Origin of the sequence: Nocardioides secundeburneus (assembly GCF_039939255.1) — a bacterium.
Taxonomy (GTDB): Bacteria; Actinomycetota; Actinomycetes; order Propionibacteriales; family Nocardioidaceae; genus Nocardioides.
Genome location: NZ_JBDUUE010000004.1, coordinates 1 through 113889, shown reverse-complemented (window position 1 = coordinate 113889; position 113889 = coordinate 1). Strand labels below are relative to the sequence as shown.

Annotated in this window: 105 protein-coding genes (1 of these 105 only partly in view); 45 read left to right on the top strand and 60 right to left on the bottom strand. The window is 73.6% G+C overall.

The window, feature by feature from the left end; translation table 11 throughout:
- The 3 genes in view from ABFT23_RS11520 to ABFT23_RS11510 are tightly spaced (at most 34 nt apart) and all read left to right on the top strand, a layout consistent with a single transcriptional unit that may run on beyond the window.
- Positions 1–325: the end of an SCO6745 family protein gene (locus ABFT23_RS11520; RefSeq protein WP_347895282.1), read on the top strand. It extends 524 nt beyond the left edge of the window; the window shows 325 of its 849 coding nt (coding positions 525–849); its start codon lies beyond the left edge, outside the window; it ends in the stop codon at positions 323–325.
- 34 nt (positions 326–359) lie between these two features.
- Complete coding sequence (locus tag ABFT23_RS11515; protein ID WP_347895280.1) at positions 360–1724, top strand: MFS transporter; 1365 nt, start codon at positions 360–362, stop codon at positions 1722–1724.
- A 7-nt stretch (positions 1725–1731) separates the two neighbouring features.
- Positions 1732–2580: a DNA-formamidopyrimidine glycosylase family protein gene (locus ABFT23_RS11510; protein ID WP_347895279.1), complete on the top strand. Its 849-nt coding sequence runs from the start codon at positions 1732–1734 to the stop codon at positions 2578–2580.
- Positions 2581–2650: 70 nt separating this feature from the next.
- Here ABFT23_RS11510 and ABFT23_RS11505 read toward each other — a convergent pair whose 3' ends face one another.
- The gene (locus ABFT23_RS11505) at positions 2651–3622 is read right to left on the bottom strand and encodes a helix-turn-helix transcriptional regulator (protein WP_347895278.1); all 972 of its coding nucleotides are present in this window, start codon (positions 3620–3622) and stop codon (positions 2651–2653) included.
- A gap of 63 nt (positions 3623–3685) precedes the next feature.
- On the opposite strand from ABFT23_RS11505, the gene ABFT23_RS11500 reads away from it, so the two are divergent.
- The 3 genes from ABFT23_RS11500 to ABFT23_RS11490 are packed head-to-tail and all read left to right on the top strand — an operon-like array spanning position 3686 to position 6236.
- Positions 3686–4705: an ABC transporter ATP-binding protein gene (locus ABFT23_RS11500; RefSeq protein ID WP_347895277.1), complete on the top strand. Its 1020-nt coding sequence runs from the start codon at positions 3686–3688 to the stop codon at positions 4703–4705.
- Positions 4702–5505: an ABC transporter permease gene (locus tag ABFT23_RS11495; RefSeq protein ID WP_347895275.1), complete on the top strand. Its 804-nt coding sequence runs from the start codon at positions 4702–4704 to the stop codon at positions 5503–5505. Before ABFT23_RS11500 ends, ABFT23_RS11495 begins: the two co-directional genes overlap by 4 nt.
- Before the next feature lie 35 nt (positions 5506–5540).
- The gene (locus tag ABFT23_RS11490; protein WP_347895273.1) at positions 5541–6236 is read left to right on the top strand and encodes a hypothetical protein; all 696 of its coding nucleotides are present in this window, start codon (positions 5541–5543) and stop codon (positions 6234–6236) included.
- A gap of 3 nt (positions 6237–6239) precedes the next feature.
- Here the strand turns inward: ABFT23_RS11490 and ABFT23_RS11485 are convergent, their stop codons facing one another.
- Positions 6240–7061 (bottom strand): uroporphyrinogen-III synthase, encoded by an 822-nt coding sequence (locus ABFT23_RS11485; RefSeq protein ID WP_347895272.1) that lies wholly within the window; start codon positions 7059–7061, stop codon positions 6240–6242.
- A gap of 76 nt (positions 7062–7137) precedes the next feature.
- Between ABFT23_RS11485 and ABFT23_RS11480 the strand changes: the two genes are divergently transcribed.
- Positions 7138–8127, top strand: a complete 990-nt coding sequence (locus ABFT23_RS11480) for an NAD-dependent epimerase/dehydratase family protein (RefSeq protein ID WP_347895270.1) — start codon at positions 7138–7140, stop codon at positions 8125–8127.
- Positions 8128–8137: 10 nt separating this feature from the next.
- Entirely contained in the window at positions 8138–8521 is a 384-nt protein-coding gene (locus ABFT23_RS11475; RefSeq protein WP_347895268.1) for a hypothetical protein, read from the top strand.
- Positions 8522–8540: 19 nt separating this feature from the next.
- Here ABFT23_RS11475 and ABFT23_RS11470 read toward each other — a convergent pair whose 3' ends face one another.
- From ABFT23_RS11470 to pdhA, 4 genes are all read right to left on the bottom strand, one after another.
- On the bottom strand, positions 8541–10085 hold the full coding sequence (locus tag ABFT23_RS11470; RefSeq protein ID WP_347895266.1) for a serine/threonine-protein kinase: 1545 nt from the start codon (positions 10083–10085) through the stop codon (positions 8541–8543).
- 175 nt (positions 10086–10260) lie between these two features.
- A complete protein-coding gene (locus ABFT23_RS11465; protein WP_347895265.1) occupies positions 10261–11712 on the bottom strand; it encodes a dihydrolipoamide acetyltransferase family protein in 1452 nt (483 codons plus the stop codon).
- On the bottom strand, positions 11712–12647 hold the full coding sequence (locus ABFT23_RS11460; protein ID WP_457623454.1) for an alpha-ketoacid dehydrogenase subunit beta: 936 nt from the start codon (positions 12645–12647) through the stop codon (positions 11712–11714). Before ABFT23_RS11460 ends, ABFT23_RS11465 begins: the two co-directional genes overlap by 1 nt.
- 53 nt (positions 12648–12700) lie before the next feature.
- A complete protein-coding gene (pdhA, locus tag ABFT23_RS11455; RefSeq protein ID WP_347895261.1) occupies positions 12701–13861 on the bottom strand; it encodes a pyruvate dehydrogenase (acetyl-transferring) E1 component subunit alpha in 1161 nt (386 codons plus the stop codon).
- Between the two features lie 234 nt (positions 13862–14095).
- On the opposite strand from pdhA, the gene ABFT23_RS11450 reads away from it, so the two are divergent.
- The 8 genes from ABFT23_RS11450 to ABFT23_RS11415 all read left to right on the top strand — a co-directional run bounded on the left by ABFT23_RS11450 (position 14096) and on the right by ABFT23_RS11415 (position 19986).
- Positions 14096–14563, top strand: a complete 468-nt coding sequence (locus ABFT23_RS11450; RefSeq protein WP_347895259.1) for an SRPBCC family protein — start codon at positions 14096–14098, stop codon at positions 14561–14563.
- A gap of 63 nt (positions 14564–14626) precedes the next feature.
- Entirely contained in the window at positions 14627–14779 is a 153-nt protein-coding gene (locus tag ABFT23_RS11445; protein WP_347895257.1) for a hypothetical protein, read from the top strand.
- Complete coding sequence (locus ABFT23_RS11440; RefSeq protein WP_347895255.1) at positions 14776–15384, top strand: PRC-barrel domain-containing protein; 609 nt, start codon at positions 14776–14778, stop codon at positions 15382–15384. Before ABFT23_RS11445 ends, ABFT23_RS11440 begins: the two co-directional genes overlap by 4 nt.
- A gap of 1 nt (position 15385) precedes the next feature.
- Positions 15386–15817 carry a PRC-barrel domain-containing protein gene (locus ABFT23_RS11435; protein WP_347895253.1) on the top strand — a complete coding sequence of 144 codons (432 nt, stop codon included), beginning with the start codon at positions 15386–15388 and terminating at the stop codon, positions 15815–15817.
- 65 nt (positions 15818–15882) lie between these two features.
- The gene (locus ABFT23_RS11430; protein ID WP_347895251.1) at positions 15883–16956 is read left to right on the top strand and encodes a FecCD family ABC transporter permease; all 1074 of its coding nucleotides are present in this window, start codon (positions 15883–15885) and stop codon (positions 16954–16956) included.
- On the top strand, positions 16953–18026 hold the full coding sequence (locus ABFT23_RS11425; RefSeq protein WP_347895249.1) for a FecCD family ABC transporter permease: 1074 nt from the start codon (positions 16953–16955) through the stop codon (positions 18024–18026). The genes ABFT23_RS11430 and ABFT23_RS11425 overlap by 4 nt, the downstream gene beginning before the upstream one ends.
- A complete protein-coding gene (locus ABFT23_RS11420) occupies positions 18023–18943 on the top strand; it encodes an ABC transporter ATP-binding protein (RefSeq protein WP_347895247.1) in 921 nt (306 codons plus the stop codon). Before ABFT23_RS11425 ends, ABFT23_RS11420 begins: the two co-directional genes overlap by 4 nt.
- Complete coding sequence (locus ABFT23_RS11415) at positions 18940–19986, top strand: iron-siderophore ABC transporter substrate-binding protein (RefSeq protein ID WP_347895245.1); 1047 nt, start codon at positions 18940–18942, stop codon at positions 19984–19986. Before ABFT23_RS11420 ends, ABFT23_RS11415 begins: the two co-directional genes overlap by 4 nt.
- Before the next feature lie 299 nt (positions 19987–20285).
- Here the strand turns inward: ABFT23_RS11415 and ABFT23_RS11410 are convergent, their stop codons facing one another.
- From ABFT23_RS11410 to ABFT23_RS11360, 11 genes are all read right to left on the bottom strand, one after another.
- On the bottom strand, positions 20286–21215 hold the full coding sequence (locus ABFT23_RS11410) for a cation diffusion facilitator family transporter (protein ID WP_347895243.1): 930 nt from the start codon (positions 21213–21215) through the stop codon (positions 20286–20288).
- Between the two features lie 28 nt (positions 21216–21243).
- A complete protein-coding gene (locus ABFT23_RS11405; protein ID WP_347895241.1) occupies positions 21244–22197 on the bottom strand; it encodes a glutathione S-transferase C-terminal domain-containing protein in 954 nt (317 codons plus the stop codon).
- A 42-nt stretch (positions 22198–22239) separates the two neighbouring features.
- Complete coding sequence (locus ABFT23_RS11400; RefSeq protein ID WP_347895239.1) at positions 22240–23067, bottom strand: DUF2510 domain-containing protein; 828 nt, start codon at positions 23065–23067, stop codon at positions 22240–22242.
- 25 nt (positions 23068–23092) lie between these two features.
- Positions 23093–23932: a DUF2510 domain-containing protein gene (locus tag ABFT23_RS11395; RefSeq protein WP_347895237.1), complete on the bottom strand. Its 840-nt coding sequence runs from the start codon at positions 23930–23932 to the stop codon at positions 23093–23095.
- Positions 23933–23972: 40 nt separating this feature from the next.
- On the bottom strand, positions 23973–24689 hold the full coding sequence (locus ABFT23_RS11390) for a DUF2510 domain-containing protein (protein WP_347895235.1): 717 nt from the start codon (positions 24687–24689) through the stop codon (positions 23973–23975).
- A 164-nt stretch (positions 24690–24853) separates the two neighbouring features.
- Complete coding sequence (locus tag ABFT23_RS11385; protein ID WP_347895233.1) at positions 24854–25834, bottom strand: zinc-binding metallopeptidase family protein; 981 nt, start codon at positions 25832–25834, stop codon at positions 24854–24856.
- A 126-nt stretch (positions 25835–25960) separates the two neighbouring features.
- Positions 25961–26911, bottom strand: a complete 951-nt coding sequence (locus tag ABFT23_RS11380; protein ID WP_347895231.1) for an Rv0361 family membrane protein — start codon at positions 26909–26911, stop codon at positions 25961–25963.
- Positions 26912–27096: 185 nt separating this feature from the next.
- Entirely contained in the window at positions 27097–27702 is a 606-nt protein-coding gene (locus tag ABFT23_RS11375; protein ID WP_347895229.1) for a hypothetical protein, read from the bottom strand.
- A 24-nt stretch (positions 27703–27726) separates the two neighbouring features.
- A complete protein-coding gene (locus ABFT23_RS11370; protein ID WP_347895227.1) occupies positions 27727–28608 on the bottom strand; it encodes a transglutaminase family protein in 882 nt (293 codons plus the stop codon).
- Entirely contained in the window at positions 28605–31109 is a 2505-nt protein-coding gene (locus ABFT23_RS11365) for a circularly permuted type 2 ATP-grasp protein (RefSeq protein ID WP_347895225.1), read from the bottom strand. Before ABFT23_RS11365 ends, ABFT23_RS11370 begins: the two co-directional genes overlap by 4 nt.
- A 166-nt stretch (positions 31110–31275) precedes the next feature.
- Positions 31276–34557 (bottom strand): transglutaminase family protein, encoded by a 3282-nt coding sequence (locus ABFT23_RS11360; protein ID WP_347895223.1) that lies wholly within the window; start codon positions 34555–34557, stop codon positions 31276–31278.
- A gap of 114 nt (positions 34558–34671) precedes the next feature.
- Here ABFT23_RS11360 and ABFT23_RS11355 point away from each other — a divergent pair, with 114 nt between their 5' ends.
- Together ABFT23_RS11355 and ABFT23_RS11350 are read left to right on the top strand one after the other, a co-directional pair.
- Positions 34672–35256 (top strand): ArsR/SmtB family transcription factor, encoded by a 585-nt coding sequence (locus ABFT23_RS11355; protein WP_347895221.1) that lies wholly within the window; start codon positions 34672–34674, stop codon positions 35254–35256.
- Positions 35253–36500 (top strand): MFS transporter, encoded by a 1248-nt coding sequence (locus ABFT23_RS11350; protein WP_347895219.1) that lies wholly within the window; start codon positions 35253–35255, stop codon positions 36498–36500. Before ABFT23_RS11355 ends, ABFT23_RS11350 begins: the two co-directional genes overlap by 4 nt.
- On the opposite strand, the gene hisC is transcribed toward ABFT23_RS11350, so the two are convergent.
- The 3 genes from hisC to ABFT23_RS11335 are packed head-to-tail and all read right to left on the bottom strand — an operon-like array spanning position 36484 to position 38694.
- Complete coding sequence (hisC, locus tag ABFT23_RS11345; RefSeq protein ID WP_347895217.1) at positions 36484–37563, bottom strand: histidinol-phosphate transaminase; 1080 nt, start codon at positions 37561–37563, stop codon at positions 36484–36486. The two genes, ABFT23_RS11350 and hisC, sit on opposite strands and share 17 nt — an antisense overlap.
- 10 nt (positions 37564–37573) lie before the next feature.
- Positions 37574–38137, bottom strand: a complete 564-nt coding sequence (locus ABFT23_RS11340) for a dihydrofolate reductase family protein (RefSeq protein ID WP_347895215.1) — start codon at positions 38135–38137, stop codon at positions 37574–37576.
- Entirely contained in the window at positions 38134–38694 is a 561-nt protein-coding gene (locus ABFT23_RS11335) for a VanZ family protein (protein WP_347895213.1), read from the bottom strand. Before ABFT23_RS11335 ends, ABFT23_RS11340 begins: the two co-directional genes overlap by 4 nt.
- 33 nt (positions 38695–38727) lie before the next feature.
- Here ABFT23_RS11335 and ABFT23_RS11330 point away from each other — a divergent pair, with 33 nt between their 5' ends.
- The 3 genes from ABFT23_RS11330 (at position 38728) to ABFT23_RS11320 (ending at position 42242) form a co-directional block, all read left to right on the top strand.
- Positions 38728–40128: a carotenoid oxygenase family protein gene (locus ABFT23_RS11330; protein ID WP_347895211.1), complete on the top strand. Its 1401-nt coding sequence runs from the start codon at positions 38728–38730 to the stop codon at positions 40126–40128.
- A 159-nt stretch (positions 40129–40287) separates the two neighbouring features.
- Positions 40288–41700 carry a GntP family permease gene (locus ABFT23_RS11325; protein ID WP_347895209.1) on the top strand — a complete coding sequence of 471 codons (1413 nt, stop codon included), beginning with the start codon at positions 40288–40290 and terminating at the stop codon, positions 41698–41700.
- Positions 41697–42242: a gluconokinase gene (locus ABFT23_RS11320; protein ID WP_347895207.1), complete on the top strand. Its 546-nt coding sequence runs from the start codon at positions 41697–41699 to the stop codon at positions 42240–42242. Before ABFT23_RS11325 ends, ABFT23_RS11320 begins: the two co-directional genes overlap by 4 nt.
- A gap of 26 nt (positions 42243–42268) precedes the next feature.
- On the opposite strand, the gene ABFT23_RS11315 is transcribed toward ABFT23_RS11320, so the two are convergent.
- Complete coding sequence (locus ABFT23_RS11315) at positions 42269–43162, bottom strand: dimethylarginine dimethylaminohydrolase family protein (RefSeq protein WP_347895205.1); 894 nt, start codon at positions 43160–43162, stop codon at positions 42269–42271.
- 102 nt (positions 43163–43264) lie between these two features.
- Here ABFT23_RS11315 and ABFT23_RS11310 point away from each other — a divergent pair, with 102 nt between their 5' ends.
- Genes ABFT23_RS11310 through ABFT23_RS11280 form a run of 7 tightly spaced genes read left to right on the top strand, consistent with a single transcriptional unit; the run spans position 43265 to position 48656 of the window.
- Positions 43265–43984 (top strand): GntR family transcriptional regulator, encoded by a 720-nt coding sequence (locus ABFT23_RS11310; RefSeq protein ID WP_347895203.1) that lies wholly within the window; start codon positions 43265–43267, stop codon positions 43982–43984.
- Positions 43985–44006: 22 nt separating this feature from the next.
- Positions 44007–44402, top strand: a complete 396-nt coding sequence (locus ABFT23_RS11305) for a phage holin family protein (RefSeq protein ID WP_347895201.1) — start codon at positions 44007–44009, stop codon at positions 44400–44402.
- A gap of 2 nt (positions 44403–44404) precedes the next feature.
- Complete coding sequence (locus tag ABFT23_RS11300; RefSeq protein WP_347895196.1) at positions 44405–44905, top strand: low molecular weight protein-tyrosine-phosphatase; 501 nt, start codon at positions 44405–44407, stop codon at positions 44903–44905.
- Positions 44902–45765: a fructosamine kinase family protein gene (locus ABFT23_RS11295; RefSeq protein ID WP_347895194.1), complete on the top strand. Its 864-nt coding sequence runs from the start codon at positions 44902–44904 to the stop codon at positions 45763–45765. Before ABFT23_RS11300 ends, ABFT23_RS11295 begins: the two co-directional genes overlap by 4 nt.
- 56 nt (positions 45766–45821) lie before the next feature.
- The gene (locus tag ABFT23_RS11290; RefSeq protein WP_347895192.1) at positions 45822–46520 is read left to right on the top strand and encodes a response regulator transcription factor; all 699 of its coding nucleotides are present in this window, start codon (positions 45822–45824) and stop codon (positions 46518–46520) included.
- A gap of 1 nt (position 46521) precedes the next feature.
- Positions 46522–48048 carry a sensor histidine kinase gene (locus ABFT23_RS11285; RefSeq protein WP_347895190.1) on the top strand — a complete coding sequence of 509 codons (1527 nt, stop codon included), beginning with the start codon at positions 46522–46524 and terminating at the stop codon, positions 48046–48048.
- Positions 48045–48656, top strand: coding sequence for a hypothetical protein (locus ABFT23_RS11280; protein ID WP_347895188.1), 612 nt, complete (start codon positions 48045–48047; stop codon positions 48654–48656). The genes ABFT23_RS11285 and ABFT23_RS11280 overlap by 4 nt, the downstream gene beginning before the upstream one ends.
- Positions 48657–48675: 19 nt before the next feature.
- On the opposite strand, the gene ABFT23_RS11275 is transcribed toward ABFT23_RS11280, so the two are convergent.
- Genes ABFT23_RS11275 through ABFT23_RS11265 form a run of 3 tightly spaced genes read right to left on the bottom strand, consistent with a single transcriptional unit; the run spans position 48676 to position 52393 of the window.
- Positions 48676–49914 carry an anthranilate synthase component I family protein gene (locus ABFT23_RS11275; RefSeq protein ID WP_347895186.1) on the bottom strand — a complete coding sequence of 413 codons (1239 nt, stop codon included), beginning with the start codon at positions 49912–49914 and terminating at the stop codon, positions 48676–48678.
- Positions 49911–50480 carry an anthranilate synthase component II gene (locus ABFT23_RS11270; protein WP_347895184.1) on the bottom strand — a complete coding sequence of 190 codons (570 nt, stop codon included), beginning with the start codon at positions 50478–50480 and terminating at the stop codon, positions 49911–49913. The genes ABFT23_RS11275 and ABFT23_RS11270 overlap by 4 nt, the downstream gene beginning before the upstream one ends.
- Positions 50481–50488: 8 nt before the next feature.
- Complete coding sequence (locus ABFT23_RS11265; protein ID WP_347895182.1) at positions 50489–52393, bottom strand: chorismate-binding protein; 1905 nt, start codon at positions 52391–52393, stop codon at positions 50489–50491.
- Between the two features lie 118 nt (positions 52394–52511).
- Between ABFT23_RS11265 and ABFT23_RS11260 the strand changes: the two genes are divergently transcribed.
- Together ABFT23_RS11260 and ABFT23_RS11255 are read left to right on the top strand one after the other, a co-directional pair.
- Positions 52512–53012 (top strand): hypothetical protein, encoded by a 501-nt coding sequence (locus ABFT23_RS11260; protein WP_347895180.1) that lies wholly within the window; start codon positions 52512–52514, stop codon positions 53010–53012.
- Between the two features lie 57 nt (positions 53013–53069).
- On the top strand, positions 53070–54587 hold the full coding sequence (locus tag ABFT23_RS11255; RefSeq protein WP_347895178.1) for a flotillin family protein: 1518 nt from the start codon (positions 53070–53072) through the stop codon (positions 54585–54587).
- A 44-nt stretch (positions 54588–54631) separates the two neighbouring features.
- Here ABFT23_RS11255 and ABFT23_RS11250 read toward each other — a convergent pair whose 3' ends face one another.
- Positions 54632–57130, bottom strand: a complete 2499-nt coding sequence (locus tag ABFT23_RS11250; RefSeq protein ID WP_347895176.1) for a CHAT domain-containing protein — start codon at positions 57128–57130, stop codon at positions 54632–54634.
- Between the two features lie 89 nt (positions 57131–57219).
- Here ABFT23_RS11250 and ABFT23_RS11245 point away from each other — a divergent pair, with 89 nt between their 5' ends.
- Positions 57220–58602: a S8 family peptidase gene (locus ABFT23_RS11245; protein ID WP_347895174.1), complete on the top strand. Its 1383-nt coding sequence runs from the start codon at positions 57220–57222 to the stop codon at positions 58600–58602.
- A 4-nt stretch (positions 58603–58606) separates the two neighbouring features.
- Here the strand turns inward: ABFT23_RS11245 and ABFT23_RS11240 are convergent, their stop codons facing one another.
- The 4 genes from ABFT23_RS11240 to ABFT23_RS11225 form a co-directional block, all read right to left on the bottom strand.
- Positions 58607–59047, bottom strand: coding sequence for a hypothetical protein (locus tag ABFT23_RS11240; RefSeq protein WP_347895172.1), 441 nt, complete (start codon positions 59045–59047; stop codon positions 58607–58609).
- On the bottom strand, positions 59044–59616 hold the full coding sequence (locus ABFT23_RS11235; RefSeq protein WP_347895171.1) for an RNA polymerase sigma factor: 573 nt from the start codon (positions 59614–59616) through the stop codon (positions 59044–59046). Before ABFT23_RS11235 ends, ABFT23_RS11240 begins: the two co-directional genes overlap by 4 nt.
- A gap of 114 nt (positions 59617–59730) precedes the next feature.
- Entirely contained in the window at positions 59731–61914 is a 2184-nt protein-coding gene (locus ABFT23_RS11230; protein ID WP_347895170.1) for a HelD family protein, read from the bottom strand.
- Positions 61915–62047: 133 nt separating this feature from the next.
- The gene (locus tag ABFT23_RS11225) at positions 62048–62809 is read right to left on the bottom strand and encodes an enoyl-CoA hydratase family protein (protein ID WP_347895169.1); all 762 of its coding nucleotides are present in this window, start codon (positions 62807–62809) and stop codon (positions 62048–62050) included.
- Positions 62810–62865: 56 nt separating this feature from the next.
- Here ABFT23_RS11225 and ABFT23_RS11220 point away from each other — a divergent pair, with 56 nt between their 5' ends.
- The 10 genes from ABFT23_RS11220 to ABFT23_RS11175 all read left to right on the top strand — a co-directional run bounded on the left by ABFT23_RS11220 (position 62866) and on the right by ABFT23_RS11175 (position 74102).
- Positions 62866–64554, top strand: a complete 1689-nt coding sequence (locus ABFT23_RS11220) for a molybdopterin-dependent oxidoreductase (RefSeq protein WP_347895168.1) — start codon at positions 62866–62868, stop codon at positions 64552–64554.
- Between the two features lie 94 nt (positions 64555–64648).
- Positions 64649–65371: a fasciclin domain-containing protein gene (locus ABFT23_RS11215; protein WP_347895166.1), complete on the top strand. Its 723-nt coding sequence runs from the start codon at positions 64649–64651 to the stop codon at positions 65369–65371.
- Positions 65372–65410: 39 nt separating this feature from the next.
- Positions 65411–66025 carry an ECF RNA polymerase sigma factor SigK gene (gene sigK / locus ABFT23_RS11210; RefSeq protein WP_347895164.1) on the top strand — a complete coding sequence of 205 codons (615 nt, stop codon included), beginning with the start codon at positions 65411–65413 and terminating at the stop codon, positions 66023–66025.
- The gene (locus ABFT23_RS11205) at positions 66022–66729 is read left to right on the top strand and encodes an anti-sigma factor (protein ID WP_347895162.1); all 708 of its coding nucleotides are present in this window, start codon (positions 66022–66024) and stop codon (positions 66727–66729) included. The genes sigK and ABFT23_RS11205 overlap by 4 nt, the downstream gene beginning before the upstream one ends.
- Positions 66729–68714, top strand: coding sequence for an FAD-dependent oxidoreductase (locus ABFT23_RS11200; RefSeq protein ID WP_347895160.1), 1986 nt, complete (start codon positions 66729–66731; stop codon positions 68712–68714). Before ABFT23_RS11205 ends, ABFT23_RS11200 begins: the two co-directional genes overlap by 1 nt.
- The gene (locus ABFT23_RS11195) at positions 68711–69958 is read left to right on the top strand and encodes a cyclopropane-fatty-acyl-phospholipid synthase family protein (protein WP_347895158.1); all 1248 of its coding nucleotides are present in this window, start codon (positions 68711–68713) and stop codon (positions 69956–69958) included. The genes ABFT23_RS11200 and ABFT23_RS11195 overlap by 4 nt, the downstream gene beginning before the upstream one ends.
- A complete protein-coding gene (locus ABFT23_RS11190; RefSeq protein WP_347895156.1) occupies positions 69955–71283 on the top strand; it encodes a cyclopropane-fatty-acyl-phospholipid synthase family protein in 1329 nt (442 codons plus the stop codon). Before ABFT23_RS11195 ends, ABFT23_RS11190 begins: the two co-directional genes overlap by 4 nt.
- A 262-nt stretch (positions 71284–71545) precedes the next feature.
- Positions 71546–72478, top strand: a complete 933-nt coding sequence (locus ABFT23_RS11185) for an Ltp family lipoprotein (RefSeq protein ID WP_347895154.1) — start codon at positions 71546–71548, stop codon at positions 72476–72478.
- A 41-nt stretch (positions 72479–72519) separates the two neighbouring features.
- On the top strand, positions 72520–73341 hold the full coding sequence (locus ABFT23_RS11180; RefSeq protein WP_347895152.1) for a DUF1295 domain-containing protein: 822 nt from the start codon (positions 72520–72522) through the stop codon (positions 73339–73341).
- Complete coding sequence (locus tag ABFT23_RS11175) at positions 73338–74102, top strand: serine hydrolase (protein ID WP_347895150.1); 765 nt, start codon at positions 73338–73340, stop codon at positions 74100–74102. The genes ABFT23_RS11180 and ABFT23_RS11175 overlap by 4 nt, the downstream gene beginning before the upstream one ends.
- Positions 74103–74119: 17 nt before the next feature.
- Here ABFT23_RS11175 and ABFT23_RS11170 read toward each other — a convergent pair whose 3' ends face one another.
- A complete protein-coding gene (locus tag ABFT23_RS11170; RefSeq protein ID WP_347895148.1) occupies positions 74120–75205 on the bottom strand; it encodes a YihY/virulence factor BrkB family protein in 1086 nt (361 codons plus the stop codon).
- A gap of 7 nt (positions 75206–75212) precedes the next feature.
- On the bottom strand, positions 75213–76088 hold the full coding sequence (locus ABFT23_RS11165; protein WP_347895146.1) for a hypothetical protein: 876 nt from the start codon (positions 76086–76088) through the stop codon (positions 75213–75215).
- Between the two features lie 118 nt (positions 76089–76206).
- Between ABFT23_RS11165 and ABFT23_RS11160 the strand changes: the two genes are divergently transcribed.
- The 3 genes from ABFT23_RS11160 (at position 76207) to ABFT23_RS11150 (ending at position 81446) form a co-directional block, all read left to right on the top strand.
- On the top strand, positions 76207–77934 hold the full coding sequence (locus ABFT23_RS11160) for an ABC transporter ATP-binding protein (protein WP_347895144.1): 1728 nt from the start codon (positions 76207–76209) through the stop codon (positions 77932–77934).
- The gene (locus ABFT23_RS11155) at positions 77931–79898 is read left to right on the top strand and encodes an ABC transporter ATP-binding protein (protein WP_347895142.1); all 1968 of its coding nucleotides are present in this window, start codon (positions 77931–77933) and stop codon (positions 79896–79898) included. The genes ABFT23_RS11160 and ABFT23_RS11155 overlap by 4 nt, the downstream gene beginning before the upstream one ends.
- Before the next feature lie 261 nt (positions 79899–80159).
- Entirely contained in the window at positions 80160–81446 is a 1287-nt protein-coding gene (locus ABFT23_RS11150; RefSeq protein WP_457623317.1) for an IS30 family transposase, read from the top strand.
- Between the two features lie 354 nt (positions 81447–81800).
- Here ABFT23_RS11150 and ABFT23_RS11145 read toward each other — a convergent pair whose 3' ends face one another.
- From ABFT23_RS11145 to ABFT23_RS11025, 25 genes are all read right to left on the bottom strand, one after another.
- Positions 81801–82676 carry an ABC transporter permease gene (locus ABFT23_RS11145; protein WP_347895139.1) on the bottom strand — a complete coding sequence of 292 codons (876 nt, stop codon included), beginning with the start codon at positions 82674–82676 and terminating at the stop codon, positions 81801–81803.
- Positions 82673–83641 (bottom strand): ABC transporter ATP-binding protein, encoded by a 969-nt coding sequence (locus ABFT23_RS11140; RefSeq protein ID WP_347895137.1) that lies wholly within the window; start codon positions 83639–83641, stop codon positions 82673–82675. Before ABFT23_RS11140 ends, ABFT23_RS11145 begins: the two co-directional genes overlap by 4 nt.
- The gene (locus ABFT23_RS11135; protein ID WP_347895135.1) at positions 83638–85836 is read right to left on the bottom strand and encodes an insulinase family protein; all 2199 of its coding nucleotides are present in this window, start codon (positions 85834–85836) and stop codon (positions 83638–83640) included. The genes ABFT23_RS11140 and ABFT23_RS11135 overlap by 4 nt, the downstream gene beginning before the upstream one ends.
- Complete coding sequence (locus tag ABFT23_RS11130; protein ID WP_347895133.1) at positions 85833–86753, bottom strand: hypothetical protein; 921 nt, start codon at positions 86751–86753, stop codon at positions 85833–85835. The genes ABFT23_RS11135 and ABFT23_RS11130 overlap by 4 nt, the downstream gene beginning before the upstream one ends.
- On the bottom strand, positions 86750–87358 hold the full coding sequence (locus ABFT23_RS11125) for a flavoprotein (RefSeq protein WP_347895131.1): 609 nt from the start codon (positions 87356–87358) through the stop codon (positions 86750–86752). Before ABFT23_RS11125 ends, ABFT23_RS11130 begins: the two co-directional genes overlap by 4 nt.
- Positions 87355–88371 (bottom strand): LLM class flavin-dependent oxidoreductase, encoded by a 1017-nt coding sequence (locus ABFT23_RS11120; protein WP_347895129.1) that lies wholly within the window; start codon positions 88369–88371, stop codon positions 87355–87357. Before ABFT23_RS11120 ends, ABFT23_RS11125 begins: the two co-directional genes overlap by 4 nt.
- Before the next feature lie 121 nt (positions 88372–88492).
- Positions 88493–88636: a hypothetical protein gene (locus ABFT23_RS11115; RefSeq protein ID WP_347895127.1), complete on the bottom strand. Its 144-nt coding sequence runs from the start codon at positions 88634–88636 to the stop codon at positions 88493–88495.
- Positions 88637–88659: 23 nt separating this feature from the next.
- Positions 88660–89640 carry a T3SS effector HopA1 family protein gene (locus ABFT23_RS11110; RefSeq protein ID WP_347895125.1) on the bottom strand — a complete coding sequence of 327 codons (981 nt, stop codon included), beginning with the start codon at positions 89638–89640 and terminating at the stop codon, positions 88660–88662.
- Positions 89637–90728, bottom strand: a complete 1092-nt coding sequence (gene lxmK / locus ABFT23_RS11105) for a class V lanthionine synthetase subunit LxmK (RefSeq protein WP_347895123.1) — start codon at positions 90726–90728, stop codon at positions 89637–89639. The genes ABFT23_RS11110 and lxmK overlap by 4 nt, the downstream gene beginning before the upstream one ends.
- Positions 90729–90948: 220 nt before the next feature.
- A complete protein-coding gene (locus tag ABFT23_RS11100) occupies positions 90949–91179 on the bottom strand; it encodes a hypothetical protein (RefSeq protein ID WP_347895121.1) in 231 nt (76 codons plus the stop codon).
- 129 nt (positions 91180–91308) lie between these two features.
- Entirely contained in the window at positions 91309–91923 is a 615-nt protein-coding gene (locus ABFT23_RS11095; RefSeq protein WP_347895119.1) for a response regulator transcription factor, read from the bottom strand.
- Complete coding sequence (locus tag ABFT23_RS11090; protein ID WP_347895118.1) at positions 91916–93061, bottom strand: sensor histidine kinase; 1146 nt, start codon at positions 93059–93061, stop codon at positions 91916–91918. Before ABFT23_RS11090 ends, ABFT23_RS11095 begins: the two co-directional genes overlap by 8 nt.
- Positions 93058–94179: a sensor histidine kinase gene (locus ABFT23_RS11085; RefSeq protein ID WP_347895116.1), complete on the bottom strand. Its 1122-nt coding sequence runs from the start codon at positions 94177–94179 to the stop codon at positions 93058–93060. Before ABFT23_RS11085 ends, ABFT23_RS11090 begins: the two co-directional genes overlap by 4 nt.
- A 248-nt stretch (positions 94180–94427) precedes the next feature.
- A complete protein-coding gene (locus tag ABFT23_RS11080) occupies positions 94428–96899 on the bottom strand; it encodes a class III lanthionine synthetase LanKC N-terminal domain-containing protein (RefSeq protein WP_347895115.1) in 2472 nt (823 codons plus the stop codon).
- 152 nt (positions 96900–97051) lie between these two features.
- The gene (locus ABFT23_RS11075) at positions 97052–98212 is read right to left on the bottom strand and encodes an acyl-CoA dehydrogenase family protein (protein WP_347895114.1); all 1161 of its coding nucleotides are present in this window, start codon (positions 98210–98212) and stop codon (positions 97052–97054) included.
- Positions 98209–100116, bottom strand: a complete 1908-nt coding sequence (locus ABFT23_RS11070; RefSeq protein WP_347895112.1) for an ATP-binding protein — start codon at positions 100114–100116, stop codon at positions 98209–98211. Before ABFT23_RS11070 ends, ABFT23_RS11075 begins: the two co-directional genes overlap by 4 nt.
- Positions 100113–101675 (bottom strand): acyl-CoA carboxylase subunit beta, encoded by a 1563-nt coding sequence (locus ABFT23_RS11065; RefSeq protein ID WP_347896064.1) that lies wholly within the window; start codon positions 101673–101675, stop codon positions 100113–100115. Before ABFT23_RS11065 ends, ABFT23_RS11070 begins: the two co-directional genes overlap by 4 nt.
- Before the next feature lie 17 nt (positions 101676–101692).
- Entirely contained in the window at positions 101693–102826 is a 1134-nt protein-coding gene (locus tag ABFT23_RS11060) for an acyl-CoA dehydrogenase family protein (protein ID WP_347895110.1), read from the bottom strand.
- Position 102827: 1 nt separating this feature from the next.
- Positions 102828–104564 carry an acyclic terpene utilization AtuA family protein gene (locus ABFT23_RS11055; protein WP_347895109.1) on the bottom strand — a complete coding sequence of 579 codons (1737 nt, stop codon included), beginning with the start codon at positions 104562–104564 and terminating at the stop codon, positions 102828–102830.
- Complete coding sequence (locus ABFT23_RS11050; RefSeq protein ID WP_347895107.1) at positions 104561–105352, bottom strand: TIGR03084 family metal-binding protein; 792 nt, start codon at positions 105350–105352, stop codon at positions 104561–104563. The genes ABFT23_RS11055 and ABFT23_RS11050 overlap by 4 nt, the downstream gene beginning before the upstream one ends.
- The gene (locus ABFT23_RS11045; protein WP_347895105.1) at positions 105349–105960 is read right to left on the bottom strand and encodes a TetR/AcrR family transcriptional regulator; all 612 of its coding nucleotides are present in this window, start codon (positions 105958–105960) and stop codon (positions 105349–105351) included. The genes ABFT23_RS11050 and ABFT23_RS11045 overlap by 4 nt, the downstream gene beginning before the upstream one ends.
- A gap of 45 nt (positions 105961–106005) precedes the next feature.
- The gene (locus ABFT23_RS11040; RefSeq protein WP_347895103.1) at positions 106006–106389 is read right to left on the bottom strand and encodes a DoxX family protein; all 384 of its coding nucleotides are present in this window, start codon (positions 106387–106389) and stop codon (positions 106006–106008) included.
- The gene (locus ABFT23_RS11035; protein ID WP_347895102.1) at positions 106389–107093 is read right to left on the bottom strand and encodes a histidine phosphatase family protein; all 705 of its coding nucleotides are present in this window, start codon (positions 107091–107093) and stop codon (positions 106389–106391) included. The genes ABFT23_RS11040 and ABFT23_RS11035 overlap by 1 nt, the downstream gene beginning before the upstream one ends.
- Positions 107054–108118 (bottom strand): phosphotransferase family protein, encoded by a 1065-nt coding sequence (locus ABFT23_RS11030; protein ID WP_347895101.1) that lies wholly within the window; start codon positions 108116–108118, stop codon positions 107054–107056. Before ABFT23_RS11030 ends, ABFT23_RS11035 begins: the two co-directional genes overlap by 40 nt.
- Positions 108115–109347 (bottom strand): acyl-CoA dehydrogenase family protein, encoded by a 1233-nt coding sequence (locus tag ABFT23_RS11025; protein WP_347895100.1) that lies wholly within the window; start codon positions 109345–109347, stop codon positions 108115–108117. The genes ABFT23_RS11030 and ABFT23_RS11025 overlap by 4 nt, the downstream gene beginning before the upstream one ends.
- A gap of 38 nt (positions 109348–109385) precedes the next feature.
- On the opposite strand from ABFT23_RS11025, the gene ABFT23_RS11020 reads away from it, so the two are divergent.
- Positions 109386–109907, top strand: a complete 522-nt coding sequence (locus ABFT23_RS11020) for a hypothetical protein (protein WP_347895098.1) — start codon at positions 109386–109388, stop codon at positions 109905–109907.
- 3 nt (positions 109908–109910) lie between these two features.
- Here ABFT23_RS11020 and ABFT23_RS11015 read toward each other — a convergent pair whose 3' ends face one another.
- From ABFT23_RS11015 to ABFT23_RS11000, 4 genes are all read right to left on the bottom strand, one after another.
- A complete protein-coding gene (locus tag ABFT23_RS11015) occupies positions 109911–111428 on the bottom strand; it encodes a hypothetical protein (protein ID WP_347895096.1) in 1518 nt (505 codons plus the stop codon).
- Positions 111403–112119, bottom strand: a complete 717-nt coding sequence (locus ABFT23_RS11010) for an ABC transporter ATP-binding protein (RefSeq protein ID WP_347895094.1) — start codon at positions 112117–112119, stop codon at positions 111403–111405. Before ABFT23_RS11010 ends, ABFT23_RS11015 begins: the two co-directional genes overlap by 26 nt.
- Positions 112120–112159: 40 nt before the next feature.
- Complete coding sequence (locus ABFT23_RS11005; protein WP_347895093.1) at positions 112160–112834, bottom strand: hypothetical protein; 675 nt, start codon at positions 112832–112834, stop codon at positions 112160–112162.
- Between the two features lie 154 nt (positions 112835–112988).
- On the bottom strand, positions 112989–113889 hold a 901-nt coding region (locus ABFT23_RS11000; RefSeq protein ID WP_347895091.1), incomplete at its 5' end, for an HNH endonuclease signature motif containing protein.

Here is a 113889-nt window from a genome sequence, read left to right as displayed (position 1 = left end):
GGGCATCGAGGCGCTGGTCACCCACACCGCCACCGGCCGCGGCTTCACGCAGCCGGCCGCCCAGGCCACGCGTGCGTGGTCCGACGAGCAGTGGGCCGCCGCCGTGGCCGGCCTCGCCGAGCGCGAGCTCATGACCGCCGACGGCACCCTCACCGCCGCCGGGCACGACCAGCGCGCATCGGTCGAGCAGATGACCGACGACCTCGCGGCCGCCCCCTGGTCGAGGCTCGGCGACGACGGCGCCGCCCGGCTCAAGGCGATCGGCAAGCCCCTGGTGATCAAGGCCATCGCGGCCGGGGCGTTCCCCGAGGGGGTGTTCGCTTGACCTCGAGTCGACTCGAGCTCCTAGCGTCGTCCGGGTGACCACGACAGCCCAGCGCGCCACCACGCCCCTGCTCGACCCGCGCTACCGCTGGTCGACGATCGGCATGGTCGGACTGGTCTTCCTCGCCGCGTTCGAGTCGCTGGCGGTCACCACCGCGATGCCCACGGTGAGCGACGAGCTCGACGGCCGCTCGCTCTATGCCGTCGCGTTCTCCGGCACGCTCGCGGCCGGGGTCGTGAGCATGGTCGCGGCCGGCATCTGGGCCGACCGGCGCGGACCCGGCCGACCCCTCGTCGGCGTCGTCGGGCTGTTCGCGCTCGGCCTGTTGGTCGCCGGGCTGGCGCCGTCGATGGAGGTGCTCGTCGCCGGCCGGTTGCTGCAGGGGCTCGGCGCCGGTGGCCTCGTGGTCTGCCTCTACCTGCTCGTGAGCGCGGTCTACGACGACGCCGACCGGCCGCGCATCCTCGGCGCGTTCGCCGCCGCGTGGGTCGTGCCGTCGATGATCGGGCCCGCGCTCGCCGGCCTCACCACCGAGACCGTCGGGTGGCGCTGGGTGTTCCTGGGCGTCGTCGTGCTCTGCGTGCCGGGGCTGCTCGCCGTGCTGCCTGCGGTGCGGGCCGCCGAGTCGACCAGGCTCGACGACGCCACGCCGGCCGGCGACCCGCGCCGCCGGCTCGCGTGGGCGGGCCTCGCCGCCGTGGCCGTGCTCGCCCTCGACCTCGCCGGCCGGGCCGACGGCGTCCTCGCGGTCGTGACCGCGGTGGCCGCGCTCGCCGTCGTGGCGCTCGCCGTCCGGCCACTCGTGCCGCCCGGGTTCCTCGTCGGACGGCGCGGCCTGCCGGCGATCATCGCCGTGAGGGGCGCCGGTTCGGCGGCGTTCCTCGGCAGCGAGATCTACCTGCCCTACCTGCTGCAGGAGCGCTACGACGCCTCCGCCACCGTCGCGGGCCTCACCCTCACGACGGCCGCGCTCGGGTGGGCGTCGGCCTCGCAGGTGCAGGGCCGGCTCGGCGACCGGCTCGGCGACCGGCAGGCTCTGCGCATCGGCTCCCCGCTCGTGGCCGCCGGCCTGCTCGCCACGCTCGCCGTCGCCGCGCTCGGCCTGCCCGGCTGGCTGCTGCCCCTTACCTGGGCGGTCGCCGGCGTCGGCATGGGCCTGCAGACGCCCCGGGTCGGCGTCCTGGTGCTCGGCGAGTCGCCCGACGACGAGCGCGCGGCGAACACCTCGGCCATGGCACTCGGCGACTCGGTCGGCGCGGCGGTGGCGATCGCCGTGGGCGGGCTCGCGTTCTCCGCGGCCGGCGCGGCGCCCGAGCTGGCGCCGTTCGTGGCGGCGCTCTCGGTCACCTCGGCCATCGCCCTCCTGGGTGTCTGGTTGTCGCGTCGCACCCGGGCATGATCGAGGGGTGCCGGAGGGGGACAGCGTCTTCAAGCTCGCGCGGCGCCTCGACCGCTCGCTGCTCGGGCACGAGGTGGTGCGCTCCGAGCTGCGCATGCCGCGACTGGCGACCCGAGACCTCGCCGGGCGCCGCATCGTCGAGCACGCGACGTGGGGCAAGCACCTGCTGACCCGGTTCTCCGGTCTCGACGGCGACCCGGTCACCCTGCACAGCCACCTGCGCATGGACGGCGAGTGGTCGGTCACCGGGCCCGGCAAGGTGCTGCCGCGCCGGCTCGCCCACGACGTCCGGCTGGTGCTCGCGCTCGAGACCGGCTCGACGGCGTGGGGGCTGCGGCTGCACGACCTCGACCTCGCGGCGACGTCCGACGAGGGGCGCTGGGTCGGTCACCTCGGCCCCGACCCGCTGCGCGACGACTGGGACGCCGCCGTCGCCGTCGACCGGTTGCGGGGCGCCGGCTCGACGCCGCTGGTCTCGGCGCTGCTCGACCAGACCCTCGTCGCCGGCCTCGGCAACCTGTGGGCCAACGAGCTGGCCTTCCTGTCGGGGGTCAGCCCCTGGACGCCGGTCGCCGACGTCGACGTCGAGCGGCTGGTCGCGCGCGCGGCGACCGCGCTGCGGCACTCGGCGACCGTGCGCGGTGCCTACCAGGTGACCACCGGGTCGTCGCGCCGCGGCGAGGACCACTGGGTCGCCGGTCGCGCCCGTCGTCCGTGCCTGCGGTGCGGCACCGAGGTGCGGGTCGTCGCCGAGCTGCCGAACGACCCGGCGCACCGGCGCACCTGGTGGTGCCCCTCGTGCCAGCCCGGCCCCGGACCCGAGGTCCGGGTGCCGTCGTCGCGGTACCCGTCCTGACCGCCCCGGCGGGATAGTCCCTGGCAAGAATCACGGGTGACGGTCGCCCGGACGTGATCCCTGCCAGGGACTACCGCGGCGTGGCGGCCGAGGAGAAGAGCTCGGCGGTGCGGGCGCACTCGGCGCGGAGGTCGTCGGGCGAGTCGACGACGAACGGGGCGCCGACCTGGGCGAGCACCATGACCGGCCAGCGGAGGTCGTCGACGGCCATCTCGAGGCGGCAGGTGGCGTCGTCGATCGCGACGACGTCGCCGTAGCTGCCGACCGCCCAGGCGACCGCCGCCGCCGGCGCCGAGACCTGCACCCGGACGTCGTAGCGGTGCGGGATGCGGCGGAAGCCCGCCTGCACGTAGGCCACCGCGTCGCCGCCGGGCAGCTCGCGCGGGCGGAACCGGGTCCCGGACGTCGCCGGCGCGGCGATGCGGTCGACGCGGAAGGAGCGCCAGTCGAGGCGGTCGCGGTCGTAGGCGACGAGGTACCACCGGCGCCCGAGGGAGACCAGGCGGTGCGGCTCGACGCGCCGGCGCGTGACCTCGCCGCCGGAGGCGCCACCGCGCGCGGCGTAGTCGAAGGCGAGGGGCTCGTCGTCGCGGCAGGCCTGGGCGAGCGTGGTGAGCAGCGTGGCGTCGACGGTGGGGCCGCCGCGCCACGGGCCCGGGGTGTCGGTCTGCGACTGCAGCGCGTCCATGCGCCGGCGCAGCCGCGGTGGCATCAGGCCGACCACCTTGGTCAGCGCCTGCACCGAGGTCTCCTCGAGGCCGCCGACCGAGCCGGCGGCCGCCGTCCGGAGTCCGACGGCGATCGCGACCGCCTCGTCGTCCTCGAGCAGCAGCGGCGGCAGCTGGCCGCCGGCGCGCAGCTGGTAGCCGCCGGCGACGCCGCGGGTCGCGTCGACGGCGTAGCCGAGGTCGCGCAGGCGCTCGATGTCGCGGCGCAGCGTGCGTCCGCTGACCTCGAGCCGCGTGGCCAGCTCGTCGCCGGGCCAGTAGCGGTGGGTCTGCAGCAGCGAGAGCAGCGAGAGCATCCGGGCGCTGGTGGACATGTCGTCCAGGCTAGATCCGATTGAGGCCAGAACCTGACCTAAGCCGTGTCTAGCGTCGTCCCCATGACCCAGACACCCGTCATCAGGACCCAGGGACTGACCAAGACGTTCACGCGTCACAAGGCCGAGGTGCACGCCGTCCGCGGCCTCGACCTCACCGTCGCCGACGGCGAGCTCGTCGCCTTCCTCGGCCCCAACGGCGCCGGCAAGTCGACCACGCTGCGGATGCTCACCACGCTCGTCGAGCCGACGTCGGGCACCGCCGAGGTCGCCGGCTTCGACGTCGTGCGCGAGCAGCGCGCGGTGCGCCGCTCGATCGGCTACGTCGGCCAGGGCAACGCCGCCGGCCACCAGCAGCGCGGTCGCGACGAGGTCGTCGGCCAGGCCCGCGCGCACGGCCTGTCCCGGACGGCGGCCCACGCCCGCGCCGACGAGCTGCTGGACGCCTTCGACCTCACCGAGCACGCCGGCCGGCCGGTCTCGACGCTGTCGGGCGGTCAGCGACGCCGCCTCGACGTCGCCATCGGGCTCGTGCACAGCCCCCGGCTGATGTTCCTCGACGAGCCGTCGACGGGCCTCGACCCGCAGAACCGGGTCAACCTGCAGGAGCAGGTGCAGCGCCTCAACCGCGAGCTGGGCACCACGATCGTGCTCACCACGCACTACCTCGAGGAGGCCGACGCGATCGCCGACCGGGTGGTCGTGATCGACCACGGCGTCGTCATCGCCGACGACAGCTCCACCCGGCTCAAGTCCGGCCTGGGCGACCTGGTCTCCCTCGGCTTCGCGACCCCGGACGACGCCGCCCGGGCGGCCGAGCGGGCGCGGCGCCTCGACGGCGCGTCGGTCGAGGTGGACGGCGCGGACCTGACCGTGCGCGTCGCCCACGGTCGTGACCTCGTCCCCGGCCTGGTCACCGACCTGGCCGCCGCGGGCACGCCCGCCGTCCGCCTCGAGGTCGTCGGCGCGACGCTCGACGACGTCTTCCTGCACCTCACCGGCCGCAGCCTGCGCGAGTCGAACGAGACCGCCGCCGCCACCACCACGACCGGGACCGCCACGACCGAAGGAGCCGCAGCATGACCACCCTGACGATCGACCGGACCACGACCACCAGCCACCCGGACGCCGTCCGCGAGCCCGGGTTCGTGGCCGACACCTGGAACGTGATGACCCGCGAGCTCCGGCCGATGCTGCGCGAGCCGGCGTCGCTGCTCTTCGCGATGGTGCAGCCGCTGGTGTTCCTCGCGCTGTTCGCGCCGTTGCTGCCGGAGGTGCCGGGCGGGAGCGCGCTGCAGTGGTTCGTGCCGGGCATCATCGCGATGACGGCGCTCATGGGCGCCTCGATGACCGGCTCGAACCTGACGCTCGAGATCAACACCGGCTCGCACGAGCGGCTGCTCGTCTCGCCGCTGCGGCGCTCGTCGCTGCTCGTCGGCCGCGCACTCAAGGAGGCCGTGCCGATGCTCGCGCAGGCGGCGCTGATCGTCGCGGTCGTGACGCCGTTCTCGTTCGAGCTGCACCTCGGCGGCGTGCTCGTCGGGCTCGCCGTGCTGTCGCTGTTCTCCGTCGGCATCGGGGCGCTGTCGTTCGCGCTCGCCATCGTCTCGGCCGGTCAGGACTGGATCTTCTGGACCGTGCAGCAGACCCTCATCTTCCCGCTGCTGCTCCTCGCCGGCGTCCTGCTCCCGCTCGACGGCGCCCCGGGCTGGCTCCGCTTCCTCGCCGACCTCAACCCGCTCGGCTACATCATCGAGGCCGAGCGCGCGCTGTTCGCGGGCTCGTGGCCCACCGGGACGGTGCTGCGGGGCGTGGCCGCGGCCGCGGCCGTCGCCGCGATCGGCCTCGTCGTCGGGCTCCGCGCGATGCGGCGCTCGAGCTGACCCACCGACCACGCGTCAACCACTAGGTTGACCTCGTGCCCGACCTCGACCGTCTCGACGCCCTGCTGGTGCGTCAGACGGTCGAGGTGCTCGAGGACCGCATCACCGCCCGTTTCCCCGGACGCGGCGTCTCGCGATTGGCGACCCGGCTCACCGAGCTGGTCGACGACGTCGCCGGCACCGCGCCCGGCATCAACGCGCGACGCCGTGCGACCCGGGTCCTGTCGCGGGCCGCGGCCGCGCTCATCCTGGTGGCGACCGCGGTCGCCGTCGTGCTCGGCCTGCGCGACAGCACCCAGGGCGACGTCGAGTGGCTGCCGCTCATCGAGACGACCATCAACGACCTCGTCTTCGCCGCGATCGCGTTGTTCTTCCTCTACTCGCTGCCCGAGCGGCTGCAACGCGGCCGCTCGCTCGCGCTGCTGCACCGGCTCCGCTCGCTCGCCCACGTCGTCGACATGCATCAGCTGACGAAGGACCCCGAGCGGTTCCGAGTCGACTTCGTCGCGACCCCCCGCACCCTCGACCCGCGGCTCACACCGCGGGAGATGGAGCACTACCTCGGGTACTGCTCCGAGATGCTCAGCCTGGTCGGCAAGACGGCGGCCCTGGTCGCGGAGGAGTCGCGCGACGACGTCGTGCTGGACGCCGTCGCCGGCATCGAGACGCTGACGACGAGCCTGAGCCGCAAGATCTGGCAGAAGATCTCGCTCCTGGCCCGCATCCCGTAGGCCCTAGCGTCGCGCGACCAGCTCGGCCTCGACGCACTTGACCATGGCGGCCAACCGCGACCGGTCGGGGAAGACCGTCGGCACCTCCCACGGCTCGAACGCCGCGGCGGTGACCGGGCCGACGCTGACCGCGACCGTGCCGCTGCCGAACGCGCCGACGACGGCGTCGTCCAGACCCTCGGCCTCGGCGAGCCCCATCAGCGCCCGGACGGCGGGCGGCGAGGTGAACGTGACGGCGTGCAGGCGCCCCTCGACGAGCTCGCGCACCAGGTCGCGCAGCGGGCCGGCGTCGTCGACGTCCTCGACCCGGTAGACGGTCACCACGACGACGTCGGCGCCTCGCTCGCGCAAGACCGCCGCGGTCTCGTCGAGCGACTGGCCGAACTCCTGCAGGACGACGCGGCGTCCGGCCAGGTCGCGGCCGTCGAGGTGCTCGACCATCTCGGCGAGCTCCTCCGACGGCGCCACCCAGTCCTCGCGCAGGCCGCGCTGGCGCAGGGCGCCGACGGTCTTCGGCCCGCGCGCGATCGTCTCGGCGCCGGCGAGGTGGGCGACGAGGTCGTCGAGGGTGCCGTCGGCCTCGGTCGCGTGGAACCAGGTGCGCATGCCGATGCCGGTGGTGCCCAGGAGCAGGTCGACCGGCTTCGCCAGCACCTCGGCGGTCATCGCCCCGAGCGCCTCGGCGTCGACGCGGTAGGGGTCGGTCGACAACGCCGGCGCCCACACCACCTCGGCGCCGCGGCGCTCGAGCAGCGCCTGCTGCTCGGCGGCCTTGCGGGCGGCGGTGATGCCCACCCGGAGGCCGGCGAGCGGGAGGTCGGGCACCCCCCGAGCCTAGTGAGCGCTCCGCCCACAGCAGACCACCCTTGCCGGCCGGGCGTGGGCCCACGACGGTGGAGCCATGCGACTCCTCGTGCTCGGCGGCACCCGGTTCCTGTCCCGCGCGGTCGCGGCCGAGGCGGTGGCGCGCGGTCACGACGTCGTCTGCGCGTGCCGGGGCGAGTCCGGCGAGGTCCCGGACGGCGCCCGGCTGGTCCGGTGGGACCGCGCGGCCGCCCGGTCCGCGCCGCCTGTCGGCCCCGACGGCACCGGCACGCCGGACGCCGTCGTCGACGTCGCCCGGCACCCGTCGTGGGTGCGGGCCGCGGTGGCAGCCCACCCCGACGCGCACTGGGTGTTCGTCTCGACGGTGAACGTCTACCCCGACTCCCCCGTCGGCGGGCAGACCGCGGCGACCGCCGCAGTGCGCGCGTCCGTGCACACCGACGAGGACCTGTCGTCGGCGGAGACCTACGGCGCGATGAAGGTCGGCTGCGAGGAGGCGGTGACGGCGGGTGCGTCGTCGTCGACCATCGTGCGGCCGGGCCTCGTGGTCGGGCCCGACGACCCGACCGGGCGCTTCGGCTACTGGCCCGAGCGGCTCGCCGAGGGAGGACCGACGCTCGCCGGCGGCGACCCGGCCGACGTCGTCCAGGTGATCGACGTGCGCGACCTCGCCTCCTGGCTCGTCGACGCGGCCGAGCGAGGCACGCCTGGCACCTACGACGCCGTCGGGCCCCCGACCGCGATCGGCGACCTGCTCGCCCAGGTCGCGCACGGCGTCGACGCGACCCCGCAGCTCGTCTGGGTCCCGAGCGCCTTCCTGGCCGAGCACGGCGTCGAGCCGTGGGCGGGCGACGCCGGCCTGCCGCTGTGGCTGCCCCGCCCCGAGCACGACGGCATGATGCACCGCGACGCGACCGCGTCGTACGAGGCCGGGCTCGTGCCACGTCCGGTCGCCGAGACCGCCCGCGACACCCTCGCGTGGCTGCGCACCGATCCCGACGCCGTCCGCACCGGACTCTCGCGCGAGCACGAGCGGAGGGTGTTGGCGGCGTGGCAGCCGCGTTAACGTGCTCCTCGTGCAGCGTGTCCCGCACCAGAACGTCGCGACGGTGCTCGTCGCGCCCGCGGTGCTGCGCGAGCTCGAGCTCGACCTGATGCCCCTCGACCTCTGGGTCTGGCCGGTCGCCACCGCACCCATCTGCGCCGACGGGCCGCGCCAGGCGTTCCAGCTGCGCCGCCGCATGGTCGAGTCCCGCCGCGGCGCCTGGGACCTCGCCCGCGACTGGACGCCGGTCTGGATCGCCTTCGGCGACAGCTGGTACGTCGGCGCCGAGCCGCTGCCCTGGGCCGCCCACGCCGCCCTGTGGTCCAAGCTCGCCGAGCACGCCGACCACGTCCGCTACCGCAAGGCCCTCGGCGGCGTCCCCAAGCTCGCGCTCCCGCTCGACCCCACCGGCTGAGGGGCCGTGCGCGGCAGGGTCAGGACGACGGCGTCTCGATCAGCGAGCCGATGCACTCGAACGTCACGGTCAGCATCGGCGAGACCAGCTCGGCGGCGTCCTCGGGGTTGCCGGCCGCCTGGTTGACCTCGAGGTCGTCGGTCAGCACGCCGATCTCGACGAGCTTGTCGACGCCGACCTCGCGGACGATGCCGCGGGCGATGCAGTCGGCCGACGCGGGGTCGGTGGTCGGGTCGTCGGCGACGATGTCGTCGCGCAGCGCCTGGGCGGCCTGCTCCTCGCGGTCGCCGGTCTCGCCGCCGCCCGTGCCGGAGTCGGTCGGTCCGGCCGTCTCGCTGCTGCCGCCACCGCCGCCACCACCACCGCCGTTGTCGTCGCCGCCGGAGATGAGCACCGCGGCGAGCACGGCGCCACCGGCGAGCAGCAGCACGAGCACCACGGCCACGACCCAGCCGGCCTTGCCGGCGCCGCTGCCGCCACCGCTGCCGGACGACGAGGGTGTGGGCGTCGGGTGGTAGCCGCCGGGCGGCGTCGACGAGAACGACGGCGGGGGCGGCGACGGCGTCTGGAACGCGGGCGCCGCGGGCGCCTGCGAGACCGGGGACGGCGTCGGGGTGGGCGTCGGGGTCGGGGTGGGCAGCGGCGCGAACGACCACGGCTGCGCCGGCACGGGCGTCGTGGCGGCACCGTCGGCCGGCCGCGCGGGCGTGGGGTCGTCGGGCAGCCGGACGACGTTCTTCAGGTCGTCGCGCATGGCGGCGGCGCTGCGGTAGCGCTCGGCGGGGTTCTTCGCCATGGCCGTGCGCAGCACCCGGTTGATCTCCGCGGCGAGCGGACCGGTGAGGGCCAGCTGCGGGATCGGCTTCTCGACGTGGGCCATCACGACCTGGTAGTCGGTGCTGCCGACGTAGGGCGCCTTGCCGCTGAGCGTGGCCCACAGCAGGCAGCCGAGCGAGTAGATGTCGGAGGCCGGCCCGGCCTCGCCGCCGAGGTGCAGCTCGGGCGCCATGTAGGACGGCGTGCCCACCGTGCCGCCGGCCTGCGTGAGCTGCGAGGCGCCGACCTGCCGCGCGATGCCGAAGTCGCCGAGGTAGGCGTGCAGCTGGCCCTCGCGGTTGCGCAGCAGCACGTTGGCCGGCTTGATGTCGCGGTGGATGAGCCCGGCGTTGTGGGCGTCGGAGAGGCCGTCGGCGACCTGCGAGATCAGATTGACCGCGATGCGGGCCGGCGGACGGCCGTGCTTGTGCAGCATCTGCCCGAGGTCGCCGTCGGGGATCAGCTGCGAGGCGATGTAGAGCCGCCCGTCGGCCTCACCGAACGAGTAGACCTGGACGACGTGCGGCGAGTCGAGCGAGGCCTGCGCCTGCGCCTCGCGGGTGAACCGGGCCCGGAAGTCGGCGTCCTCGCCGATGTGGGGCGTGATGATCTTGAGCGCGACCTGCCGGTTGAGGTGGGTGTCGAGAGCCTGGAAGACGATGCCCATGCCGCCGACGCCGAGGCGGTTGCCGATGCGGAACGGGCCCAGCTCCGCCCCGGGACCCGGGTTGCCGCTCTCCTCGCTCATCGACACGGGAGCCTATCTACCCCGCACCGCGCCCGGGCATGCCCCGATCGGGCGATGGCGTCGTCGCGGTCTCGAGGCTCGCTCCGCTCGCACCTCGACCACCGAGTCCGACGATGGTCGAGGTGCGAGGAGCCCTGGCGACGAGCCTCGAGACCCGCCCGACCCGCAGCCGCGCTCAGAACAGCAACGCAGACGCGGGGTCCTCCAGGATGCCGGCGACGTCGGCGAGGAACCGCGAGCCCAGCTCACCGTCGATGTGGCGGTGGTCGAACGACAGCGCCAGCGTGGTGACGTGCCGGGCCACGATGTCGTCGCCCACGACCCACGGCTGCTTGCGGATCGTCCCGAAGCACAAGATCGCGGACTCGCCCGGGTTGATGATCGGCGTGCCGGCGTCGACGCCAAAGACGCCCACGTTGGTGATCGTGAAGGTGCCCCCGGCCATCTCGGCGGGCTGGGTGCGGCCCTCGCGAGCCGTCGTCGTGAGCGCCCCGAGCGCCTCGGCGAGCTCGACGAGCGAGAGCCGGTCGGCGTCCTTGACGTTGGGGACGACGAGACCCCGCGGGGTCGCGGCCGCGATGCCGAGGTTGACGTAGTGCTTGTAGACGACCTCCTGCGCGGCGTCGTCCCAGAAGGAGTTGATCTCGGGCGCACGGCGCATGGCGAGCAGCACCGCCTTGGAGAGCACCAGCAACGGGCTGACCTTGACCTCGCGCAGCTCGCGGCGCTGCTTCAGGCGCTCGACCAGCTCGACGGTGGCGGTGACGTCGACGGTGACCCACTCGGTGACGTGCGGCGCGGTGAACGCCGAGCCGACCATCGCGCCGGCCATCATCTTGCGCACGCCCTTGACCGGCTCGCGGGTCTCACGGGCGCCGGTGGTCTGCGACGGGGTCTCGAGGCTCGCGTCGCTCGCACCTCGACCGCCGTCGGCCGCGGCCGCCTCGACGTCGGCGCGGGTGACGGTGCCGCCGGGGCCCGAGGCCGCACAGGTCGACAGGTCGACGCCGAGGTCCTTGGCGAGCTTGCGCACCGGCGGCTTGGCCAGCGCCCGCACGGCCGCCGGGGTCGCGACGGGCTCGGCCATCGGCGTCACCGGGGCGTCGTGCTCGACGGCGTCGTGCTCGACGGCGTCGACGAGCTGCTGCACCTGCTCGTGCTGGTGGGTCGCGTTCTGGTTGAACACGTCGTGGACGTCGGCCCGCGCGGTGTGCACGCCGGCGGCGTCGGCGATGGGACGACGCGCGCGACGCGTGGCGCCACGCTCGGCCTTGGTGCGCCCGACGAGCGACTCGCCCTCGCCACCGCCGCTGGCGGCGGGGTTGGACAGGTCGATCGTCATCTCGGCCGGCTGGACGTCGGGCGGGGTCGGGTCCTGCGCGACCGCCTCGACCGGAGCCCCGATCGCGATGATCGGCGTGCCGACCTCGACCGTGTCGCCCTCGGAGACGAGCAGCGCGGTGACCTCGCCGGCGTAGGGCGAGGGCAGCTCGACCAGCGACTTGGCCGTCTCGATCTCGACGACGACGTCGTTGATCGCGACGACGTCGCCGACCTTGACCTTCCAGGCGACGATCTCGGCCTCGGTGAGGCCCTCGCCGACGTCGGGCAGCAGGTACTCGGGCATCAGATCTCCATCGATCGGTCGACGGCGTCGAGCACGCGGTCGAGGTCGGGGAGGAACTCCTCCTCGATGCGCGAGGCCGGGTAGGGCGTGTCGAACCCGCCGACGCGCAGCACCGGCGCCTCGAGGGAGTAGAAGCACTCCTCGGTGATGCGGGCCGCGAGCTCGGCGCCCATGCCGAGGTTGACGTGCGCCTCGTGGACGACGACGGCGCGCCCCGTGCGCCGCACGGAGTCGAGCACCGGACCCATGTCGAGCGGCGAGAGGGTGCGCAGGTCGATGACCTCGAGCGAGCGGCCCTCGCCGGCGGCGGCCTCGGCGGCCTTGAGCGCGGTCTTCACCGTGGGCCCGTAGGCCAGCAGCGTGACGTCGGTGCCGGGCCGGACGACGCGCGAGGCGAACAGCGGCGGGGCGTCGTCGAGCGTGCTGGCGTCGTCGAGCTCGGCCTTGTCGGCGTGGTACTGCCGCTTGGGCTCGAGGAAGATCACCGGGTCGTCGCAGGCGATGGCCTGCTGGATCATCCAGTGCCCGTCGACCGGGTTGGAGCACGCGACGACCTTGAGGCCGGGCGTGTGCGCGAACTGGGCCTCGGGCGACTCGCTGTGGTGCTCGACGGCGCCGATGCCGCCGCCGAAGGGGATGCGGATGACCATCGGCATCTTGACCCGGCCCTTCGACCGGTAGTGGATCTTGGCGACCTGGCACACGATCTGGTCGTAGGCGGGGTAGACGAAGCCGTCGAACTGGATCTCGACCACGGGGCGGTAGCCGCGCATCGCCATGCCGACCGCCGTGCCGACGATGCCGGACTCGGCGAGCGGGGAGTCGATGACGCGGTCCTCGCCGAAGTCCTTCTGCAGGCCGTCGGTGATGCGGAAGACGCCGCCGAGCTTGCCGACGTCCTCGCCCATGAGGAGCACCTTCGGGTCGGCCTCCATGGCCTTGCGCAGGCCGAGGTTGAGGCCCTTGGCCAGGGTGATCTTCTGCGTGCTCACGCGTGGCTCCCCTCGAACGAGGCGTGGTAGGCCGCGAAGCCCTCGCGCTGCACGCGCAGCTCCTCGGTCTCGCCGGCGTAGACGTGCTCGAACATGGCGCCGGGCAGCGGGTCGGGCAGGGCCTTGCAGCCCTCGCGCAGCACGTGGCCGAGCTCGTCGGCCTCGGCGGCGATGTCGGCGAGGAACGCGTCGTCGACCAGGCCGTTGCGGCGCAGGTAGACCTCGACGCGGGCGATCGGGTCCTTGAGCTTCCAGCTCTCGACGTCGTCGGAGAGGCGGTAGCGCGTGGGGTCGTCGGTCGTGGTGTGCGCGCCCATGCGGTAGGTGTAGGCCTCGACGAAGGTCGGGCCCTGCCCGTCGCGGGCCCGCTGCAGCGCGGCCTGGGTGACGGCGTAGGTGGCCAGCACGTCGTTGCCGTCGACGCGGACGCCGGGGAAGCCGAAGCCCAGTGCCCGCTGGTAGAGCGGGATGCGGGACTGGCGCTCGATGGGCTCGGAGATCGCCCACTGGTTGTTCTGGCAGAAGAACACGACCGGCGCGTTGTAGGACGCGGCGAAGATGAACGCCTCGTTGACGTCGCCCTGGCTGCTGGCGCCGTCGCCGAAGTGGGCGACGACGGCGGCGTCGCGCTCGGGGTCGCCGGTGCCGACGACGCCGTCGCGCTGCATGCCCATGGCGTAGCCGGTGGCGTGGAGGGTCTGGGCGCCGATGACGATCGTGTAGAGCGCGAAGTTGAACTCGGCGGGGTCCCAGTCGCCGTGGTCGACGCCGCGGAACAGGCCGAGCTGCTTGAGCGGGTCGAGGCCGCGGCAGTAGGCGACGCCGTGCTCGCGGTAGGTCGGGAACACGAAGTCCTGCGGGCGCAGCGCACGGCCGCAGCCGATCTGTGCGGCCTCCTGGCCGAGCAGCTGGGCCCAGATGCCGAGCTCGCCGTGGCGCTGCAGGGCGGTGGCCTCGACGTCGATGCGCCGCACGAGCACCATGTCGCGGTAGAAGCCGCGCAGCTGCTCGGCGGAGAAGTCCAGGTCGAACTCCGGGTGGTGCACCCGCTCGCCCTCGGGCGTGAGCAGCTGCACGAGCTCGGGACCGCCGTCGCTCTGGTGAGGACCGAAGACCTCCACCAGGTCAGGGCCGAAAGCCGGATCGGGTTGGGTCATGATGCTCCTTCGTCTCGCCCGGCTGCGGGGTCTCCGCTCCGGGTGCCTCGGGCCGACGCGCCATGGTCTCCGCAGGGGTGGCGCGGTTGTGACCCGGGACACATCGGGATGACGTCAACCTACCGCCGCGCCGGTCGCCTCCGCCAAATCCGCTGGGGCGCCCGACCACTGCGACCACCCGGGTCGCACCCGGGGTGTGGAGGGCCGGCGCCGCCGGACCCTACGCTGCCCGGCATGGCCGACAAGACCGCGAAGAACCGCTCCGCGACCACCACGATCGAAGCACCGGCGTCCGCGGTGTTCGCGATCCTCGCCGACCCCCGCCAGCACGCCCGGATCGACGGCTCCGGCACGGTCAAGGCCCTCGTCGACGGCCCCGACCGGCTCGAGCTGGGCTCCGAGTTCGGCGTGGACATGAAGAAGGGCGCCGCCTACAAGATGAAGAACAAGGTGGTCGAGTTCGAGACCGACCGCCTCATCGCCTGGCGCCACGTCGGCCTGCACCGCTGGCGCTACGAGCTCACCCCCACCAACAACGGCGGCACCCGCGTCACCGAGACGTGGGACCTGTCGCGCTACCCGCTCCCGGCCCGGCTCGCGCTGTCCGCGACGTTCGGCAAGGGCACCCAGCAGGCCATCGAGGCCACGCTGGTCAAGCTGAAGGACGCCGCCGAGGCCGACGCCGGGCCCGCCGCCGGCTGACGCACTCACCCCGCCGGGCGCCCTGGGCGCCCTAGGCTGGGGCCAGGAGACAGGAGGTCCGCCGTGGACTGGTGGGTGTGGCTCGTGCTGGTGCTCGTCGTGGTGGTCGTCGTGGTCGGCGGCCTCGCCGCCCTGCAGGCCCGGCGACGACGCGGTGGCGTGATCGTCGGCGGTACCGGACGACGCGTCCGGGGCGGACGAGGCGGCCCGTCGTGACCCGCCTGATGCGCACCTCGGAGATCTCCGGCCTGCCGGTCGTCACGCTCGCGGGCGACGACGTCGCGCAGGTCAAGGACGTCGTCTTCGCCGGCGACGGCGGCGCCGTGGTCGGCTTCACGCTGGCCGGACGCGGTCTCCTGGCCGGGCCGCTCAAGACGGCCCTGGCGTGGACCTCCGTCGTCGGCCTCGGACCCGACGCGGTGATGGTCGAGGGCGAGGAGTCCCTGCGACCGGCCGAGGAGGTGCGCGCCGCGGCCGAGACCACCGCCGGCAGCACGCGCGGCGGCAACGTCCTGGGCGACCAGGTGCTCACCGACGGCGGCACCGACCTCGGCAAGGTCGTCGACGTCGTCGTCCAGCTCGACGGCTCCGAGGTGTGCGACGTCGTGGGCTACGAGATCGAGGCCTCCGAGTCGCTGGCCGCACGGGCCTCCAACGCCGCCAAGGGCACCCGGCTGTTCGTGCCCCTGCCCGACACGCTCGCCGTCTCCGGCGAGCACCTCATGGTCCCGGCGAGCGCCGAGTCGTTCGTCGCGGGCGACCTGGCCGGCTTCGGCGCCGCCGTCCTGGAGTTCCGTGCGCAGCTCGAGAAGGGAGCCTGACGTGCAGTGGTCGCAGCTCAAGGGCCGCAAGGTCGTCAGCACCTCGACCGCCGACCGGGTCGGCAAGGTCGACGGCTTCCTCCTCGACCCGCAGACGCGCTCGGTGGTCGGCCTGCACCTGAAGAAGACCGAGTCGGGCAGCGTCGTGGCCTGGAACGACCTCGCGGCGGTGGGCAGCGACGCCGTCACCGTGGCCGACGCCTCCGTCGTGGTCGAGCCCGACGAGGCGCAGTCGGCCCTCGGCGGCAAGCGCGGTGCCGTGCTGAAGAAGCTGGTGCTCGACGACGCCGGCCGCGCACTGGGCAAGGTCACCGACGTCGACCTCGACCCCGAGACCGGCGCGGTGCGTGAGCTCGTCCTCGACGGCGCCACGGTGCCCGGCGAGCGCCTCCTCGGCGTCGGCTCCTACGCCGTCGTCGTGCGCGCCGACTGACCCCGGGTCCGTCCACGACCGACACCGACGCGGACATTCGACCCAGGTGAGGCTACCCTCACCTGGTGAGCACTTCCGGCCGGCAGCGCGTCGCCGCGCCCCCGGCCGCGAGGCCGGGCGGCGCGCCGCGCTCGACGACGTCGCGGGCCGCCGTCGTCGTCGGGCTGCTCCTGCTCCTGGCCCTGGCCGCGCTCGCCAGCCTCATGTGGGGCGCGCGCGACGTCGCCGCCGGTGACGTGTGGCGGGCCCTGGTCTCGCCCGTCGACGGCGACAACGACCACTTCGTCGTCCGGCACGAGCGGGTGCCGCGCACCCTCATCGCCCTCGTCGGCGGGGCCGCGCTCGGCGCGTCGGGCGCCCTCATGCAGGGCATCACCCGCAACCCGATCGCCGACCCCGGCCTGCTCGGCATCAACTCCGGCGCATCGCTCGGCGTCATCTCCGCCATCACCTGGCTCGGCGTCGGCACGGTGCAGGGCTACCTGTGGTTCGCCTTCCTCGGCGCCGCGGTCACCGCCGTCGTCGTCTACGGAGCCGCCTCGCTCGGCTGGGAGGGCGTCACCCCGGTCAAGCTCGCGCTCGTGGGCGCGGCCTTCACCGCCACGGCGACCTCGCTCATCACCGTCATCCTGCTCGCCGACCGCAACACCCTCGACGAGTTCCGGTTCTGGCAGGTCGGCTCGCTGTCGAACCGCACCTACACCTTCTTCGAGGCCACGATGCCGTTCGTGGCGCCGTTCGTCGCGGTCGGCCTGGTGCTCGCGATCGCCTCCGGTCGCACCCTTAACGCCCTCGCGATGGGCGACGACGTCGCCCGCAGCCTCGGCCAGGACGTCGTCCGCGGGCGGCTGCTCGTGGTCGTGGCGGTGGTGCTGCTGTGCGGCTCGGCCGTCGCCCTGGTCGGCCCGATCGCGTTCGTCGGCCTGGCCGTGCCGCACCTGGCCCGGGTGCTCGTCGGGCCCGACTACCGGTGGATCATCGCGCTCTCGATCCTGGTCGGCCCCGCCCTGCTGCTGGTCGCCGACGTGATCGGCCGGGTGATCGTGCCGGGCGAGCTCGAGGCCGGGCTCGTCGTCGCGGTCATCGGTGCACCGGTGCTGCTGGCCGTCGTCCGGCGCTCGAAGGAGGTGGCCGCGTGAGCACCCCCATGGCCACGCCGTCGCTGTCCGAGCGGCTCGACGTCGCCCACCTCGGGCTGCGCACCGCCCGCCGGCTGCGACGCCGGCGCTACGCCGTCGTCACCAGCGCCCTGACCGCGGCCGTGCTCGCGCTCACCTTCGCCGCCCTCACCGCCGGCCCGGGCGACTTCACCGTCGCCGAGGTGCTGCAGGCGATCTTCAGCGCCGACCCCGGCCGGGCCGACTTCACCGTCAACGAGGTCCGCCTCCCCCGCTTCCTGCTCGGCGTGCTCGTCGGCATCGCCTTCGCGCTCGCCGGCGCCCTGTTCCAGTCGGTGCTGCGCAACCCGCTCGCTAGCCCCGACATCGTCGGCGTCTCCCAGGGCGCGAGCGCCGGTGCGGTCGCGGCCCTGCTCGGCGCCGGGGTCACCGGGGTGCCGGTCTCGCTGGCCGCCCTCGGCGGCGGGCTCGCGGTCGGCGTCGTGCTCTACGCCGTCGCGTGGCGCGGGGGGCTGACCGGGCACCGCTTCGTGCTGGCCGGCATCGGCGTGGCCTACGTGTGCGCCGCCGTGGTCGGCTACCTGCTGACCCGCAGCGACGTCGACCAGGCCCAGACCGCGCTTCAGTGGCTGGCCGGCAGCCTGTCGCAGAACACCTGGCCGCTCGTGAGCGTGCTCGCGGTGGCCCTGCTGATGCTCGTGCCCCTCGTGGCGCTGGTCGCCCGCCCCCTGCAGACCCTGACCCTCGGCGACGACCAGGCCGCCGGCCTCGGCGCCCGGCCCGAGCTGTCGCGGTTCGCGGTCATCGCCCTCGGCGTCGCGCTCGCCAGCGTCGCCACGGCCGCCGCCGGTCCCGTCGCCTTCGTCGCGTTCGTCTCGGCACCGGTGGCCCGCCGGATGCTCGGCGACGGCCGGCTCGCCCTGCTGCCGGCCGCGCTGGTCGGCGTCGTGATGGTCGTCGGGGCCGACCTGGTCGCGCAGTTCCTGCTGCCGGCCGACCTGCGGGTGCCGACCGGCGTCGTCACCGGCGTCGTCGGCGGGCCCTACCTGATCTGGCTGCTGGCCACCGGACGACGGAGAGCGGAGTCATGACCGACCTGACCGAGCGGACCGACCCGCGAGAGCTGGCCGCCCTGGCCGACGAGCTCCCCCGCCACGAGCCGGTCTCGCTGAGCGCGCACGGCGTCCACCTCGCCTACGACCAGCGCCGGGTCGTGCACGGCATCGACCTCGACGTGCCCCCGGGCCGGGTCACCGTGATCGTCGGGGCCAACGGGTGCGGCAAGTCGACGCTGCTGCGCGGCCTCGGTCGCATCCTCCAGCCGGTCGAGGGCCACGTCGAGCTCGACGGGCGCGACCTGCGCCGGCTGCGCCCCAAGCAGGTCGCCGCCGTCCTGGGCCTGCTGCCGCAGCAGCCGCTCGCGCCCGAGGGCATCAGCGTGGCCGACCTCGTCGCTCGCGGCCGCCACCCGCACCAGGGCGCCTTCCGGCGTCGCGACGCCGCCGACGACGACGCCGTCGCGCGGGCCCTCGCGCTCACCGACACCCACACCCTGGCCGCCCGCCGCGTCGAGGAGCTCTCGGGCGGGCAGCGCCAGCGCGTCTGGATCGCCATGATGCTGGCGCAGGACCCGCGCATCATGCTGCTCGACGAGCCGACGACGTTCCTCGACATCGCCCACCAGGTCGACCTGCTCGACCTGCTCGCCGAGCTCAACGAGCGCCGCGGCACCACCGTCGTGATGGTGCTGCACGACCTCAACCTCGCCGCGCGCTACGCCCACCACCTCGTCGTCATGGCGCAGGGGCGCATCGTGCGCGAGGGGGCGCCGTCCGAGGTGCTCGACGCCACCTGCGTGCAGGAGGCGTTCGGCATGCCGTCGGAGGTCATCGTCGACCCGGTCTCGAACTCACCGCTCGTGCTGCCGATCGGCCGCCGCGAGCTCGGCGCCCTCACCAGCCCCACCACACCCACCACCAGCATCATCACCAAGGAGCAGAACCAGTGACCGTCATCCGACGACGTACCCGACTCGCGGCCCCCCTGGCCCTCGCCGCCCTCGCCCTCAGCGCGTGCGGCACCTTCGGCGGGGACGACTCCGAGGACGCCGACAGCAACGGCAGCGGCAGCGGCGAGAGCACGGGTGCGGCCGCGTTCGAGCCCGTGACGATCGAGCACGCCTTCGGCGACACCGAGATCGACGCCAAGCCGCAGCGCGTGGTCGCCCTCGGCTGGGGCGCCGGTGACGCCGCCATCGCCCTCGGCACCACGCCGCTGGCGCTCGAGAAGCAGACCTACGGCGCGAACGACAACGGCCTCATGCCGTGGATCCAGGACGCCGTCGAGGCCGCCGGCGACGAGCTGCCGACGACGCTGACCACCGGCGACGCGCCGGCGTTCACCGAGATCGACGCCCTCGACCCCGACCTCATCCTCGCCAACTACTCGGGCATCACCGAGGCCGACTACGAGAAGCTCAGCCAGATCGCCGACACCGTGGCCTACCCCGAGACCCCGTGGTCGACGCCGTGGCGCGACGTCATCACCACCGTCGGCCAGGCGCTCGGCGAGTCCGACGCCGCCGACGAGCTGCTCGCCCGGATCGACGGCGAGGTCACCGCGGCCGCCGAGGCGCACCCGGAGTTCGAGGGCACCTCCATCGCCGCCGTCGCCATCGACCCCAGCGCGTTCTACGTCTACACCGAGGCCGACCCGCGGGTGGAGTTCCTCTCCGACCTGGGCTTCGAGATCGCCCCCAGCGTCGCCGAGCTCGACTCGAGCGACGGCGGCTTCTACTACACGCTCAGCACCGAGAACGTCGACCAGCTCACCTCCGACGTGCTGCTGTCCTACGCCGGTGACGAGGAGGCGGTCGAGACCATCGCCGGCGACCCGACCTACCAGACCATGCAGCAGTTCCAGGACGGCACCGTCGCCAGCGTGATCGGCGAGGCCAACGTCTCCTCGGTCTCCCCGCCGACCGCCCTGTCGCTGACCTACAGCCTCGACACCTTCGTCGAGGCCCTCGCGAGCGCGGTCCCGGCCAGCTGACCTGACGTTCGTCCCCGTACCGGTCGGGCCTGGTCGGTGGTCATTCCAGCGCGATCGCGCGATGAGGACCACCACTCGGCCCGGCCGGTGGTCATTCCACCGCGATCGCTCGATCAGGACCACCTCTCGGCCCGGCCGGTGGCCATTTCAGCGCGATCGCTCGATCAGGACCACCAGACCCACACGGCGCACGCGTCGTCGGGCACGCCCGGAGCGGGTCGGGCCCGACACCGAAGCCGCGGCAGCCAGCACCAGGCCGGACGGGCCGCCGCGACGCGCGCCCGTAAGACGCCATCCCATCAGTGCAGCTCGCCGAGGTCCTCGTGGGCACCGTGGCTGACCGGCTCGACCTGGAAGGTCGCGTGCCGGACGTCGAAGTGCTCGGCGACGCACGCGCACAGCTCGTCGAGCACGGCGCCGACGCCGCGCGCGGCGAGCGCCTCGTCGGTGACGGTCACGTGCGCCGACAGGCTGGGGATGCCGCTGGTGATGGTCCAGGCGTGGAGGTCGTGCACGTCGACGACGCCGTCGACGTGACGCAGGTGGTGGTCGACGTCGTCGAGGTCGAGGCCGGCCGGGGCGATCTCGAGCAGGACGACGGCGGCGTCGCGCAGGAGCACGAGTGCGCGGGGCAGGATCATCGTGGCGATGACCAGCGAGGCGATCGCGTCGGCGCGGTACCAGTCGGTGAGCCAGATGACGACGCCGGCGACGATCGCGAAGACCGAGCCGAGCAGGTCGGCGAAGACCTCGTTGAGGGCGCCACGCATGTTCAGCGAGCCGGTGTCGCCGCGTTGCAGGATCGCCAGCGAGATCGCGTTGGCGGCGAGGCCGGCGGCGGCGAAGAGCACCATCGCCCCGGCCTCGACCTCCTCGGGCTGGCCCAGCCGGCCGATGCCGGCCCACACGAGCCACGCACAGACCCCCAACAGGACGGCGGCGTTGGCGAGGGCCGCGAGCACCTCGGCCCGGTGGTAGCCGAAGGTCGAGCGGCGTCCGGCCGGCAGCGAGGCCACGTAGGAGGCGCCGAGCGCGAGCAGCACGCCACCGGCGTCGGTGGCCATGTGGGCGGCGTCGGCGATGAGGGCCAGCGAGCCGGTCAGCAGTCCACCGACGACCTGGACGCCGAGCACGGCGGCGGTGACGCCGAGCACCCAACGCAGCCGGCGGCGGTCGGCCGCCCGCGACGCACCGTGACCGGAGTGCCCGTGCCCGTGACCGTGTCCCACGGGCCTCAGTCTGTCACCCGGGGGTGCGTCACCCGCGCCCGTGCGGCTCGAGCCAGACGGCCGGGTCGGGGCCGGCCGGCACGATCCCGGTGGGGTTCACGTCGCGGTGGACGACGTAGTAGTGCGTCTTGATCTGCTCGAAGTCGATCGTGTCGCCGAACCCGGGCGTCTGGAACAGGTCGCGGGCATAGCCCCACAGGGCCGGCATCTCGGTGAGCTTCTGCCGGTTGCACTTGAAGTGGCCGTGGTAGACGGCGTCGAAGCGCGCGAGTGTCGTGAACAGCCGGACGTCGGCCTCGGTGATCGCCTCGCCCATCAGGTAGCGCTCGTGGGTGAGCCGCTCCTCGAGCCAGTCGAGGGTGGCCCACAGCCGCTCGTAGGCCCGGTCGTAGGAGTCCTGCGAGCCGGCGAAGCCGCAGCGGTAGACGCCGTTGTTGACCTCGGTGAAGACCCGCTCCATCACCGCCTCCATCTCCTCGCGCTGCGCCACGGGCCACAGGTCGGGAGCGCCCTCGCGGTGGTGGTCGCGCCACTCGTGGAAGAGGTCGTGGGTGATCCACGGGAAGTCGTTGGTGACGAGCTTGCCGCTGGACTCCTCGACGACGGCCGGCACCGTGATGCCGCGCGGGTAGTCGGGGAAGCGCGCGAAGTAGGCCTCCTGGAGCCGCTCGATGCCGAGCACCGGGTCGCGCCCTCCGGGGTCGAGGTCGAAGGTCCATGACCGGGCGTCGTGGGTGGGCCCGCACATCCCCATGGAGATGACGTCCTCGAGGCCCAGCAGGCCACGCACGATGATCGCCCGGTTGGCCCACGGGCAGGCGGCGGCGACGACGAGCCGGTAGCGGCCGGGCTCGACCGGCCACAGCTCGCCGGCGACCGGGCCGTGCTCGGGGGGGCGCGCCCCGGCGGTGATCCGGTCGGGCACGTAGTTCATGTCGCGGTCGAAGCCGTCGGCCTCGACGTAGGACTGCTCGTCGCTCATGCGGCCCAGGCTACGAACCGGACAGCCGTGGCGACACCACCCTCAGAAGGTGGCCAGGCGCCACTCGCCGTCCTCCTTGACCAGGTCGATCTCGTCCTCGTCGTCGTTGTCGGACTCGTCGTCGCAGCCGGTGATCTTGGCCGTGACGGTCGCCTTGTCGCCGTCGACCTCCTCGTCGAGGATCTCGAGCTCGCACCCGGCACCGCCGTCGGTGTCGAGGGCCCCGCTCGACTCGCACTGCTCCTTGGCGGTGTCGATCGCCTCGTCACGCCCGTCCTCGTCGGTGCCGAGGACGTCGTTGCTGAGGTAGTCGACGAGGTCGCAGCCCTTGCCGTCCTTGGCCGCGTCGAAGACGTCCTCGACCGTGCCCGACGGCCCGCCGCTGCCGCCGAGGAACACGACGAGCAGCACGATCGCCACCGCGACGACGGCCGCCCCGCCGCCGATGACGGCGATGAGCTTGCCCTTGCCGCCGCCCCCGGAGGAGCCGGCCGGGTAGCCCTGCCACCCCTGCTGCGGGTAGCCCTGCTGCGGGTAGCCCTGCTGCGGGTGTCCTTGCTGGGGCGGGTAGCCGCCGGGCTGCTGCCAGCCCGGCTGAGCGGGCTGCTGCCACGACTGCTGCGGCTGACCCGGACCGGGCGCGGGCGGACCGGCGCCCTGCTTGCCGAGATCGACCCCGGACGGCGGCGCACCGAGCCGCGTGGGCTCGGAGTGCGGGTCGTACGGCGCTGCCGGCTGGGCGGGCTCCGCGGCCTGCTGGGGCGCGCCACCGGAGGGTTGGGTGTGCTCGGTCCACTGCCGGCCGTCCCACCAGCGCTGGGAGCCCTGGCCGTCGTCGTACCATCCGGGAGGGGTGCTGCCCTGGGTCATGGTGCCTCCTGTCGCGAGCAGTCTGTCAGGACGGCGTGACCGGCGACGGCTCCGGGGCGGGCGCGTCCTCGACCGCCCCGTTGCCGCCCGCGCTCGCCTGGGCGGAGCCCGTCGCGTCGACCTTCCACTCGCCGTCCTCCTTGACCAGCTGCATGGTCCCGTCCTCGGTCATCTCGAGCTCCTCGGCCGACGTCGCCTCCTGGAAGCCCTCCGGGTCGTCGCCGTCGTAGCGGTAGGTCGCGCTGTAGTCGACGGTGGCGGTGTCGCCGTCCTCCTCGGTGTCGCCGATGGAGACGTCGGCGGTGATGTCGCGGGCGTACTCGCCGAAGCCGCTGGAGTCGATCTGCTCGTCGTAGGCATCGCCCAACCCGGCGCAGTCGGTGACCTCGAAGCGCTCGAAGTCGCGCTCGACGTCGGCCTCGGCGACGATCTCGCAGACGCGCTCGTACTGGCTGCTGCTGACCGCCTCGATGTACTCGGTGGTGACGTCGGCCGGCGAGGCGATGCCGCCGCCCCCGCCACCGCCGCCACCGCCCTTCTCGTCGGCGTTGTCGTCGTCGTCATCGCCGCCGGAGAGGACGAGCACGAGGACGACCACCAGGGCGCCGACCACCACCACGCCACCACCGATGAGGCTCCAGAGCAGTCCCTTGCCCATGCCGCCCCCGGACGACGGCGGCGGACCCCAGCCGGGCTGCGACGGGTAGCCACCCTGCGGCGGGTAGCCACCCTGCGGCGGGGTGGACGGCGGGCCGGCGGGAGGGTGGGCCGGCTGGGTCTGGTCGGTCCACTGCTGGCCGTCGAACCAGCGCTGGGCGCCGTGCCCGTCGTCGTACCAGCCGGGAGGGGTGCTGCCCTGGGTCATCGTGGTCTCTCGTCTCGTGCGGGTGGGGTCGGGAAGGTGGTCAGAAGGAGTCGAGGTCGCCGAGGGTGGTGCCGTCGGGCTCGCCGAGGCAGGCGGTCGGCAGCTGCTCGGCGAAGGCCCGCTTCGTGCTGTCGGGCAGGTCGAGGTACTCCTGCGCGCTGTCGTCGGTGGGGGCGTCGAGGGCGGCGGCGGTGTCGAGCAGGTCGACGAGCTGGTCGGTCGACATCGCGCGGATCTCGCCGCAGGTCATCGCCTCGAGGCTGTCGGACCCGGCGCCACCCGACCCGTCGGACCCCTCGGACGGCGCCGACGGCACGGGCTCCGTCGGCTCCGGCGACGCCTCGGAGGTCGCGGGTGGCACGGGCGACTCGCTCGCGGTCGGCCCGCCCGCGGCGCTGTCGTCGTCGCTGTCGGTCGTCTGCGACGACGGCGGCGGGTCGTCGGCGGTGTCGTCGTCCTGGTCGTCGCCGCCGCCGAAGACCACGACGAGGACGACGGCGAGGGCCGCGACCAGCAGGACGCCGCCACCGGCGAGGCCCCACACCAGGCCCTTGCGGGGCCCGCGCGGTGCCGGCTGCCACCCGGGTGAGGCCGGGCCCGGCGGCCACGGCTGCTGACCCGGCGCCGGCGGCCCCGCAGCCGGAGCGGGCGGCGGCTGCGCGGACTGGAGGTGCTCGGTCCACCGCTGGCCGTCCCACCACCGGCGTCCGCCCTGGCCGTCGTCGTACCAGCCCGGCGGCGTGGTGCCCTGGGTCATCGGCTCTCCTCGTCAGCGGGCGCGACCGCGGCTGCGGTCGGCGCATGGTGTCACGTCTGCCCAGACCGGCGTCGTCGGACACCTCTCGACGGCGAACGTGGCGAGACGCACGTCAGACGTGGCGTCCCGGGCACCGGATCCACCGGGTCCGAGAGCCCGCACGATCAGATCAGCGAGGCGACGAAGTCGAGCTTGTCGAGCACCGGTGCCGGGATGACGAAGGGGTAGGCGTCGTCCTTGCCCATGCTGCGGTTCATCTGGTTGAGCGCGATCGACAGCGGCACCCAGACGCCGGTGACGACGTCGCGGAACTGCGCGAAGTCGCCGATCGCACCCACGGTGAGCAGCCCGTACTCGCGGGCAGTCTCGATCGAGTCGGCGATGTGGAGGTAGTGGGCCCACGTCTCGGCGAAGTCCTCGAAGGGGTGCATCGTGGCGTAGGTCGAGATGAAGGACTCGGCCCAGCCGGCCGGCGGGCCCTGGTCGTAGTGACGCTGCAGCTCGTCCTGGTAGCTGACGGACTCGTCGCCGAACAGCTCGCGGCACCGCGTCATGCGCTCGTCACCCCGCACGAGCTGCCACTCGGCGTAGTGGCCGACCTCGTGCCGTAGGTGGCCGAGCATGGTGCGGTAGGGCTCGGCGAGCCGCGCGCGGACCTCCTCGCGGTAGGCGTCGTCGCTCTCGGCGAGGTCGATGGTGATGACGCCGTCGGCGTGGCCGATGACGACGTCCTCGTCGACGCTGCTGAGCATGTCGAACACGAGGCCGTCGACGGGGTCGTCGTCCTTGCTGACCAGCGTCCAGCCGAGGGTGTCGAGCTCGGCGACGAGGTGCCGCTTGGCGACCTCGGCGGCGGGGTACTGCTCGAGCCCGACCGGGTCGTCGTCGGCCGGGCGGGTGCGGGTCAGGTCGCAGGCCGAGCACTGACCGCCCTCGACCGGGGCCAGCCACGTGCACCCCGACAGCGACAGGTTGGCGCACACGTGCCAGACCAGGCCGGTCGCGTCGACGTAGCGGCCATGGTCGTCGACCGGCACGATGGCCCGCTCGCCGCGGGAGTAGCCGAGGGCGGTGCCGCAGGAGACGCAGACCGAGTTCTCGAAGTGGAGGGCGTTGTCGCAGACGCGGCAGCGGAAGGCGCGCACGGGGGGTTCCGTTCGTCGGGAGCTCGTCGAGCAGGTGGTGGACGGCGTCCACTCCAGCGGACGGAGAGGCGACGACGCCACACCCGCGCGAGCGGGTGTGGCGTCGTCGGGTCGGCCGGAGGCCGGTCAGCTCGGGGTCGGGAAGTCCGAGAGGAAGTCCTCGAGCTCCTCGAGGTCCTCGGGGTCGAACGAGGGGATGTCGTTCGGGTCGAACGAGGGGATGTCGTTCGGGTCGAACGACGGGATGTCGCCCGGGTCGATCGAGGGGATGTCGCCGGGGTCGATCGAGGGGCTGGGCAGGTCGGACAGGTCGGGCAGCTCGGGGATGTCCTCGAGGCCGGCGAAGCCGGAGATCAGCCACTTGCCGTCGACCTTCTGGAGGTTGAACGTCTCGGTCTCCTCCTCGTCGCCGGACTTCAGCGTCACGTCGACCGTGGCCGAGTCGCCGTCCTCCGTCGAGTCGCCGATGTCGAAGGAGGCGTCGGCGAGGGAGTCGTCGCCGGCGCTCCCGGCCTCCTCGCGCAGCTTCTTGCCCTGCTCGCAGCTGTCGGTGCCGAAGAGTGCCCGGGCGTCGTCGGTGACGAGGTCGTCGAGCGGCTCGCAGTCCTCGTCCTTGGCCGCGTTGAGGAACGCCTCGACGGTGGCCGCGGGGTCGTCGGCCGACGGCTCGTCGTCGCCGCCGCCGAGCAGGAGCGCCGCTGCGACGCCGCCACCGATGACGACGAGCACGGCGACCACGATGCCGATGATCAGGCCGGTCTTCTTCTTCTTGGGCGGACCGCCGTAGCCGCCCTGCTGACCGAAGCCCGGCTGCCCCTGCTGGGCGTTGGGCTGCTGGCCGTAGCCCGGCTGCTGACCGTACGGCTGGCCCTGCTGACCCGGCTGACCCGGCTGCCCGTAGCCCTGCTGCGGCTGACCCGGCCGGCCGTAGCCCTCGGCGCCCTGCTGCGGCAGCTGCTGGGTGGGGTTCGGCTGCTCGGACGGGCCCTGGCCGGGGGCGGCCCACTGGGAACCGTCCCACCAGCGGCGGCCACCCTGGCCGTCGTCGTACCAGCCGGGAGGAGTCGTGTTGCTCATCAGTGCTCCAAGGTCGTGCGCGTCGTGGGAGTCGCGGGGGTGGTGGGGGTGGGTGCCTGGCCCGTGCGGCGAGGTCCGAGGCCCGCCGGCACGCAGCGTGCCCCGCACCGTGGCTTTCACACCTCGGAGCGCCGGCGGATCGAGAGAATACGAGAAACCGCCCGCTTCTGCCCCGTGGGTCCGGCCTAGGAGGTCGGGCTCGACGACGGCGACGCCGGAGACGTCGAGGTCGACGGCGTCGCGGACGGCGTCGCGGAGGGGCTCACGGTGACGCCGGCGAGCGCGTCGAGCGCGGTGCGCACGGCCGCGATGCCACCGCGGTCGCTGACGGCGACCAGGTTGCCGGCCAGCAGCAGCCTGCGGTCGGTGCCCGCCTCGAGGGCCGAGGGTGGCTCGGAGGCGAAGACCGCCGCGGCCGACGGCGTGGCGAAGACCAGCACGGCGACCGAGCCGCTCGTGGGGTCGGGCAGCACCGCGGCGACGAGCCCGGCCGTGGCCGTGCCGTCGACCCCGAGCGGCAGCGCGAGGTCGCCCGGGCGGAGCACGGCGTCGTCGGCAACGGTGGCGCCGGCGTCGTCGAGGGCGGTGGAGACCTGCGTGCCCGTGGCGCCGCTGGGTGCGTCGGCCGAGATGACCTCGACCCCGGCCGCGGCGACCTGCCGCCCGACGCCGGCGAGCGGGACGCCCTGGCCCGAGCCCGCGTCGCCGCCGCGCGGGCCCTCCTCACCGCACGCGGAGGTGCCCAGGACGAGGGCGACCGCGAGGGCCAGGGCAGGGAGCGAGCGACGCACGCGCCCATCATGCCTGGGCACGCCCTACCCCAGGGGAGCGACGTCGACGCTGACCTGCATGGTCGAGCGCCTGGCGTCGGTGAAGATGACGCCCTTGAGCGGCGGGACGTCGCCGTAGTCGCGACCCCAGGCGACGACGACGTAGCGGTCGCCGGCCTCCTGGTCGTTGGTCGGGTCGAGGGCGAGCCACGTGGTGCCGCCGAGCCACACCTCGACCCAGGCGTGGCTGGCGTCGGCGCCGACGACGCGCTCCTTGCCGGGCGGCGGCTCGGTGGCCAGGTAGCCGGAGACGTAGCGGGCGGCGAGGCCGTGGGCCCGCAGGCAGGCGAGCATGAGGTGGGCGAAGTCCTGGCAGACGCCGGCGCGGCGCTCCATCGTGTCCTTGACCGTCGAGGTCACCGTGGTGGCGGTGCGGTCGTAGTCGAAGTCGGCGTGGATGCGGTGCATGAGCTCACCGACCGCCTCGCCGACCGCGCGGCCCGGCGCGAGCGAGGCGGCGGCGTACTCGACGGCGTCGGCGGCGTGGTCGACCAGCGCCGAGGCGAGCGCGAAGTCGACCGCCTCGGGCGGGGCGGCGACGGACGACCCGGTCGCGACCAGCGGTCGCAGCTGCTCCCACGGCGTCGCGCGGGCGTCGTCGGGGACGACGGGGGCGACCACCTCGATCTCGCCGGCGCCCTCGACCACGAGCGTCGCGTGCGGCTCGGTGACCTGGAAGTAGGTGACGTGATTGCCGTAGTAGTCGACGTCGGCCTCGAGGTCGCCGGCGGCGGGCGTGACCTGCACGTCGTAGGAGGCGACGTCCTGCCAGGGCAGCGAGCGCGGCACGAGGTGCGCGACGCCGAGGCTGTCGGTCACCAGGTCGTCGTAGGTGTAGGTGGTCGTGTGGCGCACGGCGTACCTCACGGCGTCGCCTCCAGCGAGTCGACGAGGGCGAGGTCCGCGAGCGGGCGCGGGGCCGGACCGGTGGTCAGGTGCAGCTCGGCGACGGCGTCGCTGACCCGCTGCAGCTGACCGAGCTGCTGGGCCAGGAACTCCTCGAGGTTGGGCCGGGTCTCGCCGCCGATCGCGACGAGGGTGGCGATCTCGGTCTCGCCCAGCTCGGCGCGCAGGTCGGCCACGAGCCGCTCGGGCCGGCTCGACCCGGTGGACGCCGGCAGCGCGGCCAGGTGCTCGGCGACCTGCTCGAGCGAGAACGCGAGCGAGCGCGGGTTGCTCGCGTCGGCGACGAGCAGCTCGAGCACGCCGCCGGGTCGCACCGAGCCGCGGTAGCGACGGCGGTGGGTGACGGCGCTCTCGGCGGCGACGAGGACGGCGTTGAGCACCTCGCGGTCGACGTCCATGCCCCGGCGCAGCGTGGTGGTGGCGGCCAGCAGGTGGCACACCTGGAGGGCACGCTCGAGGTAGCGGCCCACGGCGATCATGTGCCAGCCGGGGTCGCGGATCATGCTCGCCGTCACGCCCTGCAGGCTCAGCACCCCGGTGAGCATGCGCCCGGCCGACTCGGCGACCAGGTGGCTGCGCGCCGTGATGCCGACGGTCGCGGTGGCGCGGTCGATCGCACCGAGCGAGCGCCACACGTCGAGCGAGAGCTGGTCGCGCACGCCGTTGAGCGCGCCTCGGAGGCCGTCGAAGGCGTGCGCGGCCGACCCGGTGCGGGCGGGGTCGACGAGGATCGAGCGGAACTCGGCGTCGAGGCCGGCGGCCGCGTCGGCGCCGTCGAGGGGCGAGGGACCGGCCAGGCGGCTCAGGGCGCCCATGACGACGTCGAGACCGGCGGCGCCGGTCGAACGTGGCCGGTTGCGGAAGTCCTCGGCGAGGGCGTGGGCGGCGAGCACGAGGCGGAGGAGGTCCTCGGCGCGCTCGGCGTAGCGGCCGAACCAGAACATGTCCTCGAGGATGCGCGGGACGGTGGCGGTGGTGGCCCGCGTGTTGGTCATCGGCAGGACGTCGGACAGGCCCTGGTCGGGCGCGTCGGGCTCGGCCTTGAGCACCCAGACGTCCTTGCTGGCGATGCTGACGCCGTCCTCGACGATGCTGGCGAGGCCGCCGACGAGGGGCCGGTAGGCCGAGCCGTAGCGCAGGGTGAACGCTCGCAGCGTCAGCGGTCGCGGGACGGCGGTGCCGGACTCCCACGTGGGCGACTGCGACAGCGGCAGCCGCTGCTGGCCGACGAAGCGGTGCGGCTCGGCGAGCAGCATCGGCACGAGGTGCTGGCGGCGCAGGCCGCTCAGGTCGACGGCGGGGCCGTCGATGCGGCGCACCTGCAAGGTGTCGAGGTGGTCGAGCACGTGCTCGAGGCCGTCGGGCTCGCCGCACCACCACGTGCTGACCGACGGCAGTCGCAGCGGCTCGCCGAGCAGCGCCTCGCACACGGCGGGCAGGTAGGGCAGCAGCGCCGGGTTCTCCAGCACGCCGGCGCCGAGCCCGTTGACGACGCGCACCCGGCCGCGGCGCACGGCCTCGACGAGCCCGGCGACGCCGAGACGGGAGTCGCCGCGCAGCTCGAGGGGGTCGCTCCAGGCGGCGTCGACCCGGCGCAGGATGACGTCGACGCGCTCGAGCCGGCCGAAGACCCGCATCTGCACCCACCCGTCGCGCACGACGAGGTCGCTGCCCTGCACCAGCGGGAAGCCGAGGGCCGAGGCGATGAACGCCTGGTCGTAGGACGTCTCGGACTGGCTGCCCGGGCTCAGGACGACGACGCGCGGGTCGGCGAGGTCGCCGGGTGCGCTCTGCAGCAGGGCCGAGCGGAGCGCGGAGAAGAACGGCTCCATGCGGTGCAGGCCGGCCTCGCGGTAGAGCTCCGGCTGCACGCGGGAGATGACGCGCCGGTTCTCCATCGCGTAGCCGAGCCCGGACGGCGCCTGGGCCCGGTCGGCGAGCACGCGCCACTCGCCCCGCTCGTCGCGGCCGAGGTCGGTGGCGGCGAGCACGAGCGGGCGCGGGTCGACCGCGCTCGGCCGGGCCACGACCCGGAGGAAGCCGGGGTGGCCGAGCACGGCGGCCGCCGGCAGGACGCCGTCGGCGAGCAGCCGCTGCTCGCCGTAGAGGTCGGCGAGGACGGCGTTGAGCAGCTCGGCGCGCTGGGCCAGCCCGATCTCGAGCGGGGCCCACTGGGCGGCGTCGATGACGACCGGCACCGGGTCGAGGCGCCAGGGGCCGGCGCGCTCGCCGGGCCGGGTGTAGGTGACGCCGTCGTCCTCGAGGGCGCGGGCGATCTCGTCGCCGACGCGGCGCAGGTCGTCGGGGGTGATCGAGACGGCGAGCTCGGCGAGGCCCTTCCACGACGCGCGGAGACCGCCGTCGGGGCCGACGACCTCGTCGTAGCGCGCGGTCGCACCCGCCGTCCCGCTGTCGAGGGTGGGCTGGGTGAGACCCGCGGCGTACTCGCGCAGGACCGTCACGGGGAGAACCCTGTCATGCGCTCTCGGGTGGCGTGCGCGGTGGCGTTGAGATGATCGCTGTCCGGCCGGTGGCATTCTCAGCGCCATCGCGCGCACAGTGCCACCGCCAGGCCTCACCACCGGCACTCTCAGCGCAATCGCGCGCACAGTGCCACACCTGGGCCCGCTACGCCGGCGGCACCCGCCGCAGGTCGAGCGTGTGCGGGTACTCGTCGGTGGCGGCGCGTCGTCCGGCCTCGCGGAGGGCGCCGACGTCGAGCCGGCCGGGAGTGTGCCCGCGGGGCTCGAAGCGCGCGGCGCGGCGCGACTCGGCCTCCTGGGCGTTGACCGGTGGGCTGTCGTAGGAGCGGCCGCCGGGGTGGACGACGTGATAGGTCGCGCCGCCGAGGCTGACGCCGGCGGCGGTGTCGACGACGTCGACGGTGAGCGGCGCGTGCACGCCGATGCTCGGGTGGAGCGCGGACCACGGCTGCCACGCCCGGTAGCGGACGCCGGCGACGTGGCCGGCGCCGTCGTGGGTGGGCGTGAGCGGCACGGGCACGCCCTGGCAGGTGACGAGGTGCCGGTCGGGGTCGAGGCCGCGGACGCCGACCTGCAGCCGCTCGACGGAGCTGTCGACGTAGCGGGCGGTGCCCTGGCCGGTGGCCTCCTCGCCGAGCACGTGCCACGGCTCGATGGCCTGGCGCAGCTCGAGGTCGACGCCGGCGACCGAGGTCGCACCGATGCGCGGGAAGCGGAACTCGACGAACGGGTCGAGCCAGGCCTGCTCGAAGGCGATGCCGTGGGTGCGGAGGTCGGCCACGACCCGGGCGACGTCGGCGGCGGCGCCGTGCGGCAGCAGGGCGTCCTCGTGCAGGCGGGTGCCCCAGCGGATCAGGGGCGCGGTGAACGGCTTCTCCCAGAACATCGCGACGAGCGAGCGCACCAGCAGCGCCTGCACGAGCGCCATGTGGTGGTGCGGCGGCATCTCGAAGCCGCGCAGCTCGAGCAGCCCGAGCCGGCCCCGGGAGGAGTCGGGGCTGTAGAGCTTGTCGATGCAGAACTCGGCGCGGTGGGTGTTGCCGGTGAGGTCGGTGAGCAGGTGCCGCAGCGCCCGGTCGACGAGCCACGGTCGCGGCTCGAGGTCGGCGTCCTCCTGCTCGGCGGCGAGCCGGGCGATCTCGGCGAACGCGATCTCCATCTCGTAGGTGGCCTCGGGCCGGCCCTCGTCGAAGCGCGGGGCCTGCGAGGTCGGGCCGATAAAGCGGCCGGAGAACAGGTACGACAGCGCCGGGTGCCGCTGCCAGTAGGTGATGAGGCTGACGAGCAGGTCAGGACGGCGCAGCAGCGGGCTGTCGACGGGCTGGTGCCCGCCGAGGGTGATGTGGTTGCCGCCGCCGGTGCCGGTGTGCAGGCCGTCGTGGTCGAACTTCTCGGTGGTGAGCCCGGCCTTGCGCGCCTCCTCGTAGAGCGTGACCGTGAGGTCGCGCTGCTCGGCCCAGCTCGACGTCGGCTGCACGTTGATCTCGATGACGCCGGGGTCGGGCGTGACGACGAGCTGGGTGAGCCGGGCGTCGGGCGGCGGGCCGTAGCCCTCGAGCACGACCGGGCAGCCGACCTTGCGGGCGGCGACCTCGACGAGACGGAGCAGCGAGACGTACTCGTCGAGGTCGTCGGTGGGCGGCAGGAAGACGTGCACGTGGCCGTCGCGCGCCTCGAAGGCGAGGGCCGTCGTGCCGGCGCCCTCGGGGTCGACGACGGTGACGACCGGGACCTGCGGCTCGAGCGGCGGCCCGGCCTCGGCGTACGACGGCTCGCCGGGGAAGTCGGGGTCGCGCCAGGCGACCGACGCCAGCGGCAGGCGCAGCCCGACGGCCGAGGTGCCGGGCAGCAGCACGAGCCGCCCGCGCCGGAACCGCCAGGCCGGGCTGACCCACTCCTCGCCCGCGACGACGGGCAGCACCCAGCCGGTCGGGGTGTCGACGGCGGCGTCGAGCACGCCGAGGCCCTCGGCGTCGAGCTTGTCGGCGGCGCCGTCGGGCCTCTCTCCGCTCGGCTGGCGGACCTCGGAGGCGAGCGCGGCGAGCGGGTCCTCGTAGGCCGCCTGCAGCTGCTCGGCGGGCAGGCCGAGCACCGTCGTCACGCGGCGGGCCAGCGCCTCGGCGTCGGCGACGGCGTCGCGCCCGCCGTCCGGCGTGCTCCACGGGTCGGCGAGCAGGTCGGGGTCGCGCCAGAGCGTCTCGCCGTCGGAGCGCCACTGCAGGGCGATGTTCCAGCGCGGCAGCGGCTCGCCGGGGTACCACTTGCCCTGCCCGCGGTGGACGACGCCGCCGCGGGCGTAGGTCTCGCGCAGCCGTTCGGCGACGACGGCGGCCAGCGCCCGCTTCTCGGGGCCGTCGGCCTCGCTGTTCCACTGCGGGGTCGTGGCGTCGTCGCGGCTCACGAAGGTGGGCTCGCCGCCCATGGTGAGCCGGACGTCGCCGGCCTCGAGCCGCTGGTCGACGGCGGCGCCGAGCGCGTCGATGCGCTGCCACTGCTCGGCGGTGTAGGGCCGGGTGACGCGCGGGTCCTCGTGCACGCGGCGCACCTCGTTGTGGAACGAGAACGTCACCTCGACGGGGTCGGTGGCGCCCTCGATCGGCGCGGCGCTGCTGGGGTGGGGGGTGGCGCTGAGGGGGATGTGACCCTCGCCGGCGAAGAGGCTGGAGGTGGGGTCCATGCCCACCCAGCCGGCGCCGGGCAGGTAGACCTCGGCCCAGGCGTGCAGGTCGGTGAAGTCCTGCTGCGGGCCGCTGGGGCCGTCGAGGCCGATCATCGCGTCGGGGTCGGTGGCCAGCTGCACGAGGTAGCCCGAGACGAACCGGGCGGCCAGGCCGTGCTGGCGCAGCAGCGCGACCAGCAGCCAGGCGCTGTCGCGGCAGCTGCCGATCCGGCGGGCCAGGGTCTCGTCGGGGGTCTGGACGCCGGCCTCCATCCGCACCGAGTAGGCCACCTCGGCGTGCACCGCGGCGCTGAGCGCGGCGAGGAAGGTGATGATCGGTATCCCCTCGGTGACGTCGGGCTGCGGCAGCGACTGCCGGAACGCATCGGCCTGCTCGGCGTCGTCGACCGGGCGCAGGTAGGGGAAGAGGTCGGCGTGCAGGCTGTTCTCGTAGACGAACGGGAACGTCTCGGCGTACTCCTCGACGAAGAAGTCGAACGGGTTGATGACCATCAGGTCGGCCACGAGCCCGACCGTGATGTCGAGCCTCGACACCTTCTCGGGGAAGACCAGGCGCGCCATCCAGTTGCCGAACGGGTCCTGCTGCCAGTTGAGGAAGTGGCCCTCGGGCTCGACCGCGAGCGTGTACGCCTCGATCGGCGTGCGCGTGTGCGGCGCCGGCCGCAGCCGGACGACGTGCGGTCCGACGGTGACCGGGTGCGCGAAGTCGTAGGTGGTCCGGTGCTCCAGGGCGACCTTGATCGACATGGGCCCACCCTGCCCGGTCGTCGTGTCGGACCGGTAACGCGCCCACCGCCGCGGCTCGCATCGACTACAAAGACATGTTTGCAAAAGATTCCTTGCAGTCGTAGCGTGGTCGACGTGGAGCGCACGACGATCACCCCGACGCCGCACCAGCTGCGGGCCCTGACCCACCCCGTCCGGCTGCGGATGCTCGGGCTGCTGCGCAGCGAGGGCCCGGCCACGGCGACGACGCTGGCCACGCGGCTGCGCCTCAACACCGGCGCGACGTCCTACCACCTGCGCCAGCTCGCCCAGCACGGCTTCGTCGTCGACGACGACGAGCGCGGCAACGGCCGCGAGCGGTGGTGGAAGGCCGCGCACACCTCCACCCGCACCGAGGCGACGAGCTCGCCCGACGACGCCGACGCCGACGCCATGGACGCCTACCTCCAGACCGTCGTGACCATCTACACCGAGAACCTGCAGCGCGCCGTCGAGCAGCTGCCGCTCCTCCCCCGGGCCTGGCGCGACGCCGGCACGTTCAGCGACTGGGGGATCCGGCTCACGCCGGCCTCGGCCCAGCGCCTCCTCGAGCGGCTCGACGCGCTGCTCGAGGAGGTCGAGGACGAGGACGACCCCGAGGCGCTCAGCTACGTCGTCAACCTCAACGCCTTCGTGCGCCCGGGCCAGGTCGGTGGCGACGACGGTGGTGGACCCGCGTGAGGCGCCCGCTCTACGGCTGGCTCACCGCCGAGGGGTTCTCGCTCACGGGCACCCGCGTCTCGATGCTGGCCCTGCCGCTGTTCGCCCTCGCCGAGACCGGCAGCGCCACCATGACCGGCCTCGTCGCGCTCGCCGAGACGTTGCCGATGGTCGTCGCCAAGGTGCTCGCCGGCCCGGTGGTCGACCGCGTCGGTCCGCGCCGCGTCGCCATCACCGGCGACCTGCTCTCCCTCGTCGTCGTCGCGAGCATCCCGCTGCTGCACGACCTCGGTCACCTGCCGTTCTGGGGCTTCCTCGCACTGGTCGCCCTCGCCGGCACGTTGCGCGGCCCGGCCGACGGCGCCAAGCAGGCCATGGTGCCGGCGCTGGTCCGCGAGGCGGGCGTGCCGCTCGAGCGCGCCACGGGCCTGTCCGGCACGGTCGAGCGCACGGCGTCCATGCTCGGCGCGGGCCTCGGCGGCGGCCTCGTGGCCGCGGTCGGCGGGCAGGACGCGCTGCTCGTGACGGCGTCGACGTTCGGGGTCAGCGCCGCCGTCCTGGCCTGGGCGACGGCGTCCCTCGGTCGACCCGAGCCGAACGCCGACAGCGTCGACGACGATCCAGGCCGCTACGTCGACGACCTGCGCGAGGGCTGGCGGTTCCTGCGCGGCGACCGCCTGCTGCTCGGCATCACCGTCATGGTCTCGCTCACCAACCTGCTCGACGCCGCGTGGTCGTCGGTGCTGCTGCCGGTGTGGTCGGTCGAGTCCGGCGAGGGCGCGGCGACCCTCGGCGTGCTGCTCGCGGTGTTCAGCGGATCGTCGGCGCTCGGCGCCGTCTGCGCTGCCGTCTGGGCGGCCCGCCTGCCCCGGTTCAAGGTCTACCTGGTCGCGTTCCTCGTCGCCGGCCTGCCGCGGTTCCTCGCCTTCGCGCTCGACTCGCCGCTCGTCGTCCTGTTCGCCACGTTCGTGCTCACCGGCTTCGCGTGCGGGTTCATCAACCCGGTGCTCGGCGCGGTGATCTTCGAGCGCATCCCCGAGCGGCTGGTCGGCCGGGTCTCGTCGCTCACCACGGCGATGTGCTGGAGCATGGTGCCGCTCGGCGGCCTGCTCGGCGGCGTCCTGGTCGACGCCGGTGGACTGTCGTTCGCACTGCTCGTGGCGGGTCTCGCCTACCTCGCCGTCACCGTCGCACCGGCCCTCGACCCGCGGTGGCGCGAGCTCGACCGGCGTCCGGAGCCGGCGGAGGTCACGACCGCCGCGTGAGGAACTCCCGGGCGACCTCCAGCAACCGGTCGTTTCCCTCGGTCTCGCCGATGCTCACGCGGGCGCCCTCGCCGGCGAAGGGACGCACGGTGACGCCGGCCTCGTCGGCCGCCGCGGCGAAGTCGGCCGTGCGGTCGCCGAGCGCGAACCAGACGAAGTTGCCCTGCGCCTCGGGGATCTCCCAGCCCTGCTCGAGCAGCGCGTCGCGCACCCGCGCCCGCTCGGCGACGAGCGCACCGACGCGCTCGAGCAGCTCGGCCTCGGCGGCGAGCGAGGCGATGGCGGCGGCCTGCGCGACGGCGGAGACGCCGAACGGCAGCGACACCGCGCGCAGCGCGGCGGCGACCGGCTCCTGGGCGACGGCGTAGCCGACCCGGAAGCCCGCGAGGCCGTAGGCCTTGGAGAAGGTGCGGAACAGCACCACGTTGGGGTGGCGGCGGTAGGTGTCGAGACCGTCGACGGCGTCGTCCATGCGGACGAACTCGAGGTAGGCCTCGTCGACGACGGCGACGACGTGCCCGGGCACCCGGGCGAGGAAGTCGTCGAGCTCGGTCTGCGTGACCGACGGACCGGTCGGGTTGTTCGGCGTGCAGACCATGACGATGCGGGTGCGGTCGGTGATGGCGGCCAGCATCGCCTCGAGGTCGTGGCGGCCGTCGGCGAGCACCGGCACCTGCACCGACGTCGCGCCGGCCGTCGTGACCGCGATCGGGTAGGCCTCGAACGAGCGCCACGCGTAGACGACCTCGTCGCCGGGCGCGCAGTAGGCGCTGACGAGCTGGTAGATCAGCGCGACGCTGCCGGTCGCGGCCGCGAGGTCGGTGACCGGGACGTCGAGCCGGGTCGCCAGCGCCTCGTAGAGCGCGACGCTGCCCATGTCGGGGTAGCGGTTCATCACCTCGACGGCGCGCGTCGCCGCCTCGACCACACCGGGCAGCGGCGGGTAGGGGTTCTCGTTGCTCGACAGCTTGTACGCCGTCATGCCCGGCCGCACGGTCGGCGGCCGGCCGGGCACGTAGGCGGGGATCTGGAGCACGTTCGGGCGCGGCTGCGGGTGGGCCATGCGGGTCAGGCTAGTGGGCGCCGTACGTCACCAGGGCCTGGCCCGTGGCGAACGTGCGAGCCTCGAGGATCCGGAAGCCCGTCGCCTGGAAGCCGTCGGGGAACAGCCGCGACCCGCGACCCTGGACGACGGGGTGGACCCACAGCCGGTACTCGTCGACGAGCCCGGCCTCGATGAGCGTCGGGAGGAGGGTGAGCGAGCCGGTGCAGACGATGTCGCGGCCCTCGGCCTGCTTGAGCGCGGTCACCTCCTCGACGACGTCGCCGCGCAGCGCCGTGGAGTGCTGCCAGTCGAGCTCGTCGTCGGCGAGGGTCGAGGTGACGACGTGCTTCTGCACGCCGTTGAGGTAGTCGGAGATGCCGGTCGCGTCGCCGTCGAGGTCGCGCCAGTAGCCGCGGAAGTCGGTGAACGTCTGCCGGCCGACGAGCAGGGCGTCGGCGGCGTCGTCCTGACGACGCTGCTCGGCCATGTACTCGACGTCGTCGACGCCGCTCTGGGCGTCGAACCAGTCGTCGAGCATCTGGATGCGGCCGTCGAGCGTGACGTTCTGGGTGATCACGAGCTTCCTGGTCATGCGGGGTACCGACTGCGCCAGGGCCGCAGAGTCATCGCCAGCACGATGCCCACCCCGACGCCGAGCACCGCACCGGTGACGTTGTCGATGATGTCGGTGACGTCGCAGGCGCGGTCGAGGCGGGCGAGCTCGAGCTGGGTCCACTCGATGCCGACCGAGTACGCGGCCAGGGCCGCGAGGCCGACGGGCACGGTGACCGGCGTCCAGCGCAGCCAGCGGGCGGCGGAGACGACGAGGAGCGCGCCCGGGGGCACGAAGACGGCCAGGTTGAGCAGCCGTTGACCGCCGGAGAAGATCCAGAACCCGTCGGGCGCCGGGCCGCCGATGTCCCACGAGCAGGTGTCGAGCCGGCCCTCGGCGTAGACGACGCCCGGGGCGCCGTCGGCCGGGATCAGCGTGATCAGGCCGATGACGACGACGGAGCCGACGAGGCCCGCGAGCGCGAGTGCGGTGACCGGTCCGACCCGCCTCCAGAGGGCAGCGGCAAGGGCGGCGCAGAGGACGGTCGCGAGCGCGACGCCCGCGAGCATGACGCCCACACCACCGACCGGGAACACTGGTCCGACGCTACCGAGACGAGAGGCAGCACCGTGAACCGCTACCTGCAGGACGGCTTCGCCCCCGTCGAGGCCGAGCTGACGGCCCACGACCTCGAGGTCACGGGCCGGTTGCCCGACCACCTCGACGGCCGCTACCTCCGCATCGGCCCCAACCCCACCGGCGTCGACGCGGCCGCGGCCGAGCGCCACCACTGGTTCCTCGGGGCGGGCATGGTGCACGGCGTCCGCCTGCGCGACGGGCGCGCGGAGTGGTACCGCAACCGCTGGGTGCGCCCGGACGACGGCGACTTCGCGCCCAACACGATGGTCCGTGGGCTCGGCGGCCGCACGCTGGCCCTGGTCGAGGGCGGCTCCGCGCCCTACGAGCTCGACGACGAGCTCGGCACCGTCGGGCGCGCCTGCTTCGCCGGCGACCTCCGCACGGGCTACACCGCGCACCCGCACGAGGACCCCGACACCGGCGAGCTGCACGCCCTGTCGTACTCGTGGACGCGCGGCAACCGCGTCGACTACTCGGTCATCGGCCCCGACGGGGCGTTGCGGCGCCAGGTCGAGGTGCGGGTGCACGGCAGCCCGATGATGCACGACTGCGCCCTCACCGCGACCTACGTCGTCGTCTACGACCTGCCGGTCACCTTCGACGTCGACCTGGTCACCCGGGGCATGTCACGGGCGATGCGCCGGCCGGCCCGGTTCGCCCTCAACCGCGTGATCGGGCGCAACCCCGTGCCCGACAAGGTGATCGACGCGATGACCCGCGGCTCGGCGGCGCCCTCGACCCTGCCCTACTCGTGGGACGACGACTACCCGGCCCGCATCGGCCTCCTGCCGCGCGACACCTCCGACGGACACGATGTCCGATGGTTCGACGTCGACCCGTGCTTCGTCTTCCACACTCTCAACGCGTTCGACTCCCCCGAGACCGGCGAGGTGGTCGTCGACGCCGTGCGCCACGACCGGATGTTCGCCACCCGCTTCGACGGTCCCGACGAGGGCCCGACGTCGTTGGTGCGCTTCACGCTCGACCTGCGCTCGGGCAAGGCGACCGAGCACCGCTTCGACGAGCACTCGCAGGAGTTCCCCCGTCACGACGAACGGCTCACCGGTCGCCGGCACCGCTTCGGCTACGCCGTCGGGTTCGACGCCGGCACGCTCGGCGACGCCGTCCTCAAGCACGACACGGTCGCCGGGACGACGCAGCGCCGCCGCCTCGGCGCCGGGCTCGAGGTCGGCGAGCTGGTCTTCGTGCCGTCGTCCGACACCGCGGCCGAGGACGACGGCGTCCTGATGGGCTACGCCACCGACCGCGCCACCGGTCTCAGCACGCTGCGCGTCCTCGACGCCGGCACGCTCGACGACGTCGCCACCGTGCACCTGCCGGGCCGCGTGCCGACCGGGTTCCACGGCAGCTGGGTCGAGACCCCCCGCTGACCGAGACCCGACGCTGATCGAGGTGCGAGGCCGCCTGCGGCCGAGCCTCGAGATCCTCGACCCGGAGGTCACGAGGCTCGTCGCACCTCGACCAGCGTCACCCCGCCGGGCGAACGCGAGACCCCCGGCGACCCAAGACCACTCCCTAGGGTGTCCGGCATGGATCCTCTCGAACCGGCCTACGGCACCACGGTGATGCTGCTGATCGCGCTGGCGGCGGTGGCGGCGCTGCTCACGCTGATCATCGTCGTCCGGCTGCACGCCTTCCTCGCCCTCGTGCTCGTCAGCCTGCTCACGGGGCTCGCCGCGGGCATCCCGGTGGCCGACGTGCCGGAGGTGATGCTCTCCTTCTTCGGCAGCACGCTCGGTTCGGTGGCGCTCCTGGTCGCCCTGGGCGTGATGCTCGGCCGGATCCTCGAGGTGACCGGCGGTGCGCAGGTGCTGGCCGACACCCTCGTCGGGCGGTTCGGCGAGCAGCGGGCACCGCTGGCGCTGGGCGTGGCGGCGCTGATCTTCGGCTTCCCGATCTTCTTCGACGCCGGGCTGGTCGTCTTCCTGCCCATCATCCTCACCGTGGCGCGACGGTTCGGCGGCTCGCTGCTCTACTACGCCCTGCCCGCGGCAGGCGCCTTCGCGGCCATGCACGCGATCGTCCCACCCCACCCCGGCCCCGTGGCGGCGGGCACCGACATCGGGGCGGACCTCGGGCTGCTGCTGCTGCTCGGCGTCCCGGTCGCCGTGGTGTCGTGGTACGTCGGCGTCTACCTGTTCTCCCGGTTCATCGGCGCACGCATCGACGTCTCGGCCGCAGACCTGCTCTTCGGCCAGGCCCGTGACGCCGAGGGACGCACCGACGACGAACGACCGGGCGGCGCGACCGCGACGACGACCCGCACGGCGCCGTCGTTCGGCGTGGTGCTCGGGCTCCTCCTGCTGCCGATGCTGCTGATCTCCCTCAACACCGTCCTGAGCACGCTGATCGAGGCCGGCACGGTCGAGCAGTCGACCGTGGTCGACGCGCTCATGCTGGTGGGCAACACCCCCGTGGCGCTGCTGATCACCCTGCTGGTCGCGATCGCGCTCATCGGGTCGCGGGTGGGCACCCGCGACGAGCTGCGCGGCACCATCGACGACGCCCTCGGACCCATCTGCTCGATCGTGCTCATCACCGGCGCCGGCGGCATGTTCGGCGGCGTGCTCCGCACCAGCGGCATCGGCGAGGTGCTCACCACCTCGCTCGGCGACCTCGGGATCCCCCTGCTGCTGCAGGCCTTCCTCCTCGCCACCGCGCTGCGGGTGGCGCAGGGATCGGCCACGGTCGCGCTCACCACCACGGCCGGCCTGATCGCCTCCCAGACCGCCGACCTCGGCGGCCTCCAGCTCGCGGCGCTGGTCTTCGCGATCGCCGGCGGGTCGACCGTGCTCTCACACGTCAACGACTCCGGGTTCTGGCTCGTCAGCCGGTTCTTCGGCATGGACGAGAAGACCACGCTGAGGACGTGGACGGTGATGGAGACGACGCTGGGCTCGGTGATGTTCGCCTGCGCCGCGGTGATCTGGGTGCTCGGATGACGGGCCGCGAGGTCGTGCACGTCGTCGTGATGGGCGTGTCCTCGACGGGCAAGAGCCTCGTCGGACGCCGGCTCGCCGAACGGCTCGGAGCGGAGTTCGTCGAGGGCGACGACCTGCACCCGCAGGTCAACATCGACAAGATGGCGGCCGGCACGCCGCTGACCGACGACGACCGGTGGCCCTGGCTCGAGGCCATCGTCGAGCGGACCCGGCAGGTCGGGGCCGACGGTCGCTCGACGGTGGTGACCTGCTCCGCACTCAAGCGCGCCTACCGCGACGTGCTCCGTACCGCGGCCCCCGACACGTTCTTCGTGCACCTGCACGGCACCTTCAACCTGCTGGCCCAGCGGATGCGCGAGCGCGAGGGGCACTTCATGCCTCCGTCGCTGCTGCAGTCGCAGTTCGAGAGCCTCGAACCCCTCGACGACGACGAGAACGGCGCCCTCGTCGACGTCGGCGCCGAGCCGGACGCCGTCGTCGAGGCGGCCCTGGCCGGCCTGGCGGGCGACCCGCAGCCGCGACCGCCCTCGTCGGCCGGCTGAGGCGCCCGGCCGGCGTCCGACCGAGCTCAGACGGGCGGCAGCACGACCTCGCCGCCGGTGACCGACGGCAGGTCGCGGCCGATGGTGACGTCGACGGGGTTGGTCAGGCAGCGGATGGAGCCGCCGCCCTTGTGGAACTCCGAGACGTCGACGACGACGACGTCGAAGCCCCACTGCTCGAGCTGCGTCCGCACGCGGTCGGGGCAGGCCGGCATCACGACGGTGGAGCCGACGACGACGGAGTTGGCGCAGAAGGTGGTGAGCGCCTCCTCCTCGGTGAGCACGATCGGCTCGGGCACCAGGGCGAGCAGCGCCTCGGCCGAGGCGTCGTCGAGCGCGCTCGGGCACACCAGGGCGCGGCGGTCGTCGAGCGGGCAGAACGCGAGGTCGAGGTGGTACATGCCCGGGTGCGTGATGCGGAGGCCACGCACGCGGATGCCGAGGTCGGTGGCGAGGTGCTTGAGCGCGAGCTCCTCGGTGCGCGGGCCGTAGCCCACGACGAGGGCGTCGCCCCAGGCGAAGGCGTCGCCGGCCTCGAGGTGGGCGCCGACGCCGTCGCGGCCGACGGTGGACGTCGTCCACCCGCGCTCGGCGAACCAGGGCTGGGCCGAGCGGGTCTCCATGCGGCGCTCGGCGTAGCGCATGTGCGACATGACGACGTGCCGCTCACCGCCCTCGCGCTGCACGGCGAGACCGAGGTTCATCGCGTAGACCATGTCGGGCGCATCGGCTCGCTGGGGCAGCACGTCGACGGTGGCTCCGAGGCCGCGCAGCATCTCGACCATGTCGTGCCACTGGCGCCACGCGAGGGCCCGGTCGGGCTGGACCGCGGGGTCCATGAACGGGTTGATGGCGTAGTCGACGCGGAAGTGCGTCGGCTCGACGGCGACGTAGTGACGCCCCCAGCTCAGCTCGGTCACGAAGAGACCCCTTTCACATTGTCAGACAACCTGACAGGACAATCGTGCCGTACGTCGGCCGTTCGTACAAGCAGACGACCGAGGAATCGGCATGATGGGCCCATGAGCCCGCCTGGCGTCCCGATCGCCGACCCCGCGACCGAGCCCGCCGCGGCGGCCGGCCCGTTCTCGACGCTGCGCGTCGAGCACACCTCCACGGTCGAGCGCGCCGCCGACGAGCTGCGCCGTGCGATCTTCGAGGGCGAGATCGAGAGCGGCACCGCGCTGCGCGAGATCGCGCTGGCCGACTCGCTCGGCGTCTCGCGGCCGACGATCCGCGAGGCGCTCGCGGTGCTCGTCGCCGAGGGTCTCGCCACGCGCGAGCCGCACCGCGGCGTCCAGGTCGCCACGCCCGAGGCCGAGTCGGTGCGCGACGTGTGCGCGGCCCGCTGGGTGCTCGAGGGAGCCGGAGTGCGCCGCTGGCGCGAGGCCAGCGACGAGCAGCGCGACCACGTGCGCACGTCGCTGCGCACCTACACCGACGCCGTCCGGGCCGACGGCGGCTACCAGGAGCTCAACACCCTGCACCTCGCCTTCCACGTCTCCCTCGTCGGTCTGTCCGGCAGCCCCCGTCTGGTCTCCATGGCCGAGTCGCTCGTCGCCGAGCTCAAGCTCGCCCTCGCCCAGGTCGAGCGGATCGCCCGCAACGCCCACGACGAGGCCGAGACCCACGTCGCCCTCGTCGACCTGCTCGAGGCCGACGACGTCGACGCAGCCCTCACCTTCCTGCAGGGTCATCTCAGCGACGCCGAGACCGAGATCATCGAGGCGCTCGGGCTGTAGCCCGGCCTGCCAGACTGGTCGCATGCGCATCGTCCTGCGACTCCTCACCACCGCGCTCGGCGTGGCCGCCGCCGCCTGGCTCTTCACCGGCATCGCGTTCCCCGGCGGTGCGACCTCGGGGTGGGACCAGGTGCAGGACGACCTGGTCCCGCTGCTGCTCGTCTCGGCGATCCTCGGCCTCGTCACCTCGGTCGTGAAGCCGGTGCTGACCCTGCTGTCGTTCCCGCTGATCATCCTCACGCTCGGGCTGTTCCTGCTCGTCATCAACGCCGGCATGCTCCTGCTCACCGGCAAGCTCGCCGAGTGGCTCGACATCCGCTTCGTCGTCGACGGCTTCTGGACGGCGGTCGGTGGCGCGATCGTGATCACCATCGTCACCTGGATCGTCGACGGCTTCGTCGGCGACCCGGACGACTGATCGTGATCCCTGCCCCCCGCGAGCCGGGCCGCTACCGGGTCGGCATGGTCTGCCTCGGCAACATCTGCCGCTCACCGATGGCCGACGTCGTCCTGCAGGCCAAGCTGGCCGACGCCGGCCTCGACGACGTCGTCTCGGTCGACAGCTGCGGCACCGGCGGCTGGCACGTCGGCGACCCGATGGACGACCGCGCCGCCGCCACCCTGGCCGACGCCGGCTACGACCCGACCCGCCATCGCGCCCAGCAGTACGCCGACCACTGGCGCGACGACCACGACCTGCTGCTCGCCATGGACGAGGCCAACCTCGCCGACATCGGCGGGCGCGGCGACCGGGTGCTCCTGCTGCGCGACCTCGACCCCGACGAGCCCGGCGCCGTCGTCCCCGACCCCTACTACGGTGGGGACGACGGGTTCCGGGAGGTGCTGGCCATGGTGGAGCGCAGCTGCGACGCACTGGTCGACGCCCTCGACGACCTCCCCGACCTGCGGGCGGCCCGATGACCCGCCAGCCGCACCTCGCCCGCCGCGCCCAGCAGCTGCTCGGCTCGGCCGTGGTCGCCACCGCCCCCGTGGCCGGCGGCGACATCGCCACCGCCACCAAGCTGCGGCTGGGCAACGGCACCACCGCGCTGATGAAGTCGATGACCCAGGCGCCACCCGGGTTCTTCGAGACCGAGGCACGCGGGTTGCGCTGGCTGGCCGAGGCCACGCCCGACGGCGGCGTCGTCGTCCCCGAGGTGCTCGCCGTCGACGCCGACTGCCTGCTGCTCGCCTGGGTCGAGCCCGGCCGCACCTCCGAGGACTCCGCCGCGGCGTTCGGCCGAGCCCTCGCCGTCACCCACGCCGCAGGGGCGCCGTCCTTCGGGGGCGCCGACGGTTTCATCGGACGCCTCCCCCTGCCCAACTCGCCGGTCGACACGTGGGCCGAGTTCCACGCGACACGGCGTCTCATCCCGTTCGCGCGGCTCGCCGTCGACCGCGGCGTCCTCGACCCCGCCGAGGCCGCTGCCGTCGAGTCCGTCGCCGCCCGGCTCGGCGAGCTCGTGCCGGTCGAGCCGCCGTCCCGGCTGCACGGCGACCTGTGGAACGGCAACGTCATCTGGGCCGCCGACGGCCTCCCCGCCGTCATCGACCCCGCCGTCCACGGCGGCCACCGCGAGACCGACCTCGCCATGCTCGCCCTCTTCGGCCTCCCCCACCTGCAGCGCGTCGTCGACGCCTACACCGAGGTCAGCCCGCTCGCCGACGGCTGGGACGACCGCACCGGCCTCTTCCAGCTCTTCCCCCTCCTCGTGCACGCCTGCCTCTTCGGGGGCGGCTACGGCGCCCGCGCCGGCGACGTCGCCCGCCGCTACGCCTGACGCCGCGTCGGCTCATTCTCAGAACCACCTCAGGCCGTCGTGCGATGCTGGCAGGCGTGTCTGCCCCGCCCAAGCCGCGCGTGCTCGTCGTTGACGACGACAAGGCCGTGCGCGAGTCGCTGCGTCGCTCGCTCGAGTTCAACGGCTACGACGTGCACCTCGCCGGCGACGGCGCCGAGGCGCTGGCCGGCATCGCGGGCGTCGGGCCCGACGTCGTCGTGATGGACGTGATGATGCCGAGGCTCGACGGCCTCGAGACCACGCGGGCGCTGCGCAGCGCGGGCAACGACGTGCCGATCCTGGTGCTCACCGCGCGCGACGCCGTCGGCGAGCGGGTCGAGGGCCTCGACGCCGGCGCCGACGACTACCTGACCAAGCCGTTCGCGCTTCCCGAGCTGCTGGCCCGCCTGCGCGCCCTGCTGCGCCGTGCCGTGCCGAGCGACCACGACGGCGAGGAGACGCTCTCGTTCTCCGACCTGACCATGAACGTCACCACGCGCGAGGTGCTCCGCGGCTCGCGCAGCATCGACCTCACCCGCACCGAGTTCACCCTGCTCGAGCTGTTCCTGCGCCGCCCGCGCCGGGTGCTCGACCGCTCGTTCATCCTCGAGGAGGTCTGGGGCTACGACTTCCCCACGACCGCCAACTCGCTCGAGGTCTACGTCGGCTACCTGCGCCGCAAGACCGAGGCCGAGGCCGAACCGCGGCTGCTGCACACCGTGCGCGGCGTGGGGTACGTGCTCAAGGAGTCCTGACGTGACCGCGCCGCCCGAGCAGCGGTGGGGGGAGCCGGCCTCGCCGCCACCGCCTCCCCCGCCCCCGCCGACGGGGCCCCGTCCGAGCCAGCCGCCGGGCGCGGCGGCCCGGATCGTCCCCCAGCCGCTGCGCTGGCACTACCGACGCTCCCTCGCGAGCCGCGTCACGCTGCTCACGGTGTTCGCCGTGGGCATCTCGGTCGCCGTGCTGTCGGTGGGCGTCTACGTCTCGGCCCGGGCCCAGCTGCAGAGCCAGCTCGACCAGGACCTCCACGACCGCGCCAAGAAGGTGGCCAGCTACGGGCTCACCAACGAGGAGACCCCGCAGAACAACCTCGGCACCTACGCGCTCGGGGCCTCCGACATCCGGCTGGCGGCCGTGCTCGTCATCGGCGACAACGCCTACGTGCAAGGCCGTGACGGCGTCGAGAACGCGACCGAGCTGCTGGGCGAGCCCGAGCTCGAGGTCGCCCTCGGGCAGCGCGACCAGTCCATCCGCACCGTGCGTCTGGAGGACGGCAACCGCTACCGGCTCCTGGCCTACCCCGTCGAGGGCGCGGGCGCCGTGCTCATCGCGCGCTCGCTCGAGAGCCAGGACGACTTCCTGTCGCGACTCGGGTTCGTCAGCCTCGGCTTCGGCCTGCTCGGCGTCGTCGGCGCCGCGATGGCCGGGTGGTTCGTGGCCCGCAACGGCCTGCGCCCGGTGCGTCGCCTGACGACGTCGGTCGAGACGATCGCGCGCACCGAGCGCCTCGACCCGCTGCCGATCGAGGGCGCCGACGAGGTGGCCCGGCTGGCCGCGGCGTTCAACGAGATGCTGCAGTCGCTCGGCGCCTCGCGCGATCGCCAGCGCCGCCTCGTCACCGACGCCGGACACGAGCTGCGCACGCCGCTGACCTCGCTGCGCACCAACGTCGACCTGCTCGTGCAGGCCGACCAGGACCAGGTCGCCATCGAGCCGCAGGCCCGCGCCGAGCTGCTCGAGGACATCCGGGCCCAGACCGACGAGCTGACCACGCTCATCGGCGACCTCACCGAGCTGGCGCGCGACGAGCCGCTGGCGCCCGTGGTCGGTGAGGTCGACCTCGGCGAGATCGTCGACGCCGCCGTCCAGCGGGTGCGGCGGCGCGCCGTCGACAAGACCTTCGACGTCGAGACCGTGCACTGGTCGGTGGTCGGCGAGGCTCCCGCGCTCGAGCGCGCGGTCACCAACCTGCTCGACAACGCCGCCAAGTGGGGCGCGCCCGGCACCGTCGTCGCGGTGCGCCTGGTCGAGCACGAGGGCGTCGCACGACTCACGGTCGACGACCGCGGCCCCGGCATCGCCGCGGCCGACCGGCCGCACGTCTTCGACCGGTTCTGGCGGGCCGAGGAGTCGCGCGCCATGCCGGGCTCCGGCCTGGGGCTCTCGATCGTGCGCCAGGTCGCCGACCGCCACTCCGGGCGTGTCTGGGCCGACGAGGCCCCGGGCGGCGGAGCCCGCCTGGTGCTGGAGCTGCCGGGCCGGTCGGGAGAATGGTCGGGATGAGCACCCGCACCCACCGCCTCACGGCCGCCCTGGCCGCCGTCCTGCTGCTGGCCGCCGGCTGCGGTGGCGGCGACGACACCGAGGCCACCGGCACCCCGCCGGACCTGCCGACGGCACCGCCCGAGCTGTGGAACCCGTGCGACGGCCTCGACGACACCGCCGTCTCCACGGCGTTCGGCACCACCTTCACGGTGCGCCGGGGGTCGGACTCCGAGCCGACGTGCACGTTCAGCCCGACCACCGAGGGCGGGCCCGCGATCGACGTCAACTACCAGCTCTACGCCGGCACGCTCGAGGACCTGCTGAAGTCGTTCGGCGTGCTCGCCGACGGCGCCGACACCCGGGTCAGCAGCCCCACCGTCGCCGGGGCCGACGACGCCCGAGTCGTCAGCGACGTCGATGCCGACGACACGCTCGCCGTCACCGGCTTCGTGCGCAACGGCCGGCTCGTGCAGGTCGTCAACGCGCTCGACCCGGCCCCGGCCGACCGCGCGGCGGTCGAGGCCGCGGTCACCACGATGCTCGAGGGGCTCGCCGCCCACGCGGCCGAGTCCGGCATCAGCGACGAGGCCCCGGGCTCGTCGCCCACCGACGCGCCCACGGAGTAGCCAGGTCCTCCCCGGGAGGTCAGGGAGCGAGCGCCCGCAGCACACGCTCGGCCTTGAGGCGGGCCTCGGCCCACTCGTCGCCGACCTCGCTCAGCACCGTGATGCCGCCGCCGGTGCCGACCCGGTAGGTGCCCCCGCCGTCGGTCGTCAGGCTGCGGATGACGACGCCGAGGTCGGCGCGCCCGTCGGCGGCGACCCAGCCGAACGCGCCGGCGTAGGGCCCGCGCGGCACCGTCTCGACGTCGGCGACGATCTGCATCGTGCGCAGCTTCGGTGCGCCGGTCATCGACCCTGCCGGGAAGAGCGCGCGCAACGCGGCGACGGTCGAGACGTCGTCGCGCAGGCGGCCCCGCACGGTGGAGACCAGCTGGTGCACGGTGGCGTACGACTCGACGGCCATCAGCTCGGGCACCTCGACCGAGCCCACCTCGCACACCTGGGCCAGGTCGTTGCGCAGCAGGTCGACGATCATCAGATTCTCGGCACGATACTTCGGATCCGTAGCAAGTCGGAGACGTTGCTCCTCGTCGTCGGCCGACGACGCCCCGCGGGGGGTCGTGCCCTTGATCGGCTTGGTCTCGATCGTGCGGTCGGCGCCCACGAGCGCGTATCGCTCGGGGCTCGAGCTCAACAGCCAGGCCCGGGCGCCGTCGACGTCGTGCTGCAGGAACCCGGCGTAGGGCGCCGGGTTGAGCGTGCGCAGGCGCCGGTAGGTGGACGCCGGGTCACCGCCGCCGCGGGCCTCGACCCGGAACGTCAGGTTGGTCTCGTAGGTGTTGCCGGCGTGCAGGTGCTCCTGCACCCGGGCGAAGCCGGCGGCGTAGCCCTCGTCGACGCTCTCGACCTCGAGGTGCGGCGCCGCACCGAGCGCCGCGGCCCCGGACGACGTCTCGTGCTCGAACGAGCGCACGTGCGAGGGACGCATCCACACGGCGTCCGGCAGCCACTCGTCGGTGGTGGCGGGCAGGTCGGGCCGCGCGGCGTAGCCGAGGTAGCCGAACCACTGCCCCGCCGCGGTCGCCAGCTCGGCCTCGAGCACCGCGAAGACGTCGTCGCCCACGACGACGCCGCGGCCGCCGGACCACCGGGTCACCTCGCGCCGCGACGCGGAGTAGGTGAGCGAGACGTCGTCGTCGTCGAGCCAGCCGAGGATCGAGCGACGTCCGGACCACGCGCGGGCGCCGCCGCCGTCGAGCCAGAAGCACCGGCGGTGCGCGGCGGCGACCTCGGCGAAGACCGCCTCGACGTCGGCGCTCACCGGGCCGCGTCCAGGAAGTTCGCCACCAGCAGAGCGCCGTGCTCGGACAGGACCGACTCGGGGTGGAACTGCACGCCCTCCTGGGGCCGCTCGCGGTGCCGCACGCCCATCACGACGCCGTCCTCCGAGCGGGCGGTCACCTCGAGCTCGTCGGGCACCTCCAGCGCGGCCAGCGAGTGGTAGCGCACCACGGCGAGCCCCTGCGGGACGCCGGCGAAGACGCCCCGGCCGTCGTGCTCGACGCGCGCCACCTCGCCGTGCGCCGGCCGCACCCGGCCGACGCGGCCGCCGTACGACGTCACGAGGCCCTGCAGGCCCAGGCACACACCGAGCACCGGACGACGCCCGGCCAGCACGACCTCGCGCCCCACCGCGAAGTCGGCGCGCACGTCGGGCGACCCCGGCCCCGGCGACAGGACGACGTGCGCGTGCCTCAGCACCTCGGCCGCGGTCGTCTCGTCGTGCTGCACCACGGTGGGCAGCACCCCGGTCACGGAGGCCACCAGGTGCACGAGGTTCCAGGTGTAGGAGTCGTGGTGGTCGACCACCACGACGTCCGGGGGCACCGGCGTCCTCAGTCGAGCAGCAGGTCGGAGACCAGGCCGTGCAACACGTCGTAGCCCCGCTCGGTGAGGATCGACTCGGCGTGGAACTGGATGCCCCGGTAGTGCGGGCCGCGCAGGTGGTGCACGTCGCCGGTGGCGGCGTCGACGTCGACGCTGACGCCGTCGGGCAGCACGTCGCCGGCGCCGACGCGGCCGACGAAGGTGTTGTAGAAGCCGACCCGCTCGGTGCCGCCGTCGTAGGGGATCGCCGACTGGGTGCCCTGGAAGACGATGTCCTTGTAGGCCAGCGGGATGCCGAGGCGCCCGCAGAGGGTCTGGTGGCCGAGGCACACGGCGAGGAAGGTCTGGCCCGAGGCGAGCAGCTCGTCGACGGCGGCGCGCACGGCCGCGATCTTGGCGTCGTCGCCGTCGCGGGGGTCGCCCGGGCCCGGGCCGACGATGACGAGGTCGTGGCCGTCGAGCACGCCGGGCTGGTACTGCTCGTGGCGCACGACGGTGGAGCGCAGGCCGAGCACACCGAGCACGTGGCGCAGCATGTTGACGAAGTCGTCCTCGTTGTCGAGGATCACGACGCTCTTGCCGGCGAGGCGCGGGTCGGGCGTGGCGCCCGCCTGGTCGGTGAGCCAGAAGCGGCTCAGCCGGCGGTTGCGCGCGTTGAGGCTGAGCAGCACGTCCTCGTCGTTGACCAGCTCGGCGATGTCGACGTCGGGCACCGGCGCCGGGGGGACCAGCCCGAACGCCGAGAGGATGCCGCCGGCCTTGGCGTGGGTCTCGGCGACCTCGTAGGCCGGGTCGGAGTCACGCACGAGGGTGGCGCCGGCGGTGACGGTGAGCCGCCCGTCGGGCTTGACGTCGGCGGTGCGGATGACGATCGGGCTGTCGACGACCGGACCGCCCTTCGCGTCGCGGCCCAGGATCGCGAGCGCGGCGCCGTAGTAGCCACGTCCTTCGGTCTCGTACTGCTTGATGAGGCGGCAAGCGTTCTCGACCGGCGAGCCGGTGACCGTGGCGGCGTACATGGTGTCGCGCAGCACCTCGCGCGGGTCGCGGTCGGTGCGCCCGGCGAGGAGGTACTCGGTGTGCACGAGGCGGCTCATCGGCTTGAGGAACGGGCCGAGAACCTGGCCACCCTCGTGGCAGATGTCGCACATCATCTTCAGCTCCTCGTCGACGACCATGAAGAGCTCGTAGATCTCCTTCTCGTCGTGCAGGAAGTCGAGGAGAGCGGCGCGGGCGTCGCCCGCGCCCGGGATGCGGAACGTGCCCGAGATCGGGTTCATGCGCACGTCGCCGTCGTGCACGGTCACGTGCCGCTCGGGGCTCGCGCCGACCAGGAACCGGTCGCCGGTGAAGAAGACGAAGGTCCAGTAGGCGCCGCGCTCGCGCTCGAGCAGGCGCCGGAACACCGCGAGCGCCTTGTCGGCGCCCCAGTCGGCCACGGTCGCCCGGTAGTGGCGTCCCACGACGAGGTTGGCGCCCTCACCCTGGCCGATCTCCTCGGCGATGATCCGGCCGACGAGCTCGCCGTACTCGTCGTCGTCGGTCTCGAAGCCGCCGCGGTCGCCGAACTCGACCGGCACGTCGTCGATCGCCTCGATCACCTCGGCGACGGAGTACTCGCGCTCGGTCTCGACGTCGACGACGACGAGCGGGGTGCCGTCGTCGTGGGCCTCGAAGCCCCGCTCGGTCACCTGGCGGAACGGGATCGCGACCAGCCGGTCGGCGATGTGCCCGGCTTCGGGGACGCCGTCCTCGAGCGGCACGTCGAGGATCGAGGAGACCTCGCTGCGGCGTCCGCCGATCAGGCCGACGGTGTCCTTGCCGCCGACACGGGTCGAGCGACGGATGATCGCCCAGGCCTCGTGCCCCTGGAGCGCGGCGATGGCGTCGCGGGCGGCGAGGGGCTCAGTCATGGCCGAATCCTATGAGCGTCGGGTCGTGGCGCTCCGGACGGTCCCGCAGGGCAGACCGGGTGCAGACCAGGCGCGGACCGGTGGCGGCACGACCCTGCACCCCGGACTAGGGTGGGGCATGGCCCTCTTCGTCGCGCTCGGCGTCATCGGACTCGTGGTCATCGCGGTCGCCCTCGTGCTCGGCGACGTCTTCGACTCCTTCGGTGGCGACTGGTTCGCCACCGAGGTCGTGGGCGCCTTCGTCTCCGCGCTCGGCTTCGGCGGCGCGGTGGCGCTGCAGGCCGGGGCGCCCGACGCGGTCGCCGTCGGGGTCGGGCTCGCAGCCGGCGTGGTCTTCGGCGTCGGCGCCGGCGCGCTGACCCGCCTGGTCCGCGGCGGCGCGACCGACGACGTGCCCGAGCCCGACGACGTCATCGGCCGCGAGGGCCGGGTGCTCTCGGCCGTGCCCGACGAGGGGTTCGGATCGGTCGAGATCTGGGTAGGAGGCCACACGCTCCGCTTCAACGCCCGCGCCGACCTGGCCCTCGAGGCGGGCACGAAGGTCCACGTGACCAGCGTGCTCTCCCCCACCGCGGTCACGGTGTCGCCGCTGTGGAGCGCACTGCCCCCGGCCGACTGACTCCCGCCGCACCACCCCCACGAATCGCACAACTCAACACCCACCAGAAGGAGCCTCATGTTCGACTCCGCCCTCGGCCCCGTGATCGGGCTCGTGGTCCTCGTCCTCCTGCTCGTGCTGCTGATCACCAGCCGCTACAAGGTCGCCGGACCCAACCAGGCGTTCATCATCACCGGCCGCAAGGGCAAGGCGGTGCTCAACCCCGAGACGGGGCAGCTCAGCACCGACCTGTCGGGCCAGAAGGTCGTGCTCGGCGGCGGCGTCTTCGTCATCCCGTTCGTGCAGAAGCAGGCGACGATGGACCTGTCGTCGCGACGCATCACCGTCGCCATCCGCGGCGCCGTGTCCGGTCAGGGCATCAAGCTCAACGTCGAGGGTGTCGCCATCGTCAAGGTCGGCGGCAACGCCGACCAGATCCGCCTCGCCGCGCAGCGCTTCCTCAGCCAGCAGCAGGACGTCGAGCCGTTCACCCAGGAGGTGCTCGCCGGTGCGCTCCGCTCCATCGTCGGTGGCCTCACGGTCGAGCAGATCATCCGCGACCGCGCCGCGTTCGCCCAGCGCGTGGCCGACGAGTCGGAGAACTCCCTCACCGGCCAGGGCCTGATCCTCGACACCTTCCAGATCCAGGACGTCACCGACGACGGCAGCTACCTCGCCGACCTCGGACGTCCCGAGGCCGCCCGCGTCAGCCAGACCGCCCGCATCGCCGAGGCGAACGCCCGGCAGGCGGCCGAGCAGGCGCAGATCGCCGCCGAGCAGGAGATCGCGGTCTCCCAGCGCACGCTCGCGCTCAAGCAGGCCGAGATCAAGGCCGAGACCGACGCGGCCGCGGCCACCGCCGCGGCGTCCGGCCCGCTCGCGCAGGCCGACCGTGACCAGGCGATCCTCCTCGAGCAGGAGAAGGTCGCCGTCCGGCAGGCGGCGCTGACCGAGCGCAAGCTCGAGACCGAGGTCCGCAAGCCCGCCGACGCCGAGCGCTACCGCGTCGAGCAGGAGGCCGAGGCCAAGCGCTCGGCCGAGATCGCCGCCGCCGACGCCCGCAAGGCCGCCACCATCGCGGCCGCCGAGGCCCAGGCCCAGCAGGACCGGCTCTCCGGAGAGGCCGAGCGGGCCCGCCGGTCGGCGCTGGCCGAGGCCGAGGCGATCGAGGGCGCCAAGCGCGGTGAGGCCGAGAAGGCCCGCCGCGTCGCGGAGGCCGAGGCCACCCGCGCCGAGGGTGAGGCCCAGGCGGCCGCCACGCTCGCCGTCGGCCAGGCCGAGGCGGAGGCGATGGACAAGCGCGCCGAGGCGTTCGCCCACTACAACGACGCCGCGGTGCTGCAGATGCTCATCGAGGTGCTGCCGAAGATCGCCAAGGAGGTCGCGGCGCCGATGGCCGCCATCGACCAGCTCACCGTGGTCTCCACCGAGGGCGCCGGCGCACTGCCGCGCCAGGTCAACGACAACGTCGTCCAGACGCTGTCGATGCTCAAGACCACCACGGGCATCGACCTCGAGGCGCTGCTCAAGCGCACCACCGAGGGGGCCACGGCCACGCTCGAGTCGAGCTCGTCGGGTCAGGCGTCGCAGGCCTGACCCCCGTCCGCCCCGGCGCGCACCCGCGTCGGGGCGGACGCCGGCTAAGCGCCCATCGCCACGAAGCTCGCCGCCGTCGCCGCGGCGACGCCGCCGGCGCCCGACCGCAGGCGGCACAGGGCCGCGGCCGGTTCGAGGCCGGCGTCGAGGTGGGCGTGCAGGTCGACCATCAGCGCGGCGGTGGCGTCGTCGTTGACCTCCGCCACGCTGCACACCAGGCCCGCGGTGCCGAGCGCGAAGAGCGCCGAGGCGAGCCCGAGCAGCTCGTCGGCACCGACGGGGGCGAGCACGCCCGACTCGCACGCCGAGAGCACCACGCGGTGCGGCGCCCGGTCGAGGCGCTCCAGGTCGTAGACGGTCAGCGGACCGTCGGCCAGCTCGAGCGCCGAGAACAGCGGGCTGTCGGCGCGGAACCGGCCGTGGGCGGCCACGTGGGCGAGCGCGGCGCCGTCGAGGGCCGCCATCGCGGCGCCGACGGTGGCCCGGTCGCCGTCGAGCAGCACGGCACCCGGACGACGCCCGGCCAGCACGGGCACCTCGGCCCCGCCCGTGCCCAGCCCCGGCCCGGCCAGCAGGACCAGCGGAGCGCCGGTGGGCGCCCGGACGGTGTGGGCCCGCAGCCACTGCGCCGCCGACGGGACGACGGCGAAGGGCCGCCCGGCCAGTGCGGGCAGGAGCGCCCACGGCACGCCGTGCAGCCGGCCGGTCGGCACGACGGTGACCGGCCCGTCGGGCAGTCGTCCGGCCGCGTCGCCCAGCAGCTCGGCCTGCAGCAGCCGGCCGAGGTCACCGGGGGCGAACGGCCGTCCGCGCGCGGCCCGGCGCAGCACGAACGCCGCCGACCGCGTGAGTGCCAGCGCCGCCGTCGTCGTGCCGGCGACGTGACGGCGCACCCGCCCGTCGTGGACGACGAGCACGTGCAGCACGTCGTCGACGTCGACGAGCTCGACCAGGCAGCCGTCGCCCACCTCGGCGACCAGGCGGGCGACGTCGAACCGCTCACCGGCCGGCCCGGTGCCCGACTGGCGGTGGTGCTCGGCGCGCACCGCCCGCTCGAGCCGGGCGCGCTCGCCCTCGAGCTGGTCGGTCGGGGCGCCGTCGGCGCGGGCCTCGGCGAGGCGGCGTCCGTTGTCGCGCAGGGCGGCCAGCGACGCCAGCACGGGCTCGTCGCCGGGGGTCACCGACGGCTGCGCGAGCGCCGTGGCCCGCCAGCGCTCGCTCCAGCGCAGCAGCGTGCGCGGGTGGTGGACGGCGTGGCGCAGCGCCAGCGTGGCGAGGTCGCGGCCGTGCGTGGTCGCGAGCGCCCGCAGCTCGGTGCTGCCGAGCGTCTCGCGGTGCTCGTCGAGCGCGTCGAGACCGCGGCCGCAGGCCCGCAGCACCCGCCCCGGCGCGCCGTCCTCGTCGTGCAGGAGCGCGGTCGCGAGCCATCCGGAGGCCCGCACGAGGTCGCGGCTGCTGCGCCGGTAGGTCGCGGCGTCGGCGAGCAGCGTGGCCCGGTGGTGCGGGGCGAGCGAGGCGGCCAGCAGCAGCGCCGGGGGGCTCAGGTCGGAGCGGCTGCCGTGCAGCTCGGCGGCCACCCGCAGTGCGCCGGCGCGCCACGGCGCGCCCCGCCGCAGGGCCCGCCGGGCCCGCAGCTCGAGCTGACGGTTGCCGAGCCGGGCGAACAGCCGCCGGGCCTCGCGGGCGTGCTCGCGCGCCCGGTCGTCGTCACTCGCGGCCGAGGCCGCCTCGGCGACCACGAGGTGCAGCCACGCCACGTTCTGCGGGAACGCCGGCCTCCCCAGCGCGCTCGAGGCCACCGCGACGGCGTCGTCGTGGAGGCCGGCCCTGATCAACGCCTGCGCCCGAGCGATGGCGAGGTGGGTGCGCTCGTGCCCGAGCTGGTCGTAGCGCTCGTGCACGGCGTCGTAGATGGCGAGCGCGCGGGGCAGGTCCCCCTCGGCCTCGGCCACCTCGCCGAGGTTCTGCCGCGCCCAGGCCTCGTCGAGCTCGAGCCCGGCCGATGCGAACAGGGCCCGGGCCCGCTCGGTCTCCGCGCGGGCGACGTCGGTGCGACCGGCCTCGAGCGCGTTCCAGCCCAGGTTGTGCCGCGCGCGGGCCTCCCACACCCGGTCGCCGGCCGCCGCGAAGAGGTCGACGGCGGCTCCGTAGTCGTGTCCGGCGTCGTCGTGGCGCCCGAGCAGGCCGAGCGCGGCGGCCCGGCGCATCAGCGTCATCGCCCGGTGGTCGCCCGCCACCGCGGCGGCCGCGTCGAGCTCGGCGAGCCCCGCGCGCTCGCGGCCCGCCACGCAGAGCGTCATGCCGAGCGTGGCGCGGACGTCGGCGGCCAGCGCCGCGTCGCCGGTCGCGGTCGCGACGGCCACGGCTCGCCGCAGGTGCCGCAGGGCCAGGCCGACCTGGTGACCGTCGCGCAGCACCACGCCGAGCGTCCGGTGGGCCAGCGCCACCCCGGCGGCGTCGCCCCGCGCGGCGATCACCCGGCGGGCCGCCGCCGTGGCCGCGGACGGGTCGTCCATCGCCAGCTCGAGCAAGTCGTCGACCATCGTGTCGGCGTCCCCTGTCAGACGTTTACCAGGCTCGGGAGCAGCAGTACCGTAACCGCGCGCCCGGCACCACCACGAGGAGAGTCGCCATGCAGCTCAAGCCACGTCAGCTGGTCGCCGTCGCGGCGCGGGCGCCCCGGCGCGCCCGGCGCCTCCTGCACGACGTCCTGCCCACCTCGGCGCCGCTGGTCACCGTGTCCGGCGGCGACAGCGGCCGACAGCCGCGCGAGGTGCGCGACCGGGTGCACGCGCAGGTGCAGCTCGTGCGCGAGGCCTACGGCGACGACGTCGCGGTGTGGAGCGCGACCGGGCACGACGGCGACGCCGAGTTCCTCTACCACCCGCGCCGGCTGCTGGTGCGCTCGCGCGACGTCGAGCGCGTGCGCGAGGCGTTCGAGGCCGACAAGCACTACGACGGCGTCGGCGAGGCCGACCGGTCGAGGCTCGACGGCCTGGTCGTCTACACGCCCCCGGCCCGGCGCCGCTCCGACGTCAACGCGCTCCAGGCGGTCGCCGACCTCGAGCGCCGCCTGCCCCCGGGCGTCGTCACCCTCGACCACCTGCTCCACGTCTCGGGCGGCACGGGGCGCCTGTGCCCGGCCACCGAGCCCGAGCTGCCGCCGTCCGAGACGCCGCTGCCCGCGGTGACCGACGACGCCGACGCCGGTCGGGGCGTGCGGGTCTCCGTCGTCGACACCGGGTGGTGGCCGAAGGCGGCCGCCCACGACTGGCTCGACGACGACGGCATCGAGGGCGACGTCGAGACGGTCGACCCGACGAAGATCCATCCGTACGCCGGCCACGGCACGTTCGTCACCGGGGTCCTGCGGTGCCTCGCGCCGGCCACCGACGTCGAGGTCGAGGGCGTCCTGACCACGGGCGGGGCGATCTACGAGTCCAAGATCGTGGAGGAGCTGCACGAGGCGGTCACCGACCCCGACGGGCCCGACCTGATCAGCATCTCGGCCGGCGGCCGCACCCGCAACGGCGCGCCGATGCTCTCGTTCCTCGTGCTCCGCGACGACGCCCGCCACGGCCTGAAGAAGCGCAACGGGCGCCCGGCGCTCATCGTCGCCGCGGCCGGCAACGACGGCGCCGACTGGCCGCTGTACCCCGCGGCCTTCGACTGGGTGCTCTCCGTCGGCTCGCTCGACGCCGACGGCTCCGTGTCCGACTTCTCGAACTACGGCGACTGGGTCGACGTCTACGCGCGCGGACGCGACCTCATCAACGCCTTCCCGCACGGCACCTACACCTGCCACGAGCCCGACCACCTCGGTGAGGTGCGCGAGTTCGAGGGCATGGCGCAGTGGAGCGGCACGTCGTTCTCGACGCCGGTGGTGAGCGGCACCCTCGCCCGCTACATGAGCGGGGGGATGTCGGCCCACGCGGCGAAGGCCATGCTGATCTCCGACGGCCGGCTGATCACGGCACCCGACGGCAGCACCGGCTTCGCGGTCGCCGAGTTCTGAGGCCCTAGAGGTTCACCCAGGGGCTGGTGAGGGTGGCGTCGGCCGACCTCGCCACGAACCGCGTCGGCCCCGGCTCGACGCCCTCGAACCGGAAGAACCCCGCCGCGTCGACCTCGACGACGACCTCGTCGCCCTCGGGCCGCTGCAGGTGCAGGGTCGCGTCGGCGGACGGCACGACCTGGCCCACGACCTCGGTGCCGTCGTACTCGATCTCGAGCGCGAGGGCGCCGCTGCCGAACGAGAGCGACCGGGGCTCGTCGTCGGAGCCGGCCGAGCGGACGGCGGCGCCGGCGTCGAGCGCGGAGTCGTGGAGCAGCTCGGCGAGCTCGGCGTCGACCGTGCGCCAGGTGAACGCGGCGCGCGCGGCCTGTCGACGTCGCTCGCCGACGTCGGCCGCCTCGGCGACGGCGGCGGCGAGCTCGGCGAGGAGCTGGTCGTCATTCATGCGAGGACCTCCCCGAGGTCGTGCAGGGCGCGGGTCTTGCGGAGCTGGTCGAGGGCGCGGGCCCGGGTGGGGCCGATGCTGCCGATCGGGATGCCGAGACGGGCGCTGATCTCGGCGTAGGCCAGCGGCGGGTCGGCGAGCAGCAGGAGCAGCAGCTCGCGGCGCGCCGCGGGCAGCTCGGCGAGCGCCTCGCGCAGGGCCTGACGCCGCTCGGCGGCCACGAGGTCGTCGCCGGCGACGTCGTCGGTGACGGCGTCGAGCACCCGCGCGTCCTGCGGGTCGGCGACACGGGTACGGCCGCGGGCCGCGAGCACGCGGAGGCACTCGTGGCGCGTCGTCGTCCTGATCCAGCCGGGGAGGGCGGCCGGCTCGCGGAGGCCGTCGAGATGCTCGACGAGCCGGAGCCAGACGGTCTGGCTGACGTCGTCGGCGTCGGCCTCGGAGAGCCGGTGCCGGCGCGCGACCGCACCGACCAGCGGGAGGAAGCGCTCGACGATCGCGTCCCAGGCATCCGCATCGCCCCCTCGAGCTGCCGAGACGAGGTCGGTCAGGGGGTACGACGCGTCCATCGTGGTCGACCCTCCTCCGCGGCGTGGGCGTGCGATCAGCACACCGCCGCGGCATCGTCTCGCACAACCGGAGGGTTCTGCCACTGCTCCTGATACACGGCCCGCGCGAGCGGGTCAGCTGACGGTGGTGAGCAGCTGCGTCGCGCGGGTGAGCACCACGTAGAGGGTGGCGCGTCCGGTGGCCGACTCGTCCTCGATCTCCTGCGGCCGGACGACGACGATCGCGTCGAACTCCAGACCCTTGGTGTCGAGGCCGGTGAGCACGACGACCCGGTCGTCGCCGGACGGGGTGACCGACGAGTCGACCGACGCGCGGGCGGCGGAGGCGTCGTCGGCGAGCTCGGGCCACGAGGCCAGCCAGGCGTTGACCTCCGAGCGCCGCGCCACGGGGACGACGATGCCGACGGTGCCGCCGACCTGGCCGGCGACGTCGACCACGGCCTCGCGCACGGCGTCCTCGAGGTCGGCGACGGGCCCGACGACCCGCGGCTCGACCCCGGTCGACCGGACGGCGGTGGGCAGGTCGGCGTCGAGGCCGACCCGGCGGGCGTAGGCCTCGGCGAAGGCGTAGATCTCCGAGCTGTTGCGGTAGTTGGTCGAGAGGTGGAAGGCGTGCACGGCCTTGCCGGCCAGGGCCTCGGCGCGCGCGGCGGCCGACTCGGCCGGCACGGGCCACGACGACTGGGCCGGGTCGCCGACGATCGTCCACGACGCCGTGCGGCCACGGCGTCCGACCATGCGCCACTGCATCGGCGTGAGGTCCTGGGCCTCGTCGATGAGCACGTGGGCGTAGCCGTCGTCGTCGATGGAGTGGGTGGGCGGCGCCCACGCGCGACCGGACGGGGCGTACTCGCGGTCGGAGGCGGTCATCAGCTCCTGGATGTTGACCGCGCCGTCGATGAGGGCGAGCGGGTCGTCGCGCTCGTCGTCGGCCTTGGCGGGCACGTCGCCGACGGCGTAGCGCAGCTCGTCGACGAGCGGGACGTCCTGGATGGACAGCTCGCCGGGCAGGCCGGTCCACGACTTGAGCAGCAGACGCTGCTCCTCGGGCGTGACGACGCCGTCGCCGACGCGGGCGAGCAGCTCGGGGTCGCGCAGCCACGACAGCACGTCGGGCGCGGTGACCGGCGGCCACCAGGCGACGGCGAAGTCGAGGAACCCGTCGGTGCCCAGCAGGTCGTCGTCGAACGACTCGCGACCGCGGTCGCGTCCGCGGGTGCTGCGCACCTGGCGCCACATCGCGTCGAGCAGCGCCTTGGCCACGCGCGGCAGCTGCTGGTTGCGCCGGCCCTGCGACATCAGCTGGCGCCGGATGCGGCCGAGCGTGCCGCGGTCGAGCACGAGGGTGTTGTCGTACCAGAACAGCCGGAACTCGCCCGGGCTGCCCGGCGCCTGCTGGCGCGCGGCGCGCCGCATCAGCTCGGCCATGCGTGCCGCGCCCTTGACGTCGGCGACGGCCGGCTCGTCGTGCCGGGTGGCGCGGACGCCGTCGACGACCTCGCCGAGCGAGCGCAGCGCGACCGCGGTCTCGCCGAGCGAGGGCAGCACGCGCTCGATGTAGCGCATGAACACCCCGCTGGGGCCGACGACGAGCACGCCACCGGTCTCGTAGCGGCGTCGGTCGGTGTAGAGCAGGTAGGCGGCACGGTGCAGCGCGACGACGGTCTTGCCGACGCCGGGGCCGCCGCTGATGGTGGTGACGCCCTTGTGCGGGGCCCGGATGGCCTTGTCCTGCTCGGCCTGGATCGTCGCGACGATGGAGTGCATGGTGCGGTCGCGGGCCCGGGAGAGCTGCGCCATCAGCGCACCCTCGCCGAGGATCGGCAGGTCGTCGACGTTGGCCTCGGCGTCGAGCAGCTCGTCCTCCACCCCGACGACCTTCGTGCCCTGCGAGCGCAGCACCCGGCGCCGGACGACGTCGTGCGGCTCGGCCGCAGTGGCCTGGTAGAAGACCGCGGCGGCCGGGGCGCGCCAGTCGATGAGCAGCGAGTCGCGGTTCTCGTCGCGCAGCCCGATGCGCCCGACGTAGCGCGGCTCGGGGTCCTTCTCGGGGCGCAGGTCGAGCCGGCCGAACACCAGGCCCTCGTGCGCGGCGTCGAGCTCGGCGAGCCGCTTGGCCGCCTGGAACACCATCGCGTCGCGCTCGACCAGGCCACCCTCGTGACCGAGCTGACCGCGGTTCTGGCCCTCGCGCGCCAGCTGCTCGGCCGCCTTGCCGGCGTCGAGGAGCTGACGGTGCACGCGATCGACGAATGCCTGTTCGCGAGCGATCTCCTGCTCGACGAGCTCTTCTGACACGGTGCCCCTCACACTTCCCGACTGCCGAACGGCAAGTCGTCGAGTCTACAAAGGGAATCGCCGTCGTGTGACCGGGTTCGGCACACGTTCACCACTCGCGCCGTGTGAGATGCGTCCGTAGGCGGGTGCGCCCTCACCCCTTCTTGCGGTTCAGGAACGCGGTCATGGCCTCGCGCGCGGCGTCGGAGGCGAACAGGCGCGCGGAGAGCTCGGCCATCTCGTCGGCGCGGGCGTCGATGCGGTCGAGCAGGTCGCGGGCCAGCAGCGCCTTCGTCTCGCGCAGTCCCTGCGGCGCGCCCGTGGCGAGCTCGGCGCAGACGGCGGCCGCGGCGTCGTCGAGCTCGGCGGTCGGGACGGCGCGCGTGACCAGCCCCATCGCGACGGCCTCGGTGCCGGTGAACGGCGCACCGGTGAGGCACGTGTACGCCGCGGCCCGCGACGTCAGTCGGGGTAGCACGGTGAGCGAGATGACCGCGGGGGTCAGGCCGAGCTTGACCTCGGTGAGGGCGAACGTGGCGTCGTCGGCGCAGACCACGATGTCGCACGCGGCGACGATGCCGATGCCACCGGCGCGCACGGGCCCGCGGACGACGGCCACGGCCGGCTTCGACATGCCGACCAGGAAGCGCTGCAGGCCGACGATCGCCTGCACGCCGTCGGAGTTGCCGTTCGCCGCGGCCTCCGACAGGTCGGCACCGGAGCAGAAGACCCGATCGGCCGAGGTGACGACCACGACCCGGACGTCGTCGTCGGCGTCGGCGCGCTCGAGGCGGTCGGCGAGCTCGGTGACGAGCCGGCGCGAGAGCGCGTTGCGGTTGTGCGGCGAGTCGAGCGTGACGGTGGCGACGGGGCCGTCGACGGTGAGGTGGACGAGCTCGGAGGTGACGTCGGTCATGCCGCGCATCTTGCCGCAGCCCCATCCGTCCGGCCGGGTGGCGACGAACACACGCCATGGTCTCCCGCTGGCTCTACGCCGTTTTCGGCCTCGTCTCCGCCCTCGTCGGCCTCGCCGTGGGGCACCTCGTGGCCGCGTTCACGCAGCCCGACTCCTCGCCCCTGCTCGCCGTGGGCTCCTACGTGGTCGACCTCGGCACCGACGGCAGCATGGCCGGCATCAAGGACTGGGCCATCGAGCAGTTCGGCGACAACGACAAGGTCTTCCTGGTCGGCTCGGTGATGGCCGGCGTGGCCGTGCTGGCCCTGGTGGCCGGCCTCGTCACCCGCCTCGGCTTCCGCTGGGGCGCCCTGATGATGCTGCTGCTGGTCGCCGTCGCCGGTGCCGCCGTCGTGGTGCGCCCGCTGTTCGAGGTGCTCGACCTCGTGCCGACCGTCCTCGCGGCCGTGTTCGCCGTCGCGAGCCTCTACCTGCTCGACCGCCTCGGTCGGGGTCTGCCGGTCGACCCCCGAGCCCGGTCGAGCGCCGAGGTCGCCAAGGCCGAGGGCGCCCAGGCCGCCGTGGTCGACCCCCTGGCCAAGCCCCGCGCGGTGCTCACCGACGCCCCCGTGCCCGACGAGGCCGACGTCGTCATCTCGCCCGGCGGCGAGGCCGAGCCGGCCGGCGCGTCGTCCCAGCCGTCACGTCGTGGCGTGCTCATCGCCACGGGTGTGCTCACCGCCGCGGCCGCCGTCATGGGTGGCGCCGGGCGCCTGATCGGCCAGCTCCGGCTGCGTCCGGAGAACTTCGACCTGCCCACCGTGGCCGCCGCCGAGATCCCCAAGCCCCTGCCGATGGACCTCAGCAAGACCTACTCCGGCATCACGCCGCTGCAGATCTCGCGCAACGACTTCTACCGCGTCGACACCCGTCTCGACGTCCCGCTCGTCGACTCCAACAGCTGGTCGCTCGAGGTGACCGGCGACGTCGAGAACGAGTTCACCCTCAGCTTCGACGACGTCCTCGACATGCCGCAGGTCGAGCGCGACATCACCCTCACCTGCGTCTCGAACAGCGTCGGCGGCAAGTACGTCGGCGGCGCCCGCTGGCAGGGCGTGCTGCTCAAGGACATCATCGACCGCGCCAAGCCCGGCAGCGGCGTCGACCAGATGATGGCCCACGACTTCGACGGCATGACCATCGGCACGCCCTACGACCTGCTCACCGACGGCCGTGAGGCGCTGCTCGCCATCGGCATGAACGGCGAGCCCCTGCCGCGTGAGCACGGCTTCCCCGCACGCATCATCATCCCCGGGCTGTACGGGTTCATCAGCGCCACGAAGTGGGTGACCAAGCTCGACTTCACCACCTACGCCGCCGAGGAGTCCTACTGGACCGAGCGCAAGTGGGACACCCGCGCCCCGATCAAGCCGTCGGCCCGCATCGACACACCCCGGGGTGCCACCCCGATCCCGGGCGACCAGGTCATCATCGGCGGCGTCGCCTGGGCGCAGGACAACGGCGGGGTCGCGAAGGTCCAGGTGCGCATCGACGGCGGCCCCTGGGTCGACGCCACCACCGGCCCCGACGTGAACAACGTCTACTGGCGCCAGTGGTACTACGACGCCACCGGGCTCGAGTCGGGCCAGCACAACGTCTCGGCGCGCATGGTCGACGGAGACGGCCAGACACAGACCGACGCGCGCGCCAACCCGTTCCCCGGCGGCTCCAGCGGGCTCCACACCCTGCTGTTCAACGTCGAGTGACCCAGATCACCGAACGGGTGGCAATCGCACCCATCCGGTCCCCGCGCAGCACCGAACACATCCCGTAAGTCCCCAAACGGAAGGCACCACCGCCATGAAGCTCCAGACGCTCCGTCGCAGCACCGCCGCTGCCGCTGTTGTCGCCCTGTCCTTCACCTTCGCCGCCTGTGGCAGCGAGGACGACGAGAGCGGCAGCGACAACACCGACACCAGCTCGGAGGCTGCCCCCGACACCAGCGACTCGGCCGACGCCCCGTCGGAGGACACCTCGTCCGACGCCGCCGGCGACGACCAGTTCGCGGCCGTCTTCGGCTCCGCCTGCTCGGGCCTGCCGGGCGCCGGCGAGCCCGGCTCCCTCGACGGCATGGTGACCGACCCGGTCGGCACCGCGGCCAGCACCAACCCGCTGCTCGGTACCCTCGTCACCGCCGTCCAGGCCGTTCCCGGCCTGCTCGACACCCTGAACGACGAGTCGGCCCAGTACACCGTCTTCGCCCCGGCCGACACGGCCTTCGAGAAGATCCCGCCGGCCGACCTGCAGGGCCTGCTCGACGGTGCTGCCGAGGCCGACAGCCCGCTGGCCCAGGTGCTCCAGCACCACGTCCTCGCCGAGCGCGTCGACCCCGACGCCATCGACGGCGAGCAGACGCCGCTGTTCGGCGACGCACTGACGATCGAGGGCGACCCGTCCACCGACCCCGACGGCGTCACCGTCACCGACGGCGTCGCGACCGCCAAGGTCCTCTGCGGCGGCATCCCCACCGCCAACGCCACCGTCTACGTCATCGACACGGTCCTCACCGGCCCGCTCGCCTGACGTTCGACACCCGAAACACGTACCAGGCATCATCGACCCATGAGTGGTCAGAGCCCCGAGCCCGCCGGCACCCTTCACGGGGTGCCGGCGGCGCCCGGCGCCGGGCTGGCCGCGCAGCTCGGCGGTCTCCTCCAGCGCGCCGCGCGCGGCGACCAGGCAGCGTTCGCCGACCTGTACGACGCCACGTCCTCGCGCATGTACGGCCTCGCCGTCCGCGTCGTCCGTGACCCGGCGCAGGCCGAGGAGGTCACCCAGGAGGCCTTCCTCGAGGTGTGGAAGACCTCGAGCCGCTTCGACCCCGACCGCGGCAGCGCACTGTCGTGGATCCTCACGATCTGCCACCGCAAGGCCGTCGACCGGGTCCGCTCGGCCGAGGCCGCCACGCGACGAGACACCTCGTACCACCAGCAGAACAGCACGATCGACCACGACGCCACGTCCGACGCCGCGCAGGCCTCCATGGAGGCCCAGCGGGTCCGCAAGGCGTTGGGCGGGCTCACCGACGTCCAGCGTGAGGCCATCGAGCTCGCCTACTTCGGCGGCTACACCCACACCGAGGTGGCCAGCATGCTCGACCTGCCGGTCGGCACCGCCAAGACAAGAATCCGAGACGGCCTGATCAGGCTGCGCGACAAGATGGGAGTGGGGCAGTGAGCGTCGACATCCATGCGCTCTCAGGCGCCTACGCCGTTGACGCGCTCGACGAGTTCGAGCGTGCCCAGTTCGAGCGTCACCTCGCCGGGTGCTCCACCTGCCGCGACGAGGTCGACTCCCTCACCGAGACCGCGACCCTGCTCCCCGAGACCTCGGCCCTCTCCGCTCCCGACTCGCTGCGCGCCTCCGTGCTCGCCGAGATCCAGACCGTCCGCCCCCTCCCGCCGGTCGTGGTGGCCGCCGCCGAGCGAGGACGGTCGACCCGCCGCCGATTTCCGGCTCTGGTCGCAGCAGCTGTGGCGCTGATCGCCATCGGTGGCGCCGGCGCCACCGTGTGGCACAACGCCCAGGACGACGCCCCGGCCGGCGTCTACGACCAGGTCGCCGCGGCGTCCGACGCCGAGGTCGTCGCCGCCTCGCTGCCCGACGGCGGCACCATCAAGCTCGCCCACTCGCCCTCCAGCGGCGAGGCGGTGCTCAGCGCGACCGACCTCGCTCCCCTGCCCGACGGCCGCACCTACCAGATGTGGCTCGACCAGGACGGCGAGATGGTCTGGGCCGGCTTCCTCGACGACCCGGACTCCGGGGCCGTCCTGCACGGCGACCTGAGCACGGCCACCAGCGCCAACATCACCGTCGAGGACTCCGAGAAGGCCGAGCACCCCGACCTGCAGCACTTCGTCGGCGCGGTCGAGCTCGCCTGATGGCCCGACGCATCGCCGTCGTCGGAAGCGGCGTCGCGGGTCTCACCGCGGCCTACGTCGCCTCCCGCACGGCCCACGTGACGCTCTACGAGGCCGACGACCGGCTCGGCGGCCACGCCGACACGCACGACGTCGTCGACCCGTCGTCCGGGCGCACGCTGCACATCGACACCGGGTTCATCGTGCACAACCCGCGCACCTACCCGGTGCTGCTGCGGCTGTTCGCCGAGCTCGGCGTGGCCACGCAGCCGTCGGAGATGTCGATGTCGATCGCCGACGACGGCAGCGGCCTCGAGTGGGCCGGCGCGCTCGGCCGACGTGGGCTGTTCCCGACGTCGGCCAACCTGCGCAACCCGCGCTACCTGGCGATGCTCGTCGAGATCCCGCGCTTCCACCGGCAGGCGAAGGCGCTGCTGTCGGTCGACACCGACACCCGCACGCTGCGCGAGTTCCTCGCCGAGGGCCGGTTCTCCGACTACTTCGTGCGGCACTTCATGGAGCCGGTCGTGGCGTGCGTCTGGTCGTGCGACCCGGCCGTGTCGCTCGACTACCCCGCCCGCTACCTGTTCACCTTCCTCGAGCACCACGGCATGCTCGGCATCTTCGGCTCCCCGCAGTGGCGCACGGTCGCCGACGGCTCGCGCTCCTACGTCGAGCGCGTCGGTGCCGCCCTGCAGGAGGTCCGCCTCGGCGCCAAGGTCACCTCGGTGCTCGAGACGGCGTCCGGCGTCGAGGTGACCGACGGGTCCGGCACGGTCACCGCCTTCGACGCCGTCGTCATCGCCACGCACCCCTCGCACGCCCTGTCGATGCTGGCCGAGCCGACCGACCTGCAGCGCGAGCTGCTCACCGCGATGCCCTACTCCCCCAACACGGCCCTGCTGCACACCGACACCTCGGTCATGCCGGCCGCCGGCGACGCGTGGGCGTCGTGGAACTTCCGGCGCCCCGTGGCGAACCGGTCGGGCGAGGTGGTCGTCACCTACGACCTCACCCGGCTGCAGCGGCTCGACACCGAGACCCACTACCTCGTCACGCTCGGCGGCGACGACCTCGTCGACCCCGCGCTGGTGATCGACCGCATGGAGTACGAGCACCCGCTCTACAACCCCACGTCGGTCGCCGCACAGGCCCGGCTCGGCGAGATCGACTCCGACCGCGTCGTGTTCGCCGGCGCCTACCACGGCTGGGGCTTCCACGAGGACGGCGCCCGCTCGGGCCTGGCCGCGGCCACCCGCCTCGGACTGTCGTGGCCCGAGGTCACGCGCACCGTCGACCCCGGCGTGACCACCGGCGTCTACGACACGACGATCGCCCACACCCGGCGCGGGCCGTTCAAGCGCCGCTTCACCCACCGCTCGCACACCTGGGTGGTCGACCTCGACGACCTGCCCGACCACGGCGTCCTCGGCCGGTTCGAGGCCCGCGACCACCTCGGCTCGCCCGACACCTCGATCCGCGCCAACGTCGTGGCGTTCCTCGGCCTGCACGACATCGAGGTCGGCACCGGCAAGATCTTCATGGCCGCCCAGGCCCGGGCGTTCGGCTACTGCTTCAACCCCATCAGCGTCTTCTGGTGCCACGACGAGGCGGGCCGGCTCGTCGCGACGGTCGTCGAGGTGCACAACACCTACGGCGACCGCCACGCCTACCTCGTCCAGACCGACGAGCGGGGCCGCGCCCGCACACCCAAGGCCATGTACGTCTCGCCCTTCCACGGCACCGACGGCACCTACGACCTCACGGTGCCGCCCCCGACGACGGCGTCGGGCAGCCGCCTGCACGTGGTCGTCGAGCTGACCTCCGACGGCGGCCGACGCTTCTCGGCGTCCATGAACGGACAGCCGTCGTCCACCACCCCGCTACGTGCCGCGCCCGCGGCGCTGCGGGGCTCGTTCCTCATCCGCGCCCACGGCATCTGGCTGTGGCTGCGTCGCCTGCCGGTGCGCCCGCGCCCGGCCCACTCCCAAGAAGGTGTGCAGTGACCGTCGCTCCCGCTCGACTGAGCGCCAACCACTGGCCCGGCCTCGACGTCGTCCCGTCCGGACCACGGTCGAAGGTCTCGGCCCGCATCGCCCGCCGGCTCTTCATCACCGCGATCAACCGGCTCGACGTCACCGTCCTGGCCGGCGACGAGCGCTGGGGCCGGGGCGGCCCGGTGGCCGTCGTCCACCGACCCGAGGAGTTCTTCGCCCGGCTCGGGCGCCACCAGCTGATCGGCTTCGGCGAGGCCTACCTCACCGGGGCCTGGGACGCCGAGGACGTCAGCGGCTTCCTGCAGGTGCTGGCCGCCGAGATGGCGACCCTGGTGCCCGAGCCCCTGCAGCGCTTCCGCGCCGTGGTCGCCAAGCGTCAGCCGCGTCGGCAGAAGAGCTCGGCCAAGAACTCGCGGGCCAACATCGCGCACCACTACGACCTGTCCAACGAGCTGTTCCAGCTCTTCCTCGACCCGACCCTGAGCTACTCCTCGGCGCTCTTCGACGGCGACCCGGCCACGGCCACGGCGTCCGACCTCGAGGCGGCGCAGGGGCGCAAGATCGAGCGCCTGCTCGACGAGGCGGGGGTCGGCCCGGGCTCACGCGTGCTCGAGATCGGCTCCGGATGGGGCGAGCTGTGCATCCGCGCCGCCCGTCGCGGTGCCACGATCACCTCGTTGACGCTGTCGGTGGAGCAGAAGGCGCTCGCCGACGAGCGCATCGCCGCCGCCGGCTACTCCGAGCAGTGCTCGGTGGAGATCTGCGACTACCGCGAGGTCTCCGGCTCCTACGACGCCGTGGTCTCGGTCGAGATGATCGAGGCGGTCGGGTTCGACTACTGGACGACGTACTTCGAGACGATCGACCGGGTGCTCGCCCCGGGCGGCAAGGTCGCCATCCAGGCGATCACGATGCCCCACGACCGCATGCTGGTCACGCGCAACACCTATACCTGGATCCACAAGTACATCTTCCCGGGCGGCTTCCTGCCCTCGGTGCGCGTCATCGACGAGATCACGCGAGAGCACACGTCGCTGCGCATGGCGCCGGCGTTCGCGATGGGCCAGCACTACGCGCAGACGCTGCGGCTGTGGGACGAGGCGTTCCTCGCCCACCAGTCCGAGGTGGTGGGTCTCGGCTTCGACGAGACCTTCCTGCGCATGTGGCACTTCTACCTCGAGTACTCCCGCTCCGGCTTCGCCTCGGGCTACATCGACGTCAACCAGCTGACCTTCGCGAGGGACCTGCCATGAGCGACACGACCGACACCGAGACCGGCACGACGACGTCCCGAGGGCACAGCGGCGGCGTCGCCCAGCAGCTGGCCGACGCCGTTGGCCCGTTCGTCGGCGGCGAGCTGCCCGTGCGCCTGCGCGCGTGGGACGGCTCCGAGGCCGGCTCGCCCGACGGGCCGCTCGTCGTCCTCAACTCCGTCGACGCCGTCCGCCGGCTGCTCTGGCACCCGGGCGAGCTCGGCGCCGCGCAGGCCTACGTGACCGGCGAGCTCGACGTGCCCGAGCAGGACGGGTGGGACCTCGACAAGGCGCTGACCTACGCGTTCGCCGTCGCGAAGGAGCGCGGCCTGTCGGGCACGCGGTTCTCGCCGTCCGCGATCGTGAAGGCGATCCGGGCCGCGGTCGACCTCGGCGCCGTGTCGCGCCCGCCGGCGGCGCCGGTCTCGCAGGCCAACATCAAGGGCCGCCTGCACTCGGCGCTCCGCGACCGCCGCGCGATCAGCCACCACTACGACCTGTCGAACGAGTTCTACTCGCTCATCCTCGAGCCGAACATGGCGTACTCGTCGGGCTACCACTCCTCGCCCGACCAGCCGTTGCAGGAGGCGCAGGAGGCCAAGCTCGACCTCGTCTGCACCAAGCTCGGCCTCACCGAGGGCTCGACCCTGCTCGACATCGGCTGCGGCTGGGGCTCCATGTCGTTGCGCGCGGCCGAGAAGTTCGGCGCCCGCGTCGTCGGCGTCACCATCGCGGCCGAGCAGAAGAAGTTCATCGACGCCCGCATCGCCGAGCGCGGCCTCGCCGACCGCGTCGAGATCCGGCTGCAGGACTACCGCGACATCCCCGAGCGCGACCACTTCGACGCCGTCAGCTCGATCGAGATGGGCGAGCACGTCGGCCAGAAGAACTACCCGACCTACGCCTCCGTGCTGCGCCGCTCGGTCAAGCCCGGCGGCCGCGTGCTCATCCAGCAGATGTCGCGCACCGGCAAGTGGCCCGGCGGCGGACCGTTCATCGAGTCGTTCATCGCCCCCGACATGTACATGCGCCCGGTCGGCGAGACCGTCGCCTTCCTCGAGCGAGGTGGCCTCGAGGTCCGCGACGTGCACGCCCTGCGCGAGCACTACGTGCTCACCGTCGCCGGCTGGCTCGAGAACTTCTACGCCAACCGCGACCGGCTCGTCGGCCTCATGGGCGAGCACGGCGAGGAGATCTACCGCGTCTGGGAGCTCTACCTCGTCGGTGGCTCCATGGCCTTCCGCGACGGCCGCATGGGAGTCGACCAGATCCTGATGGTCCGTCCCGACGGCCCGCACGACCTGCCGGCGGTGCGCGGCTTCTGACCTGGTGGCTCGGGCGCGGCCCGGCCCAGCCGGGCGGTAGGTGAGCCACCGTTCCGGCCCCTCCCCGACCACTACTCGGTGGCTCACGCACCGCCGACGGCGACAGCTCGGAGCAAGCCGGCCACCTGACCGACGGGTAGCCGCTGGCCCGATCGAGGCATCTCCGGCAACGGTCGGTCACTGCGTCGTGGTTCGGCGACGTTGAGTCGGAGGTCGAACGCATGCTTCTCCGCGTTCCACCACACGACGACGGAGACCCTCGATGAACGACCCGACCGGCCAGCACGGCCAGTTCCAGCCGCCCCCGCCCCCGGGCATGTACACGGACCCCGACGGCTCCGGCTACCGCCGCTGGTGGGACGGGCGTCAGTGGCACCCGGTCCAGCAGCCGCCGGCCCAGGACCCCGGCCCCGGCACGGCGCGCAAGGTCGCGACGTGGGTCAAGGCGCACCCGAAGACGAGCGGCGGCATCGCTGCGGTCGTCCTCATCGCCGCCATCGCCGGCGGCTCGGGCGACACCGACGCCGATCCCAGCCCCGAGCAGGCCGCCGACCGGTCCGAGACCGTCGTGCAGGCCGACGTCGAGAAGGCCGGCGAGGTCGTCGACGCCGAGCCGGCCCCGGTGCCGGTCGACACCGACGGCGACGGCGTGACCGACGACGTCGACGTCCGGCCCGACGACCCGTCGATCCAGACCGACGACGACATCGACACCGACAAGGACGGCGTCCCCGACCACCAGGACGCCTTCCCGAAGAACGCCGAGTTCAGCCGCGACACCGACGGCGACGGCTCCGCCGACAGCATCGACGACTTCCCGAAGGACGACCGCTACACCACCGACTCCGACGGCGACGGCGTGGCCGACTCCGTCGACGACTTCCCTCAGGACGCGAGCCGGTCCGAGATCACGTCCGGCATGCAGAACGCGATCGACTCGGCGGAGAACTACCTCGACTTCTCGGCGTTCTCACGGTCGGGCCTCATCGACCAGCTCGAGTTCGAGGACTACTCCACCGACGACGCGACGTTCGCCGTCGACTACCTCGACGTCGACTGGAACGAGCAGGCCGCGAAGTCCGCCGAGAACTACCTGAGCTTCTCGAGCTTCTCCCGCCAGGGTCTGATCGACCAGCTCGTCTTCGAGGGCTTCACCTACGAGCAGGCCGAGTACGGCGTCAGCAAGGCCTACTGATCCACCACGAGGGGTGACCCGTCGTACGCCAGACTCGACCCATGGACACCCTGCCTCTCGTGCTGCTCGCGCTGGGCGTCTCGCTCGCCACCGTCGTCGTCGGCATGACCGTGACCGCGATCCGGATCGAGCAGCTCGACAAGGCCGCGGTCGTCGACGTGACCTGGGGCGCCGGCTTCGTGCTGGTCGCCCTGGTCACGGCGGGCGTGGCGCTGGCGAGCAGCGAGGGCGAGCCGTGGCGCAGCGCGCTGCTGGTGGTGCTCGTCGCCGCCTGGGGCGGCCGGCTGGCCTGGCACGTGCGCAGCCGGGCGGTCGGGGCGCACCAGGGCAAGGAGGATCCCCGCTACGCGGAGATGCTCGGCGGCTCGGTCTCGGAGGTCGGGCTCGGCACCGTCGTCCGGCGGGTGCTGCTCGTGCAGGGTGCGGCGCAGTGGTTCATCGCCCTCCCCGTGGCGCTCGGGATGTTCCTCGAGGTCGAGGTGTGGCCCGCGGTCGTGGTCGGCGTGGTCGTGTGGGCGGTGGGCTTCGCCTTCGAGACCATCGGCGACCGGCAGCTGACCGCCTACAAGGAGCGGCCACGCGACCAGCGCCCGCAGGTCCTCGACACCGGACTGTGGGCCTGGACGCGCCACCCCAACTACTTCGGCGACGCGACCGTGTGGTGGGGCCTGTGGCTGGTGGGCGGTCTCGCGTCCGGCTGGGTCGTCGGGCTCGCGACGGTGCTCTGCCCGGTGGCGATGACGTTCTTCATCCGCAACGTCACCGGGGCCAAGCTGCTCGAGAAGACGATGTCGCAGCGGCCCGGGTGGGACGACTACGCGGCCCGGGTGCCGTTGTTCTTCCCGCGTCCGCCGCGCCGATGAGCGGCGTCTCGGTCCGGGTGGTCGACGTCGACCGCGACCTGGTGCTGCTCACCGAAGGCCCCGACGTCGTGCGCCGCACGGCCAGCGTCGCGAAGGTGCTCGTGCTCTCGGCGCTCGCCGCGGCCCTCGACGACGGCCGCGTCGCCGACGACGAGGTGCTCCGTCGCGACACCACGCCCCGAGTGGCCGACTCCGGCCTGTGGCACCGCATGGCCGTCGACGCCCTGCCGGTGCGCGACGTCGCCCTGCTCGTCGCAGCCGTGAGCGACAACTGGGCCAACAACGTGCTCGTCGAGCGGCTCGGCCTCGACGCCGTCAACGGGCTCGCCGCCGACCGCCGGCTTGAGCACACGCGGCTGCACGACGTCGTCCGCGACGAGCGCGCGCCCGAGGACCCGCCGACCCTCAGCAGCGGCACCGCCCGCGAGTGGACGACGGTGATGGCCGACCTGCACCGCGGCGCATGGGTGTCGCCGTCGGTCTCGCGCCAGGTGCTCGACTGGCTGGCGGCCGGCACCGACCACTCCCTCGTGGCGGCCGCGTTCGAGCGCGACCCGCTCGTCGTCGATGCCCTCGTCGTCACCAAGACCGGCACCGACGAACGCGTGCGGTGCGACGTCGGGCTCGTGCGCGGACCCGCTCGCACGCTGGCCTACGCCGCCCTCGGCAACGGCGCGCCCGGCGAGCTCGTGCCGCGCCTGCGGCGCATCGGGCAGCAGGTGCGCGACCTGGCCTGGGGCGCCGACGTCGTCACCGCGTGACCTCGTCCTGACGACGCTCAGTCCGCGACCGAGGCCTTCGGCGGCGGGTCGGGGTCGACCGTCGGCTGCACGGCACCGTGCAGGTCGGGCTGCTTCTTGTCGGGCTCGAGCACGATCTCGTGGGTGTCGCCGTCGCGGCCGTCGAAGCGGACGACGACGGTCTCGAAGCCCTTGTGGCGCTGCATCTGTGCGTACATCGCGTAGGCGCGGCGGTCGGCCTCGGTGAGGTCGACGGCGTCGGTGAACGGCGTCAGGAGCGCCCGTGGCCACAGCCGCCGGGCGAGCACGACGTTGACCTCGACGCCGATGATCGACATGACCGCCGCGATGTAGATGAGACCGACGAGACCGAGCACGAAGCCGAACGTCTGGTTGAGCGCGGCGGCGCCGGTGAGCACCTTGGTCACGTAGATCGTGCCGAGGTACTGCAACAGCTGCCAGAGCAGCGCGACGGTGAACGCGCCCGGGGCGGCGCGGGTGATCCGGTGGCTGCGGGCCGAGGCGAAGCGCATCAGCACCGTGAGCACGAGCCCGACGACGAGCACGGTGGCGGCCTGGATGGCGAGCTTGATCGTGGTGTTGACGCCCTGGCCGAACACCTCGGTGTTGCTGCCGAGCGCCGAGATGACCGACACGGCGATCACCGCCATCCCGGCGAACATCAGCAGCAGCAGGCTCTTGAGACGCAGCAGAAAGGGGTTGGGCCGGCTGTTGCGCGGGATCGCCCAGGCCGTCGCCATGAGGTTCTGGATCGCCTGGCCGAGGCCCAGGGCACCGTACGTCGCGGCGAGGGCACCGCCGATGACGGCGCCGGCCGAGCCCTGCAGGCCCTGCGGGCGGCCGAGCTCCTGACCGACGATCGGGAACTGGCTGAGGGCCGAGTTCAGCACCTGCTCCTGCAGCTCGGGATTGCCCTGCAGGATGAAGCCGAAGATGGACGACGCCAGCAGCAGCAGCGGGAAGATCGCCACGAACGCGTAGTAGGTGATCGCCGCGGCCAGGTAGTTGCCCTGGTCGTCGAAGAACTTGTAGATCACCGCGAGCGGGAACCCCAGCACGCTGAAGCGGCGCTGGGTGCGGTCGGCCTTGCCGATGGCGCTCATCGGCCGCTCACGGGAAGCACACGTCGCCGGACTCGTCGAGCACGAAGAGCTGGATGCCGTCGCCGTCGGGCTCGTCGGTGCCCAGGGCGACCGCCGCCTTGTCGAGACCGGCGACCAGGGCGACGAGCACGACCGCGACGGCCTCGGCCGGGCGCAGGTGACGCCGGGCCCCCTCGAGGTCGGCGGGCCGGACGCCGGCCGGCGTCCGGAGCGCGGCGTCGGCGAGCCCGAGGGCCGCGCACCGGACCTCGCTCAGCGAGCTCGAGCGGTAGTGGTCGACAGCAGCGAAGGTGGCGGCGTCGGCCCCCGCCCGGACGGCGTCGAGGCTGCGCCGGGCCATGCCCACCCGCGAGCCGATCCGCCGGGCGACCCGCAGCCGCACCAGCTCGACCGTCACCGGGTCGAGGACGCCTATCAGCGCGACCTCGCGCCCCAGCTCGGCGACGAGCCACCGCAGGTGCGCGGTCGGGGCCGGGTCGGCGTCGTCCCACGGGCCGGGGCCGAACAGCCCGTCGAGCACGGCGCGTGCACGCGACACCGCGTCGGCGACGGCGGCGGCCAGCGCCACCTCGTGGGCCGCGGGCGACGTCGCCGCCGCGAACGCCTCGCGCTGGCCGTCGGCGATCGACGTGACGTCGGCGGCGAGCTGCTCGGCGAAGGTGAGCACGGCCAGGCTCGGGACCTCGCCCGGGTCGTCGGGCCCGGCGGGGGCGGGCAGCGCCCCGGCGCCGACCGCCTCGGCCGTCGCCGAGCGCACCTCGCGCAGGCGGGCAGCGGGCACGTGCTCGGGCCAGGCAGCGACCAGCGCGGCGACGGCCGCACCGGCAGTGGGCGCCCACGTCTGCAGCGCCTGCGCGCCGCCGACGTCCCAGCCCTCTGCCATGGGGCGAGCCTAGTCATGGCGATGTCGTGACAGCGGGCACTGCTGGCGGGGCGCCGGTCTTCCTACGCTCTTGTCGGTGAACGGGCACGTCGAGTGCCCCGATCCGAGGACCCTCCCCATGTTGCTCCGGCTGGCCCGCACCTACCTCGCGCCCTACCGCGGCTGGCTGTGGTCGCTCGCCGCGCTGCAGCTCATCAGCGTGCTCACCAACCTGTTCCTGCCCAGTCTCAACGCCGCGCTCATCGACGACGGCCTGGCCCGCGGCGACGTCGAGCACATCTGGCGGGTCGGCAGCCTGATGCTGCTGGTCACGATCGCGCAGGTGGTGGCGGCGTCCGGCGCGGCCTTCACCGGCGCCCGGACGGCGATGGGCTTCGGGCGCGACGTCCGCGCCGCCGTCTTCGACCGGGTCGGGGAGTTCTCGGCGCGCGAGAACAACCAGTTCGGGACGCCGTCGCTCGTCACGCGCTGCACCAACGACGTGCAACAGGTGCAGATGCTCGTGCTGATGACCTGCACGATGATGATCACCGCGCCGATCATGATGGTCGGCGGCGTCGTGATGGCCCTGCGGGAGGACCTGGGGCTGTCGTGGCTGATGGGCGTCGCCGTGCCCGTGCTGTTCCTGTCGGTCGGCTTCGTCGTGCTGCGGATGGTGCCGCACACCCGTCGGCTCCAAGAGCGCACCGACGGCGTCAACCGCGTGCTGCGGGAGCAGCTCATGGGCATCCGGGTGGTCCGCGCGTTCGTCCGGGAGCCCGAGGAGAAGGCCCGCTTCGGCGCCGCCAACGACGACCTCGCCCGGACGGCGCGCAGCGTCGGTCGGCTGATGGGCTCGCTCTCCCCCGTGGTGCTGATCGTGCTCAACGCCTCGACCGTCGCCGTCGTCTGGTTCGGTGGACACCGTGTCGCGTCGGAGGACATGCAGGTGGGTGCGTTGACGGCGTACATGACCTACCTGCTGCAGATCCTGATGTCGGTGATGATGGCGACGCTGATGCTGATGATCCTGCCGCGGGCCGCGGTCGCGGCCGAGCGGATCCAGGAGGTGCTCGACACCGAGTCGTCCGTGCCCCCGCCGCGTCGTCCGGCGCCCGTGAGGGAGCTGCGCGGCGTCGTCGACCTCGAGGGGGTCGCGATGCGCTACCCGGGAGCCGACGCACCCGTCGTCAGCGGCATCGACCTGCACGCCGAGCCCGGTCAGACCGTGGCGATCGTCGGCTCCACCGGCAGCGGCAAGACGACCCTCGTGTCGCTGGTCGCCCGGCTCTTCGACGCCACCGAGGGCACGGTGCGCCTCGACGGGTACGACGTGCGCGAGCTCGACCCGGTCGTCGTCCGGCGCAGCATGGCGATCGTGCCGCAGCGGCCCTACCTGTTCTCCGGGACCGTGGGCAGCAACCTGCGGCACGGCGACCCGACGGCCTCGGACGACGAGCTGTGGGCCGCGCTCGAGGTCGCCCAGGCCCGGGATTTCGTCGAAGCCCTGAAGGGTGGCCTCGACGCCCCGATCCACCAGGGCGGCACGAACGTGAGCGGCGGGCAACGACAACGGCTCTGCATCGCACGGGCGGTGGTCGCCCGACCACGGATCTACCTCATCGACGACTCGTTCTCGGCGCTCGACACCGCCACGGACGCCCGGCTGCGGGCCGCGCTGCGCGAGGTCACCCGCGACTCGACCGTGATCGTCGTCGGGCAGCGGATCTCGAGCGTGCGCGACGCCGACACCATCGTCGTCCTGGACGACGGGCGCGTGGTCGGCTCCGGTCCGCACGACGTCCTGCTCGCGGGGTGTGCGACGTACCGCGAGATCGTCGAGTCGCAGGACGGGGTGCCGGCATGAGCGCGGCCGCAGCCAAGGGGGCGCCGAGCGAGAAGGCGCAGGACTTCCTGCCGTCGGCCCGGCGGCTGGTCGGGCTGCTGGCGCCCGACCGGTGGCGGATGACCGCCGTCCTGGTGCTGACCGTGGCGGCCGTCGCGCTCAACGTCGTCGCCCCGCTGGTGATCGGCAAGGCGATCGACGCGGTGTTCTCGGGCGCGATCGGCGCCGGACTGCCGGCCGGCCGGAGCAAGTCCGAGGTGGTCGCCGGCCTCGAGTCGTCGGGCCAGTCGGACTTCGCCTCGATGCTGGCGAACATGGACGTCGTCCCGGGCGTCGGCATCGACTTCGGCGACGTCGGGCGGCTGCTGGTGATCACGCTGCTGCTCTACGTCGTCGCCTCGGCCGCCCAGCTGTGGCAGGCCTGGCTGCTCGCGAGCGCCGTCAACGCGGCGGCACAGCGTCTGCGCGCCGACGTCGAGGCCAAGGTGCACCGGCTGCCGCTGGCCTACCTCGACGGGCAGCCGCGCGGCGCGCTGATGTCGCGGGTGACCAACGACGTCGACAACGTCGCGCAGTCGCTCAACCAGACGCTGAGCCAGCTGATCTACTCGTTGCTGAGCGTGGTCGGCGTCGTCGCGATGATGTTCTACATCTCGCCGCTGCTCACCGCCGTCGCGCTGGTCGCCGTCCCGCTGACGGCGCTGATCACCAAGGTCGTGATGTCGCGCAGCCAGACGCTGTTCGTGCAGCAGTGGGCACACACGGGCGCGTTGAACGCCCAGATCGAGGAGGCCTTCACCGGCCACGAGCTGATCACGGTCTTCGACCGCCGCGAGGAGGTGCGGGCGAGCTTCCGGGCGACCAACGACGAGCTGATGGAGGTCAGCTACCGTGCGCAGTTCGTGAGCGGGCTGATGATGCCGATCATGATGTTCGTCGGCAACCTGTCGTACGTCGTCATCTGCGTCGTCGGCGCGCTGCGCGTGCTGAGCGGTTCGATCACGCTCGGCGAGGTGACCGCGTTCATCCAGTACTCGCGCCAGTTCACCCAGCCGTTGAGCCAGGTCGCGTCGATGACCAACCTCCTGCAGTCGGGCACGGCGTCGGCCGAGCGGGTCTTCGAGCTGCTCGACGCACCCGAGGAGCCGGCCGACGCGCACGGGACCCTGACGACGCCCACGCGGGGCCGCGTGGCGTTCGAGTCGGTGTCGTTCGGCTACGGCTTAGAGCCGCTCATCACCGGACTCGACCTGGAGGTGCAGCCCGGGCAGACGGTCGCGATCGTCGGACCGACCGGCGCCGGCAAGACCACGCTGGTGAACCTGCTGATGCGCTTCTACGACGTCTCCGCCGGCCGCATCACGCTCGACGGCGTCGACGTCGCCTCGGTGCCCCGGGCCGACCTGCGCTCGAAGGTCGCGATGGTGCTGCAGGACACCTGGCTGTTCACCGGCACCATCCGCGACAACATCCGCTACGGCCGCCCGTCGGCGTCCGACGCCGAGGTGCAGGCGGCGGCCGAGGCCGCCTTCGTCGACCGCTTCGTGCGCTCGCTGCCCGACGGCTACGACACCGTGCTGTCCGGCGAGGACTCCGCCCTGTCGGCCGGCGAGCGCCAGCTGATCACCCTCGCCCGCGCCTTCGTTGCCGACCCGTCGCTGCTGGTGCTCGACGAGGCGACGTCGTCCGTCGACACCCGCACCGAGCTCCTCCTCCAGCGCGCCATGACCGCGCTGCGTGCCGACCGCACCGCGTTCGTGATCGCGCACCGCCTCTCCACCATCCGCGATGCCGACCTCATCGTCGTCATGGACGCCGGCCGCGTCGTCGAGCAGGGCACGCACGCGACGCTCGTCTCCGCCGGCGGTCTCTACACGGGGCTGTACCGGGCGCAGCTCGCCGGCGCCGTCGAGGACGACGCGCCCGCCGTCGCGCCGAGGCCGGGGGCGTCCGCGGTCGCCGTCCCGGCGGCGCGCGAGGCCTGACCCTCTCCCCCCCCAGACGGGCGGTAGGTGGGCCACCGACGTGGTGGTCGACCTGCCGCCCGTTCCTGCGTGCGGCGGTCGGGTCGTTGCGTCGCGGCGGTCGGGCGGTCGTTGAGCCACCGAACGCCTCGTCCTCCGGTTCCCCAACGGTGGCTCACGCACCGCCCCGCCGTCCCAGCAGCTCCTCAGGGACTGCGCACCCTTCTCAGGTGGGCGGATTCAAGTGGTCCAAGCAACACCGAGTGATCGAGGTGTTGAAGAATGGGCAGACCACCGATTCCGTATGAGGTCCGTGCGCGGGTGTTTGAGGCGTTGGCGTCTGGCTCGTCGCTGACGAGGGCGGCGGTTGTGGCGGGCGTGTCGAAGGCCTCGGCCGAGCTGTGGTGGAGTCAGTGTGCTCCGGTGAGCCTGACCTTACTTCGTGGCGCTGCTGGCGGCCTGCCTGAGTTGCCTGCTCATCCGTGGAACCAATCGCCGGTCGAGCTGGGTGAGCTGGTCGAGCCACCGTCGATCGAAGCTGCTGGACGGCGGGTGCTGACCTCTGAGGACCGGGCAGTGATTGCGGCGTGTGTACGTCAGCGGGTCGAGGCCCTCGAACGGGGCGACAGGCCGATGTCGTTGGCCGCGATCGGAGCGCTGATCGGTCGCGACCGTTCGGTCATCGGTCGTGAGATCGCCCGCAACAGCGGCCCGGACGGCACCTACTACGCCGCGCTGGCGCATCGCCAGGCCCTGACCCAACGGCGTCGCCCCAAGAAGTTCCGGCTACGACAGAACTCGGCGCTGTGCACCGCGATCGAGCAGTGGATGGACCAGGGCTGGTCTCCGAAGCTGATCGCGACGATCCTCAAGCAGGACTACCCGCACATGATAATGGAGCGCGTGTCGCACGAGACGATCTACCAGGCCCTCTACGTCCAGACCCGCGGGTCGCTGCGTAAGGACCTGCACCAGAAGCTGTCGACCAAACGACCCCGACGACAAGCTCGTGACGGCGTCAAACGTGGCCAGAGCCCGTACCGCGAGGCATTCAAGATCGCCGACCGCCCGGCCGAGGCCGCTGACCGCTCCGTACCTGGACACTGGGAAGGCGACCTGATTCTCGGCGCCGCCAACCGCTCCGCAATCGGGGTCCTGGTCGAACGCACCACTCGGTTCACGATCTTGCTGCACCTACCCGGCAGGCATGACGCCGAGAGCGTCGCCGAGGTCATGATCCGCGAGATGAGCAACCTTCCCGAACGGCTGCGCCAGTCGCTGGCCTGGGACCGCGGCGTCGAGATGGTCCGCTACGAACGCATCCAGCTCGAGCTCGACATGCCGATCTACTTCTGCGACCCCCACGCACCCTGGCAGCGCGGCACCGGTGAGAACACCAACCGGCTCCTACGCCACTGGTTCGAGAAGGGCACCGATCTGTCCGCATGGAGCCAGGCCGACCTCAACCGCGTCGCCGCCAGCCTCAACGCCCGACCCCGCCCTACCCTGGACCTACGAACCCCAGCCCAAGCGCTGGACCAACTGCTCGCCGACTTGGCCGCAGCCTGACCCGTTGCTTGGACCGGTTGACGTCGCCGTGTTGCAACCCCTGGGAACGTCAGGAGTACCCGGTGCACCGGGTGTTCACCGCCCACGGACCCCGGGAGCCCCGCAACGCCCGCCCAGCGGCAACTATCACGGTGGCTCACGCACCGCCCCCGCCGTCCCGGGAGCTCCTCAGGGACTGCGCACCCTTCTCAGGTGTTGCAACCCCTGCGAACGTCAGGAGTACCCGGTGCACCGGGTGATCTCCGCCCCCGGGCCCCGGACCCCGGCCCACCGGCGCCCGCGGACGACGCATGAAGACCCCGGGACCGTGAAGGTCCCGGGGTCTCGCAGCGGCGCTGCCGGCTCAGTCGCGCATCAGCCGCGCGGCTCCCACCGCCACTTGGAGCGCGCGACCTGCACGAACACCAGGCACCAGAACGCCAGCAGCAGCGAGTTGGCGCCCGTCATCAACAGCGACGCCGAGACGTCGAGCCGCTCGGCGAGGTCGACGACGACGGCGGGCGTCGCGAACGTGTCGGCGGGGGCACCCAGCGCCCGCGCCGCGAGGTCGCTCGACGACGCGTACGGCGCCAGCAGCACGAGCCCGCGGACGTTGTCGGAGAGGCCGGGGTTGAGCACCATGATCGAGGTGACGAGGCCGGTCATCATGATCGGCATGACGCCGAACTGCACGCGCTCGCTGTTGGCGGTCATGGTGCCGGTGGCGAAGCCGGCGAGCACGCTCATCACGGTCGTCGCGACGACGACGAGCGCGAACAGCTCGGGCCGGGCCACGGACGGCGCCCCCATGGCCTGGTAGGCCGCGGTGAGGACGACGACCTGCCCGATGCCGACGAGCACGTAGGGCGCCGCGAGCGAGAACAGCATCTGGCGCGGGAGCAGCTCGGAGGTGCGGAAGCGCTTGAGGACCTGGTTCTCGCGCCGCGACACGACGGTGCTGGTCGTGGTCGTGTAGACCGCGAGGATCAGCACGAGCACGGCCATCGACGACAGGAGCGAGAGCCAGGCGGCGTCGTCGACCGGCTTGGTGAACGAGGCGATGCCGATCGCGGTGGCCGGCGCGAGCAGGATCGACATGAGCGCGACCTTCTGACGGAAGATCATCGTCAGCTCGAAGCGGGTCATCCGGGCGACCCGGCCGAGCGCCGTGCGGCGCCGGCGTCGGCGGTCGGGCAGCGCGGGGAGCGGGGTCGGTGGTGCGACCGCGGTGCGGTCGTCGAGGACGGTCATGCGGACACCTCACGGGCAGTAGGGGCGGGCGAAGGAGCAGGAGCGGAGAGTCGGACCTGGTGGAAGACCTCCTCGAGCGAGGCCGGGTTGGCCCGCAGCCGCTCGAGGACGACGCCGGCACGGTCGGCGGCGTCGAGCACCCAGCGCAGGTCGCGCACGGGCTCGGGTCCACTGACGCGCACCTCGAGGCGTGAGCCGTGCGGGCGCCGGACGACGTCCTGATCGACGGCGACGCCGGGCAGCACCGGCGCCAACCACGACAGCCCCACCGATGGTTCGATGTCGAACGAGACACGGGCGGGCTGGCTGGCGAGCACCTCGTCGAGCGTGCCCGCGACGGCGATCACGCCGTGGTGCATGATCGCGACCCGGTCGGCGAGGCTCTCGGCCTCCTCGAGCTGGTGGGTGGTGAGCAGCACCGTGGTGCCGCCGTCGCGCAGCTGGCGCACGAGAGTCCACAGCGTCTGGCGCGAGGCGGGGTCGAGGCCGGTGGTCGGCTCGTCGAGCACGATCAGGTCCGGGCCGCCCCAGATGGTGGCGGCGAGGTCGAGCCGGCGGCGCTCACCGCCCGAGAGCGACTGCACCTTGGTGTCACGCTTGTGGGTCAGCCCGACCCGCTCGAGCACGTCGTCGACGCGATCACGCCGCGACGACAGGTCGGCCCACAGCGCGAGGGTGCTGCGCACGGACAGCTCGGGGAAGAACCCGGCCTCCTGGAGCATCGCACCGGTACGGGCGCGGATCGTGCGCGGCTCGGCGGCGGGGTCGACGCCGAGCACCCGGACGGCGCCCTCGCGCGGGCGCCGGAAGCCCTGGATCAGCTCGAGCGTGGTGGTCTTGCCCGCCCCGTTGGTGCCGAGCAGCGCGTAGACCTGCCCGGCCTCGATGGTGAGCGAGACGCCGCGGACGGCGTCGTGGTTGCCGTAGGAGAAGTGGAGGTCTCGAACCTCGACGATCGGGGTCATGCCTCCAGCGTCGCGGCCCGCGCGTGTCCGGCGTAGGGGCCGTTGGCCCCACTACCGATGACACCTGTCACGAGCTCGGGGGCGGCGGTGCGCACCCACCCGTGCGGCTCCGACGCCGTGTCGGCCAGCAACCGGTCGACGACCGCACGCGGCGGCGTCGCCAGCAGGCGCTCGTCGAAGTGGCGGACGTCGTCGTCGGACGCGCCGAGGTCGAGCAGCGTGGTCGCGCGGCGGCACCAGGTGGCGCCGTCGGACTCGTCGCGCAGCCACTGTCCGGCGAGGGCCACCGCGGTGTCGGGCACGCCGGCGGCGCGCTCGACGAGCCGCACCTCCGACAGCTCACGACGCACGTGCTCGAGCGCGGCGGGCAGGCCCTCGGGCGACGCCCAGACCTCGACGACGAGGGCCTGGTCGCCCGGCACGGCCTCCTGCCGCAGGGTCAGCACCGTGTCGGGTGGCGCGGCGAAGGGTGCCGGGTCGCGACCGTGCGAGCGGGCCTGGAGGTCGGCCACGAGGGCGATCCCGAGCCACCGGGCCACGAAGCCGTCGCCGTCGGTCGGCCAGCGCAGCTTCGCACCGGCGACGTCGGGCGGCCAGCCGTCGAGCGGGCGCACCTCGAGGCCCGACCGCGACGGAACCACGGTCGGCGCCGGCGTCGGCGCGACCCAGGCGACGGCGCGCGAGGCACGCCGGCCGGTGAGCGCCACGTGCCGGACGGCGAGGTCGCCCACCGCGACAGCGAGGTCGGCCATCAGCTCGTCGGCCGGCACCGCGGCGGTCGTCGCGGCCACCCAGCCCGCGAGGTCGCGGGTGATGGTGCACCCGGCGGCCCGCAGGCGCTGCTCGGTCGCGGGTCCGGGTGCGGCGGCGAGCCGCACGGAGGCCGACGACGACAACGACGCCCGGTCGACGGCGACGAGGCGCACCGGCGAGCCGGACGGCGGCCGGGTCGAGCGGGCCGCCACCGGCGGGCGTCCCACCAGCCCGACCGGCGTGGCGTCGTCCAGGAGCCGGGCGGCGTGGACGACGTCGTCGACGGTCACCTCGCGCACGGCCTCGACCCAGCGCACGGCGGCGTCGGGCGACCCGCCGAGCAGTGCGCCCCGGGCGAGGAGCTCGGCGGCCCCGCGCGGGCGGTCGAGCGCGGCAGCGACGTCGGCCCGTGCCCGCCGCAGCGCCGACCCCATGTCGGCACCACGACGAGCGACGGCCGCGACCTCGCGGAGGGCGAGGTCGAGTCCGGGTGCGGCGTCGACGTCGTCGACGACCGTGAGGGTGAGCGCGTCGCCGTCGAGGCGGTCCATCGGCGTCATCTGGCCGAGGCGTCCGCGCGCGGCGGGGTGCCGACCGAGGTGGGCGGCCACGACCAGCAGCCCGGCGTAGGCCTGCGGGGCGTCGACGACCGACGGCACGCGCCAGGCCAGCGCGCCCACCGAGTGCGGGGCGGACCACTCCGCGGCGGTCAGGACTCCGTCGGAGTCGGCCTGGGGCATCGGGACAACAGACTGTCTCGTCGTTGCGCTGCCAGGGACCGGGCCGTCCAGCGCGTCCGCGAGAGCGTCGGCCCCGCCGGGCACCCGACGCAGGTCGGCGACCACGACGACCACCGTGTCGACGGGTCGGTGGTGCGCGGACCAGAAGGCGCGGCAGTCGGCCTCGGTCAGGCGGGCGACCTCGTCGACGTCGCCGAAGGGGTCGTGCCCCTCGGACCAGCTGCCGAAGACACGCAGGCCGAGGTCGGGCCAGGGCAGCGAGCGCGTCGCGCGGTCGCCGACGTGCTGCTGGATCTCGCGCCACACGCCGTCGCGCTGCTTGTCGAGCTCGGTGTCGCGCAGCACGGGCCAGCCGGACAGGCGGGCCCGCTCAGCGGCGATCCCGGCGGGGAGCGCCTCGTGCGGGCCCTCGAAGCAGAACTCGAGGTAGTCGGGGTGCGTCGTCGCGCTCACGTCGCCGCCGGCGAGCACCACGGGCGTCACCCAGCGCTCGCCGTCGGGCGCGAGGCCCTGGGTGAGCAGGTGCTCGGTGAGGTGGGCCGTGCCCGCGGCGCCCGGCGGGTCGAGCCGGCTGCCGCCGTGCACGTGCGACAGGACGACGGCGCTGCGCACGCCCGGGCGGTCGAGCAGGAGGAGCCGCGTGCCCGACGACAGCACCCGTTCCTCGTGCCGCAGGCGGTCGGCCCAGTCGGCCCGGCTCATGGCAGCGCGACCGGGGGCAGCGAGCCGACCAGCGCGGCCCAGCGGGCGGGCTCGTCGTCGGGGCAGTCGGCGTGCACGACGATGTCGGCGACGTGCCGCACCACCCCGAGCCGGACCTCGCGGTCGAGGGCGTCGGGCGAGATCGGTGCCGGGTAGCCGGCGAGCAGGGCGGCGCGGGCGTCGTCGAGCGTGACGACCTGCTCGAACTCCGGGCGGAAGAAGCGCAGCTCGACCACCTGGGCGAGCACGGCGGCCAGGTCGTGCTCGCGGGCGGCGATGCCGAGGTCCTCCCCCACGAGCCCCACCGCTCCGGACCCCGAGGGGTACCAGCGTCCGAGGCCGGCCCAGCCGTGGCTGCGGACGCCGGCACCGGGCGGCGGCGCCGCCGCGCGGCGGGTGTCGACGACCAGCTCGTCGCGCAGCCCCGGGCACAGCGCGTCGACGAAGCGCTGCCGCTGGGCGGCGGGTCGGCCCTCGGGCACGACGCCGTCGAGGAAGAGCGCCAGGCGGCGCAACCCCTGCGGCTCGCCCTCGGCCACGCCCGGCGTCGGCCGGACGGCGTGCAGCCGCCCCAGCGCAGCGCCGATCTCGGACAGCGCGGCCGGCCACGAGGCCACCAGCCCGGGCTGGGAGAGGGCGAGGTCGGCGAGTGAGCGTGAGCCGGGCGGCACGTCGTAGCGACGACGGAGGTCGTCGCCCTCGCCGCAGTCCCAGCGCCACGCCGGACCGGTGGTTGAGGACTCCCGGGCGACGAGCTCGAGCAGGTCGCCCGGGAGCGGACTGAAGGGGGCCGGCGCACCGGGTCCGACGAGGCGGACGAGCTGGCGGCCCTCGCGGTCGCGACCGCGCAGGGTGCTCGAGATCCCTGCCGCGGCGGCGGTCTGGGCGGTCGTGGCCGCCGTCGTCGTGCTCGTCACCGCGGCTCCAGCCGCACGACGGTGGCGTCGTTGAGGCCGGTGTCGGGGGCCTCACCCGCCCGCTCGGCGAGCATCCGGTCGATGATGGCGAGGCAGTCGGGCAGCTCGGCGGAGGTGTAGGCCGACATGGTGCGGGTCGCGGCGCTCATGCCCAGCTTGGGGGCCGCGACGACGACGCCGGTCAGGCGCTGGATGTCCTCGACGTGCCGGCGGTAGGTGCGGCCCTCGAGCCCGCCGGGCGGCAGCGCCGGGGCGATGACGACGGGTGCGTCGGAGCAGGCGATCATGAGCAGCGACGGCGAGTCGCCCTCGCCGCGGGCCACGCGGCCGACGTAGTCGAGGGTGGCCGGGTAGACGAGCACGGCGTCGGCCCACTGGGCCAGCTCGATGTGCAGGGCCGGACCGACCGCCTCGGCGTCCCACTCGTCGTCGTCGACGGAGCGCCCGGCGAGCTGCTGCAACGCCGGGCGCGTGACGAAGCTGCGAGCCGCGCGTGTGCGCACGACGCGCAGCTCGATGTCCGGCCGGTGGATCCGGATCCAGTTGATCATGTAGGGCGCGAAGGCCGCGCGCAGCGACCCGCTCACGACCAGCACCAGGTTCATGTCGTTGCCACCGTCGGTCGGTCGCGGCGTGCGGACGACAGCCGGGCCGCGACCGCGGAGCCGACCTCGAGCCACTCGTCGCGGGCCGCGGGCCAGGAGCGGTGCGGGTGGTGCACCACGAGGGGGACCTCGTCGGCTCCGGCGGCGGCGACCGCGAGCACCCGCTCGGCGATGTCGTCGGCCGTGCCGTAGGTGACGAGGCCCGAGTCGAGGGCGGCGCGGTGGCCGCGGGCGAGGACGTCGTCCTCGCCGGCGGCGGCGAGGAGCTTGCGGTAGCTGGGCGTGCGCAGGTGCTTGCCGATGGCCACCTCGGCCAGGGCCACCGGGTCGCGGCCCGGGCCGGCGAGCACGCAGTGCACGGGGACGACGAGCTCAGGGCGCGGGCGGGACGCGACGGCGGCGCCCTCGTCGAGGGCCGGCACCAGCACGTCGCGCACGTAGTCGGGCGGGGTCAGCCACGAGGTGGCGGTGTCGGCGAGCTCGCCGGCGAGGCGCGTCATGCCGGGGCGCAGGACGCCGAGCCCGATCAGCACCCGTCCCGCGTGCGGGCGGGCAGGTAGCGCGGCGTCGAGCGGGAAGTAGGTGCCGTCGTGACGGACGCGCTCGCCGTCCAGGAGACCGCGGACCACCGTCAGGAACTCACGGGCCGCGGTCATCGGACTGGAGTAGCGGGCGCCGGTGAAGCGCTCCTGCGCGACGGGGTCGCCGGCGGAGAAGCAGACGCGGACGTCGTGGCCCGTCGCGGCGGCCATGGCGCGCATCGACTGCACGACCGTGAGCGGGTGGTGCATGGGGATCACGTTGACCGCGATGCCGATCGGCACCCGCCGGCCGGTGCCGGCGGCGTAGGCGACGGTGGAGGCGGTCTCGAGAGCGACCGACTGGCCGAGCCACAGGCGCTCGAAGGCGCCACCGGTCACCAGCTCCGACCAGGTCGCGACGTCGTCGATCGCGGTCGGGGTGAACGGCCAGAACGCCGCGAGGCGCGGCGACCGCGTGACCAAAGCGTCCATCGGTGGTTACACTCCTCACTAGTGAGTGGCGGATCCTTCTGGGGAACCGCGTTGCCTCGGGAGTGCGGTTATTACGAGTAACCGCAGTCCCGAGGCAAGTTGGTTTTTCAGGTGAGGTCGATCAGCAGTCGATCTCGATGGTGATCACCGAGGCGGCCGTGGCGCACCAGGGGGTCGAACCGGGGGTGTCGTCACCCTCCTCGGTGTTGACCTCCTCCGGGCCGGAGTAGTCCTTGAAACCGTCGACGAGCTCGTCCTTGGCCATGATGTTCTCCTTGGGTTGGTGTTTCACTGGTGTCCGGCCAGGGCGGCCGGTCGGGCCTGCACCGGGCGGTGCAGGAGCTTGAGGACCGGCGAGGTGACGTTGCGCCACACGTCGCCGGGGTCGATTCCCTTGCGGCGGCAGGCCTCGGCGGTGTCGCCGGGGTGCCAGGTGCCGTCGGCCCGGGCCACGAGCAGCTGCGCGAGCACCCGGGCGCGGTGCTGGCCGAAGCTGACCGCGTGCTTGCGGCCGTGCGGCTGGTCGGGCTCCCAGGCGCAGCCGACGCCGGGGGCGAGCCGCAGGGTGAAGACGGAGGTGGGCGCCTCGGCGGCCTCGGGACGGCGGGCCGCCCCGACCACGGCTCCCACGGCGTCGAGGTCGTCGACGTGCAGGTAGACCGTGACGGCGTCGCTGCGCGGGTAGAGCCGGGTCTGCGAGGCGACCTTGGCCTGCCAGCGGCGGCGTCCGTGCAGCTGGTCGAGCACCCGGAGGTAGACCTCCGTGGCGTCGTCGCGGGTCTGCGCGCCGAGGTAGAGGCGGAGCATCGGCCCGCCGTCGGTGGGCTGGTCGGCGCCACGGGCCAGGGCGAAGCCGGGCGAGAGCGCCGGCGCGAGCACCGGGACCTCGAGCTCCGCCGCTGACGTCTGGCCCGGCGGCACGGTGACCGACTCCACCGGCACCCGGACCCGCAGGCCCAGGTGGTTGACGACGGCGTGGGTGTCGTCGAGACCGTGCAGCGGCACCCGCTGCCGGACGGTGTGTCCGGCCAACGTCTCGGCGAGCTCGCGCTCGTAGTCGAAGTCGCGGGCCGCGCTGACGTCGAGGCCGTCGTCGACGCGATGGCCGACGTGCAGGTGCTCGTAGACGAGCGTGCTCAGGCGGCGCACGAGGTCGCGCTGCTCGCGCTCCTCGGCGTAGGAGCCGTCGAGCCGGACGCTGCCGGCGCGGAGGTCGATCTCGACGCGGTCGAGCACGTCGTCCATCACGGAGGCCATCGAGCGGTTCATGCCGCACCTGCCTCGGTCAGGGCCAGCCCCAGCGCGTCGGCGGCGCCGGCCGGGTTCGACAGGATGCGCTTGCCGATGCCGGCGGCCGCGCGGTGCAGGCCGGGCAACGACGACGCGGCGTGGGCGTGGGCCAGGAGCCGGTCGAGCAGGTGCCAGCCGGCGAAGGCGGTGACGCGGGCGATCTCGGCGGCGTCGACCGGCCGGACGGCGCGGTAGGCGTCCCAGAAGGCGACGATGTGCGGCGTCAGGGCGTCGAGCTTGGCGACGCCGCGCTGCACGACCTCGGCGGTGGTGAGGTCCTGGTGGTGCAGGACGCCGTCGGGCTGGGCGGTGCCGAGCCCGTCGCCCCGCGAGGTGGGGATGTCGAGGACGGCGCGGTAGACCCACTCGCCGATCCAGCTGCCGGTGTCGTAGGCCGGGTCGCCCGCACCGTGCTCCTCCCAGTCGACCACGTACGGCCGGCCGTCGGCCACGAGCACCTGGTCGATGCGGAGGTCGCCGTGCACCGGGGTGCGGGGGGCGGCCGCGGTGGCCTCGCGCAGGTCGCGCAGGTAGCCGGGCAGCTGCGGGTCGGACTGCAGGATGCGCCAGGCCTGGATCTCGCCGGCGCTGAACTGGCTCACAAGCTCGATCGGCAGGGCGGAGACGGCCTGCTCCGAGGGCACCGACGGCACCGGCGGCGGCACGTCGCGGACGTCGTCCAGCGGGCCGAGGTGGAGGTCGGCGACGCCGGCTCCGAGCTCGCGGCACAGCTCGGTGGTGAAGGTCTGCTCGACCAGCAGCTCGGAGCCGGTGACGGCGTCGGCGAGCGTCGAGTGCACGAGCACGAGCCGGTCGGCGTCGGCGTGCAGGAGCGTCGGGGTGAGCGGGCCGCGGTGGCCGGTGTGGGCGGCGGCCCGGGCGAAGCGCTGGCGCCGGTTCGGGCCGACCAGCTGCTTGACGACGACCGACTGCGTGGGCCGCTCGGTGCGCCAGGTCTCGTTGCGTCCGGGCAGCGGCACGGCGGTCGGGGCGCTCGGCAGACCGGCCTCGGCGAGGACGTCGAGCACCCACGCCGGCGTCGGGTGCGCGTGGTTCGTGGTGGTCATCGGGTCCTCCTCCGCTGCGTCTCGGTGTCTGTCTCGGTGGTGCGCTTCCTGATGACCACAACTCTGCCGAGGTCGACGGGCGACCAGCAGAGGCAAGCGTCATCCGGTCTGTTGACAGTGATCACGTGCTTCGGGTGTCACGGTGTCCGCCGGCCGCACGCACGACGACGCCGCACCCCCGAGAGGCGGGTGCGGCGTCGGTGTCGTGCAGCTGGTGCGGCTAGCGGGCGGCGACGTCCCCGCGCTTGACCGTGTAGAGCCAGCGGCCGATGCCGAAGACGAGCAGGGCCGCGCCGAGCGCGGCATAGAGGGCCGGCGACTTGTCGGTGACGGCGATGAGGCCGCCGAAGACGACGAGCACGAAGACGGTGGTGGCGACGAGGACGGCGGTCTCGCGACGCACGGTCGGCGCCGGGGTGAGACGGCTCATGTCCTGCATGAGGGTTCCCATGGTTCTGGCCTTTCTCGAGGGTCTGGACGGACGGTCGGGGAGCGGTGGTGCTCCTCCAGCCTCGCCCGTCCGGGCCCCCGGCGGGCAGTGCCCGCCGTCACCGAAGCAGGTGACAGATGTCCCGCTGCCTCAGAGCAGGCCGCGCTGGCGGGCGGTCTTGACCGCCTCGATGCGCGAGACGGCGTCGAGCTTGGTCATGGCGCTCGAGAGGTAGTTGCGCACGGTGCCCTTGGACAGGAACAGCTCGTCGGCGATGTGGTCGGTCGAGACGCCCTGGTCGACGAGGCGCAGGATGTCGCACTCGCGGTCGGTGAGCGGGTTGGGCCCGGAGCGCAGCGCCTCGGCCGCGAGGCCCGGGTCGATCACGGTGCCGCCGTCGGCGACCGCCTGGATGCCGTCGATGACCTGCTTGGCCGACGACGACTTCACCAGGTAGCCGGCCGCGCCCGCGGCGAGCGCGCGGGGCAGGTGTCCGGCCCCGGGCAGGGCCGTCAGCAGCAGCACCTTGCACGACGGGAGGACCTTGGTCAGCTCGGCGCACGCCTCGATGCCGGTGGCACCGGGCATGTCGATGTCGAGCAGCGCGATGTCGGGCCGGTAGGCCAGGGCCGCCTTGACGACGTGGTCGCCGCGGTTGACGCGGGTGACGATCTCGTAGCCGGCCTCGGTCTGCAGGAGCGCCTCGAAGGCCTCTCCCACGAGGTCGATGTCCTCGGCGATGAGGATGCGCAGTGGCTCATCCATGGTGCGTGGCCTCCTGGAGGTCCGGGTTCACGAGCGATGGGGGTGCCGGGACGACGGGCACCCGGGCGACGATGCGATAGCGCCCGTCGGACAACGGTCCGGCCTCGAAGGTGCCGCCGAGGTCGACGACCGAGTCGCGGCAGCGACCCTGGCCGGTGCCACCGGTCGGGCAGGACGATTCGTCGGACACCCCGTCGTTGGTGAAGCTGAAGATCGCCTCGCCGTCCTGGTCGCGGGCCACGAACGTGCACCGGGTGGGCACGGCGTGCTTGAACATGTTGGTGACGCACTCGCGCAGCATGAGCGCGAACGTCGTGCTGACGGCGTCGTCGACCTGGTCGACCGACGCGGTGAACTCGACGCCGAGGCGTCGGCACAGCGTGTGCGCGGTCTGGATCTCGGTGTCGAGGTCGTCGATGACGGGCTCGAACGAGAGCAGCTCGAGCTGGTCGAGGCCGCGGGCCACGAGGTTGTCGACGTCGGCGAGCTGCGACTGCAGCGCGGGGTCATCGAGGTCGATGGCCTGCCGGGCCTCGCCGATCTGGCGCGCGACCTGGTGCAGCGTCTGGCCCATGAGCGAGTTGAGCTCCTGCGCCAACCGCGTGCGCTCGGCGTCGACCTCGGTGTTGGCGAGATCTTCGCGGGTGTCGCGCAGACGCCGGGCCGTGAAGGCGATGCGCTGCAGCAGGTAGGGCACGAGGCCGAGCATGAGGACGCCGATCGCGAGCTGGAGCAGCGCGACGAAGACGTCGGTGCCCGGCAGGCCCGGCGGGAGCTCGCGGGCCGCCAGCGCCACGTAGGCCGCGATGGTCGCGAGCGTCGCGACGACCGCGGTGGCGACCGGGACCGTGAGCGCGACGACCGGTGCGCCGAGGGCGATCATCACCATGTCCTGCTCGACGATCCCCCACAGCACCAGGCCCACGCCGGGCAGGGCTCCCCAGCGGCCGAGGCGGTCGGCGTTGACCTCCCAGGCGAGGAAGACGAGGGCGGCGACGAGCGGGTAGAGCCACTCCCCGACCGTGAGGGCGTAGCGCGCCGGCGTGCTGACGAGCCAGACGACGAACAGCCAGGTGAGCACCCGGGCCAGACGACCGTCGGCGAGGTGCACGCGCAGGCGGGACCGGAGGTCGGTCATCGGTGGCCCACCGCCTGCGGCATCGGGATGCGGGAGACCGTCTCGAACTCGGACTGGCGCACCTGGCGCGAGACCGACGTGCCGCCGGCCGCCTGGACGGCGCGTGCGAGCCGGCTGTCGGCCGCGGCGCTGGTGTCGCCCGTGCGGATGGTGCCGTCGTTGACGACCCGGACGACGGTGTGGTCGTCGTCGCGGTCGATGACGATCGTGCACGTGGTGGCTCGGCTGTGCTTGAGGACGTTGGTGATGCTCTCGCGGACGACGAGCCCGACCAGCGCCTCGTGCGGGCCCGGCGGTTCGGTGCGGACGTCGACCTCGAGCGTGATGTTGACCCGTTCGGCGAGCATGCGGGCCGTGGCCAGCTCGTCGTCGAGGCGGGCGATGGCCGGACCGCTCGTGAGCGCCCGGAGCTGGACCTGGCCGCGCGACAGGGTCTCGTGCAGTCGCTCGAGGCGTTGCGCGCCGTCGGGGTCGCGGTCGCCGAGCGTGCGCAGCGCGGTCTGGTTGCGCAGCGACGCGGCCACGAGGGTGCGTCCCATGAGGTCGTGCAGGTCGCGACCGACCCGCTCGCGCTCGACGTCGACCCGTCGCCGGGCCAGCACCTCACGGGTGAACTGGAGGTCGTCGAGCAGGACGGCGAGCCGGGTGACCGCGACGAAGATGACGGCGAAGACCATCAGCTCGATCAGGGCCGGGACCGGGTCGACGACCGTCTGCAACCCCGACTGCGGGTAGAGCAGCAGGAACCCGGCGCCCGTGACGCCGACGACCACGGCCGCCGGCACGGGCCGGTAGAGCAGCACGGCGGCCGCCACGGTGTAGGACACGGTGAGGCTCAGCGCGCCGAAGGCCATCGGGGCGAGCGTGGCGACCAGGAGGGCCACCGGCACCCACGGCCAGGTGAGGTCGGCGCCGCCGCGGCAGGTGGCGAGCTGGGTGCGGACGAAGAGCGGGAACGCGATGGTGAGCGAGACCGCCGAGGCCAGCTCGAGACCACCTCCGTCGCCGTGCTGGTAGACCCGCAGCCACTTGACCAGGATCGGGACGAGGATGACGGCCCAGCACAGCACCAGGGCGAGGCGTGCCTCGGCCGCCTGCGCGCGGAACACGCTGAGCATGTCGTTCTCCCTCCGGCCCGGTCCAGAGTCGCTGTGGGGGATCAGCACGATCATCGTACGGAGGTGGTCCAGTCCGGCCGGGTCAGCAGCCGAGGTGCAGGAAGGTGACCATCCCGACGACGACCGAGTCGTCGGGGGCGGTGATGGTGTCGAGGTCGAGCGCGTGCAGCTGGTCGAGCGTCATGACAGTTCTCCTCGGTGGGTTCCGTTGGGGTGATGTGGAGCGGCGATTCGTTTGACTCACATCATCAAACGTCGGTTCGGGAGGCCTCGGCAGTGGCGGTCGGCAGGGAAGGGACATGACAGGTGTCATGTCCGGTCCGAGGCAGCCGCAGCACGTGCCCCAGCCGCGTCGTCCCGCCCGGCCCGAGGGCCGCGACGAGACCGGCGCTGCCCGTCTGGACGTCGTCGGAGCAGCGCAGGCGCTGGGCCCCGAGGGCGCTCCACCCGCGGCGGGTCGGCACGCAGTGCCAACCGGCCCGGTGCTCGAGCACCTCGGCGTCGGGGTGGCGGCCCCAGGCCCTCAGCACGGCGGCGTGGCCGGCGAGACCGTCGAACAGCCCGGCGACGGGCACGACCTGGCGGCAGGCCCGGGCCGCGCGGGCGCCGGCGTCGTCGAGCAGGGCGTCGGAGGCGTCGTGGACGCCGAGCGCCGCGACGGCGAGCGCGAACGCGCCGCTGCCGTGGCCGAGGCCGGCCCGGACGCGCCCGGCCGGCGTCGCCACGAGGCACTCCCCCATCGGCGTGAGGACCTCGAGCTCGCGCCGCAGGGCGGTCGCCGCAGCCACCCGCAGCGACGACGCCCGGCACGGATCGGCGTCGAGCTCGGCGAGCTCGGCGACGCGGAGCAGGGCGAGCGCGACGCCGGCCCAGCCGTCGAGCAGGCCGGGGCGCGACAGCGTGACCGCCGGGTCGGCCGCGGCGCGGGCGACGTCGTCGGCGACGGTGAGGCCGAGGTCGTGCAGGTCGGCGCGGCCGAGACACCGTCCGAGCTCGACGAGGGCGACGGCCTGACCGGCCCGGCCGGAGGCCCACCCGAGGTGGCGGGCGACGTCCGGCGCCTCGACGAGGGTCGCGGCCTCCTCGTGGCGGCCGAGCAGGGCCAGGGCCAGGGCGACGCCATCGACCCCGGTCGCGAGTCCGGGACGACGCCCGCCCGGCACGGCCGCGAGCCAGTCGAGGTGGTCGGGGTCGGGTGGGCGGCCGGCCGCCTGCAGCGCCAGCAGGACGCCGGCCGCGCCGCTCAGCAGGTCGTGCCCGCCGAGCGGCGAGGTGAACTGCTCGATACCGCCGGCGAAGAGCCGGTCGGAGCGCTCGGGGCTCGCGCGGGCGAGCAGGTCGTCGACCAGGCGGTCGAGCAGCGCCGCGTCGGGCGGGACGTCGGGGACGCCCGGCTCCGCCGTCGAGGAGTCCGTCGGCTGCAACCGGGGCCGGAGGTCGGGGCGCCGGTCGAGCAGCGAGACGTCGGGGTCGTGCAGCGCGGCGCGCGTGCGGTCGAGGGCGAACCGGTCGCGGCGGAACGGGTCGGCGTCGGCGAGCGCGTAGCCCGGCGTCCCCATCTCGCGGGTGGCGACGTGGCCGTCGATCGAGGCGCACTCGAGGTCGACCAGGCGCAGCCCGTCGGGACCGAGCACGACGTTGCCCGGGTGCAGGTCGCCGTGGGTGAGACCGAGGTCGTGCAGGCGCGCGACGAGGTCGGCGAGCTCGTCGGCGACGGCCTCGGCCCACGCGTGGTAGCGACGGACCTCGTGCTCGCTCGCGCCGGGACGGCCGGCGGGGTGGGTGCGGCCGAGCCGGGCGACCAGGCTGCCGCCGTCGACCCACTCCATCACCAGGATGTCGCTCGAGACGAGCTCCCAGTAGTCGACGGGCTCGGGGGCGATGCCGTGCCCCGACAGCCGCTGCAGCACCGCCTCCTCGTGGCGCAGGCGGGCGACCGCGTCGACGCCCTGCGCCGTCAGGCCCGTGTGGTGCCGTGCCTCCTTGAGGGCGACGGCGCGGCCGTCGTCGAGCACGGCGCGGTAGAGCGAGCCGGCGTTGCTGCGGTGCACGAGGGTCACTCCGCTGACCGGCAGCGGGTGCTCGCGATGGGCCGAGGCCAGCAGCCGGGCGACGTCGTCGGGCAGCATGCGGCCGGGCAGCACGGACCGGTCGTCGGGCGCGGGTCCGTCGTCGGCACGCATGCCGGGCACGGTGCGCCCGTCGGGCGCCTCGACCCAGTGCTCGCGATAGGCGCCGAACCGCAGGCCGAGCGGGGCGCTCGGGTGGGCGAGGTCGCCCTGGATCCGCGGTCCTGGCCGCCCGGCGAGCGCCACGCCGAGGTGGGCGACCAGCCGGGTCAGGTGGTCGTCGTCGTCGCTGTAGACGGCGCACACCTTGCCGGCGAGGCTGGCCGGGGCGTACTTGGCGTGCGCGGCCTGCACGAGCCCCACGGTGCGCACCACCTTGAACGCCGCCCGCTCCGCGGCACACACGCGCGCCACGGTCTCGAGGGTTCGGCGCGCGTCGTGCGGGCGCGCGGTCACGTGCACCTTCCAGCCGACGTCAGGCCCCACGTGGTCCGGCGGCCGGTGCACCCGCCACGGCCCGCGCTCGTCGACCTGCCACCCGGGCAGCAGGCCGTCGGGCACGCGCAGCGGCTCCGTGCCGTCGCCCGCGCCCCACGGCACGTCGAAGTAGTCGTCGTCGCTCAACGCGAAGTACAGGTAACGGTCGTCCACGAGTACGCCCTCCCGACGGTCGTCACCACTGAAGCGGTGGCTCCGCAGGTCGCGGCACCGTCAGTCGTCACGATCTCCCGTGACACCTATACCGGGAGGGGCATGACGCCAAACCTCACGCCGGCGGCGTGAGGCCGGCCGAGGGTGCGGGGTCAGTAGCTCTTCGGCAGGCCCAGCGAGTGCATGGCGACGAAGTTGAGGATCATCTCGCGGCTCACCGGGGCGATGCGCCCGACGCGCGTGGCGACCAGCAGGCCGGCCATGCCGTACTCCTGGCTCGCGCCGTAGCCGCCGTGGGTCTGGACGGCGCGGTCGACGGCGTCGCAGGCGGCCTCGGCGGCGGCGTACTTGGCCATGTTGGCGTACTCGCCGGCGGCCGCCTCGTCGCCGGCGTCGTAGAGCGCAGCGGCCTTCTGGGTGACCAGCCGGGCCATCTCGATCTCGATGTGGCTCTGCGCGAGCGGGTGCGCGATGGCCTGGTGGCTGCCGATCGGGGCCTTGAAGACCGTGCGCTCCTTGGCGTAGGCCGTCGCCTTCTCGAGGGCGTGACGGGCCAGGCCGAGCGAGAACGACGCCGCCATGATGCGCTCGGGGTTGAGGCCGGCGAACAGCTGCACGAGGCCGCCGTTCTCGTCGCCGACGAGCGCGTCGGCGGGCAGGCGGACGTCGTCGATGAACACCTGGAACTGCTTCTCCGGGCTGACCATCTCGACCGGGATGTGGTGGTACTCGAAGCCCTCGGCGTCGGTGGGGACGACGAGCAGCACCGGCTTGACCTTGCCGGTCCGGGCGTCCTCGGTGCGGGCGACGACGAGCACGTTGTCGGCCTCGTCGACACCGGAGATCCAGATCTTCTGGCCCGACAGCACCCACTCGTCGCCGTCCTTGCGGGCGGTGGTGGTGATGTTGTGGGTGTTGGTGCCGGCGTCGGGCTCGGTGATCGCGAACGCCATCGTCGACGTGCCGTCGCACAGGCCGGGCAGCCACCGCTGCTTCTGCGCCTCGGTGCCGTACTTGGTGATCACCGTGCCGCAGATGGCCGGGCTGACGACCATGAGCAGCAGCGGGCAGCCCTGCGCCGCGAGCTCCTCGCACACCGCGGCAATGTCGCCGATGCCACCGCCACCACCGCCGTACTCCTCGGGGATGTTGATGCCGAGGTAGCCACATCGGCCGATCTCGAGCCACAGCTCGGTCGTCTTCTCACCGGCCCGGGCCTTGGCGGTGAACCACTCGCGGCCGTACTTCGAGGCCAGCTTCTGGACCTGGGTGCGGAGCTCCTGGCGCTCCTCGGGCTCGGTGTAGGTGCTCACGGGGTGTCTCCTTCGACGACGGCGAGGACTGCGCCGGACGCCACCTGGGCGCCGGCCTGGACGTGGATCTCGGTGACCGTGCCGGCGGTGGGCGCGCTCACGGTGTGCTGCATCTTCATGGCCTCGAGCACCAGCACCGGCTCGCCCTGGGCGACCTGCTGGCCCGCCTCGACGGCGACGCGGACGACGGTGCCGGGCATCGGGGCGAGCAGGCTGCCGCTGGCGACGGCGTCGGCCGGGTCGGTGAACCGGGGCACCCGGGCGAGGGCGACGTGGCCGTGGGGGTGGTCGACGTCGACCCGCAACCCGGAGACCGCGACGTCGTAGCCGGTGGCGACGCCGTCGGCCTCGAGGACGACGCGCGTCGGGCTCGCCTCACGGACGACGAAGCCGTCGACGGCGTAGGTGCGGCCGCCGTACCACTCGACGACCTCGCCGGAGGTGAACTCCGTGCGCTGCGGCTGGCTGACCACGTTGCGCCACGCCACCGGCGCCCCCTGCTGGACGACGCGCTCGGCCCGGGCCCGCTCGGCGAGCGCGATCGTGGCGGCGACGGCCGCCGCGTGCCGGTCGGCGGTGGCCGGCTCGGGCGGGTGGTCGACGAGGAACGCGGTGCTGATCTCGCCGTCGAGGAACGCGCGCGAGGTGAGGATCGCGACGAGCTGGTCGCGGTTGGTGGTGACGCCGTGGATGCGCGCCCGGCGCAGGGTGGTGGCGAGCTTGCGGGCGGCCTCGTCGCGGGTGCGACCGTGGGCGATCACCTTGGCGAGCATGGCGTCGTAGAAGGTCGTGACCTCGTTGCCCGCCGCGAACCCGGTGTCGACGCGCACGTCCGGCCCGGCCGGGATGTCGAAGGCCGTCAGGACGCCGCTCTGGGGCTGGTAGTCGGCGGCGGGGTCCTCGGCGTACAGCCGCACCTCGATCGCGTGCGTGTCGGGCTTGTCGGGGAACCGCAGGTCGGAGGTCTCGCCCTGCGCCGTGCGCAGCTGGAGCTCGACGAGGTCCTGGTGGAAGACCATCTCGGTGACCGGGTGCTCGACCTGGAGCCGGGTGTTCATCTCGAGGAAGAAGAACCGAGCGTGCTCCTCGTCGTAGAGGAACTCGACGGTGCCGGCGCCGCGGTAGGAGACGGCCTCGGCCGCGCGCCGGGCGGCGCCGTGCATGCGCTCGCGGGTCGCGCGGGACAGCCGGCCCGGCGCAGGCGCCTCCTCGACGACCTTCTGGTGGCGGCGCTGGAGCGAGCAGTCGCGCTCGCCGAGGACGGCGACCCGGCCCTCGGCGTCGCCCCACACCTGCACCTCGACGTGGCGTCCGCGCTCGACGTAGGTCTCCACGAAGACGCTGCCGTCGCCGAACGCCGACAGCGCCTCGTCACGCGCGATCTCGATCTCGCGGGGCAGGTCCTCCAGGCGCCGCACGATGCGCATGCCGCGTCCGCCGCCGCCCGCGCTCGCCTTGACGATGAGCGGCAGGTCGGCCGCGGTGGCGCTCGCGGCGTCGAGGTTGGCCAGCACCGGCACGTCGGCCTGCTCCATGAGCCGCTTGGCCTGGATCTTGTCGCCCATGGCCTCGATCGACTCGGGCTGCGGCCCGACCCACGTGAGGCCGGCCGCGACGACCTGTCGCGCGAAGTCGGCGTTCTCGGACAGGAAGCCGTAGCCGGGGTGGATCGCGTCGGCACCGGAGCGACGAGCCGCCTCGATCAGCAGGTCGGCGCGCAGGTAGGTCTCCGACGGTGCCGTGCCAGGCAGCCGGACGGCGTGGTCGGCCTCGGCGACGTAGGGCAGCGCGGCGTCGGCGTCGGAGTGCACCGCGACGGTCTCGATGCCGAGACGCCGACAGGTCCGGAAGACCCGCGAGGCGATCTCGGCGCGGTTGGCGACCATCAGCCGCTGGATGGTCACGGTCGGAACACCCCGAACCGGTCGGTGCCGACGACGGGTCTGTTGTCGATGACCGACAGGCAGATGCCGAGGATGGTGCGGGTGTCGCGCGGGTCGATGACGCCGTCGTCGTAGAGCATGCCCGAGAGGAAGTAGGGCAGCGACTGCTCCTCGACCTGGGCCTCGACGACGTCCTTGATGCCCTGGAAGCCCGCCTTGTCGAACGGCTCGCCCTTCGACGCCGCCGACTGCTCGGCCACGATCTCCAGGACGCCGGCCAGCTGGGCCGGGCCCATGACGGCCGACTTGGCGCTGGGCCAGGTGAACAGGAACCGCGGCTCGTAGGCGCGGCCGTTCATGCCGTAGTTGCCGGCGCCGTAGGAGGCGCCGAGGATCACGGTCAGGTGCGGCACGGTGGAGTTGCTGATGGCGTTGATCATCATCGCGCCGTGCTTGATGATGCCGCCCTGCTCGTAGTCCTTGCCGACCATGTAGCCGGTGGTGTTGTGCAGGAACAGCAGGGGCGTGTCGGTCTGGTTGGCCAGCTGCACGAACTGCGTGGCCTTCTGCGCGTCCTCGCTGAACAGCACGCCCTGGGCGTTGGCGAGGATGCCGACCGGCCGGCCGTGGATCCTCGCCCAGCCGGTGACGAGCGAGGTGCCGTAGAGCGGCTTGAACTCGTCGAAGACCGCACCGTTGCCTCCGCCGTCGACCGGCGAGACGCCGTCGACGAGGTGGGCGATGACGTCGCGCGGGTCGAAGGGGATCTTGAGGTCGGTGGGGATGAGGTCGAGCAGGTCGTCGGGGTCGACGTCCGGCTCGGCGTACGTCGTCGGCCCCGCCGTCGCCTTGCGCCAGTTGAGCCGGGCCACGATGCGTCGTCCGATGCGGATGGCGTCGCGCTCGTCGTCGGCCAGGTAGTCGGCGAGGCCGGAGGTGCGAGCGTGCATCTCGGCGCCGCCGAGGGACTCGTCGTCGGACTCCTCGCCGGTGGCCATCTTGACCAGCGGCGGACCGCCGAGGAACACCTTGGCCTGCTCCTTGACCATCACGGTGTAGTCGCTCATGCCCGGCACGTAGGCGCCGCCGGCGGTGGAGTTGCCGAAGACGAGGGCGATGGTGGGCAGCTTGGCGGCGCTGGAGCGCGTGATGTCGCGGAACAGCTTGCCGCCGGGGATGAAGATCTCCTTCTGCGTGGGCAGGTCGGCGCCGCCGGACTCGACGAGCGAGACGGTCGGCAGGCCGTTCTGCTCGGCGATCTGGCTGGCCCGGAAGATCTTCTTCACCGTCCACGGGTTGCTCGCGCCGCCCTTCACCGACGGGTCGTTGGCGGTGATCAGGCACTCGACGCCCTCGATGACGCCGATGCCGGTGACCACCGAGGCGCCGACCGTGAAGTCGGAGCCCCAGCCCGCCAGCGGCGACAGCTCGAGGAAGGCCGAGCCCTCGTCGACCAGCAGCTCGATGCGCTCGCGCGGCATCAGCTTGCCGCGGTCGTGGTGGCGCTGCACGCTGCGCTCGCCGCCGCCGGCGACGGCCCGGGCGTGCTCGGTGGCGAGCCCCTCGATCTTGTCGAGCATGGCCTCGCGGTTGGCGGTCACGACGCGTACCCGAGCAGTCGCGCGGCGAGGTCGGCGAGCACCTCGGTGGCGCCTCCGCCGATGGGCAGGATGCGGGCGTCGCGGTAGTGCCGCTCGACCTCGGTGCCGTGCAGGTAGCCGGTGCCCCCGTGCAGCTGCACGGCCTGGTCGACGACGTGGGTCGCCGCGTCGCAGGCCGTCTGCTTGGCCAGGCAGGCCTCGGCGATGACCTGCTCGCCCGCCACGTGACGGCGCGCGACGTCCCGCGCGTAGACGCGGGCGACCTCGACCTGGCGCCGCATCTCGACCAGCTTGTGCCGCACGACCTGGTTGGTCACGAGCGGCTTGCCGAAGGTCTCGCGCTCGCGGCAGTACTGGGCGGTGAGCTCGAGCGCGCGGCCGGCGATGCCGTAGGCGTGGGTGGCCAGCCCGAGCCGCTCGACGACGAACTGCTCCGCTACTGCAAAGAAGCCGTGGTTCTCCTGCCCGACCAGGTTGGCGACCGGCACCCGGACGTCGACGTAGGACAGCTCGGCGGTGTCGGAGCAGTGCCAGCCCATCTTGCGCAGGCTGCGGTCGACGGTGAACCCGGGCGTGCCCCTCTCGACGACGAGCAGCGAGATGCCGCCGTGGCCCGCCTCGCCGGTGCGCACGGCCGTCGTGACGTAGTCGGCCCGGACGGCGCTGGTGATGAACGTCTTGGCACCGTTGACGACGTAGTGGTCGCCCTCGCGGCGCGCGGTGGTGCGGATGCCGGCGACGTCGGAGCCGCCGTCGGGCTCGGTGACCGCGAGCGAGCCGATCATCTCGCCGGCCAGCGTGGGCCGCACGAACCGGTCGACCAGGTCGTGGTCGCCCGACGTCACCGCGGCGGACACGACGTGCGGCAGCGCGATGCCGTGCGTGAACAGGCTCGCCATCAGCCCGGACGACGCCCCGGCGGCGAACATGCCCTCCTGCAGGTCGGTGGTGTCGAGCAGGTCTCCCCCGCCACCCCCGACCTCCTCGGGGAAGCCGACGCCGAGGATGCCCTGCTTGGCGGCGGCCAGGTGCAGCTCGCGCGGCAGGCTGCCGTCGTCCTCCCACCGGTCGAGGTGCGGCAGGACCTCGCGGCGCGTGAACTCGGCGCCGAGGTCGAAGAGGTCGCTCATGTCACAGAAGCCCTTCCTGGATGTGGACCATGCGGGAGCGCACCCACTCGCCGAGCCCCTTGGCCTGCGGGTCGAAGCGGGTGGAGGCGGCGACGCCCTCGCCGAGGAGGCCGCGCAGGAGAACGTTGACGGCGCCGAGGTTGGGCAGCACGAAGACCTCGACCGCGTCGTCGGGGAGGTCGGCGGCCTCGGGCACCAGCTCGCGGACCTTGCGCGGGGTGATGAGCTTGGTGAGCCAGGTGACGCGGTCGGCGTACTTCTCCGACCCGTCGTTGACCACCCAGAGGCCGAGGTTGGCGTCGCCGCCCTTGTCGCCGGAGCGGGCGTGCACGAACGAGCCGAGCGGTGCGCGACGGGTGAGGGTGTCGACGGGGGCCGGGTAGGGCGAGGGACGTCGTCCGTGGTCGGTCTCGGGCTGCGCGACGGTCGGCGGGTCGGGCACGACCTCGCGGCGTCCGTCGGCGTGCACGACGGTGTGCGCGACGGCCGAGCGGTCGACGTACTCGGGCCGGTAGACGCCGTACGGCGTGGGCGGGGCGGGCGGCGACGTCATGGTGAAGCCCGGGTAGGAGCCGAGGGCGAGCTCGACGAGCGGGCCGGTGAAGGCCTTGCCGACCGGGCCGGCCTCGGCGTCCTTGACGGTGACGCGCAGCAGGCTCGAGGCGCCCTCCTCGGTGTCGGCGTCATCGAGCGGCAGGGCGGTGCGGGTCCAGGTGACCGACGAGGCCGTGAGCGCGCCGTCGACCTGCTCACGCACCCAGTCGGCCTTGGCGTCGATGTCGAGACCGGTGAGCACGAGCTCCATCGTGTTGCGGAACCCGCCGAGGGTGTTGACGCAGACCTTGAGCCGCGCGGGTGGTGCCTCACCACGGACGCCGGAGACGGCGACGCGGTCGGCACCGACCTGCTCGAGGCGCACCGTGTCGAGGTGCGTGGTGACGTCGGGCCCGAGGTAGCGCGTCGACTGGATCTCGTAGACCAGCTGGGCGGTGACCGTGTCGACCGTGACCGCTCCGCCGGTTCCGTCGTGCTTGGTGACGACGAACGAGCCGTCGTCGGCGATCTCGGCGAGCGGGAACCCGAGCGGTCGGCCGTCGCGGGGCAGGCTCAGGAACCCGGAGAAGTTGCCGCCCGTGGCCTGGGTGCCGCACTCGAGCACGTGGCCCGCGACGACGGCGCCGGCCAGCTCGTCGTACTGGGTGTCCGACCAACCGTGGTGCGCGACGGCCGGGCCGACGACGAGGCTGGCGTCGGTGACGCGGCCGGTGACGACGACGTCGGCGCCGGCCCGCAGGGCGGCGGCGATGCCGTAGCCGCCGAGGTAGGCGTTGGCGGTGAGCGCTCCCGGGCTGAGCCCGACCTCCTCGGCGAGCGAGCGGAGGTCGTCGCCCTCGACGTGCGCGACGGCCGGGTCGAGCCCGAGGCCTCGCGCGACCTCGCGCAGCCGGTCGGCGAGCCCGGCCGGATTGAGGCCGCCGGCATTGCTGACGATCTTCACGCCGCGCTCGAGCGCCAGGCCGAGGCAGTCCTCCACCTGCCGGACGAAGGTGCGCGCGTAGCCGAGGCTCGGGTCCTTCATCGTGTCCTTGCCGAGGATGAGCATCGTCAGCTCGGCGAGGTAGTCGCCGGTGACGACGTCGAGGCCCTGCCCGTCGACCGAGCCCTCGAGCATCTCGCGCATGGCCGAGAGGCGGTCGCCGTAGAAGCCGGAGCAGTTGCCGATGCGGAGGACGCTCATCGTGCCGCCCTGCCCGCGCCGGCCGGCCCGGCGAAGCACTGGGCGACGTCGAGCCAGGCGTCGGCGCCCGGGCCGACGGCGACGAGGGCGGTGTCGGCGCGGTGGACGCGCTGCGTGACGAGCCGGCAGAAGTCGAGCGCCGAGCCCGTGACCGACTCGGCCGCGTCGTCGGGCCCCCACGTCCAGACCGCACCGCTGGGCGCCGTCAGGGTGACGCGGGGCTCGGCGTCGGGCACCGGGAGACCGTGGGTGACGAACGAGAAGCCGCGGGTGCGGACGCCGATGTGGGCGACGTGCCGGAGGCGGTCGGTCGGCTCGGCGTCGAGGCCGAGCGCGTCGAACACGTCGAGCGAGTGCGCCCAGGTCTCCATGAAACGCGCGGTGACCATGGAGGCGGCCGACATCGGCGGGCCGAACCACGGCATCCTCTGGCCCTCGGGCAGCGCGCGCAGCGCCTCGGCGAGGGCGCCGCGGGCGTCGTCCCACCGGGCGAGGAGGTCCTCCGGCGGCAGGGCCGCGAGCTCGCGGGCGGCGGCGTCGACGAACCCGGCGGGGTCGGTCGTGCCGGCGAGGACGAGGGCGTCCCAGGGGGCGCGGTCGAGGTGCGACCGGGCCGCGAGCGTGGCGGCCTCGTCGGTCCAGAGCAGGTGCGCGACCTGGGTGGCGACGTCCCACCCCGGCGCCGGGGTGTCGGTGGCCCACCCCTCGGCGTCGAGCGGCGCCACGACGTCGCGCAGCAGCGCGCTCTCGGCGTCGAGGTCGGCGAGGAGCTCGTCGAGGAGGGTCATGCGGCTCCTTGCAGCTCGGTGTCGAGGACGGTGGCCCAGTGGTCGAGGATGCGACGCCGGCGGTCGGCGTCGTCGGTGATGGTGGTGGCGAGCCCGAGGCCGCGGACGAGGTCGAGGGTGGCCTGCACGAGCTCGCGGACCCCCGGCCGCGACTCCTCGGCGCCGAGCGCCTCGACGACGAGGCGGTGGGCCTCGCGACCCACGCGCTGCTCGAGCGGCGCCACCGCCGCGCGCAGGGTGTCGTCGGTGCGGGCCGCCACCCACAGCTCGAGCGCGGCGATGAAGACCGGCGAGGTGAAGTGGTCGGCGAGCATGGCCAGCACGGCCCGGGTGCGTCGACGTCCGCGCGGGAGCGCCTCGGCCGCGGCGGCGAGCTCGGCGCCCCTCACGACGGTGAGGTGCTCGACGGCGGCGAGCACGAGGTCGGACTTGCTCGGGAAGTGGTGCAGCTGCGCGCCACGGCTCACGCCGGCACGCTCGGAGACCAGCGTGGTGGACGTGCCGGCGAACCCGCGCTCGACCAGGCACTCGATCGTCGCCTCGAGCAGCCGCGCCCGCATCTGCCGGGTGCGCTCCTCCTGGGGCGTGCGGGTCGTCGTGGTGGCCATCGCGCTCGACCCTGCCTCACCACCAACAAACAGTCAAGCCTGACTTTATCTAAGGCGGTCGGCCCAGGCGCGCGTGCACCACAGGGCCCAGACGACCAGCACCGGCTGGAACGGCAGCCGGACCAGACGGCTCGTCGTGGTGTCGAGCCCGAACGAGTCGGAGCCGTGCACGGCCTGCCACACGTTGCCCGGGAAGACCGCGACGAAGAAGAGCGCGACCACCCACCCGGCCAGGGCCAGCCGCTCGCCGCGCAGGACGACGAGCGCCACCGCGAGCGCGAGCTCCATGCCGCCGGAGACCAGCACGATCGCCTCGCGCGCGGGCAGGAACGTCGGCACCTGCCCGAGGAACTCCTCGGTCATGGCGAAGTGCGCGACGCCGGCGAACGCGAGCGCGCCCGCCAGCACGAACCTGGCCGCGGTCCGCATCACCGGTACGTGAGGAGGTCGGCGTCGAGGTGGGCGTGCTCGTTGAGCGAGAGCAGGCGGGGGCCGGTGGAGCCGGCGACGACGCGGGTGACGGAGGAGTTGACCATCACCGCGTTGGCGCGGGCCCACCGGCGGGCGAGGGCGTCGGGGCGGTCGTCGTCGGGGTCAGCGAGCAGCGCGGCGACGACGCCGATGACGCCGCCGGAGGTCGCGACCACGACCGTGCACCCCGGGCCGGCGCTCGCGACCGCGCGTCCGAGAGCGTCGCGCACGCGGCCCACGAAGCCGGCCCACGTCTCGTCGTAGGTGCCCTCGCCCGCCGTCCACCGGGCGGTGGCCTCCTCGAAGACCCGCTGGAACGCCTTGCGGTCACCCATCGACGCCGCGACGTCGGAGTGACCGGCGACGACCCCGAGGTGGTCGAACTCGTCCCAGTCGGCGTCGACGGTGGCCTCGAGCGACCACCCGGCCGTCTCGGCGGCTGCCTCGAGCGTCTCGCGGTGACGCCGCATGTCGCCCCGCACCAACGAGGTCGGGACGACGCCCTGTCCGGCCAACCAACGGCCGAGCCGGCGCCCCTGGGCCCACCCCGTGGGCGAGAGCACGTCGTAGTCGTCGGTGCCGAACGAGGCCTGACCGTGCCGCACCAGCAGGACGACGCCCATCAGCCGGCCGTCCTCGGTGCGCCGATCAGCGACCGGCACCGGGTCTCGAGGTAGCCGACGGCGCCGCCGAGCACGGCGAACGCCTCGTTGGTCGTCTGGCCGTGCACGTAGCGGTACCAGATCTGCTGGGCGATGACGGCGAGCCGGAACAGGCCGAAGACCTCGTAGAACCGCCAGCCGACGGCGGGCAGCCCGACGCCGGCGCGCTCGCAGTAGGTCGCGACGATGCGCTCGCGCGTCCACATGCCCGGGCTCGTGCTCGGCTGACGCCGAAACAGCTGGAAGACCTCGTCGTCGTCGGCCTCGACCCAGTAGGCGAGGGCGCCGCCGAGGTCCATCAGCGGGTCGCCGACCGTGGCCATCTCCCAGTCGAGGACGGCTCGCACGGCCAGCGTGTCGGGGTCGAGCACCAGGTTGTCGAGCCGGAAGTCGTTGTGCACGAGCCGTTGCGCGACGTCGGCGGGCTGCTCGGCGTCGAGCCATGCGAGCACGTCGGACCAGTCGCCGGTGTCGTCGGTGCGGGAGTCGGCGAACCGCCGGGTCCAGCCCCCGACCTGTCGCGCGACGTAGCCGTCGCCCTTGCCGAGCGCGGCCAGCACCGGCACCGCCGTCACGTCGACGGCGTGCAGCGCGACGAGGGTGTCGACGGCCTGGCTGCACAGGTCGTCGGCCTGTGCCTCGGTGACCGGGAAGCCGAAGTCCTGGCGCGGGATCACGCCGTCGACCTTCTCCATCACGTAGAACTCCGATCCGATCACGGAGGTGTCGGCGCAGTGGCCGACCATGCTCGGCACCGGCGGGAACACCGGCCGCAGCGCCGCCTGGACGTCGTGCTCGCGACCCATGTCGTGGGCGCCGGCCGCCTTCGTGCCCGCCGGCGGACGCCGCAGGATCAGGTCGGACGCCGCCGGCTCCTCGAGGCGCAGCAGGTAGGTGAGGTTCGACGCACCCCCGGCGAACTGGCGCACCTCGGCGATCGGGCCGCGGTCGAGCCACCGGGCCACCGCTGCGACGTCGAAGGCGTCCTCGTCGCGGACCGGGCGGGCGGGGTTGCCGTCGCTCATCGCCCCGATCCGTACTTGCCGAGCTCGAGCCGCGCGACCAGCCCGCGGTGCACCTCGTCGGGGCCGTCGGCGAGCCGGAGCGCCCGGGCCGTCGTCCACATGCCGGCGAGCGGGTGGTCGTCGGAGAGGCCGCCGCCGCCGTGCAGCTGCATGGCCATGTCGACGACCTGCTGGGCCATCGCCGGCGCGGCGACCTTGATCTGGGAGACCTCGCTCAACGCGTTCAACGGACCGCCGGTGTCGAGCTTCCACGCGGCATTGAGCACGAGCAGGCGCACGGAGTCGATGGCGATGCGGGCCTCGGCGATGCGCTCGCGGTTGCCGCCGAGGTTGGCGATCGGCTTGCCGAAGGCGGTGCGCTCGAGCGCGCGCCGGCAGGCCAGCTCCAGCGCCACCTCGGCCAGGCCGATGAGCCGCATGCAGTGGTGCACCCGGCCCGGTCCGAGGCGGCCCTGGGCGATGGCGAAGGCCTGGCCGGGGCCGCCGATCACGTTGGCCAGCGGCACGCGGACGTCGGTGAACGACACCTCGCCGTGTCCGAGCGGCTCGTCGTGGAAGCCCATGGTCGACAGCATCCGCTCGACCTTCACGCCCGGCGTGTCGACCGGCACGAGCACCATCGAGTGCCGGTGGTGGCGGTCGGCGTCGGGGTCGGTGAGGCCCATGAAGATCAGGATCTTGCAGTCGCGGTGGCCGATGCCCGTCGTCCACCACTTGCGACCGTTGACGACGACCTCGTCGCCGTCGACGACGGCGGTGGCGGCCATGGTGGTCGCGTCGGACGACGCCACGTCGGGCTCGGTCATCGCGAACCCGGACCGGATCTCGCCGGCCAGCAGCGGGTCGAGCCACTCCCGCTGCTGGGCCTCGGTGCCGTACTTGAGCAGCACCTCCATGTTGCCGGTGTCGGGCGCGTTGCAGTTCATCACCAGCGGCGCCAGCGTGGAACGGCCGGTGAGCTCGGCGATCGGGGCGTAGTCGACGTTGCTGAGACCGGTGTAGCCGCCGTAGGGGTGGTCGGCCGGCAGGAAGAGGTTCCAGAGCCCGCGCTCGCGGGCCGCGGCCTTCAGCTCGTCGACGACCGGGAGTGGCGTCCACGGGTCGCCGGTGCGCCGGGCCTCGGCGAGGTCGCGGTGGTAGTCGGCCTCGACCGGCTCGATCTCCTCGGTGAGGAAGGCGCGCACGCGCTCGGTCAGGTCGGCTGCCTGGGCAGAGGGGGCGAAGTCCACGTCTCGCACCGTAGACCGTGCATGGGAGGATCGGCGCCGTGCGCGCCCTCCTCGTCCCGTTCGTCGCGGTGGCGCTGATGGCTCTCGCCGCGTGCGACGACGACACGCTGCAGCAGAACGACGACGCGCCGCCCGAGCGCTCGATCGTCGAGCCCGGCCTCGCCCGTCTCTACGCGGGCGGGCTGAGCGGCGCCGACGTCGAGGCCGAGAGCGCCTGCTTCGCGACCGGACTGCTCGACGCCCTCACCCTCGACGACCTGGTCGACGCCGGCGTCGTCGGCGACGACGGCGTCGTCGTCGAGACCGCGCCGATGCTCACCGTCGACGTCGCCACCGCGTGGGTCGACGCGGCCGGCGCCTGCGCGCCCTACCCCGAGGTCGCGGCCCGTGCCGAGGCGCTGCGCACACCGGGCCTCGACGAGGCCGGGTTCGCCCGGTGCCTCGACGCCGCCGTCGAGCCCGCCCGGGTGCACGAGGCGCTGGTCGCCAGCCTCAGCGGCCGGTTCGACACCGACCCGGCGGCCGCCGAGCTGACCGCGGCCCAGGAGTCGTGCCGCTAGTCGTCAGGCGGCGGCCACGGTCATCGTGACCGTGACCCGCCGGTCGGGGTCGAGCCACGCGCGCCGGGTGCGGCGCAGCCGCAGCCCCGACCAGACCAGCATCGGGACGGCGAGCAGCGGCGAGACGAACCACGGCCCGAGCAGCGCCGCGGTGGAGAAGAGCAGGCCCGTCGTGGTGGTCGTGAGCGCCAGGCGCGAGGAGTAGCCGATCATCGCCGCCGGCGGGGCCGGGGTGGCACGGGCCGAGCGGAGGTCGACGGCGAACGGGCGCCGCTGCGACCACCGCATCGCGGCCGCCACGACCTGCACGAGCACGACCACGAGCGTGGAGGCCAGCGCCGCGGCGTCGGCGGCGTCGGGGACGCCGGCGCGCAGCCCGCCCACGCACACCGTGACCAGCGAGGCGGCGAGCAGCAGCTCGGCGAGCACGTAGGCGCGGGCGTCGAAGACGGTGGCCGGGTCGACCGGCAGGCTCTCGCGCCACAGCGTGCCGCGCCCGTCGAGGCACCAGGCGTTGACGCCGTACAGCAGGGCGCCGCCGGAGGCGACGAGTCCCGGCAGGATCGTCATGCTGTCCCACTGCAGGCCGCCGAGCAGCGCGATCATGGCCGGGCCGAGCGCGAGCACGGCCAGGCCACGACGGATCGGGACGGCGCGCCAGACCGAGGCCCGGTCGACGCGCACCATCGCGCCGAGCGCGGACGCCGGCAGGGCCCGGGCGCGGTACTGCCCGGACTCGACCAGGTGCTCCTCGCGCGGGCTCCGGCGCGCGGCCACGTGCGCCGGCCAGGCACCGACCGCCACCAGCGCGACGACGGCGACGAGCGCGACCAGCACCGAGAGGGCCCACCGCGCGGTGACCCCGTCGGCCAGGACGACCACGACGCCGTGGGTCGGCAGCGAGTCGAGCACGTCGCCCGCGTGCCCGCTCGCCTGGACGACGAGCGCCGTCGCGGCGGCCGCGACCGCGAGCGCGCGCACCACCAGGGGCCCGTGCGTGGTGCGGCGCACCGACTCGAGCGCCCAGCCGATCGCCTGCGCGAACGCGGTGCCGGCGACCAACCAGAGCACGACGAGCACCTGCGCGGGCACGAGCCCGCCGGCGCCGACCGCGTAGGACGTCATCCCGAGGAGCGCCCAGGCCTGGAGGATCCAGGCGATGTTCAGCGGCGCGAGGAGCAGCGCGCCGAGGTGGTCGGTGGTCGGGCTGACCGGGAACACGGCCGTCGCGTCGCGGGCGATGAGCTCGCGCCCACCGCCGGAGGCCCCCGCCGACAGCACCGCGAGCAGGACGAAGCCGGCGAGCGCGGCCGGCAGCACGGCCCGCAGGTCCTGCGCCGTACCCTCGCCGCCGTCGCCCGCGCCGGGCGCGAGGGCCGGCGCCACGGCGACGACGAGGGTCACCGCCGCGACGATCGTCAGGGCGAGCACGGCCGGGCGGCGTCGTCCGGAGGCCCGGAAGCGGAGCAGGTGGCCGACGTCGGCGACGCTGCGCCTAGCCGAGGAGGCTGCGGTAGGCACGGGCGCCGTCCTCCCCGAGCATCTCCGAGGCGGGGAGCGTGGCGACCTGCGCACCGCCGCGCAGCACGCTCACCGACGTGCACGCCTCGACCGCGAGCTCGCGCAGGTGGGTCGAGACGAGCACGCACGCGCCCCGGACGCGCGCGTCGTTGACGACGTCGAGGGTGGCCTCCACGCCGAGCGGGTCGACGCCGTCGAACGGCTCGTCGAGCAGCAGCACGTCAGGCTCGTGCAGCGCGGCCAGCAGCACGCTGAGCCGGCGTCCCATGCCGTGGCTGAAGCCGGCGGTGACGCGGTGGGCGACGTCGCCGAGGCCGAACCGCTCGAGCAGGTCGCGACCCCGGTCCTCCCAGCCGTCGAGGCGCCGCAGCCGCGCCGAGAGCTGCAGGTGCTCCCACGGGCTCGCGCGCGGCACGAGACCACCGACGTCGGGGCAGTAGCCGACCGCCTGCTTCACCCGCAGCGCGTGTGCCCGGACGTCGTGCCCGGACACCGTCACCGTGCCCGACGTCGGCGGGACGACGCCCGCCAGCACCCGCATGGTGGTCGACTTGCCCGCGCCGTTGCGGCCGAGCAGCGCCGTCGCCTGGCCGGCGTGCGCCTCGAGGTCGACTCCTGCGACGGCCTCGACCTCGCCGAAGCGCACGTGGAGGCCGCGGACGTCGACGAGTGGCGTGGCGGGGGGAGGCACGCGACCATCGTCGCGTGCCGCGCCCCGGGCGACCAGACCTCTAGGAGACCGCGCTGTCGAGGAGCCAGTGGTGACGCAGGCGCGTGGCCCGCTCGGTGCCGGCGAAGGCGGCCAGCAGCCCGAGGACGACGTTGCCCCACACGGGCAGCGTGACCGGTGAGGTGAGCACGCCGAGGTTCTCGGCGACGGGCGGGACCTCCGAGAGCGTCGCGACGAGCTGCACCAGCATCAACGTCAGCGCGACCAGCAGCGTCACCAGGCTGGCCATGCCGATGCCGGCGCTGAGCCGCGGCCGGGTGCGGGCCAGCCGCGCCCGTCGTCCCTCGTGCGATCGGGGGTGGGGCCGCAGCGGGAGCTCGCCCCCGCCGTCGTCCACGAAGCGCAGTCGCTTGAGCCCGGCCATGCTGGCCGCGACCTCGACCACGCCGCCCTCGACCGGAAACGTGGCCGGCAGGTTCGAGCGCGCCACCTGCACGCCGTCGCGGTAGAGCGCGGCCGGGCTCTTTCCACCGGCCTCGTGCTCCCGGCGCGACTTCGGGTCGGCCCACGGCCGCACGTCGACGGCGTAGGCGAGCGGTCGCCCGCCCTTGTCGACGAGCTCGAGGAAGAACACCGATCGGGAGAACAGGTGCCACAGCCGGTAGTCGGGCAACTGGCTCCCGTCGCCGGGTCGGACCTTGCCGAGCTGCCACCGTCGCTTGAGGTTCGTGGCCATGACCTCCACGGTGCCGGGACACGGGGTCGGACGGATCGGTCGGACGTCGCGATCGACGTCGTCCCTTCGGTCGACTCCGGCGATACCGCCGACCGGCTCGGTCGGTGCGCGTCGGTAGCCCGCGGTCCGGGTGGACGGCGGGCTGGTGGGGCGGTCAGGGATGTCGGCGGGCGTGGGTGCCGGGTGGTGGACGCCGGTCGACGGTCGTCTCGGTGCCGGTCGGTGAGGTCCAGTGGTAGAGGCCGGGTTCGACCATCCGGTACGACCAGTCGCCGTGGGTCTTCGCGCGGTGGTGTCTGCGGCAGAGCAGGGCGAGGTTCCAGGTCGCGGTGATGCCACCTGACTCCCAGGCGACGATGTGGTCGAGGTCGACCCGACGCCTGCTGCAGTCGGGGAACACGCAGCACCGATCGCGGAGCGTGACGCGTTCACGGATCGCGTCGCTGGGTCGGTAAGCCGGGGTCTCGTGGGGTTCGGCGAGGTCGATGACCGGCTTGACGGTGACCTTCGTGCCGGCGGTCTCACACCAGGAGCGGACCTGCTGGACGAGGAGCGGGGTCTGGGTGTTGTCGAGCAGACCGGGCAGATCCGGGTGGGCGGCGTCGAGGTGGGCGTAGATCGTCACCCCGCGACCACCTCCGCTGGCGTCGAGGTCGAGCGCGAGCTGGGTGCGGGCCATCTCCCCCAACGCCTGCGAGCGCCGGACGTCGAGGGGGTCGGTCGAGCCGAGGTCAGCCAATTGTTGGGCGCCGTCGCGCAAGGCGTGTTCGAGGTCGATCGCGTCCGCGGTGTCGAGGGTGGCGATGACGTCGACGGTGCCGTCGGTGGTCGCACCAGCCAGGTACACGGTGACCCGCCGGTCCTCGAGCGCAGCCAGCCGTCGGGCCTCAGCGTCGGCGGGGTCGTGCTCGGCCCGGGCGGCATTCACGGTCCGGTCGAGCTGAGCGAACGAGCACCGATCCGCCACCGGCGCGATGAACCGGTCGACGTGCCAGGCGGCGGTCTCGGACAGGGTCATGGTCGCATCAGCGATCTTGAACGCCCGCCACACCGGG

Excerpts from the sequence above, each read along its gene's own strand:
- ABFT23_RS11235 (WP_347895171.1), bottom strand. The coding sequence starts at position 59,616 with ATGGACGCGTCGTACCCCCTGACCGACCTCGTCTCGGCAGCTCGAGGG.
- ABFT23_RS11500 (WP_347895277.1), top strand. The coding sequence starts at position 3,686 with ATGACCCAGACACCCGTCATCAGGACCCAGGGACTGACCAAGACGTTC.
- ABFT23_RS11280 (WP_347895188.1), top strand. The coding sequence starts at position 48,045 with ATGAGCACCCGCACCCACCGCCTCACGGCCGCCCTGGCCGCCGTCCTG.
- ABFT23_RS11030 (WP_347895101.1), bottom strand. The coding sequence starts at position 108,118 with ATGAGCGACGGCAACCCCGCCCGCCCGGTCCGCGACGAGGACGCCTTC.
- ABFT23_RS11465 (WP_347895265.1), bottom strand. The coding sequence starts at position 11,712 with ATGCCCGAGTACCTGCTGCCCGACGTCGGCGAGGGCCTCACCGAGGCC.
- ABFT23_RS11215 (WP_347895166.1), top strand. The coding sequence starts at position 64,649 with ATGAAGCTCCAGACGCTCCGTCGCAGCACCGCCGCTGCCGCTGTTGTC.
- ABFT23_RS11180 (WP_347895152.1), top strand. The coding sequence starts at position 72,520 with ATGGACACCCTGCCTCTCGTGCTGCTCGCGCTGGGCGTCTCGCTCGCC.
- ABFT23_RS11320 (WP_347895207.1), top strand. The coding sequence starts at position 41,697 with ATGACGGGCCGCGAGGTCGTGCACGTCGTCGTGATGGGCGTGTCCTCG.
- ABFT23_RS11420 (WP_347895247.1), top strand. The coding sequence starts at position 18,023 with ATGACCGACCTGACCGAGCGGACCGACCCGCGAGAGCTGGCCGCCCTG.
- ABFT23_RS11160 (WP_347895144.1), top strand. The coding sequence starts at position 76,207 with ATGTTGCTCCGGCTGGCCCGCACCTACCTCGCGCCCTACCGCGGCTGG.
- ABFT23_RS11065 (WP_347896064.1), bottom strand. The coding sequence starts at position 101,675 with ATGCTCGACAAGATCGAGGGGCTCGCCACCGAGCACGCCCGGGCCGTC.
- ABFT23_RS11060 (WP_347895110.1), bottom strand. The coding sequence starts at position 102,826 with ATGAGCGACCTCTTCGACCTCGGCGCCGAGTTCACGCGCCGCGAGGTC.
- ABFT23_RS11145 (WP_347895139.1), bottom strand. The coding sequence starts at position 82,676 with ATGACCGTCCTCGACGACCGCACCGCGGTCGCACCACCGACCCCGCTC.
- ABFT23_RS11390 (WP_347895235.1), bottom strand. The coding sequence starts at position 24,689 with ATGACCCAGGGCACCACGCCGCCGGGCTGGTACGACGACGGCCAGGGC.
- ABFT23_RS11135 (WP_347895135.1), bottom strand. The coding sequence starts at position 85,836 with ATGAGCCGGGCCGACTGGGCCGACCGCCTGCGGCACGAGGAACGGGTG.
- ABFT23_RS11380 (WP_347895231.1), bottom strand. The coding sequence starts at position 26,911 with ATGAGCAACACGACTCCTCCCGGCTGGTACGACGACGGCCAGGGTGGC.
- pdhA (WP_347895261.1), bottom strand. The coding sequence starts at position 13,861 with ATGACCCAACCCGATCCGGCTTTCGGCCCTGACCTGGTGGAGGTCTTC.
- ABFT23_RS11395 (WP_347895237.1), bottom strand. The coding sequence starts at position 23,932 with ATGACCCAGGGCAGCACCCCTCCCGGCTGGTACGACGACGGGCACGGC.
- ABFT23_RS11005 (WP_347895093.1), bottom strand. The coding sequence starts at position 112,834 with ATGGCCACGAACCTCAAGCGACGGTGGCAGCTCGGCAAGGTCCGACCC.
- sigK (WP_347895164.1), top strand. The coding sequence starts at position 65,411 with ATGAGTGGTCAGAGCCCCGAGCCCGCCGGCACCCTTCACGGGGTGCCG.
- lxmK (WP_347895123.1), bottom strand. The coding sequence starts at position 90,728 with ATGACCACCACGAACCACGCGCACCCGACGCCGGCGTGGGTGCTCGAC.
- ABFT23_RS11460 (WP_457623454.1), bottom strand. The coding sequence starts at position 12,647 with ATGGAGGCCGACCCGAAGGTGCTCCTCATGGGCGAGGACGTCGGCAAG.
- ABFT23_RS11050 (WP_347895107.1), bottom strand. The coding sequence starts at position 105,352 with ATGACCCTCCTCGACGAGCTCCTCGCCGACCTCGACGCCGAGAGCGCG.
- ABFT23_RS11110 (WP_347895125.1), bottom strand. The coding sequence starts at position 89,640 with ATGAACCGCTCGATGGCCTCCGTGATGGACGACGTGCTCGACCGCGTC.
- ABFT23_RS11090 (WP_347895118.1), bottom strand. The coding sequence starts at position 93,061 with ATGACCGACCTCCGGTCCCGCCTGCGCGTGCACCTCGCCGACGGTCGT.
- ABFT23_RS11115 (WP_347895127.1), bottom strand. The coding sequence starts at position 88,636 with ATGGCCAAGGACGAGCTCGTCGACGGTTTCAAGGACTACTCCGGCCCG.
- ABFT23_RS11450 (WP_347895259.1), top strand. The coding sequence starts at position 14,096 with ATGGCCGACAAGACCGCGAAGAACCGCTCCGCGACCACCACGATCGAA.
- ABFT23_RS11170 (WP_347895148.1), bottom strand. The coding sequence starts at position 75,205 with ATGAGCGCCATCGGCAAGGCCGACCGCACCCAGCGCCGCTTCAGCGTG.
- ABFT23_RS11190 (WP_347895156.1), top strand. The coding sequence starts at position 69,955 with ATGAGCGACACGACCGACACCGAGACCGGCACGACGACGTCCCGAGGG.
- ABFT23_RS11185 (WP_347895154.1), top strand. The coding sequence starts at position 71,546 with ATGAACGACCCGACCGGCCAGCACGGCCAGTTCCAGCCGCCCCCGCCC.
- hisC (WP_347895217.1), bottom strand. The coding sequence starts at position 37,563 with ATGGCCCACCCGCAGCCGCGCCCGAACGTGCTCCAGATCCCCGCCTAC.
- ABFT23_RS11225 (WP_347895169.1), bottom strand. The coding sequence starts at position 62,809 with ATGACCGACGTCACCTCCGAGCTCGTCCACCTCACCGTCGACGGCCCC.
- ABFT23_RS11250 (WP_347895176.1), bottom strand. The coding sequence starts at position 57,130 with ATGGTCGACGACTTGCTCGAGCTGGCGATGGACGACCCGTCCGCGGCC.
- ABFT23_RS11360 (WP_347895223.1), bottom strand. The coding sequence starts at position 34,557 with ATGTCGATCAAGGTCGCCCTGGAGCACCGGACCACCTACGACTTCGCG.
- ABFT23_RS11220 (WP_347895168.1), top strand. The coding sequence starts at position 62,866 with ATGGTCTCCCGCTGGCTCTACGCCGTTTTCGGCCTCGTCTCCGCCCTC.
- ABFT23_RS11150 (WP_457623317.1), top strand. The coding sequence starts at position 80,160 with ATGGGCAGACCACCGATTCCGTATGAGGTCCGTGCGCGGGTGTTTGAG.
- ABFT23_RS11480 (WP_347895270.1), top strand. The coding sequence starts at position 7,138 with ATGCGACTCCTCGTGCTCGGCGGCACCCGGTTCCTGTCCCGCGCGGTC.
- ABFT23_RS11085 (WP_347895116.1), bottom strand. The coding sequence starts at position 94,179 with ATGCTCAGCGTGTTCCGCGCGCAGGCGGCCGAGGCACGCCTCGCCCTG.
- ABFT23_RS11325 (WP_347895209.1), top strand. The coding sequence starts at position 40,288 with ATGGATCCTCTCGAACCGGCCTACGGCACCACGGTGATGCTGCTGATC.
- ABFT23_RS11165 (WP_347895146.1), bottom strand. The coding sequence starts at position 76,088 with ATGGCAGAGGGCTGGGACGTCGGCGGCGCGCAGGCGCTGCAGACGTGG.
- ABFT23_RS11260 (WP_347895180.1), top strand. The coding sequence starts at position 52,512 with ATGGCCCTCTTCGTCGCGCTCGGCGTCATCGGACTCGTGGTCATCGCG.
- ABFT23_RS11310 (WP_347895203.1), top strand. The coding sequence starts at position 43,265 with ATGAGCCCGCCTGGCGTCCCGATCGCCGACCCCGCGACCGAGCCCGCC.
- ABFT23_RS11120 (WP_347895129.1), bottom strand. The coding sequence starts at position 88,371 with ATGGACGCTTTGGTCACGCGGTCGCCGCGCCTCGCGGCGTTCTGGCCG.
- ABFT23_RS11100 (WP_347895121.1), bottom strand. The coding sequence starts at position 91,179 with ATGGGAACCCTCATGCAGGACATGAGCCGTCTCACCCCGGCGCCGACC.
- ABFT23_RS11245 (WP_347895174.1), top strand. The coding sequence starts at position 57,220 with ATGCAGCTCAAGCCACGTCAGCTGGTCGCCGTCGCGGCGCGGGCGCCC.
- ABFT23_RS11295 (WP_347895194.1), top strand. The coding sequence starts at position 44,902 with ATGACCCGCCAGCCGCACCTCGCCCGCCGCGCCCAGCAGCTGCTCGGC.
- ABFT23_RS11255 (WP_347895178.1), top strand. The coding sequence starts at position 53,070 with ATGTTCGACTCCGCCCTCGGCCCCGTGATCGGGCTCGTGGTCCTCGTC.
- ABFT23_RS11055 (WP_347895109.1), bottom strand. The coding sequence starts at position 104,564 with ATGAGCGTCCTCCGCATCGGCAACTGCTCCGGCTTCTACGGCGACCGC.
- ABFT23_RS11405 (WP_347895241.1), bottom strand. The coding sequence starts at position 22,197 with ATGAGCGACGAGCAGTCCTACGTCGAGGCCGACGGCTTCGACCGCGAC.
- ABFT23_RS11240 (WP_347895172.1), bottom strand. The coding sequence starts at position 59,047 with ATGAATGACGACCAGCTCCTCGCCGAGCTCGCCGCCGCCGTCGCCGAG.
- ABFT23_RS11095 (WP_347895119.1), bottom strand. The coding sequence starts at position 91,923 with ATGGATGAGCCACTGCGCATCCTCATCGCCGAGGACATCGACCTCGTG.
- ABFT23_RS11265 (WP_347895182.1), bottom strand. The coding sequence starts at position 52,393 with ATGACTGAGCCCCTCGCCGCCCGCGACGCCATCGCCGCGCTCCAGGGG.
- ABFT23_RS11340 (WP_347895215.1), bottom strand. The coding sequence starts at position 38,137 with ATGACCAGGAAGCTCGTGATCACCCAGAACGTCACGCTCGACGGCCGC.
- ABFT23_RS11305 (WP_347895201.1), top strand. The coding sequence starts at position 44,007 with ATGCGCATCGTCCTGCGACTCCTCACCACCGCGCTCGGCGTGGCCGCC.
- ABFT23_RS11400 (WP_347895239.1), bottom strand. The coding sequence starts at position 23,067 with ATGACCCAGGGCAGCACCCCTCCCGGATGGTACGACGACGGCCAGGGC.
- ABFT23_RS11175 (WP_347895150.1), top strand. The coding sequence starts at position 73,338 with ATGAGCGGCGTCTCGGTCCGGGTGGTCGACGTCGACCGCGACCTGGTG.
- ABFT23_RS11505 (WP_347895278.1), bottom strand. The coding sequence starts at position 3,622 with ATGTCCACCAGCGCCCGGATGCTCTCGCTGCTCTCGCTGCTGCAGACC.
- ABFT23_RS11495 (WP_347895275.1), top strand. The coding sequence starts at position 4,702 with ATGACCACCCTGACGATCGACCGGACCACGACCACCAGCCACCCGGAC.
- ABFT23_RS11125 (WP_347895131.1), bottom strand. The coding sequence starts at position 87,358 with ATGAACCTGGTGCTGGTCGTGAGCGGGTCGCTGCGCGCGGCCTTCGCG.
- ABFT23_RS11470 (WP_347895266.1), bottom strand. The coding sequence starts at position 10,085 with ATGAGCGAGGAGAGCGGCAACCCGGGTCCCGGGGCGGAGCTGGGCCCG.
- ABFT23_RS11200 (WP_347895160.1), top strand. The coding sequence starts at position 66,729 with ATGGCCCGACGCATCGCCGTCGTCGGAAGCGGCGTCGCGGGTCTCACC.
- ABFT23_RS11155 (WP_347895142.1), top strand. The coding sequence starts at position 77,931 with ATGAGCGCGGCCGCAGCCAAGGGGGCGCCGAGCGAGAAGGCGCAGGAC.
- ABFT23_RS11040 (WP_347895103.1), bottom strand. The coding sequence starts at position 106,389 with ATGCGGACCGCGGCCAGGTTCGTGCTGGCGGGCGCGCTCGCGTTCGCC.
- ABFT23_RS11045 (WP_347895105.1), bottom strand. The coding sequence starts at position 105,960 with ATGGCCACCACGACGACCCGCACGCCCCAGGAGGAGCGCACCCGGCAG.
- ABFT23_RS11140 (WP_347895137.1), bottom strand. The coding sequence starts at position 83,641 with ATGACCCCGATCGTCGAGGTTCGAGACCTCCACTTCTCCTACGGCAAC.